Annotated in this window: 112 protein-coding genes, 4 pseudogenes and 2 riboswitches (2 of these 118 running past the window's edge); of the genes and pseudogenes, 38 read left to right on the top strand and 78 right to left on the bottom strand. The window is 41.2% G+C overall.

All coding sequences use genetic code 11. From position 1 onward, the window contains the following. A protein-coding gene (locus MUN89_RS13325) for an acyl-CoA carboxylase subunit beta (protein WP_244708294.1) crosses the window boundary here: on the top strand, positions 1–372 show its 3' end. It extends 1158 nt beyond the left edge of the window; 372 of the gene's 1530 nt are visible here — the last part of the coding sequence; its start codon lies off the left edge, out of view; its stop codon occupies positions 370–372. A gap of 146 nt (positions 373–518) precedes the next feature. Here the strand turns inward: MUN89_RS13325 and MUN89_RS13320 are convergent, their stop codons facing one another. The 3 genes from MUN89_RS13320 to MUN89_RS13310 form a co-directional block, all read right to left on the bottom strand. Further along, complete coding sequence (locus tag MUN89_RS13320; protein WP_244708293.1) at positions 519–2480, bottom strand: AMP-binding protein; 1962 nt, start codon at positions 2478–2480, stop codon at positions 519–521. A gap of 270 nt (positions 2481–2750) precedes the next feature. Next, positions 2751–4226 (bottom strand): flotillin lipid rafts scaffold protein FloT, encoded by a 1476-nt coding sequence (locus MUN89_RS13315; protein WP_305852422.1) that lies wholly within the window; start codon positions 4224–4226, stop codon positions 2751–2753. Beyond that, positions 4219–4761: an NfeD family membrane protein gene (locus MUN89_RS13310; RefSeq protein WP_244708292.1), complete on the bottom strand. Its 543-nt coding sequence runs from the start codon at positions 4759–4761 to the stop codon at positions 4219–4221. Before MUN89_RS13310 ends, MUN89_RS13315 begins: the two co-directional genes overlap by 8 nt. A gap of 240 nt (positions 4762–5001) precedes the next feature. Between MUN89_RS13310 and MUN89_RS13305 the strand changes: the two genes are divergently transcribed. Beyond that, a complete protein-coding gene (locus MUN89_RS13305) occupies positions 5002–6150 on the top strand; it encodes an NAD-dependent epimerase/dehydratase family protein (protein ID WP_244708291.1) in 1149 nt (382 codons plus the stop codon). A gap of 13 nt (positions 6151–6163) precedes the next feature. Then, positions 6164–7336 (top strand): glycosyltransferase family 4 protein, encoded by a 1173-nt coding sequence (locus tag MUN89_RS13300; RefSeq protein ID WP_244708290.1) that lies wholly within the window; start codon positions 6164–6166, stop codon positions 7334–7336. Between the two features lie 175 nt (positions 7337–7511). Here the strand turns inward: MUN89_RS13300 and MUN89_RS13295 are convergent, their stop codons facing one another. Next, a complete protein-coding gene (locus MUN89_RS13295) occupies positions 7512–8393 on the bottom strand; it encodes a LysR family transcriptional regulator (RefSeq protein ID WP_244708289.1) in 882 nt (293 codons plus the stop codon). A 101-nt stretch (positions 8394–8494) separates the two neighbouring features. Between MUN89_RS13295 and MUN89_RS13290 the strand changes: the two genes are divergently transcribed. From MUN89_RS13290 to MUN89_RS13265, 6 genes are all read left to right on the top strand, one after another. Beyond that, the gene (locus MUN89_RS13290; protein ID WP_244708288.1) at positions 8495–9571 is read left to right on the top strand and encodes a citrate/2-methylcitrate synthase; all 1077 of its coding nucleotides are present in this window, start codon (positions 8495–8497) and stop codon (positions 9569–9571) included. A gap of 639 nt (positions 9572–10210) precedes the next feature. Then, the gene (locus MUN89_RS13285; protein ID WP_244708287.1) at positions 10211–11035 is read left to right on the top strand and encodes an amino acid ABC transporter substrate-binding protein; all 825 of its coding nucleotides are present in this window, start codon (positions 10211–10213) and stop codon (positions 11033–11035) included. Beyond that, complete coding sequence (locus MUN89_RS13280; protein ID WP_244713788.1) at positions 11019–11726, top strand: amino acid ABC transporter permease; 708 nt, start codon at positions 11019–11021, stop codon at positions 11724–11726. The genes MUN89_RS13285 and MUN89_RS13280 overlap by 17 nt, the downstream gene beginning before the upstream one ends. Positions 11727–11737: 11 nt before the next feature. After that, entirely contained in the window at positions 11738–12475 is a 738-nt protein-coding gene (locus MUN89_RS13275; RefSeq protein ID WP_244708286.1) for an amino acid ABC transporter ATP-binding protein, read from the top strand. A gap of 233 nt (positions 12476–12708) precedes the next feature. After that, positions 12709–12903, top strand: a complete 195-nt coding sequence (locus tag MUN89_RS13270) for a helix-turn-helix transcriptional regulator (RefSeq protein ID WP_244708285.1) — start codon at positions 12709–12711, stop codon at positions 12901–12903. A 3-nt stretch (positions 12904–12906) separates the two neighbouring features. Continuing rightward, positions 12907–13341 (top strand): hypothetical protein, encoded by a 435-nt coding sequence (locus MUN89_RS13265; protein WP_244708284.1) that lies wholly within the window; start codon positions 12907–12909, stop codon positions 13339–13341. Positions 13342–13460: 119 nt separating this feature from the next. Here the strand turns inward: MUN89_RS13265 and MUN89_RS13260 are convergent, their stop codons facing one another. The 4 genes and pseudogenes from MUN89_RS13260 to MUN89_RS13245 all read right to left on the bottom strand — a co-directional run bounded on the left by MUN89_RS13260 (position 13461) and on the right by MUN89_RS13245 (position 16384). Beyond that, positions 13461–13664 carry a hypothetical protein gene (locus tag MUN89_RS13260; RefSeq protein ID WP_244708283.1) on the bottom strand — a complete coding sequence of 68 codons (204 nt, stop codon included), beginning with the start codon at positions 13662–13664 and terminating at the stop codon, positions 13461–13463. 46 nt (positions 13665–13710) lie between these two features. Further along, positions 13711–14108, bottom strand: a pseudogene (locus tag MUN89_RS13255) (VOC family protein). Positions 14109–14339: 231 nt separating this feature from the next. Next, on the bottom strand, positions 14340–15440 hold the full coding sequence (locus tag MUN89_RS13250) for an NADH:flavin oxidoreductase (protein ID WP_244708282.1): 1101 nt from the start codon (positions 15438–15440) through the stop codon (positions 14340–14342). A 239-nt stretch (positions 15441–15679) separates the two neighbouring features. Further along, positions 15680–16384 (bottom strand): sterol carrier protein domain-containing protein, encoded by a 705-nt coding sequence (locus MUN89_RS13245; RefSeq protein ID WP_244708281.1) that lies wholly within the window; start codon positions 16382–16384, stop codon positions 15680–15682. Positions 16385–16906: 522 nt separating this feature from the next. Here MUN89_RS13245 and MUN89_RS13240 point away from each other — a divergent pair. Continuing rightward, positions 16907–17575 carry a Type 1 glutamine amidotransferase-like domain-containing protein gene (locus MUN89_RS13240; RefSeq protein ID WP_244713786.1) on the top strand — a complete coding sequence of 223 codons (669 nt, stop codon included), beginning with the start codon at positions 16907–16909 and terminating at the stop codon, positions 17573–17575. A gap of 96 nt (positions 17576–17671) precedes the next feature. On the opposite strand, the gene MUN89_RS13235 is transcribed toward MUN89_RS13240, so the two are convergent. The 6 genes from MUN89_RS13235 to MUN89_RS13210 form a co-directional block, all read right to left on the bottom strand. Next, on the bottom strand, positions 17672–18451 hold the full coding sequence (locus tag MUN89_RS13235) for a class I SAM-dependent methyltransferase (protein WP_244708280.1): 780 nt from the start codon (positions 18449–18451) through the stop codon (positions 17672–17674). Between the two features lie 166 nt (positions 18452–18617). After that, positions 18618–19130 (bottom strand): arsinothricin resistance N-acetyltransferase ArsN1 family A, encoded by a 513-nt coding sequence (locus MUN89_RS13230; protein WP_244708279.1) that lies wholly within the window; start codon positions 19128–19130, stop codon positions 18618–18620. A 41-nt stretch (positions 19131–19171) separates the two neighbouring features. Continuing rightward, on the bottom strand, positions 19172–19633 hold the full coding sequence (locus MUN89_RS13225; RefSeq protein WP_244708278.1) for a GNAT family N-acetyltransferase: 462 nt from the start codon (positions 19631–19633) through the stop codon (positions 19172–19174). 270 nt (positions 19634–19903) lie between these two features. Continuing rightward, positions 19904–20218, bottom strand: a complete 315-nt coding sequence (locus MUN89_RS13220) for a hypothetical protein (RefSeq protein ID WP_244708277.1) — start codon at positions 20216–20218, stop codon at positions 19904–19906. Between the two features lie 140 nt (positions 20219–20358). Next, positions 20359–22152, bottom strand: a complete 1794-nt coding sequence (locus MUN89_RS13215; RefSeq protein WP_244708276.1) for a sulfatase family protein — start codon at positions 22150–22152, stop codon at positions 20359–20361. A gap of 148 nt (positions 22153–22300) precedes the next feature. Then, positions 22301–23284, bottom strand: coding sequence for a cation diffusion facilitator family transporter (locus tag MUN89_RS13210; RefSeq protein WP_244708275.1), 984 nt, complete (start codon positions 23282–23284; stop codon positions 22301–22303). Between the two features lie 276 nt (positions 23285–23560). Between MUN89_RS13210 and MUN89_RS13205 the strand changes: the two genes are divergently transcribed. Further along, the gene (locus MUN89_RS13205) at positions 23561–25303 is read left to right on the top strand and encodes an ABC transporter ATP-binding protein (protein ID WP_244708274.1); all 1743 of its coding nucleotides are present in this window, start codon (positions 23561–23563) and stop codon (positions 25301–25303) included. A 210-nt stretch (positions 25304–25513) separates the two neighbouring features. On the opposite strand, the gene MUN89_RS13200 is transcribed toward MUN89_RS13205, so the two are convergent. The 3 genes from MUN89_RS13200 to MUN89_RS13190 form a co-directional block, all read right to left on the bottom strand. Next, a complete protein-coding gene (locus MUN89_RS13200) occupies positions 25514–25855 on the bottom strand; it encodes a DnaJ family domain-containing protein (protein WP_244708273.1) in 342 nt (113 codons plus the stop codon). Between the two features lie 36 nt (positions 25856–25891). Further along, positions 25892–26293, bottom strand: a complete 402-nt coding sequence (locus MUN89_RS13195; RefSeq protein ID WP_244708272.1) for a DUF4181 domain-containing protein — start codon at positions 26291–26293, stop codon at positions 25892–25894. A 135-nt stretch (positions 26294–26428) separates the two neighbouring features. Then, positions 26429–27286, bottom strand: coding sequence for a PhzF family phenazine biosynthesis protein (locus MUN89_RS13190; RefSeq protein ID WP_244708271.1), 858 nt, complete (start codon positions 27284–27286; stop codon positions 26429–26431). A gap of 85 nt (positions 27287–27371) precedes the next feature. Between MUN89_RS13190 and MUN89_RS13185 the strand changes: the two genes are divergently transcribed. The 3 genes from MUN89_RS13185 (at position 27372) to MUN89_RS13175 (ending at position 29059) form a co-directional block, all read left to right on the top strand. Continuing rightward, positions 27372–27815 carry a MarR family winged helix-turn-helix transcriptional regulator gene (locus MUN89_RS13185; protein ID WP_318036080.1) on the top strand — a complete coding sequence of 148 codons (444 nt, stop codon included), beginning with the start codon at positions 27372–27374 and terminating at the stop codon, positions 27813–27815. Between the two features lie 32 nt (positions 27816–27847). Continuing rightward, on the top strand, positions 27848–28726 hold the full coding sequence (locus MUN89_RS13180) for a pirin family protein (protein ID WP_244708269.1): 879 nt from the start codon (positions 27848–27850) through the stop codon (positions 28724–28726). Between the two features lie 93 nt (positions 28727–28819). Continuing rightward, a complete protein-coding gene (locus MUN89_RS13175) occupies positions 28820–29059 on the top strand; it encodes a ferredoxin family protein (protein ID WP_244713784.1) in 240 nt (79 codons plus the stop codon). Positions 29060–29170: 111 nt separating this feature from the next. Here MUN89_RS13175 and MUN89_RS13170 read toward each other — a convergent pair. From MUN89_RS13170 to MUN89_RS13155, 4 genes and pseudogenes are all read right to left on the bottom strand, one after another. Beyond that, positions 29171–30318 (bottom strand): annotated as a pseudogene (locus MUN89_RS13170) (saccharopine dehydrogenase C-terminal domain-containing protein). Between the two features lie 38 nt (positions 30319–30356). Next, on the bottom strand, positions 30357–31859 hold the full coding sequence (locus tag MUN89_RS13165; protein ID WP_244708268.1) for an aldehyde dehydrogenase family protein: 1503 nt from the start codon (positions 31857–31859) through the stop codon (positions 30357–30359). Between the two features lie 34 nt (positions 31860–31893). Continuing rightward, positions 31894–33552 (bottom strand): thiamine pyrophosphate-dependent enzyme, encoded by a 1659-nt coding sequence (locus MUN89_RS13160; protein ID WP_244708267.1) that lies wholly within the window; start codon positions 33550–33552, stop codon positions 31894–31896. After that, positions 33549–34723 (bottom strand): annotated as a pseudogene (locus MUN89_RS13155) (aminotransferase class I/II-fold pyridoxal phosphate-dependent enzyme). Before MUN89_RS13155 ends, MUN89_RS13160 begins: the two are co-directional and overlap by 4 nt. A 341-nt stretch (positions 34724–35064) precedes the next feature. Between MUN89_RS13155 and MUN89_RS13150 the strand changes: the two are divergent. Then, positions 35065–36252, top strand: a complete 1188-nt coding sequence (locus MUN89_RS13150; protein WP_244713782.1) for a CaiB/BaiF CoA transferase family protein — start codon at positions 35065–35067, stop codon at positions 36250–36252. Between the two features lie 11 nt (positions 36253–36263). Then, positions 36264–37457: an acyl-CoA dehydrogenase family protein gene (locus tag MUN89_RS13145; protein ID WP_244708266.1), complete on the top strand. Its 1194-nt coding sequence runs from the start codon at positions 36264–36266 to the stop codon at positions 37455–37457. 38 nt (positions 37458–37495) lie between these two features. Here MUN89_RS13145 and MUN89_RS13140 read toward each other — a convergent pair whose 3' ends face one another. The 16 genes from MUN89_RS13140 to MUN89_RS13065 form a co-directional block, all read right to left on the bottom strand. After that, the gene (locus MUN89_RS13140; RefSeq protein WP_244708265.1) at positions 37496–39172 is read right to left on the bottom strand and encodes a CocE/NonD family hydrolase; all 1677 of its coding nucleotides are present in this window, start codon (positions 39170–39172) and stop codon (positions 37496–37498) included. Positions 39173–39238: 66 nt separating this feature from the next. Beyond that, positions 39239–40129 carry a glycine betaine ABC transporter substrate-binding protein gene (locus MUN89_RS13135; protein WP_244708264.1) on the bottom strand — a complete coding sequence of 297 codons (891 nt, stop codon included), beginning with the start codon at positions 40127–40129 and terminating at the stop codon, positions 39239–39241. Positions 40130–40143: 14 nt separating this feature from the next. After that, positions 40144–40974, bottom strand: coding sequence for an ABC transporter permease (locus MUN89_RS13130; RefSeq protein WP_244708263.1), 831 nt, complete (start codon positions 40972–40974; stop codon positions 40144–40146). Next, positions 40975–42174, bottom strand: coding sequence for a quaternary amine ABC transporter ATP-binding protein (locus tag MUN89_RS13125; RefSeq protein WP_244708262.1), 1200 nt, complete (start codon positions 42172–42174; stop codon positions 40975–40977). 26 nt (positions 42175–42200) lie between these two features. Further along, complete coding sequence (locus MUN89_RS13120) at positions 42201–42677, bottom strand: thioesterase family protein (protein ID WP_244708261.1); 477 nt, start codon at positions 42675–42677, stop codon at positions 42201–42203. 14 nt (positions 42678–42691) lie between these two features. Beyond that, a complete protein-coding gene (locus tag MUN89_RS13115; protein WP_244708260.1) occupies positions 42692–43654 on the bottom strand; it encodes a 3-hydroxyacyl-CoA dehydrogenase NAD-binding domain-containing protein in 963 nt (320 codons plus the stop codon). Continuing rightward, positions 43647–44549: a beta-keto acid cleavage family enzyme gene (locus MUN89_RS13110; RefSeq protein WP_244708259.1), complete on the bottom strand. Its 903-nt coding sequence runs from the start codon at positions 44547–44549 to the stop codon at positions 43647–43649. Before MUN89_RS13110 ends, MUN89_RS13115 begins: the two co-directional genes overlap by 8 nt. 781 nt (positions 44550–45330) lie before the next feature. Further along, positions 45331–45867, bottom strand: a complete 537-nt coding sequence (locus MUN89_RS13105) for a TetR/AcrR family transcriptional regulator (protein ID WP_244708258.1) — start codon at positions 45865–45867, stop codon at positions 45331–45333. A gap of 254 nt (positions 45868–46121) precedes the next feature. Then, positions 46122–47402 carry an ABC transporter substrate-binding protein gene (locus MUN89_RS13100; protein ID WP_244708257.1) on the bottom strand — a complete coding sequence of 427 codons (1281 nt, stop codon included), beginning with the start codon at positions 47400–47402 and terminating at the stop codon, positions 46122–46124. 197 nt (positions 47403–47599) lie between these two features. Continuing rightward, on the bottom strand, positions 47600–48592 hold the full coding sequence (locus MUN89_RS13095; protein WP_244708256.1) for a LacI family DNA-binding transcriptional regulator: 993 nt from the start codon (positions 48590–48592) through the stop codon (positions 47600–47602). Between the two features lie 136 nt (positions 48593–48728). Next, positions 48729–49406, bottom strand: a complete 678-nt coding sequence (tenA, locus tag MUN89_RS13090; protein WP_244708255.1) for a thiaminase II — start codon at positions 49404–49406, stop codon at positions 48729–48731. Positions 49407–49412: 6 nt separating this feature from the next. After that, positions 49413–50693 (bottom strand): acetylornithine deacetylase, encoded by a 1281-nt coding sequence (locus tag MUN89_RS13085; RefSeq protein WP_244708254.1) that lies wholly within the window; start codon positions 50691–50693, stop codon positions 49413–49415. Positions 50694–50843: 150 nt separating this feature from the next. Continuing rightward, positions 50844–50952, bottom strand: a riboswitch (TPP riboswitch). A 54-nt stretch (positions 50953–51006) separates the two neighbouring features. Beyond that, positions 51007–52239 (bottom strand): Bcr/CflA family efflux MFS transporter, encoded by a 1233-nt coding sequence (locus MUN89_RS13080; RefSeq protein WP_244713780.1) that lies wholly within the window; start codon positions 52237–52239, stop codon positions 51007–51009. Positions 52240–52467: 228 nt separating this feature from the next. Further along, entirely contained in the window at positions 52468–53754 is a 1287-nt protein-coding gene (locus MUN89_RS13075) for a M20 family metallo-hydrolase (protein ID WP_244708253.1), read from the bottom strand. 15 nt (positions 53755–53769) lie between these two features. Further along, positions 53770–55197, bottom strand: coding sequence for a YfcC family protein (locus MUN89_RS13070; RefSeq protein ID WP_244708252.1), 1428 nt, complete (start codon positions 55195–55197; stop codon positions 53770–53772). Positions 55198–55445: 248 nt separating this feature from the next. Continuing rightward, positions 55446–55763: a winged helix-turn-helix transcriptional regulator gene (locus MUN89_RS13065; RefSeq protein ID WP_244708251.1), complete on the bottom strand. Its 318-nt coding sequence runs from the start codon at positions 55761–55763 to the stop codon at positions 55446–55448. Between the two features lie 158 nt (positions 55764–55921). On the opposite strand from MUN89_RS13065, the gene MUN89_RS13060 reads away from it, so the two are divergent. Further along, a complete protein-coding gene (locus MUN89_RS13060; RefSeq protein WP_244708250.1) occupies positions 55922–56776 on the top strand; it encodes an NAD-dependent epimerase/dehydratase family protein in 855 nt (284 codons plus the stop codon). Positions 56777–56796: 20 nt separating this feature from the next. Then, a complete protein-coding gene (locus tag MUN89_RS13055; RefSeq protein ID WP_244708249.1) occupies positions 56797–57813 on the top strand; it encodes an aldo/keto reductase in 1017 nt (338 codons plus the stop codon). Positions 57814–57900: 87 nt separating this feature from the next. On the opposite strand, the gene MUN89_RS13050 is transcribed toward MUN89_RS13055, so the two are convergent. The 3 genes from MUN89_RS13050 to MUN89_RS13040 all read right to left on the bottom strand — a co-directional run bounded on the left by MUN89_RS13050 (position 57901) and on the right by MUN89_RS13040 (position 60005). After that, on the bottom strand, positions 57901–58254 hold the full coding sequence (locus MUN89_RS13050) for a GNAT family N-acetyltransferase (RefSeq protein WP_244708248.1): 354 nt from the start codon (positions 58252–58254) through the stop codon (positions 57901–57903). A 77-nt stretch (positions 58255–58331) separates the two neighbouring features. Beyond that, positions 58332–59231, bottom strand: coding sequence for an EamA family transporter (locus MUN89_RS13045; protein WP_244713778.1), 900 nt, complete (start codon positions 59229–59231; stop codon positions 58332–58334). 282 nt (positions 59232–59513) lie between these two features. Next, the gene (locus MUN89_RS13040; RefSeq protein ID WP_244708247.1) at positions 59514–60005 is read right to left on the bottom strand and encodes a hypothetical protein; all 492 of its coding nucleotides are present in this window, start codon (positions 60003–60005) and stop codon (positions 59514–59516) included. A 145-nt stretch (positions 60006–60150) separates the two neighbouring features. Between MUN89_RS13040 and MUN89_RS13035 the strand changes: the two genes are divergently transcribed. Next, complete coding sequence (locus tag MUN89_RS13035) at positions 60151–60540, top strand: hypothetical protein (protein WP_244708246.1); 390 nt, start codon at positions 60151–60153, stop codon at positions 60538–60540. Positions 60541–60589: 49 nt separating this feature from the next. Here the strand turns inward: MUN89_RS13035 and MUN89_RS13030 are convergent, their stop codons facing one another. Beyond that, the gene (locus tag MUN89_RS13030; protein ID WP_244708245.1) at positions 60590–61429 is read right to left on the bottom strand and encodes an aldo/keto reductase; all 840 of its coding nucleotides are present in this window, start codon (positions 61427–61429) and stop codon (positions 60590–60592) included. A 28-nt stretch (positions 61430–61457) separates the two neighbouring features. Then, positions 61458–62672, bottom strand: a complete 1215-nt coding sequence (locus MUN89_RS13025) for an MFS transporter (protein ID WP_244708244.1) — start codon at positions 62670–62672, stop codon at positions 61458–61460. Between the two features lie 148 nt (positions 62673–62820). On the opposite strand from MUN89_RS13025, the gene MUN89_RS13020 reads away from it, so the two are divergent. Next, positions 62821–63183 carry a winged helix-turn-helix transcriptional regulator gene (locus MUN89_RS13020; RefSeq protein ID WP_244708243.1) on the top strand — a complete coding sequence of 121 codons (363 nt, stop codon included), beginning with the start codon at positions 62821–62823 and terminating at the stop codon, positions 63181–63183. 132 nt (positions 63184–63315) lie between these two features. Then, positions 63316–63933, top strand: coding sequence for a cupin domain-containing protein (locus MUN89_RS13015; RefSeq protein WP_244708242.1), 618 nt, complete (start codon positions 63316–63318; stop codon positions 63931–63933). Between the two features lie 437 nt (positions 63934–64370). Here the strand turns inward: MUN89_RS13015 and MUN89_RS13010 are convergent, their stop codons facing one another. From MUN89_RS13010 to MUN89_RS12975, 8 genes are all read right to left on the bottom strand, one after another. After that, positions 64371–64760, bottom strand: a complete 390-nt coding sequence (locus MUN89_RS13010) for a VOC family protein (protein ID WP_244708241.1) — start codon at positions 64758–64760, stop codon at positions 64371–64373. A gap of 175 nt (positions 64761–64935) precedes the next feature. Continuing rightward, positions 64936–65148 carry a hypothetical protein gene (locus MUN89_RS13005; protein ID WP_244708240.1) on the bottom strand — a complete coding sequence of 71 codons (213 nt, stop codon included), beginning with the start codon at positions 65146–65148 and terminating at the stop codon, positions 64936–64938. Between the two features lie 144 nt (positions 65149–65292). After that, positions 65293–66765 carry a betaine-aldehyde dehydrogenase gene (gene betB, locus MUN89_RS13000; protein WP_244708239.1) on the bottom strand — a complete coding sequence of 491 codons (1473 nt, stop codon included), beginning with the start codon at positions 66763–66765 and terminating at the stop codon, positions 65293–65295. A gap of 15 nt (positions 66766–66780) precedes the next feature. Beyond that, a complete protein-coding gene (locus MUN89_RS12995) occupies positions 66781–67314 on the bottom strand; it encodes a chromate transporter (RefSeq protein ID WP_396266000.1) in 534 nt (177 codons plus the stop codon). Next, positions 67308–67898 carry a chromate transporter gene (locus MUN89_RS12990; RefSeq protein ID WP_244708237.1) on the bottom strand — a complete coding sequence of 197 codons (591 nt, stop codon included), beginning with the start codon at positions 67896–67898 and terminating at the stop codon, positions 67308–67310. The genes MUN89_RS12995 and MUN89_RS12990 overlap by 7 nt, the downstream gene beginning before the upstream one ends. A 3-nt stretch (positions 67899–67901) precedes the next feature. Continuing rightward, a complete protein-coding gene (locus MUN89_RS12985; RefSeq protein WP_244708236.1) occupies positions 67902–68903 on the bottom strand; it encodes an NAD(P)/FAD-dependent oxidoreductase in 1002 nt (333 codons plus the stop codon). Positions 68904–68924: 21 nt separating this feature from the next. Beyond that, complete coding sequence (locus tag MUN89_RS12980) at positions 68925–69284, bottom strand: Rieske (2Fe-2S) protein (protein ID WP_244708235.1); 360 nt, start codon at positions 69282–69284, stop codon at positions 68925–68927. A gap of 12 nt (positions 69285–69296) precedes the next feature. Continuing rightward, positions 69297–70358 (bottom strand): amidohydrolase family protein, encoded by a 1062-nt coding sequence (locus MUN89_RS12975; protein WP_244708234.1) that lies wholly within the window; start codon positions 70356–70358, stop codon positions 69297–69299. 386 nt (positions 70359–70744) lie between these two features. Between MUN89_RS12975 and MUN89_RS12970 the strand changes: the two genes are divergently transcribed. Together MUN89_RS12970 and MUN89_RS12965 are read left to right on the top strand one after the other, a co-directional pair. Continuing rightward, complete coding sequence (locus tag MUN89_RS12970; RefSeq protein WP_244708233.1) at positions 70745–72271, top strand: BCCT family transporter; 1527 nt, start codon at positions 70745–70747, stop codon at positions 72269–72271. Between the two features lie 119 nt (positions 72272–72390). Then, positions 72391–72948: a C40 family peptidase gene (locus tag MUN89_RS12965; protein WP_244708232.1), complete on the top strand. Its 558-nt coding sequence runs from the start codon at positions 72391–72393 to the stop codon at positions 72946–72948. A 124-nt stretch (positions 72949–73072) separates the two neighbouring features. Here the strand turns inward: MUN89_RS12965 and MUN89_RS12960 are convergent, their stop codons facing one another. The 3 genes from MUN89_RS12960 to MUN89_RS12950 all read right to left on the bottom strand — a co-directional run bounded on the left by MUN89_RS12960 (position 73073) and on the right by MUN89_RS12950 (position 74806). Beyond that, entirely contained in the window at positions 73073–73807 is a 735-nt protein-coding gene (locus MUN89_RS12960; RefSeq protein WP_244708231.1) for a cytidylyltransferase domain-containing protein, read from the bottom strand. Between the two features lie 94 nt (positions 73808–73901). After that, positions 73902–74321: a VOC family protein gene (locus MUN89_RS12955; RefSeq protein ID WP_244708230.1), complete on the bottom strand. Its 420-nt coding sequence runs from the start codon at positions 74319–74321 to the stop codon at positions 73902–73904. After that, on the bottom strand, positions 74318–74806 hold the full coding sequence (locus MUN89_RS12950; protein ID WP_244708229.1) for a GNAT family N-acetyltransferase: 489 nt from the start codon (positions 74804–74806) through the stop codon (positions 74318–74320). Before MUN89_RS12950 ends, MUN89_RS12955 begins: the two co-directional genes overlap by 4 nt. Before the next feature lie 372 nt (positions 74807–75178). Here MUN89_RS12950 and guaC point away from each other — a divergent pair, with 372 nt between their 5' ends. After that, the gene (gene guaC / locus MUN89_RS12945) at positions 75179–76162 is read left to right on the top strand and encodes a GMP reductase (protein ID WP_244708228.1); all 984 of its coding nucleotides are present in this window, start codon (positions 75179–75181) and stop codon (positions 76160–76162) included. A 93-nt stretch (positions 76163–76255) separates the two neighbouring features. Here the strand turns inward: guaC and MUN89_RS12940 are convergent, their stop codons facing one another. Together MUN89_RS12940 and MUN89_RS12935 are read right to left on the bottom strand one after the other, a co-directional pair. After that, positions 76256–77104 (bottom strand): MurR/RpiR family transcriptional regulator, encoded by an 849-nt coding sequence (locus tag MUN89_RS12940; protein ID WP_244708227.1) that lies wholly within the window; start codon positions 77102–77104, stop codon positions 76256–76258. Between the two features lie 34 nt (positions 77105–77138). Then, a complete protein-coding gene (locus tag MUN89_RS12935) occupies positions 77139–78518 on the bottom strand; it encodes an aspartate aminotransferase family protein (protein WP_244708226.1) in 1380 nt (459 codons plus the stop codon). A gap of 159 nt (positions 78519–78677) precedes the next feature. On the opposite strand from MUN89_RS12935, the gene MUN89_RS12930 reads away from it, so the two are divergent. Further along, positions 78678–80270, top strand: a complete 1593-nt coding sequence (locus MUN89_RS12930; protein ID WP_244708225.1) for a BCCT family transporter — start codon at positions 78678–78680, stop codon at positions 80268–80270. Positions 80271–80390: 120 nt separating this feature from the next. Next, the gene (gene egtB, locus MUN89_RS12925) at positions 80391–81641 is read left to right on the top strand and encodes an ergothioneine biosynthesis protein EgtB (RefSeq protein ID WP_244708224.1); all 1251 of its coding nucleotides are present in this window, start codon (positions 80391–80393) and stop codon (positions 81639–81641) included. A 77-nt stretch (positions 81642–81718) separates the two neighbouring features. On the opposite strand, the gene MUN89_RS12920 is transcribed toward egtB, so the two are convergent. The 4 genes from MUN89_RS12920 to MUN89_RS12905 form a co-directional block, all read right to left on the bottom strand. Beyond that, entirely contained in the window at positions 81719–82933 is a 1215-nt protein-coding gene (locus MUN89_RS12920; protein ID WP_244708223.1) for an EAL domain-containing protein, read from the bottom strand. A 155-nt stretch (positions 82934–83088) separates the two neighbouring features. After that, entirely contained in the window at positions 83089–83520 is a 432-nt protein-coding gene (locus MUN89_RS12915) for an RDD family protein (RefSeq protein WP_244708222.1), read from the bottom strand. Between the two features lie 18 nt (positions 83521–83538). Then, positions 83539–84069, bottom strand: coding sequence for a GNAT family N-acetyltransferase (locus MUN89_RS12910; protein WP_244708221.1), 531 nt, complete (start codon positions 84067–84069; stop codon positions 83539–83541). Positions 84070–84345: 276 nt separating this feature from the next. Next, positions 84346–85008, bottom strand: a complete 663-nt coding sequence (locus MUN89_RS12905; RefSeq protein WP_244708220.1) for a reverse transcriptase-like protein — start codon at positions 85006–85008, stop codon at positions 84346–84348. Between the two features lie 521 nt (positions 85009–85529). Between MUN89_RS12905 and MUN89_RS12900 the strand changes: the two genes are divergently transcribed. The 8 genes from MUN89_RS12900 (at position 85530) to MUN89_RS12865 (ending at position 93428) form a co-directional block, all read left to right on the top strand. After that, positions 85530–86687 carry a DUF2515 family protein gene (locus tag MUN89_RS12900; RefSeq protein WP_244708219.1) on the top strand — a complete coding sequence of 386 codons (1158 nt, stop codon included), beginning with the start codon at positions 85530–85532 and terminating at the stop codon, positions 86685–86687. 4 nt (positions 86688–86691) lie between these two features. Continuing rightward, positions 86692–87078 carry a CBO0543 family protein gene (locus MUN89_RS12895; RefSeq protein ID WP_244708218.1) on the top strand — a complete coding sequence of 129 codons (387 nt, stop codon included), beginning with the start codon at positions 86692–86694 and terminating at the stop codon, positions 87076–87078. A 224-nt stretch (positions 87079–87302) separates the two neighbouring features. Continuing rightward, entirely contained in the window at positions 87303–88388 is a 1086-nt protein-coding gene (gene rlmN / locus MUN89_RS12890) for a dual-specificity RNA methyltransferase RlmN (protein WP_244708217.1), read from the top strand. Positions 88389–88595: 207 nt separating this feature from the next. Next, positions 88596–89198, top strand: a complete 603-nt coding sequence (locus MUN89_RS12885) for a sulfotransferase family protein (RefSeq protein WP_244708216.1) — start codon at positions 88596–88598, stop codon at positions 89196–89198. Between the two features lie 589 nt (positions 89199–89787). Then, positions 89788–91209 (top strand): NADP-dependent phosphogluconate dehydrogenase, encoded by a 1422-nt coding sequence (gene gndA / locus MUN89_RS12880; RefSeq protein ID WP_244708215.1) that lies wholly within the window; start codon positions 89788–89790, stop codon positions 91207–91209. A gap of 12 nt (positions 91210–91221) precedes the next feature. Next, complete coding sequence (locus MUN89_RS12875; RefSeq protein ID WP_244708214.1) at positions 91222–92196, top strand: C-terminal binding protein; 975 nt, start codon at positions 91222–91224, stop codon at positions 92194–92196. 33 nt (positions 92197–92229) lie between these two features. Then, complete coding sequence (rpiA, locus tag MUN89_RS12870; protein WP_256463986.1) at positions 92230–92922, top strand: ribose-5-phosphate isomerase RpiA; 693 nt, start codon at positions 92230–92232, stop codon at positions 92920–92922. A 269-nt stretch (positions 92923–93191) separates the two neighbouring features. Beyond that, complete coding sequence (locus MUN89_RS12865) at positions 93192–93428, top strand: hypothetical protein (protein ID WP_244708213.1); 237 nt, start codon at positions 93192–93194, stop codon at positions 93426–93428. Between the two features lie 45 nt (positions 93429–93473). On the opposite strand, the gene MUN89_RS12860 is transcribed toward MUN89_RS12865, so the two are convergent. The 3 genes from MUN89_RS12860 to MUN89_RS12850 are packed head-to-tail and all read right to left on the bottom strand — an operon-like array spanning position 93474 to position 95753. Beyond that, positions 93474–93701 carry a hypothetical protein gene (locus tag MUN89_RS12860; protein ID WP_244708212.1) on the bottom strand — a complete coding sequence of 76 codons (228 nt, stop codon included), beginning with the start codon at positions 93699–93701 and terminating at the stop codon, positions 93474–93476. Then, positions 93698–94696 (bottom strand): MFS transporter, encoded by a 999-nt coding sequence (locus MUN89_RS12855; protein WP_244708211.1) that lies wholly within the window; start codon positions 94694–94696, stop codon positions 93698–93700. The genes MUN89_RS12860 and MUN89_RS12855 overlap by 4 nt, the downstream gene beginning before the upstream one ends. A 10-nt stretch (positions 94697–94706) precedes the next feature. Next, positions 94707–95753, bottom strand: a complete 1047-nt coding sequence (locus tag MUN89_RS12850) for an ArsR family transcriptional regulator (RefSeq protein WP_244708210.1) — start codon at positions 95751–95753, stop codon at positions 94707–94709. A 497-nt stretch (positions 95754–96250) separates the two neighbouring features. Between MUN89_RS12850 and MUN89_RS12845 the strand changes: the two genes are divergently transcribed. Continuing rightward, the gene (locus MUN89_RS12845; protein ID WP_244708209.1) at positions 96251–97606 is read left to right on the top strand and encodes a glucoamylase family protein; all 1356 of its coding nucleotides are present in this window, start codon (positions 96251–96253) and stop codon (positions 97604–97606) included. A 158-nt stretch (positions 97607–97764) separates the two neighbouring features. Beyond that, positions 97765–98166 (top strand): hypothetical protein, encoded by a 402-nt coding sequence (locus tag MUN89_RS12840; RefSeq protein WP_244708208.1) that lies wholly within the window; start codon positions 97765–97767, stop codon positions 98164–98166. Positions 98167–98248: 82 nt separating this feature from the next. Here the strand turns inward: MUN89_RS12840 and MUN89_RS12835 are convergent, their stop codons facing one another. Both MUN89_RS12835 and MUN89_RS12830 read right to left on the bottom strand, forming a co-directional pair. Beyond that, complete coding sequence (locus tag MUN89_RS12835; protein ID WP_244708207.1) at positions 98249–98836, bottom strand: LPXTG cell wall anchor domain-containing protein; 588 nt, start codon at positions 98834–98836, stop codon at positions 98249–98251. 286 nt (positions 98837–99122) lie between these two features. Then, on the bottom strand, positions 99123–100478 hold the full coding sequence (locus tag MUN89_RS12830) for a GntP family permease (RefSeq protein WP_244708206.1): 1356 nt from the start codon (positions 100476–100478) through the stop codon (positions 99123–99125). Between the two features lie 294 nt (positions 100479–100772). On the opposite strand from MUN89_RS12830, the gene MUN89_RS12825 reads away from it, so the two are divergent. Beyond that, complete coding sequence (locus tag MUN89_RS12825; RefSeq protein WP_244708205.1) at positions 100773–101753, top strand: aldo/keto reductase; 981 nt, start codon at positions 100773–100775, stop codon at positions 101751–101753. A 52-nt stretch (positions 101754–101805) separates the two neighbouring features. Here MUN89_RS12825 and MUN89_RS12820 read toward each other — a convergent pair whose 3' ends face one another. The 6 genes from MUN89_RS12820 to MUN89_RS12795 all read right to left on the bottom strand — a co-directional run bounded on the left by MUN89_RS12820 (position 101806) and on the right by MUN89_RS12795 (position 106776). After that, on the bottom strand, positions 101806–102015 hold the full coding sequence (locus MUN89_RS12820; protein ID WP_244708204.1) for a hypothetical protein: 210 nt from the start codon (positions 102013–102015) through the stop codon (positions 101806–101808). Then, on the bottom strand, positions 102000–102230 hold the full coding sequence (locus MUN89_RS12815) for an Hsp20/alpha crystallin family protein (protein ID WP_244708203.1): 231 nt from the start codon (positions 102228–102230) through the stop codon (positions 102000–102002). The genes MUN89_RS12820 and MUN89_RS12815 overlap by 16 nt, the downstream gene beginning before the upstream one ends. Positions 102231–102328: 98 nt before the next feature. Beyond that, entirely contained in the window at positions 102329–102523 is a 195-nt protein-coding gene (locus MUN89_RS12810) for a hypothetical protein (RefSeq protein ID WP_244708202.1), read from the bottom strand. Positions 102524–102905: 382 nt separating this feature from the next. Then, positions 102906–103649, bottom strand: coding sequence for an ABC transporter permease (locus tag MUN89_RS12805; protein WP_244708201.1), 744 nt, complete (start codon positions 103647–103649; stop codon positions 102906–102908). Positions 103650–103663: 14 nt separating this feature from the next. Next, a complete protein-coding gene (locus tag MUN89_RS12800; RefSeq protein WP_244708200.1) occupies positions 103664–104572 on the bottom strand; it encodes an ABC transporter ATP-binding protein in 909 nt (302 codons plus the stop codon). A 494-nt stretch (positions 104573–105066) separates the two neighbouring features. Next, on the bottom strand, positions 105067–106776 hold the full coding sequence (locus MUN89_RS12795) for an ABC transporter ATP-binding protein (RefSeq protein ID WP_244708199.1): 1710 nt from the start codon (positions 106774–106776) through the stop codon (positions 105067–105069). Positions 106777–107060: 284 nt separating this feature from the next. Here MUN89_RS12795 and xylE point away from each other — a divergent pair, with 284 nt between their 5' ends. Next, positions 107061–108467 (top strand): D-xylose transporter XylE, encoded by a 1407-nt coding sequence (xylE, locus tag MUN89_RS12790; RefSeq protein ID WP_244708198.1) that lies wholly within the window; start codon positions 107061–107063, stop codon positions 108465–108467. 41 nt (positions 108468–108508) lie between these two features. Here the strand turns inward: xylE and nagZ are convergent, their stop codons facing one another. From nagZ to MUN89_RS12750, 8 genes and pseudogenes are all read right to left on the bottom strand, one after another. Beyond that, entirely contained in the window at positions 108509–110113 is a 1605-nt protein-coding gene (gene nagZ / locus MUN89_RS12785) for a beta-N-acetylhexosaminidase (protein ID WP_244708197.1), read from the bottom strand. Positions 110114–110462: 349 nt separating this feature from the next. Then, positions 110463–111482 (bottom strand): ThiF family adenylyltransferase, encoded by a 1020-nt coding sequence (locus tag MUN89_RS12780; protein WP_244708196.1) that lies wholly within the window; start codon positions 111480–111482, stop codon positions 110463–110465. Next, positions 111479–112243 (bottom strand): thiazole synthase, encoded by a 765-nt coding sequence (locus MUN89_RS12775; RefSeq protein WP_244708195.1) that lies wholly within the window; start codon positions 112241–112243, stop codon positions 111479–111481. The genes MUN89_RS12780 and MUN89_RS12775 overlap by 4 nt, the downstream gene beginning before the upstream one ends. Before the next feature lie 2 nt (positions 112244–112245). Further along, a complete protein-coding gene (thiS, locus tag MUN89_RS12770) occupies positions 112246–112449 on the bottom strand; it encodes a sulfur carrier protein ThiS (protein ID WP_244708194.1) in 204 nt (67 codons plus the stop codon). After that, positions 112433–113565: pseudogene (gene thiO, locus MUN89_RS12765) on the bottom strand (glycine oxidase ThiO). The gene thiS and the pseudogene thiO overlap by 17 nt, the downstream one beginning before the upstream one ends. Then, complete coding sequence (locus MUN89_RS12760; RefSeq protein ID WP_244708192.1) at positions 113549–114160, bottom strand: thiamine phosphate synthase; 612 nt, start codon at positions 114158–114160, stop codon at positions 113549–113551. Before MUN89_RS12760 ends, thiO begins: the two are co-directional and overlap by 17 nt. A gap of 96 nt (positions 114161–114256) precedes the next feature. Then, positions 114257–114369, bottom strand: a riboswitch (TPP riboswitch). Between the two features lie 250 nt (positions 114370–114619). Continuing rightward, a complete protein-coding gene (locus MUN89_RS12755) occupies positions 114620–114892 on the bottom strand; it encodes a hypothetical protein (RefSeq protein WP_244708191.1) in 273 nt (90 codons plus the stop codon). A 24-nt stretch (positions 114893–114916) separates the two neighbouring features. Continuing rightward, positions 114917–115343 carry the 3' portion of an alpha/beta fold hydrolase gene (locus MUN89_RS12750; protein ID WP_244708190.1) on the bottom strand. The gene runs 416 nt beyond the window's last position, so the window shows 427 of its 843 coding nt (coding positions 417–843); the start codon falls outside the window, past its right edge; the stop codon is at positions 114917–114919.

Below are 115343 nucleotides of genomic sequence, written 5' to 3'. Positions count from 1 at the left end.
AAAATCTCTGTAATTGTAAGAAAAGCTTACGGTGCAGGACTCTACGCGATGGCCGGCCCTGCTTTTGAACCGGATGCGTGTCTGGCACTGCCTTCAGCGCAAATTGCAGTCATGGGACCTGAAGCTGCTGTGAATGCAGTTTATGCCAATAAAATTGCTGCCCTGCCTGAAGAAGAACGTCCTGCCTTTATTAAGGAAAAACATGAAGAATATAAAGAAAACATTGATATTTACCGGCTTGCCTCTGAAATGGTCGTAGATGATATTGTGCAGCCCGACCGTTTAAGAAATGAACTCGCGAAGCGCTTTGAGGCTTATGAAAACAAGTCAGTGCAATTTACAGAAAGAAAACATGGGGTGTACCCAGTTTAAACTTTGATACAAAAATAGAAATCCTCTGCCGGTTCATTGTTTGCTGGCAGAGGATTTTTAATAGAAAAATAGGAAATGAACACAGGAGTAAGAAAAAAGAGAGCTAGCAAAACGCAGCCAAAGTGGATAAGCTGCGTTTTTTTCGTCTACGCTTTTTGGGAAGCGGCTTTTCCAACTTGTTGGATTTCCTCGACGGCTTCCGGATTTTCGAGCGCGCTCAAATCTCCTGCTGACTGGTTGAGATAAGCAGCTTTAATCGCTCTTCTCATAACTTTTGCATTCCTTGTCTTTGGAAGATCTGAGACAACATGGACTTTTTTAGGTGCCAGAGCCTTGCCGAGTTTATGAACCAAGTGATCTTTTAGTTCGTTCACTAACGCTTCATCTTTGGAATGTTCGGGTTTAATAACGACAAAGCCAATCGGTTCTTCCCCTTTGATTTCATGAGGGACTCCAATGACTCCTGCTTCAACGACGGCTTCATGCTCAACGAGGACAGATTCTACTTCTGCCGGCCCAAGTCTTTTACCGGCGACGTTTAATACATCGTCTGATCTTCCGGTAATTGTATAGTACCCGTGATCATCGAGGATGACCCAGTCACCGTGGACCCATGTATCTTTAAATCGGCTCCAGTAGGTATTCTCATAGCGCTCATTTTCCTTGTAAAATCCTTTGGTCATTCCGACCCATGGTTGTCTTAACACGAGCTCGCCCACTTCATTTGTCAGCATCTTTCCATCTTGATCGTAAACGCCGACATCCATTCCAGGAAGGGCAGCATTGAAGCTTACAGGCTGGATTGGTTTTACTAGGACATTACCTAAAATGCCTCCAGATATTTCTGTTCCTCCAGAATAGTTGAAGATGGGTACTTGAGAATTTCCTGCGTGCTCAAACAACCACTTCCACGGTTCAGGATTCCACGGTTCTCCTGTTGAACCAATCAGTTTTAAGGAGGATAAATCGTGCTTCTCCAACCATTTTTCACCGTGACGCATCATGGAGCGAACTAAGGTTGGAGAGATGCCGAGATGGGTAACCTTGTAATTTTCGACGAGCTGCCATAAGCGGTCGGGCTCAGGGTAATCAGGTGTTCCTTCAAACATGAGGATCGATGCGCCATTTAACAAGCCTCCGTAAACGAGAAACGGACCCATCATCCAGCCCATATCCGTGTACCAGAAAAACGTATCATCCTTTGTTACATCCATGCAGATGCCGGCATCGAAAGCCGCTTTAATCGGAAAGCCTGCATGAGTGTGAACGGCTCCTTTTGGTTTGCCAGTGGTCCCTGAGGTGTAAATAAGCATAAATGGATCATCAGCATTCGTTTGTACGGTCTTGTAATCGGTTTCATTTTTCAGTAAATCAGCCCAGTCCACTGCTTTGTTCTCCTGGAGAGGTACATCTTCGTGGACACGATTAACGACAACGAGATGTTCAAGGGACGGACATTGCTCCGCAGCTTTTTCCGCTTCTTCCTTCATATTAATGAGTTTTCCTCTACGGAAGAATCCATCAGCAGTAATCAATAGTTTGGATTCTGATGCTTTCATTCGAGTAGCCACTGCATCGGCTTTATATCCAGAAAAAGCGGGGGAGAAAATGGCACCGATTTTAGAGATCGCAAGCATTGCAATCAATGTTTCAGGAAGCATAGGTAAATAGAGGGTAACGACGTCGTTTTTTCCAATCCCAAGCTTAGACAGTCCGTGTGCACAAGCATTTACTTTGAGGTGGAGCTGTTCATAGGAATAAGAAACTTGATCCCCATTATCCCCTTCCCAATGCAGTGCGGTCGTTGATTTCTTCAATGGATCCCGTGCCCATTTGTCCAGTGCATTATGAACCACATTTATTTTTCCATCCACAAACCAATGGGGATATTGAATCCCGTTTGATAAATCTACGATTTCGGTAAATGGATGATACCATTCTATGTCTAACTCTTTTACAGCTTCGTCCCAAAACCAGCTAATCGAGTGGATAGAGCTCTCATAAAAAGAATCATAGTTTTCGTATCCGTGTTTTTTCATCCATTGATAGAGGCGTGTGTTTCGTTTTTGAGCGGAAGTTGGGTTCCAAGCGTTAGGAATCGCATTCATAAATAAGTCCTCCTTACGAGTAGTCACACAAGTTTCTATATTCATTATAACTGAAACCGCTTTAAAAATGAATTGTCATTCACATGAAAGAAGCTGCTGAGAGATCATTAACTAAAAGCACGGAAAGCCAGAAGTAACCGCAGGGAATGAATTAGGAAATCGAGTAAATCTTCCATGAAAAAACCCGAACGATGGTGAAATTTTCAAATGAAAATCCCGCCTTCATTCGGGTGATAGAGATTTGTCACATCCTTTGATTACAGGGAGGGATTAATCCTTTTCAGAGGATGCGGCAGTCTCGCTGAGCTGTTGGTGTGGAATGTCGACACCACCTTGACTCGTTAAGTTTTGGATCAACTGATTCATATCAATTCCCGAAACGTCTTTAACCATTTCCGGTGCAGTTGCCATCAGGTCGGTTACGTAATTGCTCATTTGTTTTGCACCTTGGCCGTTGCCGGTATCAACGACTGTCAGTTTATCGATATTCGCCATCGGTTCAGCCACTTTCTCTGCAAGTTCCGGAAGCATCTTCGCTAAAATATCAAGCACAGCAGCTTCTCCATATTTCGAAAAGGCATCGGCGATTTTTTCTTTCGCTTCTGCTTCTGCCAGTCCTTTTTGGCGAATGACTTCCGCTTGAGCCTCCCCTTGGGCGCGTTCAGCTTCAGCATTAGCTCGTGCTTCTGCTTCAATTCTGTACTTGTCGGCATCGGATTGATTGATACTTTTTGCTTTATCCGCTTGAGAAGACTGTTCGACAGCGTAGCGGTCTGCATCAGCCTTTTTACGAATTTCGGAATCATACTGTTTCTCACGGCGCAGAATTTCTTTCTCTTCTATGTCGATTTGTCTTTCTTTCCTCACGAGTTCAACTTTCATCTCTTCTTGAACGACTTCTTGTTTAGAGACAGCTTCCTGTCTGGCATAGGCCTGGTCCGCTTCTGCTCTAGCACGGTCCTGATCTTTATTAAACGAGGCCACTTTTAATTCTTTGTTTTTACTGGCTTCTGCTATGTTTGTATCCCTGAGGAGCTCGGCCTTTTGGCCCTGCTCATCAGCGTTCGCTTTTTGAATCCGGGAATCTCTGATAGCCTCTGCTTCGGCGATTTCGGCATCGCGTTTTACTGCGGCTATTCTAGGTTTTCCCAGTGCATCCAAGTAGCCGTTTTGATCCTGGATATCACGAATGGTAAATGAGACAATCTGTAAGCCCATTTTCTTTAAATCCTTTGCCGCAACTCCTTGGACTTCCTGGGCAAAACGATCGCGGTTTTTGTAAACTTCCTCGACGGTCATCGTACCTAGAATGGAACGAAGGTGGCCTTCCAGGACTTCTTGTGCTTCACTTTTAAGGTCATCAATGGGTTTTCCCATGAATTGCTCTGCTGCTGTGGCCACGTCATCTGTAGAGGACCCTACTTTAATAATGGCAACCCCATCAGCAATCACCGGGACACCTTGCTCGGTATAGACTTCCGGTGTGCTGACATCGAGCTTAAGGGAGCGGAGCGACATAAACTGGGCCTTTTGGAAAACAGGAAGAATGAAAGCCCCTCCGCCGCGGACAATTTTTATGCTTCGTTCTGAATCGTCCTTTAAGACGTTTTTGCTTCCTAAGAAAGAGCCGGTGACAATCATCGCTTCATCGGAACTTACCGTCTTATAGCGGAGCCAGAAAGCAAGCGCCAGAATGGCAAATACCGCTAAGACAATAATTGGGATTAACAGGGCATTACTAATCATCAAATTCCTCCTCATTAAACTTTGTAACTAAAGCTGTGTGATCTTCTACATCTACAATCACTACTTTTTCTCCTCCAGGTATCGCTTCTTTTTCGATCCCTTGAGCGATCTGGGTCGTGTTTGAGCCCCCAACCACAAGCATGATTTCTCCGTAACCTTGTGCAGGAATGGCAATCGTCACTTCGGCTGCTTTTCCTTTAAGCTCGTCATAGGAAAAGCCAGTGGAGCTTTCAGCTTTGTTCATAGGTTTGACGTAGAGAAAATAGACGAGAATGGAAATGATAAGGCCGATGAGAATGGCCGCTGTCAGAGAGAGAAACTGAGGAAGAGAGGTATAGTCATGAAGTAAAATCCCTGAGCCGCCTAACGTAGTGATAAATCCTACCACTACCATTGGCTGTATGTACTGAGGTCCATCCATGGATAAAAATTCAAACATGCCATCAAATAAATCACTAATTAAATCGCCTACTACTACTGTCAGCAAAGCAAACAAGAGGCCGAAAATAAGACAACCCCAGAAAAATGCTGTCATCCAATCCTCCTTTCTTAACAATATCTTTACGATTTAGAGGTTTAAAAAGTTTCACTTTAACATAGTGTTCATTGTTTCCCTCTTCAATTAATGATAAAGTCATTACGAAAGTATTCAGAATCGCCATTGTAGAACATTTCCAGTTGATATTTTAGGGTTTTTTCTTACCATGCTAGGAAAAACAATGTTATTCTATAATGGGAATACGATTTAGTAGATAGGTCACTAGGAGGTAGAATTATGAGAATAGTAGTTGCTGGAGGAGACGGTTTCTGCGGTTGGCCGACTGCTTTATACCTTTCCAAGCAAGGACATGAAGTTACCATTGTAGATAACTTATCACGCAGGAAAATTGATGATGAACTAAGGTCTAATTCTGTAACACCGATTGCTTCACTTGAGGATCGTGTTGCCAAATGGAAGGAAGTAACCGGTAAAGAAATCCGTACATTTATCGGCGACTTAAACCACTATGACTTCCTAAGTGAAGTTTTCCGTCAGACAGAGCCGGAAGCATTTGTGCATTTTGCAGAACAACGCTCAGCTCCTTATTCCATGATGGATAGGGAACATGCTGTGTATACACAATCCAATAACGTGATCGGAAATTTAAACGTGCTTTATGCCATTAAAGAATTTGCGCCTGAATGTCATTTGATTAAACTGGGCACAATGGGCGAATACGGCACGCCGAATATAGATATCGAAGAAGGATACATTGAAATTGAACATAAAGGGCGCAAAGACTTGCTTCCATACCCGAAACAGCCGGGCTCCTTCTATCACTTATCAAAAGTACATGACAGCCATAACATTATGTTCGCCTGCAAAATCTGGGGTGTACGTGCGACAGATTTAAATCAGGGAATTGTGTATGGTTTACATACAGAAGAAACACAGCTTGATCCTCTTCTTGTAAACCGTGTTGACTACGATGAAGTGTATGGAACTGCATTAAACCGCTTTGCCAATCAAGCAGCCATCGGTCATGACATCACCGTTTACGGTTCTGGAGGACAGACGAGAGCTTTTCTTAACATTGAAGATACTGTCCGCTGTGTTGAAATCGCTGCAGAGAATCCGGCAGACCGCGGAGAATTCCGTGTGTTTAACCAGTTTACAGAATGGTTTTCTGTCAAAGATCTCGCAGAACGTGTGCAGCAGGTTGCAAAAGAAGAAGGCCTAGATGCACAAGTAAAACAGATTGAAAATCCGCGTATTGAAAATGAAGACCATTACTATCATGCGGTAAACACGAAGCTTAAGGACCTTGGTCTTGAACCTCGCTTACTGACGGATGAAGTCATCAGAGACATATTAAAAACATCCATTCAATATCAAGACCGGATCATTAAGGAGAACGTATTACCATCCATTACATGGAAGTAAGGAGTTATCTACTTTGAAAATCGCCATCATTACTGAAACATTCTTGCCATCAACCGATGGGGTCGTAACGAGACTGAAGGAAGCAATTAAATATTTACTAGCACAAGACCACGAAGTTGTGATTATTGCTCCTGATCTTGGTGTGAAAGAATATGAAGGGGCGATTGTTGAAGGAGTAAAACCAACTAAGGTGCCTTTTTACAAGTCCAAACAGTTTTCAATGCCGCAGGGAAGGGTAAAAGATTTAATTTTAAAGCATGACCCAGACTTAGTTCATGTAGTTAATCCTGCTTTAGTTGGAGCGACCGGTGTGTACTATGCGAATAAATTAAATTATCCGTTAATTGCATCGTATCATACCCACATTCCAAAATATTTAGATTTTTACCGGCTTTACCGTCCTCTCAAACCGCTCTTTTGGTGGTATTTCCGAAAACTGCATAATTACGCTGATTTAAACCTGTGCACTTCCAAGGCGATTAAAGGTGAGCTGGATGAAAAGGACTTTCATAATGTTCATGTATGGGATCGTGGAGTAGCAGTTGATCATTACCACCCGAGGCATCAAAACGAGGAAATGAGAAGGCGTTTGTCAGGTAATCAACCAGATAATAAGCTGCTCGTATTTGTCGGCAGGCTTGCAGCAGAGAAAGAAATTCATAAAATCAAACCGCTTCTTGATGAAAGAAAAGATATTTCCCTGGCGATTGTTGGGGACGGACCGGAGAAAGAAGCTTTGGAATCTACCTTTGCCGGTACAAAAACGGTGTTTACCGGTCTTTTGCACGGTGAAGAACTGGCTCAGGCGTTTTCATCCTCGGATGCACTTATTTTTCCTTCTGTTACAGAAACGCTTGGCTTAGTGATTCTGGAAGCAATGGCATCCGGCTTACCGGTAATCGCTGCAAAGAGCGGTCCGACGATGGAACAAGTGGAAGATGGTAAAACCGGCTTGCTTTTTGAGAATGAGAATACAGACAGCTTAATCCAAGCGATTGACAGGATGGAAAATGAAGTTCTCTATCGAAAGCTCTGCCGCCATGCAAGAGAGGAAGCAGAGAGGCACAGCTGGCAAAAGCCTTCTGAGCAGATCCTTAATTTTTATTACCAAACCCTCGAGGTTTATCAGAAGAACCTGACGAATCCATCAACAAAAAAATCTAAAAAAGTAAAAGCCACGGAGTAAAAGCTCTGTGGCTTCATTTTTTTGTAGAAAACGAACCTTCATTAAGCATTAGATTTAACTTCAAACATAGTAGCAACTCAGAATAAACTAACAAAAACAAACGATTATCAATAACAATAGCCAAGTTCGGATTTATACTTAGTAGCAACTCCGAAATCTAAAACAAAAACAACAATTAAGACATGTAAAACCGTCTAGTGAATTGAACTAAGTCAGATTCAACACTGTGTTCATATTTCAGCGATACATAAATGCTGCAAACAGGCAGGGGAAAAGGAGGGGGATGGACTTCAAGAAGCCTTCCTTCCATAAGTTCACGCCTGACAGCAAAAGAAGGAAAAAACGAAATGCCCATTCCTTCTAATATAAACCGCTTAGCTGCATGGGACTGCGTCACTTTTAAAAAGCGAGCAGTAGGGGCATTGAGCTGGATGTTTCTTATCAGACTCGGCCAGTAGCTTGGATGGTGGTGGGAGAAGATTAATTTCTCCTTAAACAGCGCCACCGGATCTAAAGGAGGGGCAGATTCCAAATCTAAACCATCGTGTGCTATTACCATCGTTAATGTATCGTGAAAAAGCTCTTCACAAATGATAGAAGAGTCCAGGCTTGGCAAGCAGGAAAAGGCAACATCAATTTGATCTTTTTCAAGCATTCCTGCAAGCTCTGACGATTCCGCAACCGTGATGGCAAGTTCAATGGTTGGTTGCTTTTCTGTGTATTTCCTAATGATACTTGGAAAGGTACTTTCTATTAATAGTGGAGTTATTCCAATTTTTAAAGAATCGGTAAAGCCTTGACGCATAGTATTCATTTTCTGCAGCGTTGTCTCATACTGAGTGAGTAATTGTAAAGCTTCCATGCGAAAATGGCGACCGGATTCGGTAAGTTGAATATGACGGCCTTTTTTAACAAACAGCTTGCAATTTAATTCTTCTTCCAGTTGTTTGATATGGAGACTGACAGCAGGTTGTGTAATATACAATTGCTCTGCGACTTTCCGGTAATTCAGGAGTTTTGCAGCAAGCTCAAACGTGCGGAGCCACTTCATATCCATTATATCCCTCCAATAACTATTGCTTATTGATTAGATCATTATTACTTAATTTTAATAATGAATCGAGTGAAATACAATAGAAGTATGGGGAGGGGATAAACATGTATTATCCAGGTTTAAAAGGAATTACTGCCGTTGAGACCGCATTAAGTGAAATAAATGGGGAGAAGGGGAATTTATTTTATCGTGGAGTTCCAGTTGAAAAACTCATAGAAAAGCACAGCTTTGAAGAAGTCGTGTACTTTTTACTGAGTGGAAAAAAACTTGACGAAAATGGTATACACGTATTAAATGACCGAATGAAGGAAGCAAGAGCTATAAATGAAAATACCAAAAATGTGCTTGATCAGTTTATTCATCAGCAGTCGTTGATTGCTTCCATAAGATCTGCGATATCCTGTTTAGATGAGTCCAGGGATCACTGGCCGATTAATGAAATGGAAGTGGTTGATGTTATCGCTAAACTACCAACGATCATCGCTTATTTGTACCGAAGGAAGAGGGGGCTTGAACCTGTAGAACCCAAACATCATTTAAGTCATGCTGCAAATTTTCTCTATATGCTGTTTGGTGAAGAAAAGACAGAAAAAGAAGCAGCTGCTTTAGAAGCTTATATGATATTAACGGCTGAACATGGTCTGAATGCTTCTACATTTGCTGCCAGAGTAGTGGCTTCTACACAAAGTGATATTTACTCAGCAATAACCGCTGGAATTGGAGCGCTGAAAGGACCATTACATGGTGGCGCACCATCTGGTGTGTTAACTTATATTGAAGAGGTTCAAGGATCAACAGTAGAAGAAGTTGTCAAGAATAAAATTGTGCAAAATGAAAAAATTATGGGATTTGGCCATAGAATCTACCAAGTTAAAGATCCCAGAGCTAAGGCTTTGCAGCAATTAATCTTAAAGATGGATCCAATACCGGACTGGGCAGAATTTCTGCTTGATGTTGAGCAGCAGACAGAAACGTGGCTGAATCAATTAAAGCCAGGAAGAAATTTATATGCTAATGTTGAATATTATGCAGCAGCCATTATGAAAGCCATTGAAATTCCTGCAGAATTATTTACGCCGATTTTTTGCTCAAGTCGAATTGTAGGATGGTCTGCACATATTATGGAACAGTCCAGGAATAACGTCATATTTAGACCGCAAGCTAAATATATCGGATCATAAGTATTTTTTTATTCTGTCTCAATATCAAAAGTATACTTAGTTATTGAGACAGAATTTCAAATTTTTCATTTACTTCCTATAATATATATTATGTAAACTAGAAAATAATTTAGAAATTTTATCTTCTTTTTGCTTTCTCTTCCATCACTGCATGTTTGTATGTCTGTCTGTCGTCTCCACAAGACATCCATGCTTCGTCAATTTCAATAGTATGATAAACTTCGTGTTATGTTAAATGACGAATTGTGTTTAATTAAATTTAACCTCTCTTCTTAAACTTCAATTTTTGCTCTCCATAATTTCTCTCTTACAACATGTATTTTCTCGTACTTCAACAATTAAAAAGTTTGAATCAAAATGAATTTTCGAAAAATCGATCATACTACTTAATAAACTGGAAGCCACCTATAGCTCACAAGGATAAAGTCAACAGCAGAAATCCTGGTGATGAATCTTATTATAATTCCTAAGAACAACCTTTCCTTCTCCCCGTATTATTTGACTGCACAAACTGGCCCGAACTTGCTCGAAAATGAATAAGTGTTAGAAAATTGACAAGCGGCTGTAACCGTTGTAACATTGATAATTGCTATAATACCTATCAACTTACTGGGTTTTTAAATCCATAGGAGGAATTACATGAAAAAATTATCTTTTTATCTCATAACATTAGGCTTTATTTTGTTACTTTCTGCGTGTGGCGGGAGTAATGAAAACTCAGAGGAAAGCAGTTCAGGCAGTGCTTCTTCTGATGGTAATCTATACGAACAAATTAAAGAAAAAGGTGTTCTGACCGTTGGAACTGAGGGAACTTACCCACCCTACACTTTTCACGATGATCAGGACAAGCTCACAGGCTATGATGTTGAAGTGGCTAGAGAAGTTGCGAAGCGTCTCGATTTAAAGGTGGAATTTAAGGAAACAAAATGGGATTCCATGTTCGCAGGGCTTAACTCTAAACGGTTTGATATGATTGCCAACCAAGTTGGAATCAAGCCCGACCGGGAAAAAAAATACGCATTTTCTACTCCTTATACGTACTCGACAGCCGTCCTGGTTACTAATAAAGACAATAAGGATATCCAATCCTTTGAAGACTTGGATGGAAAGACTTCTGCTCAATCTTTAACTAGTAACTATGCAGATATCGCTAAGAAGTACGGCGCGGAAATTCAAAGTGTCGAAGGGTTTAACCCGGCTATGGAGTTGATCGCTACAGGACGTGTGGATGCGACGGTTAATGATCGGTTGTCAGTTCTTGATTACTTAAATCAAAAAGGTGACAATGTTCCAGCCCAAATTGTAGACAAAGCTGGTGATGCTTCCGAAAGCGCCATGATGTTCAGACAGGGAAATGAAGAGCTGGTTAAAGCTGTAAACGGTGCCTTAAAGGAAATGAAAGAAGATGGCACTTTAGAGAATATTTCTAAAGAATGGTTTGGCGAAGATGTTTCCAGTCAGTAACTTTTTATTTACTACAGCCCCAGGCTTTGAGCGATATATCGAGATTGCTCAAAGCTCCTTTTTGCCACTTTTAAAGGGCGCCTTGTATTACACGATTCCCATGACATTGATTGCTTTCATTATCGGGCTTGTACTAGCCATTATGACTGCATTATTTCGATTATCTGGGATTAAACTGCTCAGCGGTATTTCGAGAGTCTATGTGTCCATTATTCGTGGGACACCGTTACTGGTTCAATTGTTTATTATCTTTTTTGGACTTGGATCTATAGGCATAAAAATAGACCCTTTTCCTGCGGCTATTATCGGATTTTCTTTAAATACCGGGGCCTATGCGTCTGAAATTATCCGTGCTGCCATTCTTTCTATACCGAAAGGACAATGGGAAGCAGCTTATTCCATTAATATGAGCTATACCCAGGCTTTAAAAAGGGTCATCCTTCCACAAGCTGCACGGGTATCTATTCCTCCCTTGTCCAATTCTTTTATCAGTCTTGTGAAGGATACATCCCTCGCCTCCACAATTCTTGTTACGGAAATGTTCAGGAAATCCCAGGAGATTGTGGCTACCACTTATGAGCCTTTACTATTGTATACGGAAGCGGCATTTATCTATTGGGTATTATGCTTTATTCTGTCTCTTATTCAAGACCAAATGGAAAACCGTCTTAATCGATATGTTAAAACATGAGGAGCTTCCAAATGTTATCAATTAAAGATTTACACATTAACTTCGGTACACTAGAAGTGCTTAAGGGTATCGATTTAAATATTGCCAAAGGAAAAGTGATTGTAGTCATTGGACCTTCTGGTTCTGGGAAGACTACTTTGCTGCGTTGTCTGAACATACTAGAAACCCCTTCCAAAGGGGTTCTGGAAATCAATAATCAGTCCATCGACTTTTCACAGAAGGTTCTAAGGAAAGATATCAGTGCTATCAGGCGTCAAACTGGCATGGTGTTCCAAACGTATAATCTTTTTCCTCATCTTACAGCTTTGGAAAATGTCTTAGAAGGCCCGGTGACGGTGCAAAAAAGGAACAAAAGAGATGTTCATCCTGAGGCTGTAGAGCTTTTAAGAAAAGTTGGACTCGGAGACAAAGTAGATTACTATCCCTATCAGCTCTCCGGAGGTCAGCAGCAGCGAGTGGGCATCGCTCGTGCCCTCGCAATGAATCCTGAGGTCATGCTCTTTGATGAGCCTACTTCCTCTCTTGATCCAGAACTGGTCGGTGAAGTTCTACAAGTCATGAAGCAGTTAGCTCAAGAAGGGATGACGATGGTGATCGTAACCCATGAAATGAACTTTGCCAGAGAAGTAGCCGACGAAGTTCTCTTCATGGATGGCGGACATATCCTGGAACGAGGTCATCCAGAAGAAGTCTTTTCGTACTCAAAAAATGAACGCGCCCGTCAATTTTTAAATTTGTTGAATGAATAGTAAACATCCCCCTTCCTACTGGTTTGTAAGGAAGGGGGATGTTTTTATTATTTATTTTCTTGCATCAACGAACGATTTCGTTAGTTAACGTAAAACTTTTAAGCTTCTGGAACATGTTATTAATGGAACGAGCCAAGGTGGAATCAAGCAAAATACATTACATAATGTAAAATATAATTGACATTTTGTAATGTATTGAATAATATAAATGTAGAAGGAGGAGATGAGTTTTTTTGAAAAACAAAAAAATGAAGATCGCCCGTGTCGAAGCTGATGTATCCCAGGAAAATTTAGCAGATTTAGTCGGAGTTACAAGGCAAACCATTAATCTAATCGAAGCTGGAAATTATAACCCGAGTCTGAAATTGTGTACGGCCATATGTAAAGCTTTAAATAAAACTTTAGATGATTTATTCTGGGAGGAATGATTGATGAGTGCAGAAAAGTTAGTTAAGGAAACAAAATGGACGATTGGTGTATCGTTATTTGTCAGCTTCGCTCTTTTTGCCATCTGGGTAATATTCGAAACAACCGACGTGTTTTTTACTAACAACAAAGCTTTTTTAGCCTTATCGCTTATTCCTTTCAGTGCATCACTTGCTGCCTTTCTTAAACTGATGAAAATAAAAAAGAATCCAAAAATGATGGTCTCCGAAACTGATGAGAGACTTGTAGCCGAGAAAAATGAAGCTGATGCAAAAACATTGAAGGTACTTCAAGGAATTTTGTTCTTATCTTATTTGGGATACACATTTATTATCCCTGAAGCCACATTTAACTCAATCGGGTGGTGGCTCACGTTAAGTGTACTTCTTTTCTCTTTATTCGCTCCATTCGTGTTTCGTCATATTATGAAAGAAACATGATCATGCTCCTCTAATTCTTAAAAAACATCGGTAACGCTATTACTTTCAGTACATTGTTTGAATTAAAAAAGGGAACCTCAATAACATAGGTTCCCTTTGCTTTAAATATGATATTATGTCTACAAAGTCTTTATACTTTTGTTCGCCTTCTGAGCTCTCCTTGTGTGAATCATACTTGGAATTCCTACAGCCATACTCACCATAAAACTCCACATCACGTAACGCCAATCTCCAGTGAAAATCGAAACTCCAATAAAAAAAAGTAATTGTCCAACGAGTGCAAACCAGGAAGCAATCCAAGCAAATTTTAAATTTTCTTTCATATTATATCTCCTTATCATTGAAGACTTAAATTGAAGGAAGAATGTATTATGATGGTGCAACAAATTCAACTTTTATCCTGTCGGGATCTTCAAAATAAACCGCATAATAATCCTCACCGCCTGCAAAAGGATGTTGGTTTTCGTATAAAATATTTATCCCTCTCTCCTTAAGCATCTGTGTCATTTCATCTACTCTTTCTCGTGAATAAGCGTGAAAAGCTAAATGATTTAAACCCGTCCTGCACCTGTGGTAAGGAACGTCTAAAAATTTAGTTTCTGTTTGGACTAATACTAAATAAGTTTCCCCTAACTTCCAGCTTTGTCCCTCCCCCATTTTTGATAGGATCTGTAACCTAACTCTTCCAAAAACCAGCCCCAAAATGATTCTGACTTCTCTAAATTAGAAACATAAATTTCTACATGATGAAGTAAGCCCTCACACACTTCGAATTCCCCTTCCTCTTTTTAACCCCATTATAACAATGTTAGATGTATTAAATAATCGCCTTACTTATAATAATAATATCCAACTGTGCCTAACTTGAAAAATACCTAGGGCAACAGCTGTAGAAGGTCTTATAATGAAAAATTTAATTTCAAAATTGAAGGGGATTTACGTAAGAGAGGACAAAAAAAGACGCCCTTTTATAAGGGCGCTGTATTCATTATTTATGATTAATATAGTTTTTGGAGCGCTTCTTTATTAAAGGCTGACAGATCATCCGCTTGACCTTCATGCACTTTCTTCACCCATTCAGGGTCCATTAATAACGAACGGCCGATAGCCACAAGGTCGAACTCATCACGATCAAGTTTGTCCACTAAATCGTCAAGACTAGCTGTTCCAGCACCTGAAAAGTCCGTAAAGACACCATCTAGTCCTACAGAACCTACAGCAATGACTGGTTTGCCTGACAGTTTTTTTGTCCAGCCTGCAAGATTCAGGCTGGAACCCTCAAATTCAGGTTCCCAGAACCTGCGTGTGGAGCAGTGGAAAATATCGACCCCGGCTTCAACAAGCGGCTGTAAGAAGCGTTCTAACTCATCGGGATTGTTGACCAATTTCGCTTGGAAATCATTCATCTTCCATTGGGAGAATCGGAAAATGATGGGAAAATCTTCCCCGACTTCACGACGGCACGCTTCTACGATCTCTCTAGCAAACCGAGTGCGCTCAACGAAATCACCGCCATAGCGGTCCGTGCGTTTATTTGTGTTTTCCCAGAAGAACTGGTCGATTAAGTAACCATGCGCACCGTGGATTTCAATAGCATCAAAGCCAAGGCGCTTCGCATCTGCTGCTGCTTTGGCATAGGATTCCACCAAAGCCTCTACTTCTTCTGTAGATAATGCTTCGTTCACCTTCTCCCCATCCAAGCTTAGCCCTGAGGGACCCACCGGACTTGCCTCTTTATTTGGAAGATCTCCTTTGCTGCGAGTCATTCCTACATGCCACAGCTGAGGGGCAATTTTACCGCCCGCTTCATGTACTTCTTTTACAACATTAGCCCAGCCGTTCAACGCCTTTTCTCCATGAAAGACAGGAATATTCGCTCCAGATACAGAAGCTGGTTGGTCAATTCCCGTTCCTTCTGTAATAATCAATCCGACTTCATTCTCAGCACGTCTACGATAGTACGCCGCCACTTCCTCATTAGGAATGTTCCCAGGTGAGAATCCACGTGTCATCGGTGCCATTACGGTACGATTTGGAAGATTTAATTTATCACTAGTAAAAGCTTTAAATAAAGGTTTAACTGTTGTTTGGTTTGTCATTGATCTGCCCCCTTTTGCAACGATGTATGTAATTATTACAGATGAAAGAAGGAAACGAAAGAAATTTGTTTCTACCCGGTACATTCATCCTTTGAATGGAATTAAGGGGGGTGTTCTTATAGGCTCGCTGCCCTTTTGTATTTCATCTATATTGTCGTCTTTTGTTCATAAAAAGCATGGTATTAAGGTTTATATGGAGATAATTAATTTAAAGCTTTAGTTAGTTGGATAAGAAAATATTAAAAAGCTTTTACGATCATAGGTTTACTTTCCGTTTGAAAAAGAGAATTGATCACTTTACTATAACTTTCATCCGAAATCTCCATTAAACCCCATTTTAAATAAGTAAGAGCATTTTCCACTCCCATCACCATTGAAGAAAACTCTGCTATATCCATTCTTAGTTCTACATCAAATGGACCGTCTTCCCTGACTTCCGCGATTTCTCCGTTCGTTATGTATAAAATAAAAGTTGAAGAATTTAAAGGAAAGAAATCATCATTAATTGAGAGCTTTAATGAAAGTGTGACACCTGGACTTAAAAGGTGATTCTTTTCTTTAAGCTCCTTAAAAAACGCAAGACAATTAACAATTCTATACATTACTCCTATTCCTACATTAGCGATGTGTTTATGATCAGTGGTGGAAGGAAAATCAACCATCGTGGCTTGACCACTTTCTGGAGAGCCTACAAAATGAGAAATTTCGTCAAAATTAGAGTTCATGATCACTCGTTTAATTTGATCTGTCTGGTTATGGAGAAAAGTTAAAAATTCCCTTACTACATTCGGAGAATCAAAGAAAAATTCATGGATATATAAATCTTTCTCTTTTGTACTATATACAAAATACCCTTTAACATTCTCCTCTTCTACATAACCAATGACCCTTCCAAACCAAAAAGGTCTATTCAGTTCCCTTTCAAAAGGAAATGTTTTCGTCATCCCGTGGGTTTTGCAATAGGTCCTATTATAACAATCAAGCATTTTCCCTCTCTCTTCAATGGTTAACTCTTTAGTGACTTTTCTGTTTATAGTTAGGAAATTCCATTGGACTCAAGTAGAACTGATAATTTTTCATACCGATACCGAATCCCATCTTGGCACTCTATTACTTATTTGTTCACTCATACTAATCAACCACTCCTAAAATAAACTATGCTACTATTACGAGTTTGTCGCGATTTAGTTTCAAAAGTTCGACTGCCTCCAATTCAAGTCTTTCTCTATCCTGCCCTTATCAAGGATTCATTTTAAAGAAAACATGATAAAATATATAGGAGAGAATGAACCATCGAAGAAGTAATTTCTTTGTTCAACCTTTCAGGATGGCAGAGAGTGAATGGACAAAAGTCATGCATAGGAATCTTATATGTTTAGGTGAAAAAGATCTGAACTTCGGATTAAGGAGGAAAACATATGCCGGATCATTATTTGGAGGATTCCAAGTCCACGGAGATGGTGGGAATGAAACTCTTGTTAACTTCTGCGGGCGTGAATAACTCGACTATTCACAATGCGCTGGTTGATATGCTGGACAAACCCATCGCCGAATCCAGCGCTCTGTGTATCCCTACTGCTATGTACGGACATCCTTGGGTTGGTCCAGGTGTGAAAACCTGGGAGTTCATTAGCGGGAAGTCCGAGAACCCTATGGTCGACCTGGGCTGGAAGTCTGTCGGCGTTTTAGAGCTCACAGCGCTGCCGAGCATCGAGCAAGACCGCTGGGTACCTCTTGTTCGTGAGACGGACGTTTTTCTGGTGTCCGGGGGCGACGCCCTCTACCTGAACTACTGGATGCAGCAATCCGGGCTGGCAGACCTCTTGCCATCCCTGCATTCCGTATATGTGGGGATGAGCGCCGGGAGCATGGTGATGGCTCCGAATATCGGTGAAGAATTCGTAGGCTGGCGTCCGCCCGCAGGAGGAGATAAATCACTGGGTCTAGTGGATTTTGCGTTGTTTCCTCACTTAGATCACGAGATGTTACCGGAGAATACGTTGGCCAATGCAGAAAAGTGGGCCGCTGGTGTCTCAGTACCAGGGTACGCGATTGACGATCAGACGGCCATCAAAGTGACCAATAGGGCTGTTGAAGTTGTTTCAGAGGGAAAATGGAAGCTGTTCACCCCTTAACACTGTGATGGCCAGCCGCTTAGTATGTGATTATGGATGCAATGAGAAAAGCCTGATTTCTTAATTTCAGTGAAGAAACCAGGCTTTAACCATTCTTCATTTTTCTGCGCTCCAGATCGTCCAGCGGTCTTTTTCAATAATTGGTTCGGTACTGCCGATTTTACTATCGATATAAGTGATTAGCTTTTCAAGCTCACGATTGTCAAGCTCAAATAAGATCGAACGGCCTTTTCTTGTACGCAGCTCTTCCAATAATTCATCTTTAGATTTGTACAGCTTTCTTGTTTCCCACAATTTGGTTTCTTGAATATTTTTAAGTTCTGCTTGCTTCAATGCTCTCCGTACAACGTCGCTCTTATAACGTCGTCTTTCTTCAATTCTTTTAAGACGAGGGAATAATGAAAAGAGATGTCCCCTAATATGAGTGCTGCTCCCTTTGAGAAAACAATCACTGGGTGTTCGATCCTGAATGATTAATACTCCTTCATTTTTCAGGATTCTTTTAGCTTCCATTACTGAATTTGATAATTGGTCCAAATGGTGAATAAGCGCTCTTTTAAGCACCAGATCATAACGATCTGAAGTTAATCCTGTAGCATAAGCATCACCTAAAACAAATTGAATGCTGCTCTTATACGGGAGCGTATTTTCTTTGGCTCCTTCTAGCATTGTACGGGAAAAATCAATTCCGACAACTTCTGAGCTGCCTAGTTCCACCAATGCTTGTGAATATACCCCGCCCCCGCAGCCAATGTCAACAGCCTTTTGTATGTGTTTACCAGAAGTGATTTTTCCATAAACTTCTATCCATTCGCTGGGAACTTTTCTATTGGTATATGTATATTTATTGTTGGAATCATGGAAATCAATGGCCATAGATGAACTCCCCCTTAATAAGTGCTTACTAGTTATTTTAAGGCAATACAGGAGATGATAAAAATACCAATCATGAATAAACATATATAAGGGTTGCTTATCACTAACCTTCGTTTGTCCCTATCCATTAATCAATAGCCATTAACGATCCTTGCTTTGGATATTTTCAGTCTAAGTTTTCCGTAATTAATTTCTCTACAATTACACAGTCAATCCAGCTTCCGTCCAATTTTCCATGTTTCTGATAAATACCAACCTCTCTGAAACCACACGACTTGCACAGATTTCTGCTTGCGTCATTAAAATCAAATATTCTTGAAACGAGTTTCCAGTACCCGAGTTTTTCAGCCTCCTCTATCAATGAAAGGAGTAATTCCTTGCCAATTCCCAGTTTTCGGTATTTACCATCTATATAAATCGAAAATTCCCCAACTCCTTTATAGCATGGGCGTGATCGGTACTCCCCTGCATATGCAAAACCAACGATTGTTTCATCGATGATACTTACGACAGCGGGGCGTTGCTGATTTTCTTCCAGCCAACTTTCCTGCTCTTTTGGAGTACGCAGTCTTGTTTCAAACGTAGCCATTCTTCCTTTAATGCCTTGATTGTATATGGCTGAAATTCTTTCTCCATCCTGTGGAGTTGCTCGACGCGTAGATGTTTTTATTTTAATCATCTCTCCTTTATTAAATCGTGCACCTCTTAGTTTGGCAGGTCTTAGCTTTCATCTGCTGGTAATAGTGCTTTCCTCATCTCAATCTCATTCTCTTTTTGTTCCACTCTTTTAAATCCAGCTTTTTCATAAACACGGATGGCTGCCTCATTTTTTGAATCTACCACCAATTTTATATTGGTGATCGGAACGTTATAGTGTTGAATGCCAAACTCAATTCCTTCAGTTACATAATGGACACCAAGCCCTTTACCAATCAAATCAGGTTTTAATGCTAGTCCGATTTCCATCGTGCTGTCTTGTAAGGTATACTCAAATAAACCGACAGTTTGCAGCTCCATTTTTGCTGCAAATCCATCACAGCCACCAGGTCCCTGTAATTGCCCTGTTTTATTGAAAGACTCAAAATAAGGAGTCATGATTACTTTTTCAACAAAGCCTTCATAGTTCCACGAGGCAATTTCTTCTACCTGCTGCATAGTTAATGGGATAAAAGTAATATTCAAAAGTACCAGTCCTTTATGTGTTTTGTAGGTATATCAACAATCATTTTTCACTATATCCACTTTACCAAATGTATTGTAAAAGGTTCCACATTGTTTGAGGATCACTTACAAAGTAATATTCTTTGCAACCTTATGAAAAGCAGCTGAATGAATTGAAACATCAATTTATTTGAAAAAAGCAAGGGAGCAATTAACTACGTGCCTCCTTGCTTGGATATTACTTATCTATTCATGATTTATCTACTGCCATTCGTTTTATATCATACTGTATTATTTATTAATCTGCATCGGCTGTTCCTGAAACTGGAGTCCCTTTTCGATGCTGCCAATATCGCATAAAGGAACAAAACTAGTTGTCCCAGGTACGAGTAAATCATCGATTTCCAGGACATGATCCTCGAGACCTCTGAATCTGCCGATAAAAATGCCTGCTCCTCCTTCAACAAAAAACGTGATGCCAATCGTATCACCACAGCGGAACCGCTTTAAAATGGTCTCAGCCAGCCCGGTAACACAGCAATTACACGTAATTACTTCATTACTATCATCTGGATGATAGCCTTTATTATAAGGATGATTATTCATAATCATATCACCTCCTATATGCCAGGGTATATTATCTTATGTAAAGATAGATAATCCGTATAGATTAACATCTTGATTGATTGAATTACTCTAATAGAATAAAAGAAACAGAGCAGCGCTCTGTTTCTTTTCAATGGTCTTTATTCATTTAAACAGTTGCAGGAAGGCATTCCCTGTACAACTCCGCTTGAAGGTACCAGTCGTTTTTGTCTGCACTGTTCTTCTAAGGCAGATATTAATAAATTCATGACAATTTCGGTTTCAGGAGTTTGATATTTTGTGCTTGCTAAATTCTTTTCTTCGAGGGGATCGCTTGATAAATTGTACAATTCATATTGATCAGGTAAAGGATTATATTTTGTCCTCGTAATACACAATGAACATACTTCTTCATATCCTGCTTTCGTAGCGTCCTCTTGAGTAACTGTCTCGTCATAACATCCTGGATTGCTCCAAAACTGCGGATTATCGTAATATCGTGCGAGCTTCCAAATCTCTTTCTCTCCTTTTATTCCCGTTGTCAGAGTGGTTATAATTGCTTCAATATGATTCGGCTGCACTACTGATTCATAAGGTTCTCCTGTAGCACTTACTTGGTTCTGTCCTCTTGTAAAATCATCATCGGTCATAAAATAAAGAGGCTCATTTGCTCTGAAGAAATTTTGTTTTCCTTTTAGTAATGGGGTCAGATCCCTCCCCACCAGCGGATAAACTTCAGTATGACTATCAGATAAGTGCTCCTGAATTTCTTCAGCATCAATCCCGGCTAAACCTAGCATTGTAGGTAAAACATCAATATGACTTGTTAACATCTCTGTATTTTGCTTACCTGAGAAAAGTTTTGGACTGTGAATGATAAGCGGGACATGGACGGATTCTTCATACATGTTATACCATTTTTGATGCTGTTTTCCATGCGCTCCCAGCAATTCTCCGTGATCAGATAAAAAAATAACGATCGTATTTTCATAAAAACGGGACTTTTTCAAAGCGTGATAAACTTTGAGCATTTCCTGGTCTGCCTGCATTTGTAAGGAATAATAGAGCTTACGATAAAATTGATTATCGTAAACAGGCTGCAGAGCCTTTGGATAGGTGAGGCGGTAACTCTCCTGGGCAGAGGGTTTGGTGGATAATGATTCGTCACTCGTCGGCGCTTTAGGGATATTTGGAACGGAACTGTCTATTTGAAAGTTAAATAAGGGACTTAACTTTGATAATTCACCAAAGATAGCGATGTCATGAGGGTTTACAAAGGAACACATGATCAGCCATGGAGAGGGATGGCTCTGCTGCTCCAATGATTGCAGTAATTCAATCGTTTCGGAAGCATAGATTTCGTCTCTTCCGTTTATTCCAATAGATGCAGAAGATCCCGAATTTCTTGGAGATGATCCGTGTGGTTCAGGACCTACCCAACCTGAAAACCCGTATGCATTTAACCGGTCAGCACTTAAATAAGTTTCTACCTTTTTGGGTGCAGGGACTCCGGTAGAAGTGTAGCTTGAATAGGCATTCTTAGTGCCTGGGATGAGGATATCTTCATCGGAGGCGTGCCATTTCCCTTTCCAAAAAGTGCGGTACCCCGCATTTCGAAAATAATTACCTATGGTTGGTACGCTATTTGGGTCCAGCCAAAACATGTCAGAATCAAATGCACTCTTAGCTGCTCCGCTCGTCTGCGTGACTCCGTGCAGGGAGGGATACTGTCCTGTGTAAAGAGTCGTCCGGCTGGGCGAGCAGGCTGTACTACCTGCATAATGATTTTGAAATTCAAATCCATTTTCACGCAGTAATTCTTGAGCGATCAAATTTTCCTTCCGCCATTTTTTAAGTTCATTATTTTCGTAGACGGATGGGTATCTTTCCTGGTCTACCATTAAGATGAGAAAGTTCGGCTTTTCATGAGTCTGTTTTGAAGGTTCTTTTTCCATAGTTTACCAATCCTTTCCGATTAGGATGTGTCGAAATACGAATAACCTAATTATTAATACGTATATAGGATTGGGCTCATTCATGGATTAAAGCAATCAATGCGCAGTTATTTTTCTGATCTTATTACATGAAAGCTGTTGGAATGAATTATTCCTCCTGATTACGTTGGTTTCCAGCCTTCCAATGAGGAATGTTATCATCAATATCTGACTCAATAATGACATCTGTAACTCCTTTTACAAGTAAGATCTTCTTTTCGATTCTTTCAAGGATTTCAGAAGCACGGGCGATCGACATGCTCGGATCAAATTCCACTTTCAGCTCGACGTGACGTTCTTCCCCTTCTTTAACGACCATCAGCTTTTGTATATCTCTTACGTGCGGGTCCTCTATTACAAGCTTACCGATGCTTTCTTCCATTTCTTCATCGGCTACTCCTAAAACCCCTGCTGCATTATCAAGAAAAATTCGTCCGACTACGTAAAACAGCATACATCCAATAATAATGGATGCATAGCCCTCGGCATTATGAAAGGGCGTGTAAGTACCGATAACAATTGAGATGATAGCAATTAAAGCCCCGGTGGTAGCAACTAAGTCCTCAAGAAAGACAAGTTTTGTTGCGGGTTTAGCGTTGCCAATGTTTTTAAAGCTTGCGGTTACGACTTGTAATCCTTTTACATGCTCTCCTTCCATACCTGCCGCAATCTCCTTCATCGCTTTATACAATACGGTGGATTCGAGGATAGCAGCTGCCCCTAGGACTCCGATATTCAGCCAAAACCATGATTTTGCTTCTGCAGGTTCGATAATGTGGTGAATGCCTTCTTTTACGGTTTCATATGCAAGAATTCCAACGATAATTACTGCGCCGAGCAGAACCAAATTTACTAGCCTGGCAAAACCTTCAGGAAAGCGTTCGGTTGGGGCTTTTTTACTTAATGCGGAACCGATAAAGACGAAGACCTGGTTCGCAGTGTCGCCAAGACTGTGCATAAGTTCTGCAAACATGGCGACATTCCCTGTTATAAAATAGGCGATGGCTTTGATTAATGCGATAGCAGCATTCATAATGGCAGCAAGTAACGCGGGTTTATTCCCTTCTTTTAGTAAACGGAAGAACTCTCTCATGGCTTGCTCCTTTCGTGTGGAATGCAGATTTCTTTTTACAATTATACCCTCCGGCTATGGTTCTCACTCTTTTTGTAAAGAAGTTAAATTTTTGAAAATTCAATACACACCTTGATAGAAATCGGTTACAATATGGGTATTCATATTCGAGGAGGCGTTTACATGAAAACCATGACTAAGCAAATAAAGCAAACGTATAAGGGGGCACAGTATTTCTAAATAAGAAGTGAACTCCCTTATATGTGTCAACGGACTAACACAATAAAGGGGTTAACCATGGATTTTCCAATTAAAAAATTTCTATCCTATTACAAACCTTATTTAAGGGTTTACCTTTTAGTATTAACCTGTGCTTTAATCGCCTCAGCGGCAACACTCGCTTTTCCTTTGCTTGTTCGTTACATCACGAAGAACGTTCTTGAAGGAAACTCCTCCATAGTTCTGAATGAAGTTTATGGAATTGGCGGGTTCATGCTTCTATTAGCTGTTATTCAAAATGCGGGCAATTATATTGTCGACTATAAAGGGCATGAAGTGGGAGCCCGTATGGAAAGTGATTTACGCTTGGAGCTTTTCAGCCACATACAGAAACTTTCTTTTCAATTTTTCGATAAGGAAAAAACCGGTCAGTTGATGAGCCGGATTACCACGGATTTATTGCTGCTGTCTGAGTTATACCATCACGGGCCTGAAGATTATGTGAAATACCTCATTCGTTTCATGGGAGCATTTTTCATTTTATTGTTTATTAACGCTCCGTTGACCATTGCCGTTTTCTGCTTTCTCCCTCTTCTTGGAGGCTTTTTGGTACTCTTTAATAAAATACTGAACAAAGCCTATCGAACCAGTAAAGCACGTATGGCAGACGTCAATGCCCAGGTCGAAGACAGTCTCGCAGGGATCCGGGTCGTCAAGTCATTTGGCAATGAGCAGGTTGAAATCGAAAAATTTAATAAAGAAAACAACCGCTTTTTGGAGAGCAGAAAGCGGATTTATAAAGCAGAAGCTTATCTGTACAATGGTGTGGAAACGTTTATTCAGCTGATTACCATTACAGTGATTGTTTTTGGCAGTGCGGCTATTGTTCACGAGTCGCTTGATTTGCCAGACTTAATTACTTTTTTACTATACATCGGTTTTATGATCGAGCCGATTCAGCGAATGACACATATGACAACCCAGTTTCAGGAAGGAATCACAGGCTTTCAGCGGTTTATGGAAATTATCAACGTGAAACCTGGAATCGATAATCTCCCAAGCTCCCGTAAGCTCCATCCTGTTGCTGGCGGGATCGAATTCCGTAACGTATCTTTTCGTTACGAAGACCACCTGGATCATGTATTGGAAAACCTTTCTCTTCAGATTTCTCCTGGAGAATTCGTTGCTTTTGTAGGTCCTTCCGGAGCCGGCAAAACAACTCTTTGCTCTCTCCTCCCACGCTTTTATGACGTGAGTAAAGGTGAAGTGCTTCTGGACACCTCAGATGTACGTGATATTGATCTGCTAAGTTTAAGAAAGAGTATCGGTCTAGTCCAACAGGACGTTTATTTATTCTCCGGGACGGTAATGGAAAATATTCGATACGGCAATCCTGAAGCGACCGATGAAGAAATCCTTGCTGCTGCCAGGCAGGCCCATGCCCATGAGTTTATTATGGATCTGCCCGATGGCTATCACTCGGAAATCGGTCAAAGAGGTGTTCGTCTCTCAGGCGGTCAGAAACAGCGTTTAAGTATCGCAAGGGTTTTTTTAAAAAATCCTCCTGTCATTATTTTTGATGAAGCTACCAGTGCACTCGATAATGAAAGTGAACGGATTATAAAAGAGTCTTTAAACAAGCTTGCTCAAGGGAGAACTACTTTAGTAATTGCACACCGACTTTCGACGATTCAGCACGCCGAACGAATTGTTGTCTTGACTAAGGATGGAATAGCGGAACAAGGGACGCACCATTCCCTGCTTGAAAACAACGGCATCTATGCAAGTCTTTATTCTACACAGTTTGAATGGAGTAGATAATAATAAAAACGGCGCTTCCAATGGTGAGGAAGTGCCGTTTTTATTTTAGTTATGAACGGAGCTTGGTTGCTTGCCGTGAAGGAAAAGTCTCATGGAGTTAATTGACCCAGTACCTTTATTCACGAACGTTAAAGCAGTGATGAAAATCAACTTTATAGTCCTGATTGTCAGCGAAGGACGTCGACGTAAGAATTTGAGATCACAAACGAATTACCAAACTTCTTTTGCTTTAGCTAAGTTGTCGAAGCTTATCTTGTTTTTTTGCATTTGAACCGGACAGATTTTGTTGTGCTGTTTGATTTTTTCGTTAATAATTACGAGGTCACTTTCAGTTTGGCAGGATTGCACTAGAGCGGAAATTTCTTTTTGCAGCTTGATCCATCCTGGCAGATAACCTGCATTTTTTGCGGCTTTTTGAAAGTTTTGATACACATCTTTGCTTGTGTAATCCTTTGGTAATGGTTTTCCTTTCCCTGGTCCTGAATAGTTATCCTTCTCCCCTGACTGCTCTAAAATCTCGCCAATCATGTCATTATTATACTTTCTGTCCATTCACATTCCTTCTTTCTTCATAAGTTCTAATAACTATTAAAAGGTCGTAAAACCAAGTGCTATTGTGAGGACAAATATCGTAATTACACGGCTTAACGAAACGAGGTAATAACGGTCCTCAGGCCGGTATTTCCATTCAGCTGCCGTTTGAATGATTTGTAAACAAATAAAAAAGAGAACAAAAGAAAAAGATAAATAAGCTGCATTTTGAAAAATAAGCCCAACGAAGAGAAACGTTATGAGGAAAATTATACGGATCATCCATTCCCAATTTTTGTGAAGATTATTGACGTGATTGTACGAAAACCACTTCTTTTTAGGAGCTCCGACACATTTTCTAACGATGAAAGCAGGCAGTTCAATCCAAAGAATAGCAGCCGCTGCTATGAGTATTATCAGGAGTCCAATATCTATATAACCTCCATACATTCCGTTCATACTTCATTCTTCCCTCCCTCCATAGCTGTTCATTTAGGTGTCTCACATATTTTTTTATTATTAATATCTCTATTTCTAATTATTTCAATTTTTTTCCTCGAACGCAACTGCATATTGATTCAACAACAGCTTGACTTAATGGAGGACGGCTTTTCCGGTAATCCGGTTATGAACGATTTGCTTATCTTTAATGTAAGTCTCTGCTGTAATCAAACTTTTTCTACCCATGGCCTCCCCCTGATATACGGTATGCGTATTCCAGCCTTCTTGTATAGGAGGGAAAATTTCGTGTTCTGTTAAGTAGACGCCTAAAGCGGAAGCAGCTACTCCAGTCGCTGGATCTTCAATGTAACCTGCTTTATTAGGAAATTGTCTTGCCTGCACGTGATTGTCTTCTAATGCAAAGACGTAAACCCCTGTCGTATTATACGTCTCACAAATTTCCCACAAGTCCTTAAAGTCTGGTTCCAGCTGGTGCAGCAGATCCACGGATTTTAGCGGGACTATTAATTTGAATCGAGAAGTGGAAACCGATTGAACAGGACACTCACTAATATCACTTGACTCAATCGATAAAGCCTCTGCTACCCTTTCTCTTGAGGGGGTTTCATCGCTGAACTGAGGAGAAAACTGATCTACACTCACGACGATTTCGCCCTGGTGATTTTTCCACTCTACATGGACTCGTCCTGCCGCCGTTTCAACAAAAACGGAAGAAGATGTGAAAAAACCTTCCTTTAAAAGTACAGTGATGCTGGCAATCGTAGCATGGACGCACATTTCCATTTCATGAAGAGGAACGAAAAACTTGAGTTTTACATCACAATCTGAGCGACTGGCACGAAGGACAAATGCAGTTTCATGCTGAAATTCCTTCGTCATTGCCTGCATGGCTTCTGCAGTTAAGTCGTCTGCATTTAAAACAACAGGACACGGATTGCCTCCTTTGTTTTTGTATGGAAATACAGTGGTGTGAATAATCATTTCCGACATTTGCGATCCTCCAGTTCTATTTATTTGCCTCTGTTTATTTTAGCAAATATAATTAGTAGGTATAGCAACTATTTGTGGTGAGGGGATGAAGTTGAGTCTATCGTTTCAAGATTATATAAGTATCAAAATCCACCAAACAGATTTAAGGTTAACTAGTTTTATTAAAACAAAGCTTGTAGATTATAACCTGGCCCCTGAGCAGAATTTGATTATGATGCTGCTCTGGGAAACCAATGGGTTAACTCAGAACCAGCTTGCCCACAAGCTAAATAAAGATAAAACCAACGTGGCACGAATGGCCGTGAGTCTTGAGAAGAAAGGGTTCATAGATCGAATCCCCTCCTCTGATGACAAGCGTTCCTTGCAATTATCTCTAACTGCTGAGGGTCGGAAATTGAAACATCAAATACTTCCGGAAGCGGAAGATTTTAATGCAAAAGTGTGCAGCGATTTTTCCAAGGAAGAGCTTGACGAATTGAACCGGCTGTTAACGAAAATCAATAGGAACATTGAAAAATTTGACGGGTAAACTGACCCGAAACGGACAAGGAGTGAATGCAGATGAAACAAAATCAAACCGACGAAAGGTTGGAGAGAGAAGTTGCCGATCATTGGTATGTGAAATACGAGGAAATGAATTTTCCTGCTATTCAGAAAGGATGGGTCCTCCCTGCGGATCGTTTTGAAGAATTTGATCCATTTATATTAATGGCTGAAGACTGGTTTAAAAAAGGAACTTTTCCTGACCACCCGCACCGTGGTTTTCAAACGGTCACCTACGTGATGGACGGCCGGTTAGAACATATTGATAATAGCGGAGGAAGGGATATTTTAGAGCCTGGGGATATGCAGTATATGAATGCAGGCTGGGCTGCACGTCATGCGGAAGACGGTGTAGAAGATGACATTGCCCACACCCTTCAATTGTGGGTGAATCTCCCACAGAATAAACGAAACACGGATACAATTTATCAGAACGTTTACGCAGAACAGGCCCCTGTTGTCGAAATAAATGGAGGACGTGTCAAGGTGTTTGCCGGAAGCTTAGCTGGAGTAAAAGGGCCTTTGAATTCAATTGTCCCGCTTACGATTAGTGAAATCACTTTAGAAAAAGACGCCGAATACGTTCACAAGCTGCCAGAAACTCATAATGCGTTCGTCTACGTTCTCTCTGGTGAAGCGGCCATCGGTAAAAATCAAGTGACGATGAAAAAGCACGGGACTGGTTTGTTAAGTTTCAATAAAGAGGGCAATAAAGAAAATCCAAGTGACTTAGCAATTAAATCACACCATCGTCGCACGAAACTGCTTGTTTATTCCGGTGAACCAATTCAGGAAAAGATTATCCCGTACGGCCCGTTTGTCATGAACTCCATGGAGGAGATAAAACAAGCTTACCAGGATTTTAAAAATGGAAAATTTGGACCGCCTGCCGTTTAAGCGGATTTGAACTTTACGGCATGATTTGATTCAATAAAAAGTACACGACACAAGAAGTGTCCTGTGAATAACTTTTGAAACGGAGGATCGATGATGGCATTTGTAATTACAAGTCCATGTGAATCAGAAAAAGCTGGAGAGTGTGTTACGGTCTGCCCCGTTGATTGTATAGAGGAAGGCCCTGAACAGTTTTTTATCAATCCGGATATATGTATCGATTGCGGTGCATGCGTTTCTGTATGCCCGGTGGATGCAATTGTGGAAGAATATGAATTAACTCCTGAAGAAGAACCTTATTTGGAAAAGGCAGAAAAGTTTTTCGGAAATATTTAAGTAGGATTGAGGCTTGGGGAGCATTGTAGGTGAAGTGCTCTCCAAGCTCTTTATGTATGTCTACTTCTAATAAATAAGGAGCTGATCGCTCAGCTCCTTTTAATTAGTTGTTTAGACTTGTTTTTCTGTAATAATAACGCCTCGTTTAGCCATTTCTTCAATATAAATATCACCAGGTACAATTTGTTCAGGGGGCAGGACTCCTGCTTTCGTAATCGTTTTTCTCCCGATCATCTGCGCGACAACGGAAATGGTATTAGCTGTTGCCCTTGCCATGGCGGTCACTTTATTCACTCGATCTTTAAAGGTTACCATTTCATATTGAAATGCCGTTTCTTTCCCAGCTTTTAATCCACCGACACACACCCGAAGTAAAACGACATCGTCTTTGTCTTTTAAGTCAACGATAGGGTCGAGAGTTTTCAGCAGCACTTCACGCGGCTTTATTTTCATACCGTTTACGTTCACTTCAAAATCGCTGTGAGTTAATTTTAAATCAACGAGAAGTTTCATTTTTTCTGCATGACCCCGGTAGCGGATTGTTTTATATTCCAATGTATGAACATGAGGAAAGGACTTCAATAATGTCGAAGTTCCACCTGACGTGTGGAAGGCTTCTAGCGGTCCGAACCGTTCAAAATGCAGTTGTTCTAATTCTGAGAGTGAAGGAATGTCGACAAGTTTCCCATCACGAATGATTGTGGAAGAATCGGTATAATGATCTAGCAGACCTTCCATTGAAAAAACATGGTTGTATTCTAATGGAGGTTCAGGCTGGACCGGTATCCCCCTACAAAAAGGCGGATGGATTGGACTTCATCTAATTTACTTGCTCCGTACCCTGATAAAATATTAATCATTCCTGGCGCAACACCAAGGTCAGGAATAAGGGTGACCCCCGCATTCGCTGCCTGTGGATACATATCAAGCACATGATCGGTAACGTGACCAATATGACCACCCAGATCCACCGAATGAACGCCGGCTTCTATGGCTGCTGCGGCCACGGCTTCGTTAAATGAATAGAATAGTGCGTTGATGACGACATCGTAATCTTTCATAAATGCCTTTAATTCATCAGGATTTCCGGCATCGATTTTGTAAGCCTTGATTTTTGAAGAATGAAGCAGCTGGCAGACTGCCTGAGCTCTAATCACGTCTATATCCGCAAGACCAACACTTGTCACTTCAGGATTTTGGACGAGATCCCGAGCTGCTTCTTTTCCCATTAAGCCTGATCCTAAGACCGCTACTTTCATTGTCCCCGCTCCCTTTTCTATATAGTTACTAAAACTCGTTATTCTACATCGATTTGGGCCCGCTGAAGCTTTCCACTGAAGTCAACGTACACGGATTTCCACTCAGTAAAAACATCCAAGGCGGCTAAGCCTGAGTCCCGGTGGCCGTTCCCTGTTCCTTTTGTCCCGCCAAAAGGCAGATGGATCTCTGCGCCTGTCGTACCTGCGTTAATGTAGACAATCCCTGTATCAAGGTCACGTTGTGCTGTGAACACTTTATTGACGTCACGCGTGAAAATAGAGCTTGATAACCCGTATTCCACACTGTTGTTAATTTCAATGGCCTCTTCCAGGCTTTCGACAGGGATGAGAGAAACGACAGGGCCAAAAATCTCCTCCTTTGCAATCCGCATACTTGGAGCGACGTCAGTAAATAGGGTGGGTGCGAAATAATGGCCGCTTGCATGTTCACCTTCCTCTAAGGTAAACCCTCCTGTCAGCAATGTGGCACCTTCTTCTTTGCCGATTTTCATGTATTGCTTTATTTTTTCGAGACCTCCCTGATTAATGATCGGTCCGACTTTTACGGATGCATCAAGTCCGTTTCCAATCGTCAGCTTGGCGATTTCTTTTTGAAGACGTTCTTCTAATTCTTCTTTGACGTCTTTATGGACCATTACGCGGCTGCAGGCCGTACAACGCTGTCCGCTTGTACCGTAAGCACTCCACAAAATTCCTTCCACCGCTAAGGAAAGATCGGCATCGTCCATCACGATGACCGCGTTCTTTCCACCCATTTCCAAGGAAACTTTTTTCAGTCTTTCGCCGCATTTAGAAGCAATATTCCGTCCAACAGAGTTAGAACCTGTAAACGAAATGACTCGAATTATTTCTTGATCAATCATCGCTTCGCCTACTGTAGATCCTGAACCGAAAACGACGTTAATGACCCCTTCAGGAAGTCCAGCTTCTTCAAATATTTTGGCTAATTCATACGCCATAATCGGCGTTTCTGTTGCAGGCTTCCAAACGACAGCATTTCCTGCAACGATCGCGGGGAATGATTTCCATGTTGCAATGGCGATCGGGAAGTTCCAAGGAGTAATAATGCCGACAACACCAACTGGTGAACGGACACTCATGGCGAATTTATCCTTTAGTTCTGAAGGAGTCGTCTGCCCGAACAACCTCCGCCCTTCCCCTGCCATATAGAAGGCCATATCGATTCCTTCCTGAACTTCTCCGCGGGCTTCTTCAATTACCTTGCCATTTTCCATTGTAAGCAGCTGGGAAAGTGTTTCCTTCCTTTCCTTCATCAGCATTCCCACACGAAACAACACTTCTGCCCGCTGCGGTGCCGGCACCAGCGCCCAGTTTTTTTGCGCTTTTTTTGCGGCTTCCGCTGCTGCTTTAACATCTTCTAACCCGGATAATGGGACTTGAACCAAGGTTTCCATCGTGGCTGGATTGGTTACAGCTGTATGCAGTCGATTGGAAGGCTCATACCACTTTCCGTTAATAAAATTTTGCAGTTTTTCTACTTGAATCAGCTTTTGAGTCACAAGGTTTCCTCCTTTTAAAAAAGCTTTAAACCAGTTAATTCTTTGGAACGCGGTTTCTAATCTGCTTGATGGTAGAGGATACAGAGATCTGTTCTGGGTCACACTCTACTTCGATGACAGCGGGCTTGTGGTTGAGAAGTGCTTTTGAAAGCGCCTGCTCAAACTCCTCACTGTTTTTAACCAGGTAACCGGTCGCTCCAAAATTTTCTGCGATCTTAGCAAATGGAACAAGGCCTAAATCTGTACCAATCGGTTTATTTGGAAAGTGGATCTCCTGATGCATTCGAATCGTTCCATACATGGAGTTATTAAAGATCAGACTGATAACAGGGATGTTGTAACGGACCGCCGTTTCCATTTCCTGAATCGTCATCATAAATCCACCGTCCCCCGACAGAGAGATGACTGTAGCTTCCGGTCGTGCTAACTTCGCTCCTAAGGCGGCGGGCATTCCGTAACCCATCGCCCCGGAAGTCGGTCCGATATAAGAATTCTTTTCGTTAAATTGGTAATACGTGTGAAGCCAGCCTGCAAAATTTCCAGCATCGTTAGTAAGAATACTCCGGGCAGGCAGGGATTTGTTTAAAATAGAAATAATCTGATGATTCAGCGGTCTGTCTCCGTCCGGTTCGGCAATCGAGTCCTCATAAGCTTTCCTGCACTCGGTTCTCCAATCGCTCCACTTTGGCGTAAAAAGAAGACCATTCAAAGCTCTTAACGCTTCCGCCGCATCAGCAACAATTCCAAGATCAGGGGCAAATACTTTGCCAACCACAGCATGATCAATGTCAATGTGAACGAGTTTCTTATCCTTCGTAATAATGGAATAATCCTGAGTGGTTACCTCAGAAAGCCTGGTACCAATCGCGATGATCGTGTCGGCGGATTGAACCAAACTTAGTACCTTTGCGCTTACACCTAAACCAAGGTGTCCGCAGTAAAGAGGATGATGATTTGGAAACACATCATGCCTTCTGAAAGCAGCCATCACCGGTATTTGGAACTTGCTTGAAAATTGGAGAAGTTCTTCTTCTCCTTGGGAATGCTTAATCCCGCCTCCGGCAATAATCAGCGGCCGCTTAGCCGTGCGCAGCAGAGCTTCCATGGCCTTTATTTCCTGAGTGCAAGGCTTAGGAGACGGCCGTTGCAGGGGTTCACTAAAGTGCATAATGGCTCGCTTAGCCAGGACATCTTCCGGCAGGGAAACAACTACTGGACCGGGCCTGCCGGTTATTGCCGTGCGAAAAGCACGCTGGACCAATTCTGGAATTCTTTCTACGTCATGGATTTCCACCGTCCACTTGGCAAGGTGACTGAAAAATCGGTCAAGCTCTACTTCCTGGAACCCTTCTCTTCCTCTGAAAGCACTATGAACTTGTCCTAAAAAAACAACCATCGGAGTAGAATCCTGAAATGCCGTATGGACACCGATCGCCAGATTAGAGGCGCCCACGCCTCTAGTCGCCATCACTACACCTGGGAGCCGGGCGGCTTTTGCATAACCCTCCGCCATAAAAGAAGCACCACCCTCGTGCCTTGAAGAAATGAGCTGAATACTTGGTTCATCATAAATGGCATCCATTACTGGAAGATAGCTTTCTCCAGGGACACAAAATACATGAGAGATTTTCTCCAGTTTTAAACACTCCACTAAGGCTTTGGCGCCAGATAAATAGAGAGAACCTGTACTCATGGACTCCCTCCTGTCTTCAAACCTTTGATTCTTGCAGCCGCCTCGTGCAAGCGCCTGGTAGGAACGCTTAACGAAATGCGGATATAACCTTCTCCCCCTTGCCGAACGCTGAACCCGGGGTAAGAATCACCCCAGCTTTTTCAAGAATTTCTTCCGCAAAGGATTGGGAGGTGAAACCTTTGGGAACCTTTGCCCAGAGAAAAAAAGTTCCCCTGGGTTTGTCAGCTTCGATTCCTATTGATTTGAGGGCGTGGAGCATCGTCAAAGCCCGCTGCTGATATACTGCATTATTAGCTTCCACCGTAGTTAGATCACTGCTTAAAGCCGCTGCCCCTGCTTTTTGAATAGCGAGAAACTGGGAAGTGTCTGTATTGCTTTTCACGATCGACAACGCCTTGATTAATTCTTTATTTCCGACTACGTAACCGAGCCGCCAGCCTGTCATATTGAAGCTTTTTGACAGTGAACCAAACTCCACGGCTCTTTTTTTTGCCTCCGGAATTTCCAAGATGCTTGGAGCCTTATAATTGTCAAACGTAACGAGATCATAAGCGGCATCGTGAGCTACACAGAGTTCGTTTGCTGCTGCAAATGCGATCGCTTTTCTAAACGTATCAATCTCCACAGTAGCTCCAGTGGGATTACTTGGATAGTTTAATAGCAGCAGTTTTGACACGTGCAAGTCTTTCGGTGCGATTTCATTAAACTTGGGCACATATCCGTTAGCTCCATCAAGCGGCATGCGGATCATCTTTCCGTGGGATAAGTGAATGGCCGATTGATAGACGGGATAGCCCGGGTCCGGTGTGAGCACTCCATCTCCGGGATTAAGAACTGCTTGAATGAGGTGAGCAATCCCCTCTTTCGACCCAATAAGTGTAAGCACTTCTGTTTCTGGATCCAACTCTACGTGATAGTGACGCAGGTAAAAATCAGCCACTGCTTCACGAAACTCCTTGCAGCCTCCATAAGGAGAGTACTTGTGGTTTTCAGGCTTCCTTGCTTCCTCTGTTAACCGATCTATGATGAAGGAAGGGGTTGGCAGGTCCGGCGCACCGATTCCTAAATCAATGACGTCGACCCCTTTCTTTTGTAAAGCTGCTTTTTTTTGCTGGAAGATTGAAAACAGATAAGGAGGTAAACTGCTTACTTTTTTAGAACAATAGGTCATCCATTGACCTCCCAATCATTAGGAAATGAACGATCACGTCTTAAAGGCTCGGACATTTCCTATTAATATGCACTTCTTAAGGTTTGTCCCATGGTCTATCCTATTACTCGAAAATTCGTTTCATGATAGGCTATTTATCTTTTATCTATGTAAAATGTTCATATTATTAGAGGCCAAGGAATAAACTGGAGTGTACAGACTGCTATTCCAAGCTTAATAGGGACAAATCCTTTGCCCTCCTAAGATTTCTCATTTATTTCACCATTATTTTAAGCCAGTGGGATTCATACTTAGTATGGGTTCTGCTGGTTTTTCATTTAGTTAAAAAGGAAGTGATACCCCTGTCATCAACTCTAAAGGGCATAAAAGTGCTTGATTTATCAAGAGTTCTTGCCGGACCATACTGTTCTATGATCCTCGGGGATCTTGGTGCAGAAGTCATCAAAGTAGAAGCTCCTGGAGGGAGTGACGACACAAGGAAATGGGGGCCTCCTTTCCAGGAAGGCATCAGTGCCTATTACCTTTGTGCAAATCGAAATAAAAAAAGCCTGACCGTCAATTTAAAAACAGAGCACGGGAAATCAATAATCAAAAATCTTGCTTCTAACAGCGATGTCGTCCTTCATAATTTTAAGACAGGTACGATGGAACGGCTTGGACTCAGCTATGAAACACTGAGTGAAGGAAACCCCGGACTTATTTATTGCTCCATTACCGGGTTTGGTGAGACGGGGCCGTTCAGCCACTTGCCGGGCTATGATTTTATCATTCAAGCGATGAGCGGTTTAATGAGTATTACAGGAACGGAAGAATCAGGGCCGCAGAAGCTTGGGGTGGCGATAACCGATGTCATCACCGGTCTTTACGCCTGCATAGGGATCCAGTCTGCTTTAATCGAGCGAAATCAATCAGGATTAGGCCAGAAGCTCGATTTGTCTTTATATGATTCGGCGGTGAGTACATTAGTGAATATAGGCAGTAATTACTTAATGTCGGGTGCCCTCCCCTCCCGTTTAGGCAATCACCATGCAAATATCGTTCCGTATCAGACATTCGAATCGAAGGATGGGGAGATGGTGATCGCTGTTGGCAATGACCAGCAGTTTACTTTTTTATGCCAACTCATTAATCGTAAAGACCTGCCAAATGATCCCCGGTTCACTACAAATCCTGATCGAGTAAAACATCGTACAGAGCTTTCAGCAATACTGCAGGGGGCCTTCTCTCAGGAATCAACGGACTATTGGAAGGAAAAATGTCAAGGGTCGGGCATTCCCTTCGGCCCGATTCAGACGCTGAAGGATCTTGAAGCTGACGCCCAGTTAAAACAAAGGCGCATGTTTGTTTCTCTCGAACATCCTAAAGCAGGACAAATTCGAGTGATCGGCAGTCCGCTTAAGCTCTCCAGAACTTCAATTGAGACGTACCGCCATCCGCCAGAGCCAGGTGAACATACAGAAGAAATCCTTTCCTCATTGGGCTACGATTCAATGAAAATTGAGGAATTCAGGAAGTCTAATACGATTTAAGGAGTGGTGGAATGAATTTTGATTTTAGTGACGAGCAAGTGATGCTTCGTAAAACGGTAAGAGATTTTGTAGACAAGGAGATCATGCCCTTTATTGGAGAATGGGATGCTAAAGGTTTTTTTAATATAGACGTTGTCAAAAAACTGGCTCAATTAGGCTATATGGGTGTATGTATTCCAGAAAAGTATGGTGGAAGCGGCATGGACTATAATTCCTTGGCCATCGTATGTGAGGAACTCGAACGAGGTGATACAGCTTTTCGTACGGCGGTTTCTGTCCATACCGGGCTGAACAGCATGACCCTTCTGCAGTGGGGCAGTGAACAACAGAAACAGAAGTATTTAGTTCCCCAGGCAGAAGGATTGAAAATTGGAGCTTTCGGTTTAACGGAACCGGGGGCAGGCTCTGATGTGGCTTCGTTACAATCGACAGCTGTACGTGACGGAGACGATTATATACTAAATGGTCAGAAAACGTGGATTTCTTTATGTGACACAGCTGATCATTTCCTCGTCTTCGCTTATACAGATAAAAGTAAAAAGCATCATGGCATTTCTGCATTTATCGTGGAGAGAACGATGCAGGGCTTCTCTTCAAAAGCTACTAAAGGCAAGCTGGGTATTCGAGCCGGCAATACGGGAGAATTATTTTTTGATCAAGTAAAGGTTCCCAAGGACAACCTGGTAGGTGAAGAAGGAGATGGCTTCAAGATTGCTATGTCCGCTTTGGACAATGGCAGATTTACTGTCGCTGCAGGCGCCTGTGGCCAGATCATGGCCTGCTTAGAAGCAAGCGTCAAGTACTGCCACGACCGGACAACCTTTGGAAAAGAAATCGGCAGGCATCAGCTCGTCCAGCAAATGGTTGCCAAAATGGATGCTGGCCTCAAGATGAGCAGGTTCCTCGTCTATCAGGCGGGAGAGCTGAAAAATAAAGGGGTGCGCAATACTAGAGAAACGTCGTTAGCAAAATGGCAGGCGTGCGATTTTGCTAATCAGGCTGCAGACGATGCCGTGCAGATTCACGGTGCTTATGGATATTCCAATGAGTACCCTGTGGAACGTTATTTAAGAAATTCTAAAGCACCGGTCATTTATGAAGGGACGAGGGAAATTCATACGATCATGCAAGCCGAATATGTACTCGGCTATCGTCAGGATAAACCACTGAAGAAAATGCTTCCCGCTTGGAAACAGGGAAACTAAAGAAAAGCACAAGGGCTTTACGTAAAGCCCTTGTGCTTTTAGTCTTCTTCTGGCTCAGGCATTACAGGTAGAAGAATGTAAGAAGGATATTGTTTTCCATAATAGATGGTTTGCATAGCTTTTATTGACTTTACACTTTCAACCATAGAAGAACCGGTGTTAGGGTTGCAATCATAGCGAGGAAAATTGCTGGATGAAATGTGCAGTCTGATAGCATGGCCTTTAAAAAATACATTACTTGTAGACCATAGATCAATCTCTATTTGTTTCGGTGTGTTTTCTTCCATAGGATCGAGTCGAATGATTCCATCCGCCAGATTATAAGAGGTTCCATCGGGAAATACATCGATTAGTGCCGCCGTAAAATCAGTAGCCTTTCGATTGGAACTTACCCATAGGACTGCTTTCAAAGGACCTGTGATTTCCACATCCCTTTGTAAGACAGGAGTCGTAAACGTTAAGACATCTGGGCGAGCTGCAATGCCATTTTGATTACAGGGTCCACTGTTTATTCCTTGGTAGAAGAGCGTCGCTCCGCCAGTTGTAGGAACAGGCTGTTCAGGATCATAACAGAATTTTTCACTTGCTTCATTTATACTAGGGAAGTCTGTTCGTAACTGTCCCTGTTGATGTAAATAATAAGGAGTATAAACCGTCCGTTTAATCGGCCATTCTCTTTCGGTTCTCCATTGGTCTACTCCCATTACAAAGATTTGCACAGGAGGAATGGCAGCGGCTGGTTTATTAAATACATCATTAAACCAATGAAGGTGCAAATCGGTCAAATCCTGCTGGTGCCGAATGGAATTTCCACTGCTGTGTGTACCAAAAAAACGATCGCCGATAAGGGGATTAAAATCTCCATGGCCCCACGGTCCAATCATTAATTTTTGCATTTTATTCGATTGCGCCATTTTTTCAAAATTTTCGATCGTAGAGCCTAAAAAACAATCATACCATCCGCCAATATGAAACGCCGGAATCTCAAGCTCTGATAGTTTTTCAGTTACAGATGATAAGTTGAGCCAATCTTCCTCCGGCTGAATAAATGTGTTAAAAAAGTCATGCAGCTCCTTAGTTGCTGTGGCTGGCGGCCATAAATGTACGGGCTTGTATTTGTACCATTTATTTAGTGAATTCACTGCTTCCCTTACCTGGTTATATCCACCGTTCTTTCCCTCCGAGCGGTCAATGATGTCAGGAGCAATGGAATCCAGAAACCATGTTTCAAACAGGGCAAGTTCAAAGGCTCCCCCACGAAAGAGGAGTCCGTTTTCCAAATGACTGCCTGTCATTGCCGGGGCAATAGCCTTAAGGGAAGGCGGCTGCTCGACTGCTGCATAGATTTGGGTATATCCATAATAGGACAAGCCAAACATAGCAACATTTCCATTGCAGTAAGGCAATGCTCCTGCCCACTCCACGCTGTCATATCCATCCTTGCGTTCTTGCACAAAAGGATTGAATTTCCCTTCAGAGGCAAAACGGCCACGCACATCTTGAATAACCACCACAAAACCTCCTCTGACTAAACGAAAAGGATCAACATAACGATGAGAAAATTCAGGAAGATCTTTGTTGTAAGGGGTTCTCGAAAGAAGGACTGGATATTGTCCTTCTGCAGCCGGACGGTAAATATTTGAATAAAGAATCGTCCCATCTCTGAGCTTACAAGGAAGATTGTGTTCTACAAGAACAGCTGAATTTGTGTTCACTCTTCTTTCTCCTTTCATAAATAAGAGATCTGCATTAACTACAGATCTCTTATCGTAAGGCGTTCCTTATTTGCCCATCATTTTATTCACTTTATCCTGGTGATTGTTAATCCATTCACGGGCAACTTTTTCAGGGTCCTTGCCTTGGTCTTCTATTTCCACAATCATTTGCTCCACATCATCAATAGAGATGCTCCAATTTTTAAGGAATTCATAGGCTTCGGGAGCTTTTTCTTTGAGCTTGCTATTAGTCACAACTTCCACTGAAGAGGATTCAAAAAAGCCTTTGTCATTCTTCAGTACTTTTAAATCGTACTTGTTAAACATCGTGTGAGGGCGCCATCCGAAGAAAACGACTGGCTTTTCCTGTTTCATTAAACGATCGGCCTGCGCCAGCATACCGCCTTCTGATGAGTTAACTTGTTTCATATCCAACCCATAAGCCTCTATCATTTCGTTTGATTCTTTTGTAGCACTGGCTCCTTCTTCAATGCCATACATTTTGTTATTGAACTCACCTTCTTTTCCTTTCAAGTCGGAAACGGAGTTGATGTCTTTCATATAAGTAGGCACAACCCATCCGGTTTTCGCCTTCGGATAGCTGACAGCTGTCCGCTCAAGCTTATCTCCGAACTTTTTCATTTGGACCTTGTGCATAGGGAACCAGGCATCCATGAATACATCGACTTCCCCTCGGGACATTCCCATAAATACGCCACTGACATTTGCTTTTGTTTCTTTCACATTGTAACCCATGTCCTGTAAAATCAGACTGGCAATCTTAGTCGGAGGGACTGTGCTTGTCCAGGGCGTAACTCCGAAATTGATCGTCTTATCTTTACTACTACTGCTTTCAGCTTGCTCTGAGGAATTGTCTGCTCCTTCACTTTTTGCAGAACATCCCGCAGCCATTACAATCAACAATGCTGTTAACAAACCTAAAAATAATTTTTTCATCTTATTTCTCTCCTTTAAACTTTTTGTCCAAATCCTTGCGTAATTCGATCAAGCACGATGGCTAATACAACGATTCCCAGTCCGCCGGTTAATCCGAGTCCTACGTTGACTGTAGAAATTCCAGAAAGAACAGTAGATCCCAGGCCGGGAGCTCCGATCATCGACGCAATGACAGCCATGGACAGCGCAAGCATAATCGTTTGATTAATCCCTGCCATAATAGTAGGAACAGCCATAGGCAGCTGTACTTTAAACAACAGCTGTTTTTTTGTAGACCCAAAGGCTCTAGACGCTTCTACTACGTCTCCAGGCACCTGTTTGATGCCGAGACTTGTCATGCGTACTGCTGGAGGAGTAGCAAAGACAAAGGTAGAAATCACGGCTGGCACGCCTCCGAGTCCGAAAAGCAGAATGGCCGGAATTAAATAAACAAAGCTGGGAAGCGTCTGCATAAAGTCGAGAATCGGACGGACAATTTTATCAATCACCCGGTTTGTGGCGCTTAATATGCCCACTGGGACTCCAATAAGAATCGACAGCAGAGTCGATACAATGACGACCGCAATAGTCTGCATGGCTCCATCCCATAAATTGACAGACCCAAGATAAAGACAGCCGATTAAAGTAAACAGTGCCATGCCTTTCCCCGCTGCACGCCAGGCAAGCAATATAAGAACAATCGCAATAATTTCCGGAGGTATGGAAACGAGGGCATTCGTTACGGCATTAATGAAGGTAGAGAGGGCATGGCTGATATGATTGAAAAATCCTCCTAGTACAGGAATTAACCAATTATTCACAAAAGAATTTGTCCATTCTTCTAATGGAAGATGAAAGTAATTCATTTATACTTCGGCCTCCTCATTACTATTTTTCCCTAGCACTAAGCCGGAAAGAATGGAAACACGTGATATAATTCCTTCAAGTTTTCCTTCTTCGACTACGGCAATCGGGTAGTGGGTATCAGCAGCGATCCCAAGCAGATCGTTTAATGGTGTTGTCCTGCTGGTTGAATAAACATCCGCTTTTAAAACTTCTTCTAAGGAGATTTGTTCGTTGTAGGCACGGATTGCATCATCCACTGTCAATAAGCCTTTAAAACAATCGTTCTTATCGACAACGAAAATACTGGAAACCCCAGCTTCCTCCATTTTTCTGATCGCAACACGAGGACCATCCTTATACGTGGTTAGAACCTCTGGGCGCTGCATGACATGATGGGCTTCCAAAACCTTTGAACGATCAACATCTTTAACGAAGCTGGACACGTAATCATTGACAGGATTTTCTAAAATTTCTTCGGACGTGCCCACTTGAACGATCTCTCCATCTTTCATGATGGCTACTCGATCTCCAAGCTTTAAAGCCTCATCTAAATCATGAGTGATAAATAGAATGGTCTTGCCTAATTTCTTTTGCAAGTGGAGCAGCTCATCCTGCATCTCTTTTCGGATAAGCGGATCAAGGGCACTGAATGCTTCGTCCATAAGTAAAATATCTGTATCATTAGCAAGCGCCCGAGCCAGTCCCACTCTTTGCTGCATGCCACCGCTCAATTCATTCGGATAGCTGTTTTCATACCCTTTTAATCCGACGTCTTCAATTGATTTAAGTGCTTTTTTTTCCCGCTCATTTTTGTTTATACCTTGGATCTCCAAGCCGTAGGCAACGTTATGCAGGACGGTTCGATGAGGAAACAATCCGAACTTCTGAAAAACCATGCCCAGCTTTTTGCGCCTCGTTTCGATAAGAGAAGCTTGATTCATTTTTGTAAGGTCCTCACCGTCGATGTAAACCTCTCCAGCTGTAGGCTCGATTAAACGGTTTACAAGTCGGATTAACGTAGATTTTCCACTTCCGGATAATCCCATAATCACAAAAAATTCTCCTGGGTTTACTGAGAAAGACGCTTGGTTAACTCCTACGGTTAATCCGGTATTTTTCAATATTTCTTCCTTTGATTCTCCTTGATTCAAACGGTTCATTCCCTGCTTCGGGTGAGCACCGAAAATTTTCGTCATTTGGTGAACTTCGATCTTTTTCATAAACATTCTCCTCTTTCATTTAGGGACTAGGGTTTACGACGGATCCCAATTTGTCTCCCTATCTGTTTCGGCACATCCAAATGTTCATGTTTCCTTCTCAGTTTCAGAATGAATTCAGATATAGAACTTGGAAATGGAGCAGGGCTTCCTGAAGAAGTACTCATCCCCATTAGCATCTGCTCGCTGGTTGCAAGGATGTCCCCTTGAGTATTTTTCATTTCAAAGAAAACATGGAGCCGCTTTGCATCCTCATCGATCAACTGCATAGAAACATGAAGCTCTTCGTTTTTATGCGCTTCTTTTAAATACAATAGATGATTTTCTAAAGTGAACACTGTATATTGATGGTGCTCGCGGCTGCCTGCGTCCAACCCGATCTCTTCCATAAATCGGTCAACGGCTTGACTGAATACGACAGCGTAGGCGGCGTCGTTCATGTGCCCGTTATAGTCCACCCAGTCTTCTCTAACTTGAGTAGTGAATAAGGTGCTTGTCTCAAACAATTCCTTTACCTCCCCTAGATGTTTGCTTTTGCTTGGGATTCCTCCGGCCAATATTCTTCTACAAGCGCAAGAAGCTTAACTAAAAATTCATTTCGCTTTGCTTCTAGATCAGAAACGGATTGGTCTCCTGCATACTCTTCACATCCAGAGATGACCCGTTCTTTTAATTCCTCTGTTAGTTCAGGGGCTTTCAGCTTCGTCCAAGGAAGCTTTAAAGCTGGACCAAACTGTTCCAGCATATGACGCATGCCTTGCTCACCGCCGGCTAAATGGAAGGTAAGAAATGGTCCCATTTGCGCCCAGCGTAAGCCCGCCCCGTAGATAATGGCTTTATCTACTTCTTCTGTTGTTGCAATGCCATCATTAACTAAGTGAAGAGCTTCACGCCATAAGGCTTCCATTAATCGATCCGCGACATGGCCATCGATTTCTTTATGAATCGTCAATGGTTTCATGTCGATAGAAGAGAAAAAGCGGCCGGCCTGTTCAAGTGCTTTCTTATTGGTTTGTTCACCGCCTACTACCTCTACTAGTGGCAGTAAATAAACTGGATTAAACGGATGCGCTACAAAGAAGCGTTCCGGATGAATCATATCAGATTGCAAAATGCTCGGTTTTATTCCGGATGTGCTGGATCCGATCAAGGCATCCATTCTTGCATGCTGATCAATAGTATGCAGTACGCTTTTTTTCAGTTCTTCACGTTCCGGTACATTTTCTTGAATATAATCAGCACCAGACACAGCTTCTGCTAAGTCATCTTTAAAAAATAAGCGGTCTTTAGAAGCATTTGCCGCAAGTCCGCGTTCTTCCAGAGACGGCCATGCATGGTTCACCGCCAGTCTCGTTCTTTCCTCTGCACCTGCAGCAGGATCAAAAGCAGTAACCTCATACCCTTGGGATAGAAATCTTGCAATCCAGCCATTGCCAATCACTCCGGTGCCGATGACTGCTACTTTTTTAATGGATTCATTCATAGTTGTTTCCCCCTTGATGAGGATTTCTCAAGTTAAATTCTTCGCGCGCCTCTGCAGGACTGTACACTTCTAAACCATTGCTGTTAAGCATGCTGACAGCTTTATCTACCAGCTGATCATTTCTAGCTAAAACTCCTTTTTGTAAATAAATATTGTCTTCAAGCCCAACTCTTACATTTCCGCCAAGCAATGCGGACTGAGCAGCTATCGGCATTTGCATCCGTCCAATGCCAAATGCGGACCAGTGGGCGTTTTCAGGAATCCTGTTTTTCATATATAAGATGGTCTCAGCGTCTGCCTCTGCTCCCCACGGAATCCCCAGGCAGAATTGGAACATCGGTTCACCATCCACCAAACCTTCCTTTATTAATTGGTTGGCAAAACGGATATGGCCGGTATCAAAACATTCCAGTTCTGGCTTTACGCCGCTCTGTTGAACTAATTTGGCCTGTTCCCTCAGCCAGTCTGTCGGGCTCATGTAGATCATGTTTCCAAAATTGGTACTCCCGCAATCCAGGGTGCACATTTCTGGAAGCAGTTCCCCAACTGGCTGATGACGTTCATCAGGTCGCTGGATATCCGTTCCCTCTCCTCCGGCAGCAGGAGCAGCCAAATTAGGGATGAAATCTCCTCCGCCTCCTGAAGTAATGTTAATAATGACATCTGTTTCTGATTCACGAATCCGGTCCACGATTTCACGGTAATGATTTACATCATGGCTGATCCCTCCGGTTTGTGGATCACGAGCGTGTACGTGAGCGATGGATGCTCCAGCTTTTGCAGATTCAATGGCTGCATCAGCAATTTCCTTCGGTGTAACTGGTACATGCGGGTTTTTTTCTGTAGTATCTCCGGCTCCAGTTACAGCAGCTGTTAATAACACTTTCTGACTCACTGTTATTCCTCCTTAAAAAATCTATTTAAGCGATAATTGGCTTTTTCTGTTTTTACTATACCATCCAGACGGTTTTTTAACACAAATAAAACTGTACCATCCAGACGGTTTCCTTTCAACCTTCTCCCTCGTAAAAAATCAGCTGACGTTCCAAAAATTATTCTCTAATGCCCATTGTGAAAGGAATTAGACGTGTACAAAAAAACTAAATAAATTGTACATGCTGTGTTAATCAAACATTCGAATAAAAAAACCTCCATCCTGATTTAGGATGGAGGTTTTCAGCTTGTAGAGAAACCCCATGTTTTTCTACAATTTTTTTCTTACCGCCAGGAGCGATCGTCCCTTCCCTTTTCGAAGACACGCGCGCCCGAGCTTCCTCGCGAAACCCACGATCGGCAATCTCGGCTCACTCGTTCTTCCGCAGGAGTGAAAGGGACCTCGCTCCCTCTAGCTAGATGGAGGAGAGTCTTCTTCATATTCTGACAGGCAGATCGTTTGCTGATGGTTCTTATTCTGGGTACAGGTTAGGAGGAATGGACAAGCAGCACTTTGAGATAAGTCTGACTTGAAATGACGATGATCGAAATAGAAGAAACCTTCCGGCCTATTTTCCCCTATCAATAACCACTCTCCCGATCGGTCTCACTCCCTTTTACTTCTTTGGTTTTCTGGCACAAGTTCTTCAATCGTCACGATTTCCATTTCATTTTTTCGTGCTTTTCTTGAATGAAACAAAAAACCACCATCCTGATTTAGGATGTGGTTTTCGTGTCTATCGTTATTCTTCTGCCCAACTTTTTAACGTTGAATATACCTTATCTTTTTTATCTTCCTCAATTTGGTAAATATCAAACAGCTCTGATAACCAGATTCCATCGATAGCTAAACGTATGATCGTTGCCTTAACCGGGTCCAAGCCATCATTCTCAATCTCATGCTGCCAATTTTTATAAGCTTGACGAATGGGCTCAAGTAAATCCGAGTTCACCGCTTTGGCTGCAAGCAAACCTGCATTCATGTCTTTGTTTTCATAGCTTTGATTAAAGGTGACATCAAGAAAAGAGCGTGTCCACCTTCCTTTTTCCACCGGGTCCTGCTCAGCATTATTCTTAATTTTTTCCTGATAATTGCTGGCTAAATGTTCTACCATTCCCTTCACCAAAGCTTCTTTGGAAGGATAATGATAAAGCAGACCGCCTTTACTAATCCCAGCTTGTTCAGCTACAGCTTCCAAAGTCAGGTTAAAGATCCCGCGGTCACTTACAATTTTAGATGCTGCTGTAAGAATATCTATTTTTCTAGAATTCCTGCCCATAGCTATCTCCCTTATTAAAAAAATTCATCCTGATGATATGCACTATACTTTACTAGGTAGGGGACAGAGTTTCAACAATTATTGAGATTTACATAGTTCCCCAGCTGTACTGCCAGGGAATTGTCCGAGCAACCATGAAGAAGTGATTTTAAGTCAATGCTTGAATCTCAATAGTCATTCTCTCTTGTTATGATAGTTATTTACTTAAGAGAGCGGAAAAGACGCGTTCATTAACGGACGCGTCTTTTCGTAAATTAATTTCTCATTTCCTGCCATTTATTTTTTGAATCCTGCTCCAGTTCACTCCAGCTGATTTCACCGCTTAAGTATTTCTGGACGTTCGCTCCCAAGTAATCTCCCCATGTTCCAGGATAGCCAAGAAACACCCATCCGGTTGTTTTCTTATCCGATGCATACTGATAGATTTCTTTTGACAAAGGATCAGAAATATCGGAAGTGTTATATCCTTGATAAGCAGGTATGAATTTAAAGTCTTTAAGTACGGCTTTTTTTCCGGTTTCTGAGGTGTACATCCAGTCAATGAAATCTTTAGAAGCCTGAATGGTTTTTGCATCACTGTTTTTATTCACAGCCCAGTAATTAGGAATTCCAACAGGAAGCTTGCCTTCAAAACCTTTTACAGGGATCGGGATAATCCCCATTCCATTTTGAGCAAAGTCGGCATCCATTTGTTCAACGGAAGGATAAATCCAATTTCCCTGTTGAATTATTGCCACCTTCTGCAAAGAAAAATACTGTTCCACTTGCTGAGAGTAGTCAAGGTTCAAGGTTGGTTGAATTGAATAGCTGCTTTGCAAATCAATCATTCTTTGAAATTCTTTTCCTTTATTAAATTCAACGGTATCTGATTGAAATGCCTGAAGCACCTTCTGGTCAAATTGAGGCGCCAGATAAACATTAGATAAATGGTTGCCGGGTACCCATTTTTCTTTTGCAGGAAACGCGAAGACTGCATCAATTCCGAGTTGCTGCTTTTTACTGTCAAGCTTCTTGACAGCCTTTTCCAAATCCTCATAAGTCAGGATTTGCTTTGCATCGATTCCAGCTTTTTTGAATATTTCTTTATTATAGATCAATCCGTATCCTTCTTGATTGAACGGCAGGCCATGGACTTCTTCATCCTTTGATACAGGGTCAAGTGTTCCATCAAGTGCTTGCTCAGCTGCCTTAGTATCCGATAAATCAGCCAGATATTTGTCGTAAGTGGCGGCTTCGGTAGGTCCTGCAATACTAAATATTTCAGGTTCATCTCCGGAAGCAAATTTTGTTTTAAGTGAGCCTGCATAATCAGAACCGCCACCTACACTAGTGATTTTAATATCTACATTCGGGTTTTCTTTTTCATATTCTTTCGCAAGCTGTTTGAATTGGTCATTAAATTCTACTTTACCTTGAAATATTTCAATGGATAGATCATTTCCGGAAACATCAGCTGACCCACCTGAAGAAAATGAGCACCCAGCAAGTAAAACACTAGACAAACAAAGCGACGACAATAGTTTTATCCCTTTCATAAAAGATTCCTCCTCTAAGATATGATATCGGTTTCAGTTAACCACAAAAAATAACTTGCTTAAAGACTGTAGGGTTTATCTGTTATGTGTGATAACGGTTTCATAAATGAGTAAAAAATAATAGTCGTAATTACTATCTAGTATATTCAAATATGGTATCGGTTTCAAGGGTTGATTTTATTAGTTTATTTACAGCTTTACGTAGAGTTGCGGACGACTAACTCAACAGGAAGTTCCGGCATCTTATTTTCGGGTTCTGATTTATTCAGCAAAGAGAGAAGTACCTCTACTGCTTTTTGTCCCATCTGCTCAATAGGCTGGCGGATGGTCGTTAGTTTCGGGTCCAGCATTTCCGCGCTGGGCTGATCATCAAATCCGATGACGGCGATATCTTCCGGGACCTTCAAGCCGAGTTCCTTAGCCTGGATAATAACACCTGCTGCTATTTCATCGCTGCCTGTGAAAATAGCGGTGGGGTTGTCTTTGAGCTCTATGATATCTTTCATAACCTTTTTTCCATCCTCAATGGAATGCTTATTGATGAAAATCCACGAAGGGTTTAGAGGAATTCCTGCTTCCTCAAGGGCCTGTTGATACCCTTTGTTTCGATCTTTATCTTTACCGTCGTCAGCAAATAACCCACCGGTGCAATAGGCGATTTTCGTGTGCCCTTGATCAATGAAATGCTTGGCAGCTAAATACGCGCCTTTGGTTTGGTTGACACGTATCATCGGAATACTAGCTGAACTGAGATATTCATTGCAGAGGATAATCGGTCCGTATTTTGTAAAAGGCTCGATGGTGTTCCAGTCATTTTCAACCGCAGTCATAATAAGACCATCCACTTGTTTCGTTTTTAATAAGTTAAGAAAATAAACTTCTTTTTCTTTGTTTTCGTTGCTTTGAAACATGAGGACCTGGTAGTTGTTTTGAAAAGCGGTTTGTTCAATCGAAGCTAATAGATAAGAGAAAAAAGGGTTTGCGATCCTTGGTACAACAACACCGATCGTGCTTGTCAGCTGTCCTCTCAGCCGCCTGGCTGAAGGGTTTGGCTGGTAACCTAGTTCATCCATCGCTTTTTCGACCAGTTTTCTCTTTTCCTTGGAAATGTACGGATGGTTATTGATCACTCGGGATACGGTAGATTTGGACAAGCCGGTTAACTTAGCGACATCTGAAATCGTTGCCATCTTTATAACATCCTCTTTTATCAAAATGTGAAATCAGTTTCATGTACTATGATATCTTATTTGATGGAGCTTTTGCAAACGCTTCGATGAAATTGTAAAAGGCCCAAATGATTGATTTGGACCTTTTACTTAGGGTTCACGAACTGATTTCTTGCGGCCACATTTGTTTATCATACGCCATGTCCCAAAATAAATACTCCAGTTTACTGCAATGCACGAATATGGCTTCTAATTCTGCTTTTTCCCGCTCAGGTTTCTCTTCAGCCAGCTCGTTCATCAGCTGTTTCATTTGGCTTGCGAGCTGGCTGAATTCGTCGGAAGCATACATGTTAATCCAATCGCCATAGAATGGATGCTCGGTCGCACCCTCTGTTTGAGCTAAATTCAATCCGATGAAATTATAACTCCAAGTACACGCGAGAACAGAGGCCGCAACATCAGCCTCAGAGCCTTGATAGGATTTTTGAAGCATGTAGCTTGTATAAGCTGACAAGGTGGATGAAGGGGTACTGTTTTCCAGCTGTGTTCTTGTCATACCTAATTTTTCTGCGTATTGTCTGTGCAGCTCCATTTCTTCATTGAGGGTTGAATGCAGCAAATCAGAAAAGATAGTCATGACTTCTAAACGGCTCGCCTTTGCACTTCCTAACGCAAATACTTTACAGTAATCGATTAAATATAAGTAATCCTGTTCCATAAAGAATTGAAATTTATCCAGATCCAGGCTTCCTTTTCCAATTTCTTTAACAAACGGATGTTCTAAATACTTTTCCCAAATTGTACTTGTCTTCTCGAACAGCCGATCTGTAAACATGAGTCATCATCCTTTCTTTTCACTATTCAAAAACCAACGATATAAAAAAGCGACCATTGTTTTTGTAAACTGAAGAAGCTGAATTCTGTCGATAGATTCATTGACCGCATGAGCTTGTTCCAGGGTTCCAGGGCCATATAAAATCGTTGGTATACCTGCTTCTGCCAACCATCCTCCATCGGTCACAGTCGGCGACATGGAGAATTGTACAGGTGTTTGGTTCACAAGCTCGTGGGCATGAGCAAGCATCTCAACCCCTGTGTGATGACGGTCGACAGAAAAGGAAGGGAAAATCTCTCCTTTTTCTTCGATCATCGAGTTCCCTCCCCATTGAAATGCAGGAGGATGTTCTCTGAGCCACGGATCAGCTTGAACTACATGGGAAAGGTGCTCTTCGATTTCATGAACAATGTCGTTGTAGTTTTCTTCAGGATAATAATGAACTGTGACCCAAAGTCCGCACCGGTCCGCAATAAACGCAGGATGCCTGCCTCCTTCGATAACAGCAGGATTGATCGTATTGGACCCGGGAGGGAACCCTGGACTGCTTTTTGTAATAGCCCAATGCTTTTCAAGCTCCTGCAGCCCGCTTATTATTTTCATCATTTTTTCAATTGTACTTGCTCCGTGCACACCGCCTCCAGCATGGATCATCGATCGTCTGCTGGCATCGTGAAATGTTTCTGGGCTCTGAAGGATGATCCAACCTGTAATCACCCCTCCCTGACCTTGAATCATACAGTTGCTTGTATCTGCTACTAAGGCAAGATCAGCGTGATATCCATTTTCACAGCAGGATTTTGTGCCGGCTTCGCCAACTTCTTCTCCTGCCGCAGACTGCACATATACCGTGCCAAGCGGTTCAATCCCCCATTCATAAAGCAGTTTTAAGGCAAATAAAATCCCGGCCATTCCTCCTTTCATATCTGCCGTGCCGCGTCCGTAAATCTTTTCCTCCGTCACTGCACAGGTAAAAGGATCAAAATCCCATTGTTCATTTTCTTCAATAGCTGCTACATCCAGATGTCCATTCAGAATCAGGCTTCCAGCATTATCCTCATCCCTTCCGAGTTTTGTTCCTGCCACAATAGAATCTCCAGGATACAGCTCCCATTGTTCAATGGAAAATCCTATTTTCCTAAGGTAATCACTGACGTAATCCTGGGCTTCTGTGGTGTTTCTTGCAGGAGGACTTACAGTTGGATAGGAGATTAAGTCGGATAACAGCTGGTACAATTCATTCTCTCTTCTCTCCACTTCTGATAATAATTCAGTTAGTTCTTTCATTTATTCACCTCCATTTATAATAAGAAAAGTAATCATAACGACCGGCCTCTCTGTTTCGGGAGTTTATGACTCTGTTTATTTTCATGAAAAAAGCCCGCTCCTTTAACGAAGGAGCGAGCTGTAGATAAAAGTGTACAAGATTGCGGTTGCAAGTGGCTCGCTTCACTTCCTTACGCTAGTATGACCTAGATCAAGTAATAAGGGTCAAAGCTTTTGTGCTTTTCTCAGCCGAAAGTACGCGGCTCCCCTAGTGAAGGTATATAAGATTCCTGGTTTTTATTAGAACATAGAAGTTTACTGAGTACAAGTTCAGTTAGTTTTCATTCAATGATAGCTTATTAGATTTTTCTATTTGCATCTTCCCCGTTAAACTAAAGAAAACAATAGATCCAATCAACGCTGTTGTAAATAAAAGCGCCCCCATTGGCACGGCTGAAGACTCATTGATACCAACGAGTGGAGAGACGATCGAACCGAATAATAATGGAAGCATCCCTAATACGGCGCTGGCGCTTCCCGCACGATGTGCCTGGTGCTCCATAGCCAGAGTAAATGTACTCGTTAACACCATCCCCATGGAGGTCATATATATGAAAATCGGGATAACAAGCCCTGCAAGCGGCCCTTTTATGATAGTCATGATAAGGAGAACAAAAGTGGCACTAACAGCAGTAATCACTGCTGTTTTCAGCAGGTTCCGCTCATGAACGATGCCGCCTAACCTCCCTACAAGAAAACTGCCGGTTATTATGGCAAGCCCGTTAATTCCAAACAAGATACTAAACACTTGAGGAGAGACATGGTAAATCTCCTGATATACAAAAGGAGTGCCGGACACGTAAGCAAAGCTGCCTCCATGTACGAATCCAATCGTAAGTGCATATCCAATAAAGGAGCGGTCTTTAAGGAGACTTCCAATGGTTCGTAAGGAACTTCCGAGCGAGCTTGGAATCCTGTTTTCCTCGGGAAGTGTCTCTCTTAATTTCATGAAAATAACAAATACAATTAATAGACCAAGCAGGCATAGAAAATAGAAAATCGTGTTCCAAGAAGCAAAAGGAAGCAGTAAAATCGCTCCCCCGGTCATTGGGGCAATCATCGGCGCGGTAGCATTGATTACCATTAGAAGCGCAAAGAATTTAGTCAGTTCTCTGCCATCGAATACATCTCTTACTACAGCCCTTGATAGTACAATACCGGCAGAAGCAGTAAAACCCTGGATAAAACGTGCAGTAATTAACACGGTGATATTAGGGGCAAGGGCGCAGAAAAACGAAGCTGCGGCAAATAAAAAGATAAAGACGAGCAAAGGTTTTCTTCTTCCTTGTGCATCACTAATAGGTCCAACGACGATCTGTCCGACAGCAAGCCCGATCAAACAGGCCGTTAAGCTCAGCTGTACCAGCGAAGCGTTTGCATTCAAGTCTGATGCAATCCCAGGGAAGCTGGGTAAATACATATCAATATTCAGCGGTCCTAAGATCCCCAGCATCCCGAGAAGAAAAGCTAATCCTAGTCGTTCTTTACCGGTTGGATTATGTAACATAGCATTCAAACACCTTTCCAGCTTGTTTCCGTCAAGCACTCAGTTCACTTGATTCTAGCAAAGGTCCATTTTTTTTACAATATATTTGGATCCTGAACCCCCATAAAGCTTTCCAATCAGTACTTCAGCCGCAAAAAATCCGAACTATAATGAAGTCCCTCGACAGGGTTCACATCATAGTTCGGATTACTTTTTTATTGAGTCTCATTATACGTTTAAATGACGATGTTATGCATCAGCTGCCATAATTAACTCGACTGCTTGTTTTAAGACATGAACGGACTGGACACAGTCATCGAGCGAGGACCATTCATCCGGATTGTGGCTGATCCCCTGCTTGCTCCTTACAAACAGCATTGCCATAGGGAGGTGAGCTCCGAGCACCATCGCGTCATGTCCTGCTCCGCTTGGAAGAAAGTAAGTATTCAACCCACTTTTTTCTACAGCTTTTATCATCACTTTTTCAAGCTCATCATTGACAGGAATAGGCTTCACTTGATTCGTTACCTTGTATTCCATGGAAACCTCATTCTTTGCAGCCACTTTTTCACCCAGTTCAATAACCATTCTAACAAGCTGATCACGTGCGCTTTCATCTATATCACGAATATCAACAAATAATTCAACTTCTCCAGGAATGACATTTACACCATTCGGATGGTTGGAGATTTTCCCTATTGTAGCTACAGCTGTAGAGCTTACACGTTCAGGCAGTTTCTTTACAACATAAATAAATTCACTAGCAGCAACTAAAGCATCCTGGCGGTCATCCATCGGTGTGTTTCCTGCATGCCCTGCTTCCCCAGTAAATTGAAACTTAACCCAGCAAGGTCCAGCTATTCCTGTAACAATCCCGACGGGCAGATTTTCCTTCTCCAACCTTTTTCCCTGTTCGATATGAACTTCCAGAAATGCTCTCATCGTGTCGAACTGACGTGCTGCCAGGGGGATATTGTCTGCTGAAAGCCCATCGCTTCTTAATACGTTTTCAAAAGAATCACCGTTTAGATCCGTTAGTTCTTTTACGCTCTCGTCAAGATCTCCTACCATGGCTTTACTGCCGGTAAATCCCTGGTTAAACGTTGAACCTTCTTCATCAGAAAAGATGATCACTTCAAAAGGAGCTGGAGGCTTGAATCCGGTCTCTTTCCATGCTTCTACTACTTCTAGAGCGGCGAGCACTCCGAGAGTCCCATCGAAGTGACCGCCGTTTGGTACGGTATCTACATGAGAGCCGGACAGGACTGCTGGAGCATTATCATCTGCACCTTGAAGACGTCCTGACACATTCCCTGCCTCATCCTCTTTTACTTCAAGTCCTGCTTTCTTCATCCAATCGATCACGAGCCGTTTTGCTTCTCTTTCTTCTTTAGAAAAGCCAAGGCGGTGTGAGCCGCCGGAAGGGGTTAAGCCAATCTCTGACAGACGTGCCAGCCTCTCTGCCAGCCTTTTTCCACTCAACCCATTTTTATCAAGTGTTTGGTCATAATCTTTTAATAACAGCTGACTTTCCATTGGTGATGCCTCCTTTTATAGTGGCCCGTAATTAATAAATTGGGCAATGACTAAAAATACGATACATACCCCGTACCAGAGAATGAGTAAAGGAAAAATAAATTTGATCCATTTTTCCCAGCGGATTCCCCCGATCACAAGTGTAGCCATAAAATAGCCGGAGGTAGGATAAAAAATGTTGGAAAAACCATCGCCCATCAGAAATGCAAGAACCGCAGTCTGCCTGGTCACACCTGAGATGTCTGAGAGGCCACTCATTATCGGCATGGATACCATTGCCTGGCCGCTTCCGGATGGAATGAGAAAGTTAAGCAATCCTTGAATGAACATCATAATTACAGCTGTCAAAGAATCAGGGATTACGCTGACAAGCTGGCCAAAACCATAGATGATCGTATCCATGATTTGTCCTTCTGTCATTACGACAGCAATTCCTCTCGCTACCCCTACTACAAGGGCCCCGAGTAAAATTTTGCGAAATCCTGTGTTGAATGATTCGGCAATTTCACTCGGTCTGAGACCTGCAACAAGGCCGGTAACTATACCGATAATTGCATATAAACCTGTTAATTCCCGGAAGTACCACGCGTATTTAAGTAACCCAAATAGTAAAATGGCAAAGAAAATCAATAAGGTCAAAGATACCATCTTCTGGCGCTTCGTTGCTTTTTGTGGAGAGGATGAATCCTCATTTATGGAGAGTTCTTCTGAAGCTTCACCGTAGACCATACTTTTTTCAGGGTCGTCATATACTTTTTTAGCATATCTCCATACGAAAACAATTCCAAGAAGCAATATGATAATAAAGATAAAAATGCGGTAACCAATCCCGGAATATATAGGCAGTTCAGCAATTTCTTGTGCTGTTCCAAGGTTCGCAGGCACCGTTAGAGCAATGGCAAATCCAGCAATCGTTGAGACGAGGACAATGGCAGCAGCTGTAATTTTGTCAAAGCCGAGCTTTATGATCAGCGGCAGAATTGCGGGCAGGTACACAAGGCTAAGCTCGACTTGTCCAGTAAAAGTGGTGAAAAGAGCGAAAGGTACCATTAATGTCGGAACAATCCAAACACCCTTGTTAGAAAATGCATGAGCAAGCCTGTTTACTCCTACATCGATTACTCCCGTTCGTTCAATGACGGCAAACATTCCTCCGATCATCAAAATCCCAAAAATAATCTCAGCGGATTGTATAAGGCCTTCTGGTATCGAAAGCATAAAATCCATGATGCCGATAGGATCAGAATGAATGAATTTAAAGGTTCCGGGCTGGAGAATTTCAGCACCGCTTTCGTTTTTAACACGTTCAAATGAACCTGCCGGAATGATGTAGCTTGCTATGGAAGCAAGCAGTATCATAATGAATAAAATTACATAAATATGAGGTACTTTTCCTGTGTGGTTCTCTTTCTTCTTTTGTTCGGTTTGATTACGTTCCTCCATCGCGTTCCCTCCTAGAGTATATTAGTGATAAAATGGTTATCTTCTACTATATAGAAATCGACAAATTTTTCAATACTTCAGAAAACACAAATAATTGTATATTTATTCCTAGTAATGAATGAAAACCTTTAGTTAACATAATAAAATTATGTTTAACTTGTTTTATCATTGTCCGAAATCTAAACTGAAGGATATAAAAAAAGACTGCCAGCTGGACAGCCTTTAAAAAATAAGAGGTGTTCACCCTTCTATCCCCATTTACTTCCCCAGATTTTCATTTCTTTTAATATTTTATGTAACTCCTCCCCTTTTTCAGTTAAGGAATACTCCACTGTGACAGGAACCGTTGCATAAGCTTTTCGAGTCAGAATAGTGTTTTCTTCTAAGTGTCTAAGCGTGTTGGTTAACGCTGTCGGACTAATATCCTTTATTTCTTTTTGAAGTTCTCCAAACCGCTTCGTTCCATCAAATAGTTCCTTCAATACGAGAAACGACCATTTTCCACCAATAATATTCAACGCCTTTTCGATCGAGCATTCTATCTCCTCTTCTTTTACTTGATTCATTGCAGTTCTCCTTTCACAAATATAGTTACTAAAAAAAATGTAGTAACTGAGAATGTGTTAATTATATCAAAAAATATTCAGTACTTTAAAAATATTGAAAAAGTTATACGATAATAGTACAAGAGATTAATGACACATATAAGGAGAGAGGTATAAATATGAGTAAAGTTGTCATTACCGGCGGAAGCGGCCGGCTCGGGCCATGGGTCATAAAAGAGTTCCTTGATCATGGCTATGAAGTGATAAATGCTGATTTGAAGGTGCCGGAAGAACCGTCGTGCAGAACAGTCATTACTGATTTAACCGACCTGGGTCAAGTGTATGGAGTTCTCGAAGGTGCGGATGCTTTTGTACATACAGGGGCAATACCTGTGGCTTATTCACATCCAAATGAAGTGACTTTTCGGAATAACGTGATGAGTACTTACAATATACTCGAAGCCGCAGGAGCTCTAGGTATTAAACAAGGAGTTATTGCGTCAAGCGAATCCTCTTATGGAATAGTTTTTTCAAAAAACAATCTGGAGCCGAAGTATGTGCCAGTAGATGAAGAACATCCTCAACTGCCGGAAGATAGTTATGGGTTGTCTAAAATTGTGAATGAAAAGAATGCAGCCATGATCCATATGCGCACCGGGATGTCTGTCGCCTCCCTCCGATTAGGCAACATTATTACACCAGAAATGTACAGCCGCTTCCCTGAATTTATTCACGATGCAGACCAACGAAAGACGATTCTATGGAGTTATATTGATGCTAGAGACGCTGCTTCGGCATTTAGAGCAGCTGTCGAAACGAAGGGCTTAGGAGCTGCAGCGTTTAATATTGCTGCAGATGACACAAGCATGGATATTGAAAGCAAGGAATTAATGGCACGGATCTATCCGGATGTTCACGATATACGTGATGAAGTAAGCGGTTTCGAAACATTACTTTCCAATAAAAAAGCGAAAAAATTGTTGAACTGGCAGCCTGTTCATAATTGGCGTGACTATGTAAATCAAGAAAATTAACCATTCGGGAGGGAATGAATATGGAATACAGGTATTTAGGAAAGACGGGACTTAGAGTTAGTGACTTATGCTTAGGTACAATGACCCTTGGAAGAGAGACCAGTGACGAAGACAGTTTTAAAATTTTGGATCGTTTTAAAGCCGAAGGCGGTAATTTCATTGATACAGCAGACGTGTACTCCCAGGGAGCCTCTGAACAAATTGTTGGAAAGTGGCTGCAAAATCAGCAGCGGGACGATTACGTAGTTGCCACTAAAGTGCGCTTTGGTATGGGAGAGGGCCCAAATGACATTGGGTTGAGCAGAAAACATATAATGAAAGCAATCAAAGAGAGTCTCCACCGGCTTCAAACCGATTATATTGATCTTTATCAAGTCCATGCCTGGGATCCACAAACTCCGCTTGAAGAAACCTTGGCCACTTTAAATGAACTCGTCAAAGAAGGAGTGGTTCGTTATATTGGGGCGAGTAATTTTAAAGGTTGGCAGCTGCAGAAAGCCGTTGATCTCAGCCGGCAAAAAGGCTGGGAGTCTTTCGCATCCTTGCAGCCGCAGTATAACCTGTTAACACGTGCGACAGAATGGGAATTAATAGACGTGTGCCAGCATGAAGGACTTGGTGTAATTCCTTGGAGTCCCCTTCGCGGCGGTTGGTTAAGCGGTAAATTTCACCGTGATATGACTGAGCCTCCGTCCAATTCCCGAATCAGCATTGCTGAGGAAAAAGGCTGGGGAGAAAGCTGGAGCAACTATAATAATGAATTCACGTGGAAAGTTATTGATACGCTATTTGAAGTGGCGGAAGCTGAACAAAAAACTCCTGCTCAGACAGCTCTTAATTGGCTTTTACAGAAGCCTGGTGTCACAGCTCCAATCATTGGTGCAAGAACGATGGAGCAATTGGAGGCAAACTTGGGAGCGTCTGGGTGGCAATTGCAGGCTTCATCTATGGAAAAATTGGATCAAGCGAGTGAAAGAACGGTTACGTACCCTTATGACAACGATGCAGAGGCTCAGCGATCACGTGGCAGAGAATAAATTCTTACGAAAACCATTGGGGGTGTAGTCCCAATGGTTTTTGTTCATGAAAACACCGTATCGAAAAATCTTAATGGATTGTTTTTGTCATGAAAAGGCTGTCCGGTTATACGTGGTTAAACTTAAACGGCTGTAACTGCGTTTTTCTGCTTCATTTATGAGGTGAGTGAGTATTTGCTTTCCAACCCCTTTTCTTAAGTAATGGTCAGCTGTTTTCATAGATTTAATTTCCCCATGTGTATCATCGAGCTCTCTAAGTGCCCCGCACCCAGCTAAATGGATGCCCTCCCTGGCACAATAGAAAGAAATATCTGGTTTTATTAATTCGGTGGCATCCAGGGCATGTCTGCTTTCGGGCAGAGAATGGACAGCCATATTGTTTAAGTGTTCCTTAACCAACTCTTTTACCAGAGTATCGCTTAGATCATTTATTTTAATCAACAAAGCGGCCTTCCTCTCTATTTTCATAGAATTAACTGACCTGTTGCTGCGGTGTTTTTTATTTACAATGGTTAGTGTTATTTCATGTTAGTAAAAGTGAAGCTCTTCTTCGTAAATCGGCCGCATAGTTCATTGACAAAGATAGCACTAATTATTAATATTATGCCGATCCACTGAAGAAAAGTTACTCTTTCAGAGAGGACGATCATCGCAGAAATAATGGCGACCGGCAGTTCGACCGAGCTTAAAACATTGGCTAGTCTTCCCGTAATATAGGGAGCACCTCCAGCAAAAAGTAAAGGGGGAAGAATGGCTCCGACAGCTGCGATGGCAGCTCCTACCGCCCATAAGCGTCCATCATTGGTAACCACCATTGAGAAGTCATTATAGAAAATGATAAAAACAAGGATGGCGGCCCCTGTTATCATGAGGGCCGCTCTAAGCAAAGGGGGCGTTCCTTCAGCTGCCTGTCCGCTGAAAAATATGAACCCAGCATAAGTGACCCCTGCCAGTAAACCTAGGAAAAGACCGATTCCAGGCATTTCAGTAATCTTTCCATTTACTACATTCGAAGCAAAAACTACGCCGGTTAATGTGATGACCATAGATAGAAGATTTACTTTTGTTGGTCTTATTTTTGTGAAAATCCATTCAAAAATCATGCCGATCCACACAAATTGAAACAGGAGGATAATGGCTAATGATGCAGGCAGAAACTGCATAGCTCCGTAATAAAAAATACTCGTAAGCCCTACGAATGATCCTGTAATCAGAATTTTAATAACCCCTCTAGTGGAAAGTTCTTTCACCTTCCCTATGCAAACGAAGCTCAATCCCCATAATAAAAAGAACGCGATCAACATTTGTGTAATGTTTAACTGGCCAAGCGTGTACCCATATTCAAAACCGGTCTTGACAAAGATAGGGGTCAGTCCAAAAAATGATGCGCCGAGTAAGACGAATATGACTCCTTTCATTTTCAATGGATGTACCTCCTTCTTCCTCTTTGGACAAGCTGAATTCAATGTTGGTTGAGCTTGGATATGTTCTTACAGCTTTCATAATAGGTGATGGAGCATTGGAATGAAAGAAATTTGAATGTTGGAGTAACGTTGGCAGTTAGAGAGAGATCGATGGCTACAAAAACATGCAGTAAAGAATATAGATTGAAATGAAGCAATGGAAATAATTTATTCTCCTCTCTCCTTCCGTTACTAATAAAAAGCGATTTCTGGATAGAAACCGCTTTTGACAACATCTTAGCTTGCATTCATTAATTTGTGGTCCCCTGTCAATAGATTGACGTATTCTACAATCGGCTCTTTTTCAGTAAACATATGGGCCGCACAACGGACAGCGGTGGAAAAATAATGATTGAGGTGTTTCTCTTCACAGGCTGTAAAGAATTTTTTAAAGCGTACACTTTTTTCTGCAGCTGCAATCATGGTATTTTCCAGAGTGTAAGTCATTTCATCGGCAGGTTCAAATACTTGCCATGATTTACAAAACCAAAATAATTTATTTTCCTCTGTGGAAAGCTGCTGCAGTAAATGGTCAATGACCTGTGCCAGTGATATGTAGTCGCATCCACTATTAAGCATACTCTCTCTTCCCATTTGCTGTTGCTGCTGATATATAACCTCTAAAACAGAGAGAGTGGTTCTCTGCTGCAATGGCAATTGATACAGTTTGTCAATGACTTGATCAACAAAAAGCTGCAGTTGTTCAATTTTCATCTGCTTATCCTTCACCGTACCACCTCCAAAATCTTCTTAAATATAGAATAATTGATAACGATTATCAATGTCAATTAACTATTGACGATGAGAATTGTTTTCAATTATACTTTTAATCAATACTTTACACTTACGTTTTCAACAAGAAAGGAGCTCTACTATGGATTCAACGTTTATAGCTACTCAAGAATTTAATCATCCAGTGGATTGTTTTTGTGCTTCCCAGAAGCACGCGAACACCATCTATTTTCAAATAGGAGATCAGATTTTCATTTCGGAAGGTACAAAATTTGTAGAATCTCTTGGCTGGTATGTCCGCGTTGTCGTTAATCAATCCTATCAATTCTTTATCCATGCCGATGACCTGGAAGCGTTGCTTGAAACGGAAAAAATAAAGTCTGCTTTTGACGTCAGTTTGGAAACAAATTTTTATGAATATAAAATAAACCAGGCCCTGGATGAGAAAGATGAAAATGGCTTCCATACATATGTAGTATTACTTGAGAAATCGAAAGCGATGTTATATCCCGGAGTAGCTTCGCCGCAATGATCTCTAGTGAAAACAAAAAAATCCACCTGAAAACAGGCGGATTTTTCAATTAGAAATCAAAGTTGTCTGGATCTGGACCTACCCGGAAGTTTTGATTCATCCGATCGATATGATCCATGTCTGTTGATGTTAACTCAAAGTCAAAGACATCACTATTTTCGACAATTCTTGTTTCTTTTGTTGATTTAGGAATCACAATAACTTCGTTTTGCAAATGCCATCGGAGTATGATCTGGGCCGTTGTTTTTTTGTATTTGCGTGCAATGTCTACTAAGTCTTCCTGCTGAAGAATTTCTCCTTGCATTAATGGGGACCAGGCTTCGATTTGAATGCCTGAAGTCTTACAGAAATCGTACAGCTTTTGTTGATTAAGTCTCGGATGCCTCTCTACTTGATTCACCATTGGCTTTATTTCTGCATGCATCATTAGTTCTTCTAAATGATGAATGTGAAAGTTACTCACGCCGATAGCTTTCACTTTTCCTTGTTTATAGAGTGTTTCGAGCGCTTTCCACGCTTCTTTAAATTTATCTTCTACCGGCCAATGAATAAGGTAAAGATCAAGATACTCCAATTGGAGCTTTTCCAAACTGTTTTCAAAAGCCTTTAAAGTTGATTCATATCCAAGGTCGTCATTCCAGACTTTAGAAGTAATAAATAAGTCTTCTCTTTTAATCCCGGCCTGTTGCATTCCGTTACGGATTCCTTCGCCGACTCCCTGTTCATTTCCGTATATTGATGCCGTGTCAATGCTTCTATACCCGTGTCTGATAGCGGAAGTAACGGCATGGATTAATTCAGCTCCTTCCTCCACCTTGAAAACACCTAACCCTACCCATGGCATTTGAACTCCATTTGATAAAGTGACAGCAGTATTAATATGATTCATGATAAATTCCTCCTATAACCAATGTTTATTAACAAGCTGAACGTACGTCGCTGTGAGATAATTGGCGATCTTTTTTATCTAATTTGATTCCCAGGGCTGTGAGGAATACAGCTAGGCTAACCATAACCCCTCCAAGCCATCCTGTATGAATGAGTCCATAAGACTCAGTAATAGTACCACCCAAATAAGAACCAATGGCTATTCCTGCGTTAAAAGCAGCGATGTTAATCGCTGAGGCAACATCGACGGCACTTGGAACAAAGCGTTCCGCAAGCATAACGACGTATACTTGCAGTCCAGGCACGTTCATAAATGCAAATAATCCCATAAAGGCAATCGTCACAAGCGCTGCGTATTTAAACGGGGCTGTCATAGACAAAGTGAATAAGATGACTCCCTGAATCAGGAACATAAAGAATAACGCCTGAATTGGTTTATGGTTAGCGATTTTCCCACCAATCATATTTCCAACCGCGATAGTCACTCCGTACATTAATAGAATAATGGCTACGGAATCCGATCGAAATCCAGTCACCTGTTGTAGTAATGGTGAAAGATAAGTGAACGCTACGAATGTCCCTCCATAACCAAGAGCTGTGATAACAAAAATCAGCATTAACCTTTGGTTTGTGATCAGTTTTAGCTGTTCTTTAAACGATGCTTGTTTTCCTTTCGCAAGGTCAGAAGGCACTAATAAGCTGTTCCCAACGAGGGAAATTAAGCCAATAAGGACAATGGATGCAAATGCGATTCTCCAGCCAAACTGCTGGCCCAGAAAAGTTCCAAATGGAACCCCTGTAACCGTAGCTACCGTTAGTCCTGTAAACATAATGGAAATGGCACTTGCTCTCTTATCTTTCGGAACAAGACTGGCAGCTATTGTTGATCCGATCGACATAAATACCCCGTGTGAAAATGCTGAAAGCACGCGAGCGGCTAATAAAATCCCGATAGTTGTTGCACTGGCGGCAATGGTGTTTCCTACGATAAATACAATCATGATCCAGAGCAGCACCGTTTTTCGCTCCATTTTTGACGTTAAGGATGTTAAAACAGGAGCTCCGATCGTCACGCCGAGAGCATAAAGTGAAACCGTAAGTCCTGTAATTTTAACGGAAACATTTAAATCCTCTGAAATCAGCGGCAGCAATCCAACACTGATAAATTCAGTAGTTCCTATTGCAAAAGCACTAAGGGCCAGCGCCATTAGTCCCATTAGGCTTCGATTTCGGTTCACTGACATTTTTATTACCTCCTTTAGAAGTGAGCATTATTTGCCGGCACATGTTATTATGATTTATAAAGATTCTATTGAGAAGTACGCACTTTAAAGTGCTATAGGCACATTAAAGTTGTATAGGTACTATAAAGTGCCCTAGGAGGAACGAATAATGGAAAAGAAGAAATACAACATCCCAGTGGAAGCAACTTTAGAAATTATTGGAGGAAAATGGAAGTGTGTGATTCTCTGCCACTTAACCTATGGAAAGAAACGGACCAGCGAATTAAGAAGGTTAATGCCTAACATCACGCAAAAGATGTTGACGCAGCAGCTTCGTGAATTGGAAGAAGACGGTGTCATCAACCGGATTATTTACAATCAAGTCCCGCCAAAAGTAGAATATGAATTAAGTGAATATGGCTGGAGCCTGCAGGATATTCTTGATTCCTTATGTGCCTGGGGAGAAAGCCATATCATTAGAACATATGGTGACAAAACTAAAGTACTTGAAGATAGTGTGCTGAATGAATAATTCTTAAACGACCAAAGAAGCTTGGAGAAACTACTTTCGTTTCTCCAAGCTTCTTTAATTCGAAAAATATCACTCACGTAATTTATTTTAGGCGCATACCCTGCATAGAGGTTTACAAAAGAGGTGGAAAAATTGAAAAACAAGTTGGATTATACATCGCCAGAAGTTCAATATTCCTTTGATGTTAATAAGAGCCATTTATTTGTAAAAGATGATCAAAATTTAATAAATATTCTTGGCATTCAACAGCTGAATTCTTTAGAAAACGTTTCGCTGCTTGATATCTTTTTAAGCAAAAATAATGTGGTGGAGCCTCATTATCATCAAAATGCTGCTGAACTCGTCTATTGTATATCTGGAGCGGCTGTCGTTTCTATTATGAATGCTTTTACGAATCAAATTCTTAATTTTCCTATTACAAAAGGACAGGTAGCCAATGTCCCTCAAGGATGGTGGCATTACGAAGTGGCTACTGAAGATGATACTCATTTACTTGCCATTTTTGATGCAGATACGCCTGAGGTTATATTAGGTTCAGATATCTTGAAATTTACACCAGCTAACGTAATGGCCCATACGTATTGCTTAGATGAACAAGAGTGGAAAAACACGATTTCCCCAATTCAGCCTTCTACGTATATTGGACCCTACAAAGGCTGTGAAAATAATGGAAATCCAGTCTCACCCTATTACCATCAGAAAGGCACTTACTATGCACGACAGTTTTCAGGGTACCCCTATTACTATTAACGTAAAGCAGAAAAACGCATGTCTGCATAGGCATGCGTTCATTTTTATGTAGAGATGAATAATGATTATGGTCCACTGACTTTTGAAAGGAACATAGTGATATAAATGATCAAAAATATTCCTACCGTAATAATGCTGCTAAAAGCAATTTTCCGCGCTGGTCCTTTATTACTGAATATGGCCAGAAGCAAAGCTATTATTAAACCCAGCCAGGCAAGTTGAAAGTAAATGCTATTTATAGCAGGAGTTATGAAAACAAAGCTTATGATCACCAATATGGTTAATAATAGTGAAAGGAACCCTAATAACTTGTTCATAGCTCCCCCTTTCCATAGCAAAAGCTCTTTTCTTAAGGTACTTGGAGAGATGCGGAAATATTCCTATTATCAACTTCAATTATATACGAAAGCTGAATAAAATTGACATCTAAAGAGTGCTTATTTACGTAAAATGCTTTGCATACGTTCAGCTTCATCTGTTTTTATTACATATTCAAAAAATCCGAGTTGATTCCCCCAAGGATCCTGGAAGGTTCCCCATTTTACCGGCACTTCTTTTCTTGAATAAATTTCAAAAGGGCTTACATTCAACTCAGAGATCACTTTATTGCGTTCTCCTTCAATATTGGTTACCCCTAAACGTAATGGACCACTTCCTTCACACGGGGTACCTTCTGAAAGCTGCAGCCAGCTGCCGGGGACAATTTCCCATTCGGCAATCCCTTCATGCGGTATAAAATCAGGTTCCGCCTGGAGTAAGGTCTCATACCACTTTCTTCCTGCTTTCATATCCGGGACGCGAATTTGGTTGGTCATTTCAAAAATCATAAAGAAAACCTCCTTGATTTTTTCATTCACTACCCCTTTCCTTATTTAGCAAAAGCTAAACCTGACAATATTTAGAGGAAGGTGGTTAGCATTCGGTCAGATGTTACGAAGTATGACTTGAGGTGATGACGAAGGAATGAAAATTAACGAAACAGGTTTTCTTAGATGATAAGAATCACATCAGCCAATCTAGTGAGAGCAGAAGTAAAAAAATCTGTCCGTTTTCACTTCTGTAAAGCTTTAGATTGCCAGCTGTAAGACGTATTAGATGGAGAGAATGAAAAGAGCAAATTCTTTCAAAAGAATTTGCTCCTTCATACCAAGCGGCGAGAGAGGCAAAAAGTAAAAACAAGACAGCCACTCCAATTTGTGTGGCAATTCGACTCATGAACCCACTTCCTGTTATGGTAAGTTTTTTATCAATTCATTTTATAGCGGCCTGGTTCAATTAAACGTGCAATCTTCTAATCGGGTAAATCATTGTTTGCTTTGTTTCTTTTATGACTGTTTTAGTAAGGTACACTAATACCATTTAAGAAAACCAATGGATCGGGGCAGGATTTGTATTTTCAAACACATGTTTTACTTCCTGATATTCTTCAAGTCCTTCTTTTCCTAATTCACGACCAATTCCAGAAGATTTATATCCTCCCCAAGGTGCTTGAGCAAAATAGGGATGAAAATCATTGATCCATACCGTCCCCAACCTTAATTGAGCAGCTACTCGTTCTGCTTTTCCGATATCTGATGTCCATACGGCTCCAGCCAGCCCGTATATGGAGTCATTCGCTAAGTCTATTGCTTCATCTTCTGACTGAAACGTTTCTATCGTTAATAGAGGGCCAAAAGTTTCTTCCTGAACAATCCGCATCGAAGATGTACAGTTTGAAAAAATTGTCGGTCTATAAAAGAATCCAGCCTGTAATTCTTCTTCCTCCGGCCTCTTCCCTCCGGCTACCAGGGTGGCTCCTTCCTGTAAACCGGATTTAACGTATTCTTCTACTTTGTTCCGATGTTCTTCTGAAATTAAGGGGCCGGATTGGGTCTTTTGATCAAAACCATTCCCCAATTTAATGTTTTCGGTTCTCTTTTTCAATTCGGCTAAGAAATGATCGTGTATTGATTCTTGGACTAATAGTCGTGCCCCAGCTGAGCATACTTGACCAGCGTGGAAAAACACAGCATTCATAGCCTGGTCGACTGCGGTTTCAAACTCAGCGTCTTCAAAAACGATGTTCGGGTTTTTCCCTCCAAGCTCGAGAGCAATTTTTTTAAAATTCCCTGCTGCTTCTTTCATGATTTTTCTGCCTGTTTCCAATCCTCCCGTAAAGGAGATGAGATCTACATCGTGGCTTGAAGACAACATGTGTCCGGTTGACGATCCATTTCCCAGCACTAAGTTAATCACTCCATCAGGCAGTCCTGCTTCATCCATCAATTCTGTAACTTTAATCGTTGTTAATGGAGTGATTTCACTTGGTTTTACAATAATCGTGTTACCGGCAGCTAAAGCAGGAGCGATTTTCCATGCGGCTTGCAATAAGGGATAATTCCAAGGGGTAATTTGCCCGCAGACGCCAACAGGTTCACGCACTACTTTACTTCTTGAATCAGGAAGCGGGGATGGAATGATTTCTCCACCATCCTTATCTGCCAGTCCTCCGTAATAGCGGAATACTTCGGCAATGTCCTCCATATCTGCAATGCTTTCTGTCACGGTTTTTCCAGTGTCCAGTGTTTCAAGCTCCGCTAATTCTTCTTTGTCACGCTCGATAAATCCGGCAATCATTAGAAGGAGCTTTCCCCGTTCAGCTCCGGTAGTGGAACGCCATGAGCCATAATCAAACGCTGATCTCGCAGCTTGTATGGCCAGCTCCACGTCTTCTTCATCCCCTTCTGCAACCTCAGCAATTCTTTCTTGGTTAAAGGGGTTGATGATGAATCTCGTCTTTTCCTTTATGCCAGTGGTCCACTTTCCGTTAATATACATATTTTTATGTTTCATAGTAAACGATCTCCTTTATAAACAGTGATACATTACTCCGGCTCCTGCAGCTAACAGGATAACGAAAAAAGGGGAGTGTTTTTTCCATAACAGCACAAAAGATAAGACCATTATTCCGAGTTGAAAGCTGTTCTTGAAAGAAAATAAATGGATGTCCATCCCCAGGCGGATGCCGGTGTAGAAAATTAATGCTGTGATGACAGGATAAATGCCTGTCAATGTATGATGAACTATGTTTCTGTACTTGTGGCTAGCCATTAATTTAATGAAAGTAAATACCATTAGGATCGACGGGAGGGTCGTACTCCCCACTGCGACTACAGCTCCGGGCACACCTGCAGCACGATAACCGATGAATAATGCCGTATTCATGGCGATTGGTCCAGGGGCACTGCTGGTAATTGCAATGATCGTAGAATATTGCTCCATCGTAAGCCAATGATGCTCCGCTGCTGCATGTTTCATTAAAGAAAGCATTGGATATCCTCCACCAAAGCCGAATATTCCAATTTTAAAAAATTCAGTAAAGAGCGATAGTAGTGTCAGCACGAAATTTTCCTTTTATTATGAAAAATCAGAGTCACCAGACCAGCCGCCCCTCCTCCTGCAATCAAACCTATTGGAGAAAAAGAGGCAGCCAATAAACACCCGGCAAGGAAGAAGATGAGGAGTGAGTTTGCATTCGTAATGGAAGTCCGGCCGATTTTAAAAGCTGCGAAAAATATAAGTCCAATGATAGCGGGACGAATCCCTGCAAGTGCATCACTGAATAAAGAGAAGTCTTGAAATTTGAAAACTAGATAAGTGAGTAGTATCGTAATGGTGCTTGCAGGAAGCAGCATGCCAAGTATAGCTGAAATTGAACCTTTTACTCCTTTCACTTTGAAACCAATATATATAGAAGCATTTATGGCAATTGATCCAGGCGCAGATTGAGCAACAGCCAGGATTTCGGGAATTTCCCAGGTTGTGAACCACTTTCTTTTCCTTACCATTTCATTTTCAATATGCGGAACCATGGTGATTCCTCCGCCAAAGGTTAGAGGGCTGATCTTTAAAAATGTGAAAAAAATCGAAGCGAGTGTGCAGGGCGTTACTTTATTTGTCTCCCTACCTTGTATTTTTTCAGCCACTGGTCATTCTCCACTTAGAACCCGGGTACTATGAGGCGGCTGTACTCTCGTTCCAGGATTAATAGAATGCTTGGCCTGGCTGATTGCGGCTGGAGCTTCTCCAAATCCGGAAGCGATAAGTTTTACTTTGCCTTGGTACGTAGTAATATCTCCAGCTGCATAGATTCCTGAAATATTGGTTTCCATCTGCTGGTTAACGACAATAGAATTGTTCGAAAGCTTAAGTCCCCATTCTTTAATAGCTCCAAGACTCGAATGGAATCCATGATTGACGATCAATGAATCGATCTCCAAATGCTCAGCTGTATCTCCTTTAGGTTCTTTAATTACGATGGATTCAAGATTATCGTCTGATCCGATAAGACGATCAATGGCCCTCGGTGTCTTAATTTGAACATTCGATGCTTTCAGCTTGTTGACACTGGATTCATGGGCTCTGAATTGGTTTCGGCGATGGACGAGAATGGTTTCACTTGCTACATCTTTAAGCATCAGCGCCCAGTCTACTGCCGAATCCCCACCACCTGAAATGCAAATACGCTTGCCGCTATGCGCCTGTAAATCCGTAATCGAATAAAATAGGTTTCTGCCCTCATAATTACAAGCTGTTTCATGTTTCAGCTTCCTCGGTTGAAAAGCACCGGCTCCACTTGTAATTAAGATCGTTTTAGCATAGTGTACATTTTTAGAGGTAGTAACTCGAAACAGAAGCTCATCCAGCTTCTCCACGTTTTGAACGCTCTCTTCAAGACACATGTCTGGATCGAATTGCGCGGCTTGTTCCTCAAGCTGATGGACTAAATCTTTAGCTAGTACTTTTGGAAATCCGGCGACATCATAAATGTATTTTTCTGGATACAAGGCCATCAGTTGTCCTCCGGGTTGGGGAAGACTGTCGATTACTTTTACAGACATCTCCCGCATACCTCCATAGAAAGCCGAAAATAACCCAGCAGGACCGGCTCCAATGATAATAACGTCCGTTGGATTTTGGTGGTCCCTCATTTCTTCACCTTCCTTTACTCATTATTTATAGACAATCACTTGCTCCCCTTCCACTCTTACTTTGAAGCTTGGTATCTTCTTGTTTGGATTGGCAAGCATTCTGCCTTCATTTTTGATATCAAATTCCCTTCCGTGCCACGGGCAGCGAATGATTTCTCCTTTATGACAGTACTCGTATTTTCCAGGATTACTGGATTCAGTCGTGGCGCCGCAAAGCATTCCTTTATCAAGCGGTGCCCCCTGGTGAATACACTGATTCATAAACGCATAGTACTCTCCATCAGGTGTCCTGCACACGAGTACACTCTGTTTGCCAAAGGTCGATTTCATCATTTCACCAGGTTTAAGATCTGTTGAATTACAAACCACTTGTTCTCTCATACGCGGTCACTCCTATATGGCGTGCAGTTTTGGATAAAAGTTTTTAGCGTTCTCTGAAAAGATTTTACGTGTTAATTGCTCGTCCATTTTTGGGAGAGCACGTGTCGGTGAGTCAAAATCCCAATGCGGATAATCCGTGGAGAAACATAGCATTTCATCTGTACCCATCTGCTCCAATAATGAGGTGAATTCCTGTTTTGTCAGCTCTTCAGCTGGCTGCGTCGTAAAACGGACTTGCTCTTTCATAATTTCGCTGGGCTTACGTTTCAGCCAGGGCACTTCATGACGTAAATCTCTAAATTGCTGATCGAGCTTCCACATCATGTGTGGAATAAACGTAAATCCTCCTTCAATCATCATCAAGCCGAGTGTTGGAAATTTATCAAATACTCCATTAAAAATCATGTTTGTGACTTGTTTCATATGGGCAGTAGGAATTAAGCTGTGCCACTCGATAAAATAGCGCGGCCATCTGCCGTAATAAACAGGGGGCTCATTATGGTGCATTCCAATCATCAGACTCTGCTTTTCAGCTTCTTCAAAAATTGGATGATAATAAGGATCTCCCCACATAATGTCATCAATTGGCAGCAGGACCTGCACCATTTTTGGATGGGAACCAGCTCTCTTAATCTCTTGAATGGCCCTTTCCCGGTCTTGTGCAGCGATGTGAACCGATCCATATAACCGTTCATCTTTCTCTAACCAATTTTCTATTTGCCAATCATTATAGGCGGTTGCTAATGCAGCTGCCATTTCATGCCAGCCATGCATGGAAGATGGAGACGGATCGAGCGCACTTGTAAGGATCCCTGCTTTATGCCCGACATCATCGAGCAATTGCTCCTGCATAAAAGCGAGATCGGACCCGGCAGGACGTCCATCGGGCAGGACCGCATCGGCCCGGTCTACTCCAGCTACGGCAGGCTGGGTATAAGGCATATGTTTTTCCTGTATCCAGTGACAATTTTCAATGTAGTGCTTAAAAGGTTCATCTAGCTTATTAAGGATATCCTCGTATTGCACTCTTTCATGAATGTCAGTGTCAATTAGTGGAATTTGGTTTCTCTGCATAGGAAAACTCCTTCATCATTTTATTGCCGGCTATTAAGAAGCGTAGCAAGGGAGGCTGACTTCCTCCAAATCTCATGAGAAGGACTGAGAGCAATTTAGATGGTTCAGTGACAGCCAGTGACGCTCAGTAACGTTCAGTGACAGCATTTTATTTTTTTGTTTGTTGTTTACTTTTCCCCAGAATGGAAATATGGGAAGAGAACAGGATTGCGGCAGGATTTTACCATTCTCCTTTCCATCGAATACGATTTTTCGAATTCTCTTATCACCCTGGCATTTATTTGCAATTCCTTGAAATCGTATGTAACATGTGAAACTGTTGACAAATTTTGTCCCTTTCCTGGAATAGAACGAACAAACAATCATAGCTTATGAGAGGTGAATGTATGAAGAATATTTCATTTGTTTTCTGGTATGGACTCGTTATTTGTGCATTAGTTGTCACTTGGGGAGTCGTAGATCCTTCAAATCTTCAAACAGTGACATCAAAAGTTACAACTTTCCTATCCAACCGATTTGGCTGGTACTATTTATTAATCATTGTGCTTATGCTTGCTTTTTGTGTGTACTTAATTTTTTCGAGATTTAATAAGATCAAATTAGGAAAGGAAGATGATCAGCCGGACTTTAATCTTCCTACGTGGTTTGCCATGCTATTCAGTGCAGGGATGGGAATGGGACTGGTATTTTGGACTACGGCTGAACCAATATCGCACGCATTTAAAAGCAGTCCTGTAGCTGAGGAAGGAAGCAGTCAAGCGATTAAACAGTCCTTGCAGTTTTCATTTTTCCATTGGGGAATTCATGCATGGGCCGTGTATGCGCTTGTCGCTCTTGTGCTTGCTTATTTTAAATTTCATAAAAACTACCCAGGGCTTGTAAGTGCAACCTTGATTCCGGTTTTTGGCGAGAAAAGTATGAAAGGCAAGGCTGGCCAATTGATCGATACGCTAGCTGTAGTCGCAACAGTGGTTGGAGTAGCTGCTACACTTGGTTTTGGGTCAGCGCAAATCAATGAAGGACTAGCTTTTTTGTTCGGGACCCCTAGTAATTATGGGACCCAATTAATTATTTTAATTATTTCGACAGCCCTGTTTATTACGTCAGCCTGGTCTGGTCTTAATAAAGGGATTAAATACTTAAGTAATATCAACATGGTTCTAGGTTTTCTTCTCATGCTGCTTCTGCTGATTGTAGGACCTACTTTATACATTCTAAATATGTTCACTGATTCCATCGGTGGATACATCACGAATTTCTTCCAAATGAGTTTTCGAATTGCCCCTTTGAACCAAGAGAATCGGACCTGGATTAACAACTGGACCATCTTTTACTGGGCATGGTGGATCTCCTGGTCCCCGTTTGTCGGGATCTTTATCGCCAGGATTTCAAGGGGACGGACAATTAAAGAGTTTATGCTCGGCGTTTTATTTGTGCCGGCCATCGTTTGTTTCATCTTTTTTGCTGTATTTGGTGTTTCAGCGCTTGATTTACAACAGAAAGGAATCGAAGCAATATCTGAATTTCCTATGGAAACAGCTACTTTTGCAACGCTCCAGCATTATCCGTTAGGTACATTAATGTCCTTTGTAACCATATTTGTCATTGCGATCTTTTTCATTACTTCTGCTGACTCGGCTACGTTTGTGCTGGGTATGCTGTCCACTTCAGGTTCATTGAACCCTGCAGGAATCGTAAAAATTTTATGGGGATTAGCCTTATCCGCGATGGCGGCTATTATCGTTTATTTTGGGGGTACCCAAGGTTTGCAGAATGTCCTCATTATCGCAGCTTTTCCTTTTTCCTTCGTCGTTCTGTTAATGGGTTATTCCTTTTACCGCGCCGCAAATCAGGAAGTCGTTTCAAAAAAGAAAAAAAATAGAAAATCGCATAAGATTTCAAAGGTTGAATAAAATGAAAGAAGACTCACTGCTTGATCGCAGCGAGTCTTTTTTTGTCACACATCTTAGCGGATCATCCTCTACTATATGTTACTCTAGGTTTATTATATTTTATTGAAAAGGTGAAAAACTTGAAAAAGAATACAGTATACACTCTTTGTGCCGGTTTAGCAGCCGTGCTGCTTTCGCTTTGCTTACGGCCAAAGAAAACAGTTTCCCCTGGAGCGGAACCTCATCCTGAGTTATATCCATCAACCCGAATACGAATAGAACCCGGTGATTTGCTTTTCTCCCCTATAGGAAAAAGAGAGTCTAAATATGTAGGCCATGTAGGAATGGTCGGCAGCGATAAACGTGTGGTTCATTCCATTCCCAGTGGATTAATAAAAGATGAAGTTCCCGATTATTTTAAGAAGTTTCGGTCGATCACCATCTTCTCTCCTAACAATTCGGAGAAAGCTATAGAAGCATGTACGCAGCTTGAAATTCTTTTTGGTCAACATACTAATGCTGTATACCGCCTTTTTACATCCCTTAATGACAACTACCATGAACAATATTGCTCCAAACTAGTCTGGCTCTCCTACTATAACGGAGCGGGAATTAATCTTGGAAGCTTTTCCGGTAAAGTAAGAGCTGTTCATCCTGCTCTCTTGAAAGACCGCCGATTTTTGGTGAAAAAGCTTTAAGCTATTTCTTTGTGGAAATATCAATTATTTCGAAAATATGAAAACTGAAGAATAGAAATGCAGGATGAGAAAGCAGGATAAGTTTCCATTCTTCTCTTCTTTTCTGGACAGCTGACCTTTTGAATTAATGTTCTTTTTGCTGAACATTAGCGTTTATTTCCAGCCAATCGCTATGCTTCGATAATAATGAAAGTACGTCTTCAAAAGTAAAGCACTTATTTAAAGGGTATAATTCAGTTATTATTTTTTCGATTAACTGAAAATCCTCAATCGTGTCCACTGTTAAACGAATATGGCTATAGTCTCCTGATTTGTTCTTTACATGAGCGATCGAATAGTTAGCAGGATGTTTGTTCACATAAAGGGTTACATGTTCTCTATAGTTTTGTTTTGTCAGAGATTTATGCAAGTGGGTAAGCACGGACATCGAAAAGGCTTCTACGTCCAGTCCTCTAGGATACGTTCGCTCAATCACATTGGAGACATAGTGATATTGTGGATAATTGGAAATGTATTTATTAATTACGGCATCCATAACGGCTGGATCTATTAAAGGACAATCTGAAGTCAATCTTACGATGCAGTCAGCTTTGACTATTTTTGCTGCTTTGTAATAACGGGAAAGGACATCTTCTTCTGAGCCTTGAACATATGGAATAGATAAGCGTCTGCATAAATCAATGATGGGCTGGTCGGATTCTTTAGTCGTTGTGGCGACACAAATAACATCTACAAGCTTTGCTCGTTTTATTCGTTCAATTTGGTATTCTAATAATGGTTTTCCCAGCACTTGCTTCATGATTTTCCCTGCTAACCTTGTTGAACTTAGTCTGGCTTGAATAATAGCTGCTACCTTCAACAAATCACCTCAACTCAAAGTATTTGGAAGGTTATACTAGTCCATTATATGGTTTATTCACCCAGTTATGTTTAGACACACATGGAAAAAGAGGTTATAAAGATTCAAAGTCAGGATTCCATACTACCTCCCATACGTGGCCGTCGAGGTCCTGAAAATGGCCTGAATATCCTCCCCAAAAGGTTTCGTGAGCAGGATCTGTAATGACTGCCCCTGCTTTTTCTGCTTCTTCCATAACTTGATTCACTTCATTTTTGCTAGCTACATTATGCCCGATTGTGAACGCTGCAGCACTCGAAGGAGTTAGGGGGATTTTTGCTTCAGATGCAATGTTTTCCCGATGCCAAACGGCAAGTTTAAGACCTTCGTGAAGGTCAAAAAAAGCAACCGCCCCTTGGTCAAACTCTTCCCCAATGATTCCTTTCGTAGGAAATCCTAACCCTTCCTTGTAAAAGGCTACGGCTTTTTCAAGATTCTCAACACCAAGCGTTACCACTGTGATTTTTGGCTTCATCTTGTTTCCTCCTTCTGGAAATACTTCATAAATAACACGCGGGACTGATCTATTCCGTCGTAATGAGTGTGCACAGGGATGCCGTTCAATTCTTTATCTCCTTTTTCCAGTTCAAAGCCCATTCGTTTATGGTAGTTTACGGAATCCTTATTGACGGGTGAGGTAACTGCACGAATGACTGATCTTCCCTGTTGTAAAACAACAGAAAAAAATTGCTCGTACAGCTTCCTTCCTATTTTGCTTCTTCTATATTCTGGATGAACTCCTGCAAAATGTATGTAGGCTTCGTCGGGATAAGTTTGGGAGAGAAATCCGATTAAAAAACCGACGACTTTTCCATCCTCTTCTGCAATAAAACTTGTCTCTGTAAAATGGACGAAAAACAGTTTGGGTACCATATCCGACATATCCCTTCCTCCCCACCAGTTGTTGATCACTGGAGAAATATCCGAATAATCCCCCTCCTTAACGTTTCGTATCCTCATGATTCCCCTCCTATTCAAATTTGTAAAGGTGAAGTGCTTATTCTGACCGGAATGATTCTGCCCTTTGCATCTTTTAAACAAAGTTTACAGAGGTTACACTGCTCCTGGCAAAAACTTTTCTTCCTGTCATGTTCCTTCGGCTTTCCTTCTCCTTTTATCACACCTGGTCCCTCTATTATATAAAGAATTCCACGTTTTTCCTACGCATTCATGCTTGGTGATACGAAATCCTGATAGATTTAACAGCTTGGCAAAGGATATAGGAAATAGACAAAAAACTTTGACAGATTGCACGAAATAAGGTAAATTACTCAAGGGCCGAACAATTATAAATGAATGCGGCTTCAATATTCGCGTTTAGGGGTGTGCATAATGGAAAATGTATTCGATTATGAAGATATTCAATTAATTCCCGCAAAATGTATTGTCAACAGCCGATCTCAATGTGATACTACGGCTACTTTAGGAGGACGCAGCTTTAAACTGCCCGTGGTTCCGGCAAATATGCAGACAATTATAGATGAAAGCATTGCAATCACTTTAGCTGAGCAAGGTTACTTTTATGTGATGCATCGTTTTGAGCCTGCTAAACGCATGGCTTTTATTAAAAAGATGAAGGAACGTAATTTGTATGCCTCCATAAGTGTAGGTGTTAAAGAGGAAGAATTTCAGTTTGTAGAGCAGCTCTGTCTAGAAAATGCAGTACCAGATTATATAACGGTGGATATAGCACATGGTCATGCGAATTCGGTTATTGAAATGATTCAGCATATCAAAAAACATGCACCCGACAGTTTTGTAATCGCAGGAAACGTAGGTACACCAGAAGCTGTACGGGAACTTGAGAATGCTGGTGCTGATGCAACAAAAGTAGGTATTGGACCAGGAAAAGTGTGTATAACAAAAATAAAGACTGGCTTTGGTACAGGCGGCTGGCAGCTTGCTGCATTGAGATGGTGTGCAAAAGCTGCGACAAAACCAATTATTGCCGATGGGGGAATTCGAACCCACGGGGACATAGCTAAGTCGATCAGATTTGGAGCGACTATGGTGATGATTGGCTCTTTGTTTGCTGGCCATGAAGAATCCCCTGGAGAAACTTTCGAAAAAGAAGGCAAGCGGTATAAAGAATATTTCGGTTCTGCCTCTGAGTTTCAAAAAGGAGAAAGAAAAAATGTAGAAGGCAAAAAGATGTTTGTCGAGCATAAAGGCTCTTTAAAAGATACGTTAGCGGAGATGGAACAGGATCTGCAATCCTCGATTTCCTATGCGGGCGGAGACTCTTTGGATGCCATCAGACATGTAGACTATGTCATTGTAAAAAATTCTATATTTAATGGTGATCAAGTGTATTAATGAAATTGAAGGTGAGCCAATTGGCTCACCTTTTATTATTAACATAGGAAACAAGCTGAATTTTCTGCAGACACGATAAAATGAATTTTAAGACTAAGAATGGTGAAATACGTTGAAGTGATTCCATATGTCTTCCAGACCTTGGAGACGATGTTGAATATCTGTCTGCATTTCTTTGCCTATTACCGTTAGTAATGCATTTATTAAGCTTAAGGGAGCAGTGAATGAATCGATAAAGCTGGGCATTTGACTTGCAGCAAGCAGTGAAATATCTGCATGAGGAGTCAACGGTGAACGAAGTTGATCCGTTATTGCAATGGTTGATGCATGATGAGAATTTGCGTATGCAAACATCTCAACCGTACTCTTCGTGTAACGGGAAAAGCTTAGTCCAATTACTGCATCTGATTCACTTAGATCGGCTAGTTTCTCCGAGGCATTTTCCAACGACTGCAATTGTACGACGTGTTCGAACATCATGCCTAGATAGTAGTTTAGGAACATTCCTAATGATGCGGCACTTCGATTGGCCAGTATAAAGATACGGTCTGCTCTTAAAATCGTATCTACTGCTTGTTGAAAAACTTGAGCATCTAAGTTTTCCATTGTCCTTTGCAAATTTGCGAGGTCATCTTGGAATATTTCATAGACTCCTGTTTCTTTACTGTACACGTTTTGAGAAAGTTTCAACCTTTGAAAGGTAGTCAGCTGTTGTTGAACCGAATTTTGAAGCTCTTCTTGTAATTCTGCGTAGCCAGAAAAACCTAAAAATGCTGCAAACCTTACTACTGTAGCGGCACTGACTTCTGACATTTTCGCTAATTTGCCAGCCGTCAAAAAAGGTGCAGAAGAAGAATGATTGATTAAATATTCCGCAATTTTTATCTGGGCATTGCTCATGTCTTCCATATTACTGGCGATTTGCTTATATATATCTGCCACCTTTATCCCTCCTTCCTCCAGTCGGTTAGGATCATCATTTCTTGAGAACCTCTTTAATGGCTTGCTCATGACAGTGAATCGTACTTTCTAGATCTTCTTCAGAATGAACGGTAGACATAGAATAACGATTGAGCGGCTTCGTATAGATCCCCTGAGCAAGCAGCTGAAGGTCGATTTCTCTTCTTAATGTGAAGTCTGCCTTGCTTAAATCCCTGTAGTTCAATACCTTTTTATCGGTTAACAGAAGATTAAAGATGCTGCCTGTTCCAATGGTCTGCATGGGGAGACCATAAGAGCGGTAAACGTTTTCCAGACCATCTCGGAGATGTTGTGTTTTACGAAATAGTTCATCCATGGCTTCCTCTTTCTCGAGCTCATGTATCGTAGCTAATCCTGCAGCAAGTACTGTTGGGTGACCATTATACGTACCGCTGTGAAAAACAGCATCCGGTCCTCCTCTTTGCTCTGCACCTGTGGAAAGTAAGTCTCGTTTTTCGCCCGAAGTCAACGCCATAATCTCTTTACTTCCTCCTAATACTCCGATTGGAAATCCTCCGCCCAGTACTTTTCCGAGGGTGGTTAGGTCAGGCTGAATTCCATATTCCCCCTGCGCCCCTCCTAGTCCAACACGAAAACCAGTCTTTACTTCATCAAAAATCAGGACAATATTTAATTCTTCTGTCAGCTTTCGAATTCCTTCTATAAAAACCTTTTCAGCAGGAATGAAGCCGCCTTGAACAGGCTCCAAAATAAGACAGCCGATTTCATCAGCCTGCTCTCTGAGAATCTTTTCACAAGCATCCAATTGATTAAAAGGCAGAACCACCGTATTTTTTACATAGTAATCAGGAATACCGGTGGATTCCAGTACTGCCTGAGGCTGTTCCGGTTTTCCTCGTTCTCTTTTCCCAGGGTTGACACTGACAAGCACTTGGTCGTGACCGCCGTGATAATGTCCCTCAAACTTGGCGAGCTTTGGCTTGCCGGTGACTGCAAGTGCTGTACGGATAGCAAGCAGGGTCGCTTCTAAACCAGAATTCGTATACCGTACCATTTCTATTCCGGGGTATAGATGAATAAGTTTTTCTGCCATTTCTACTTCTTTTTGATGAGGGGTGCCGAAAATAGTACTTCCATCGGTTTTCATTTGGTTCATAACCGCATTGATAACATTAGGGTGACCGTGTCCGTGAATCAAAGCACCGTAAGAAAGCAAATAATCGATGTACTGATTTCCGTCGACGTCATAAAGCTTGCTCCCGTCGCCTTTCTCCATCACTACTGGATGCGGATCAAAATGTTTAATTTGAGCTGTTACTCCTCCGGGAATAACCTCTTTGGCATGGTCAAAAAAATCTCTGGACCTTGTTGCGTTTTCAAAGAGTAAGGGTGATAGTTGTGGAATCTTCGACATCTCCTTTTTGAAATAGATGTTTCATATAAATAAAGTTTATGAAATATATATTTCATCGTCAACCATTGACCTTCTTTAAATGTAGAAGGTTTGTTTTTCAAGTGGTTAGGGTAACCGTTACTCAGATTGCAGATTAGAAGGGAAGAGTGTGAGACGAGAATGGAAGAGAAGAAAATCAGGTGGAACGTGTTCCTCCCTATGGCTGTCTTGTTGTTGGTTACTGTTTTAATTGGAGTATTTTTTCCGCAGAGTTTCTATGATATTCAAACAAAGATTGTTAATTTTGCCTTTATTAATTTTGGCTGGCTGTTCAATTTAACTGTATTTTCGTTGATATTCCTTTGTTTATATTTTGGCTTCTCTAAATATGGAGATATCAAATTTGGAGGAAAACAGGCCCGCCCGATTGTAAATAAATGGACGTGGTTCGCCATTTCTCTTACTGCGGGAATTGGTGTTGGAATCCTATTTTGGGGGCTGGCCGAACCGATCAACCATTTCAGCCAGCCCCCTCAAGCATTAGGGATTAAGCCCGGTACAGAGCAAGCCGGGGTATTTGCAATATCAACGAGTTTGAATCACTGGACGCTTGCCCCTTATGCGATTTATGTACTATCGGGAATTGCCGTAGCTTATGCCCATTATAATTTACAGCTTCCTTATGCAATCAGTTCTACGCTGTATCCGTTAATTGGGAAAAGAGCTTTTGGAATCACAGGGACGCTTGTCGATTGTTTGACAATGTTTGCAATCGCTGGAGGTATGGCTGCTGTTCTAGGCGAAGGAGTGCTCCAGATTGGAAGCGGTATTGGTCACTTGACAGGCTTAAGCACCGGCCCTGTTTTATGGGGCTCTCTTGTCATTGTGATTACCATCACTTACATAATTTCTAGTTATACAGGCTTGCAGAGAGGTATACGGTTTTTAGCCGATCAAAATACAAAAGTATTCCTTTTATTACTGCTGTTTGTCTTTGTGTTTGGTCCAACAGTATTTATATTAAATTTAGGAACTCAATCGACCGGCTATTTTCTCACTCATCTTCCTGAACGATTTTTATGGATGAGTGCAATGAAAGGTTCGGACTGGCCGAGGTGGTGGCCGATATTTAACTGGTCCATTTGGCTTGCTTATGCGCCTGTTACCGGGATGTTTTTAGCTAGACTAGCCTATGGCAGAACGATTCGGGAATTTGTAGTCGTCAATCTCCTCCTCCCCGCTGCTTTTGGAATGCTGTGGTTCTGGGCATTTGGTGGAAGTGCGATTTATTTTGACTGGAAAGGAGACGGCCAGCTTTGGAATTTAATTCATAACCAGGAAGGCGGGCTGGAACTGTCGCTTTTTGCATTTCTTGAACATTTTCCCTTGGCAGTTATTATCAGCTGGCTGATGCTGTTGACGATCTTCATTTCTTTTACAACCCTTGCTGATTCCCTGACGACGACAATTTCATCCTTAACGACGACTGGAAACACGATTTTAGACCCGGAGCCTCCGGCTAAAGTGAAAATTTTTTGGGGGGTGGTAATGGGATTGATGGCTTTGCTGACGATTACAGCAGGTACAGGAGGAGAAATTACTGGTGTAGACGCGGTCAAGCAAATGGCAACCGTAGCGGGGTTCCCCGTTCTATTTTTCATGATATTGCAGTCGATTTCGACCGTAAGAGGAATTACTTCTAGTTCTCCAGCAGATTTTTCTCAAAGTAAAAATCTACAACGAAATTCTATTCAAGCAAAAAGAAAAGCGTGATTTAATAAATACAAGTTTGCGATTGAGATTAGGAGAGATGGGGAAAAACGGTTAATAATGCACTTTTACTTGAATGAAGGGTTAAAGGAAGTGGAGATCAAAAAATAGGAGTGGATACACATGCAAACGACTACAGAAGTTAATCTTCAAAACCAGTATCAGAAAGTGCGAAACTATAGTGAAAAACTCGTGTCTAACCTAAAAACGGAGGATTTTGTCGTACAGGCTGCCCCTCATGTCAGCCCTGCTAAATGGCACCTGGCCCATACAACCTGGTTTTTTGAGAAGTTTATATTAGAAAAGTTTGTTCCTGACTATCAGCACTTTAATGAAGAGTTCCTTTACTTATTTAATTCCTATTATGAAACGGTAGGAACTCCTCATCCACAGGCCAGGCGAGGACTTATCACCCGCCCCACTGTTGATGAAACGATGGAATACCGCAAGCGTGTCGATCAAACAATGAGTAAATTACTAGTTACTCATGGAGAAAAAAAGGAGATACAGGAACTGGTAGAAATCGGGCTTCAACATGAACAGCAGCATCAAGAACTGATTCTAATGGACATTAAATATAATTTTTCCTTTAATCCCCTCTATCCGGCTTTTCATAACAACCAACATCCGCATGAAAGTGTGCCGGCACTTCAGTTTGAAAAAATTGATGGAGGACTCGTGCAGGTAGGATATGACGGTGAAGGATTTTGCTTTGACAATGAAAACCCTCGCCACAAGACATATCTCGCACCTTATCAATTGGCTAACCGACCAGTAACCAACTGGGAATTTATCCAGTTTATCAATGATGGTGGCTATGAACATCCGGAACATTGGCTGTCGGATGGCTGGCAGAAAGTACATCAGGAACATTGGGGGCATCCTCAATACTGGGAAAAACAGGAGGGAGAATGGTATAGCTATACTCTGGCTGGATTAACGAAGTTAGATTTAAATGCGCCTGTTTCGCATGTGAGCTATTATGAAGCTGATGCTTATGCACGTTGGGCAGGAAAGAGGCTTCCAACAGAACAGGAATGGGAGTATGCGTTGGAAACCCATACGTTGGATGGTCACTTTATGGAAGATGGTTACTACCAGCCGCATTCTCACTATAGTGAAGAAGCTGCGTTCCATAAAGCATTCGGAGATGTTTGGGAGTGGACGCAGAGCCCCTATGTCCCCTATCCAAGGAGCAAACCGTTAGCCGGTTCGCTGGGAGAATATAATGCTAAGTTTATGGCGAACCAATTTGTATTAAAAGGGGGATCTTGTGTGACGCCAAGGTCGCATATCCGCCTCACCTATCGAAATTTTTTCTATCCTGATATGAGATGGCAATTCAGCGGTTTCCGCTTAGCGGATGATCAATAATTGCCACAACTCCCAAGGTTTATCAACAACGTTGGGAGTTTTTCTGTGAAGATCCCTCCCAGTTCGAAATAATACAGCTAGATTAGTAAACTCTCATGATCATAAAGGTAAGCATAACGAATGTCCACGAACAAGAAGTACTGATCCGTTAATGGGTAACTAAAAGTTCGTATCATTTCCTTGGTATCTATATCTGAATAGATATCGGACAGGATGCCTTTTCCCCATGTTTTCATTTGCATAACGTTTTCCAGAAAGTATGGACGGAATGCCCAATTTGACCCTTTTTTATCCGGTTCTCTATTCCACGAGTTTCCTTTTTTTCTAAAGTTGGAGGAGATTTGCTGGCCGTCACTGTTGCAAATGAACATCCGAAAACATTCTTCATTAAATTGATGGGTAATTAATTCTATAAAAGGGTCTACATCCTTCTGCCCTGTCCATTTAGGAAGCAATTCCTTAATTTTTTGTTCCCAGGAGAGTATAAACGCTAACCGTTGTTCAATTAACGACTTTTCCCTGTTAATGTAACGTTCGATTCTTTTTCCAATGTTAAGGGCAAGAGAATTTTTGGAAACAAATTGAAAGTCAGGTTGTGCAAGGTAATCACCTTGGTAATAACGGCCGCCGTTCTTCCAAGCAAAGTAAAGCTGGTAATCATCTTCAATATTGTCAAACAGTAACGCTGAACCTATTTTTCTAGCTAACATCGAAAGAGAATACATAATGTCCTGAAAGCCATCTGAATCAGAATGACGAATGATTCTTGTATTGATTTTTAAGATGTGCGGTTCCAACTGACGGATGCGATCAATATTCGAACTTTTGGCACCTACGTGGTCGATCGCTATTTGGATACCAAATGTTTTGTAATATAGCAGCAGATGACTAAGTTCCTGAAAATCTTCTTCAAAATCGTGTTCTGTCACTTCTACGACGACTCTGTTCATGGAAAAACCTTTTTGTTCGAATAAAAGAAGCGTCTCCAGGAGGTCTTCCCCATCATGAACCATCAGTTGTTTGGCACTTCTGTTAATAAATAGCAGCCCATCTATGTTAGAGGTAAGCATTTCTTCCATGGCGATTTGCAGAAGGTGCTGGTCTACGTCCACTTTGAATTCTTCAGGGACATCATTATCATGGAAAAAAGAACTTAACCCCACCCAATCATTATTCTCTTCGATTCGGCCAAGTACTTCATATCCTATAACATCATGTCTTATGGCACTAATGATAGGCTGAAATACTGGTTTTAATTTATGCAAGTTGTCAACTATGTCTAAAGCATCCATGGCGTTTCCCCTTTTATACTCTAGTTTGAATTAAATTGTAAAGAAACGGTTTGCTTACTATTCATAATAAAGTTTAATGAATATTTACTCAATGCTTAAGAACAGATGGATAAAAGCAGGAGGGGTCTTATGGTCTTCTTCATCCATTGCCGTGCCTATTTAATATTCCAATCATTATTCACCATTGTACCTGCTAAAAAGTCGTGAATCGCTCTTCTGTCTTTTCTGAAAGTAATCATAAGTCCACTAATGACAGTAGTCATTCCAAATGAAAGGTAACCGAAAATAAATTTTCCTATGCATTCACGTATGAACATATCAAAGAAAGTAACGGCCTTTCCGTTTGCTTTCTCAATTTTAATTCTAAAGATTCTTTTTCCTAGAATATACCCGGTCCATATACTTGGGAGAATGATAGAGTAAAGAAGGTAACCTATCTGAACCGCCCACCCAAAAGGATAAAGTATAGGATATTCGCTGCCGTTAATCATTGAAATAAGAAAAAATAACGCACAGAAGCCACTGATATCAAGGATGTCAGCTAATAGACGAATCCCGCTGTGCGCTTTGTCGATTCCAGCTTCCATCACTATATCTCCTTTTTTTTAAGACAATTTCAGCCCTAAAATCATTTGTAAATCGTCTTTAGAAATGAGAGGTGCGTTGTATTGAAGCGTCTCCCACCCTCGTTTTCTATACAAGTGGAAGGCTGGCTGATTTGTAACAGAAACCGTAAGTACAGCGGTATGATGAGGAAGCCCCTCGAGTAAATGATTCTGCAGCTTCGTACCGATCCCTTCTCGTGTATGGCCAGGGTGGACGGCCAGCTCTACAAATTCAAAACAATCATTCAGCCAGAGGTGCTTGATTTCCAGTAAATGTTCGATTAACTTTTCTCTGTAAAATTGCCCCGGTTTACTTGTGTATCCGTAAGCAAATCCAATGATGTCCTCGTTTTCGTTGACAGCTTTTACTCCTTTAAACCCCTCGTAAATACTATGTTTATGTAAGTTTTCTAAAGAAATTTGAAAGTCTTTATTCGTAAAGTCATCTCCTATAAACACATGGCAGTATAGTTCTGCACAAGCTTGAACATCTTTTGTACCACTCATACTGTTGTAAGAAATGTTTTTCATCGTTTGACTCCTTAACTTCTAATCTCTATTAATTAGTGCGTTCCTAACTCTTAGATCTTCGAGAATTAATAAAAAAGATCCAGCTGTCAGAATCAGGAAAAGTGCACAAGCTTATTGGTTTACTTAACGTCTCGTCTGTTGCATCGAGCCACAACTTCGCAATCCAGAGAACTTTGTGTTTATAAAAATGAAGGTAAGAATTCAGCAGGCAAGAGCATGAAAAATAAAAGTATACTTTTTGATGTACGGACAGGCTTTTTAAGCAGACTGTCCTATTTATTGCTCTGTAAGTTCAACTGTACTCGTAATCTCGATTCCATTTAATGCTTGAGTCGCTAATTTGTCAGCTTCACGATTCTTTTTTCTAGAGACTACTTCTAATTCTGGTGTAATTCCCAGCCTTTCTAAATGTTCATCAATTCGATCAGCCCAGCGAGCCAATTCCTCCTCAAGTACCGGCCACGTGTCATTTAATTGGTTGATAACGACTTGGGAATCACCAATAAATGTGACAGGGAGATGGTGGACCCCTAAGAGCTCCAATTCTTGTATACTAAGATGAATTGCGGCATATTCAGCTTCGTTATTAGAGGATAATTCTTCGACAAGTGCGTTTCTTCTTAGTCGAAAAAATTTGCCATTTTGCTCATAGTATATCGCACACCCTAAGCCTGAAGAATGCGTTTTGATATCAAACCCTCCATCGAAATAAACCGTGACGTTATGGGGCTCCGTCTGGATACCTTGAAGATACTTCCGCAGTTCTTTTATGCTTAAAGCCGTATCATGGCTATCGATAAAAGAGATAGCACCCACTCTTCCTGACTTTTCCAGATCCTCTGCTATCAAAAGTGCTTTACTGGCGTTCATGTTTTCTGAACTGAAACTGGTTTCTGTTCCTTTTAGTGTACGGTAAATCCACTCAATTCTTACTTTCATACTCTTCCCCCTTCCTTATAATACGCTTAGTATCAGTCAGTTCAACAATCATATCCCAAGTTGTGCCCTTTCTGCGCCATGGTATAAAATGAATACTCTTGTATAATACCCGATCACTGGGTTACGGCCGTCCACATTTAACGACACAAGAAAGACAAGAAAGCATTAATTCCGTAACAGCCGTTAAGGCATACATGTGCCTGAACCTCTTCCTATGTATTCAGGTAAGACAGCCAAATAACCTGTCCCACCAAAAAGGAAGGTCCTCCTTGCTCCCTGCCTGATTCTGTATGGAGTCTATAATGATGATTCTCCTATAATCTCATGTCTCTTCATGATTCGCAGCTCCTTATCCTTTCTTTAATCCCATTCTGTACATTTATTCGAAATCCTTTTTCACCAATAAAATCAGCTAATAAATAAGATCGAGTGTAATTACAATCATTTGCTTCCTCTTTTCTTAATAAGATGGAATAGACAAACCTTTATCATTTGTCTTGGTATAAAGGGGGAGCGTTTCCTTGCTAAACTTAGAAAAATTATGGTCTCTTCATCATCCTGTTCTTCCCAAGCATTTAAAAAGGTTGAAAAAAGATTTAAAGGATCAGCTAAACAGCACATTGCCCGGAAACCAGTTATCTCTTACTGACTATGAACAATCAATAATTAACAGCATCAAAGCGAAGACCGAGCAGTTCAATGTAAATAATCTCACCCGTACGCAGGCTTATTTAAGCTTTTACTTGAACCACACAGAAATCCATTGGGCATTTCTCGGACATATGGTCTCAAGAAACGGCGGTTGGAACATGACAGACTTAAAAGGAGAATTTCTTCCGGAAATTTTGTCTGCAGAAGAAAGGACTCATTACTTTCTGTTTCTCGAACGAGGGAATTGGCTGATCTTTCAAGATGCTTATCCTCAATTCTTAATATATGAAGAAAGTAAAAAACAGCAGCGTCCATTATTTTATTTACTTCCTTTTTTCGGTGTCTCTATCTTTATGGAAACCGTTTGGAAGTATTTTTGGAACAGTTTCGATAACTACTCACTCGCCATAGCTCAAGTGGTCAATGAACAAAATTACTTAGAAGGCCGTTTAATCCAAAACCACCATTATCAACAAACAGTGCTTGATACTCTTGAATTTCAAGTACAGGATTTATTTAAATTCAATCAAATATTATTTCCTTTACCAGATCAATCAGGGAAACAAGTGAAACTTATTGGTCAGACGCTCCAGCATTTTGCTTCATTGCGCGAGAGGGTTATGTTAGGTAAACGACTGTATGAACTCTTATTTGCTTCTGAATCCAGACTGCAAAGGATAACAAAATGGGCGGAGAGCACCCCCCATTCGGGTTCAAGGAAAGATTACTGGAATCAACTCTTTCATGATATAAGAGAAAATTTACCTGGAAATAACTTGAAACGCAAAATAAAAAACTGCCAATTAATCAACAATTCTGCAAAGCTTTACAGCCCTCCTTTAAATTATGCTTGGGAAAACATATTTCATACAAAGGCTGATGGCAAGGATTGGTTTGAAGATCCTGCAATTGTTCATTATCTCATTAGAGAAAGCTATGAAGTGAAAGGAGCTGTGCAGCATCTTTATTGTGAAAATCTTGAAAAGATTGAAATGGCTGCGATGGCAAAGAAAATTTTATTTTCCTGAAAACATGCCTGTGCTGGTTCAGCAAATGCTTCTAGCGGCCATCATCGCCACTACCCTTGATCTTATTTTAATTTCAAAGGGCTTATATTCTTTTCCTGTTCGTCCATTTCCTGAAGTCTTTGATATTCATATTGGTTTTACACTGGTGCTTCTCCCTCTTTCCACTGTTTTTCTGCTGTTTGTTTTTAAGTATTCCACTCGGCTTGAGAGAATGATTATGTTAGCGATCTGCGGACTAGCTGCCATGCTGCTGGAAATAGGGTCTGAAAAAGTTGGGTGGTTTAAACATAATGAATTATGGAGACACTGGTATTCTTTTATCGGTTATATCATCTATCTTCAGATAATGTGGACATTCTTTCGTATTCGATATAAATACAAAAAGAATTAAATAAATATCTTTTCATTTTTCGACAATTTGTTAATATTAGTTGTGTGTATTTTTATTTTATGTTCGGAGTTACTACTAAGTATTAATCAATAGTAATAAAAGGTTAATCCTTTGTCATCACTACTGAGATTTTATTGAAAATTTCGTAAATCTCTTTCTTGTTGTTTAATCCTTTTTCATCCTTTATGATAAAAATAGTGAATTTTTTTAAGAGGAGCGTATTTATGAAACAATCCATTTACGGATTAACGCTTGACCAGCTGACGAACTGGCTCGTTGAACGAGGAGAGAAAAAGTTTCGTGCTAAGCAAGTATGGGACTGGCTCTATAACAAACGAGTTGCTGATTTTACTCAAATGAAGAACGTAAATAAAAGCTGTCTGGATTTACTGACTCAATCGTTTACTATTGAAACGCTGCAGGAAGAGATTAAACAGGAATCAAAAGATGGAACGATTAAGTTCTTGTTTAAATTGGAAGATGGCAATGTCATTGAAACTGTATTAATGCGGTTCAATTATGGGTTGTCGGTTTGTGTGACTACACAGGTAGGCTGTAATATTGGCTGTTCTTTCTGTGCGAGCGGAATCCTGCGAAAGAATCGTGATCTTACGAGCGGTGAAATTGTTGAACAGATTATGAATGTTCAAAAGCACCTGGATCAACAAGGCAAAGAAGAACGTGTCAGCCACATTGTTGTAATGGGGATTGGAGAGCCTTTTGATAATTACGATCACTTAATTGACTTCTTAAGAGTTGTTAATGATCAGAAAGGACTTTCTATCGGAGCCCGCCATATCACAGTTTCTACAAGCGGGATTGCACCAAAAATGTACGAATTCGCAGATGAAGGAATCCAAATTAATTTAGCCCTTTCTATTCATGCCCCAAACAATGAGCTGCGATCTAAAATCATGAAGATTAATCGCGCCTATCCATTAGAGGAATTAATGAAGGCAATCGATTATTATTTGGAAAAAACAAATCGTAGAATAACCTTTGAATATATTCTTTTAAAAGATGTCAACGATCATAAAGAAGAAGCGGAACAGCTTGCGGATTTATTGAAAGATAAGAAACATCTCTCTTATGTAAATTTGATTCCCTATAATCCAGTAGCTGACCATCCTTATGAACGAAGTGAAAAGGAATCCATTCTTACCTTCTACCAAACCTTAATGGATCGTGGAATTAAATGTGGTGTCCGTACAGAACACGGAACAGACATAGATGCTGCCTGCGGACAGTTGAGAAGTAAACAAATTGAGAAAGAAAAAGCGCGCAAAAAAAAGAAGCTGCAGGCCAATTAATGGCTTGAATAGTCAAACTTCAGCCTCCAGAGGAAGACTCTACTTCCTCTGGAGGCTTCTTTCATCTTCCTCCCCTGTTTTTCTCTCTAACCTCAATGATTGAACAGCCTGTTAAGCGGACCTTAGGTTCCCTTAACCGTTTCTCGCAAAAATCAGGCATGATATAATCAATCTAGACCGAAATTGCCAAATTAAGGAGGACTTTTCGTGGATCTGAAAATTGTTGGTGCTGGCCTCCCGAGAACGGGAACAAGTTCGTTAAAGAAGACACTTGAAGAATTGTTAGGTGCCCCTTGCTGTCATATGAGTGCTCTTCCCGGTCACCCATTTAACCTTGCGAATGGCTGGAAGGAAGCGTTAAAAACTGGTTCCACAAATTGGGATAAGCTTCTGGAAGAGTACATAGCTGCTGTAGACTGGCCGGTTTCCTTGTTTTGGAAGCAGTTAAGTGAGCATTATCCTGATGCTGTTGTTCTTTTATCAGTACGTGAAAATGTTGAAGATTGGTGGGAAAGCGTAGATTCTACAATCCTTAAGCATGCTCGCAAAGCCATGTCTCCAGACTGGCAGGAAGGCCGGGATTTAGTTGCCATGCTTGAGCAATTTACAGGTACAAAAGACTGGGATCACCCAGAAGTAATGAAAAACGCCTATTTGAAGCATAATCAGGAAGTAAGAAATGCAATACCTTCTGACCGGCTCGTAGAATGGAAAGCCGCTGATGGCTGGGAACCAATTTGTCATGCATTAAATCTTCCTGTTCCTGACAAACCGTTTCCTTGGTTGAATAAACGGAATGAATGGTCTTAGACGATTGTTCTCCCATTCTGTAAGCCGTACACAAGCAGTTGAATGATCCACTCGTTATGAAGCCATTCTTTAATTCAGCCTAAACCCTTCAGTTTATCTATCAGGATTTCCTGTCACGAATTACAAGCTTAGCTTGCTTGTGAAATCCTTTCTGGAGGATTTTGGGCAGCTTGATTTTTCAAGCCTCATGGTCGATGATTCTTTTTTTATACGAATCGTTTCCCTTTTACAATCCTGCCAGCGTAGAAATTTATCCCCTCTCACTCCACTGATGACAGCAACTCCTGCCCTCATGAAATACGCTCTGAACCCTATATTCATAATGGATCCAATTTCCTGAATGTTCCTTCAAATCAAGAGAAGTTAAGTAAGGTTGCTTTCGTACTCGCTTTTTTTATATTTGCTTTCTTTATACCTGTTTTTACCAATTTAATATTTTTCCTGGTCCTTTCCACCCATTTCAAACCTCTTTATTTCAAGGTTGCGAAAAATTTTTTCTGTTTTTATTTATTTACATGAAAATTTATTTATGTATAATACAAGGTACAGTGAAAAGATTTTCAAATTTTTATAAAAAGGAGACTAATGCATGCCAAAAGAAAATAATGTAGGTGTTGTCGGTTTAACCGTAATGGGAAAGAATCTAGCGCTTAATATCGAGAAAAGAGGTTATTTTGTATCCGTTTTCAATCGTACATATCAACGGACGAAGGACTTTTTAGAAAATGAAGGTCAAGGGAAAAACTTTCAAGGAAATGAACAGATTGAGTCCTTTGTGGCTTCTCTTGCAAAGCCTCGCGTTATTCTATTGATGGTAAAAGCCGGCCAGCCTACGGATGCCACCATTGATGCCCTCCTCCCCCATCTAGAGCAAGGGGATATTCTCATCGATGGAGGAAATACATTTTATAAAGATACAATTGAGCGAAATGAAAAAATGAACGCACTCGGAGTTCATTTTATAGGTACGGGTATTTCCGGCGGCGAGGAAGGCGCATTGAACGGCCCTTCTATTATGGCGGGAGGCTCAGCAGAAGCTTATCGTCATGTCGAACCTCTCTTAACTGCGATCTCCGCCAAAGTAGATGACGAACCGTGTGCTGCCCATACAGGTCCCGATGGTTCCGGTCATTATGTCAAGATGGTCCATAACGGAATTGAATACAGTGATATGCAGCTGATTTCAGAAATTTATTTTATTATGAAGAATATTCTCAAGCTTTCAGGATCGGAACTCCATGATGTGTTTGCGGAATGGAACAAGGGAGAGCTTGACAGTTATTTAATTGAAATTACGGCCGACATCTTCACAAAAGAAGATAAGGAAGTGCCAGGTACATTGCTCGTAGACAATATACTGGACACAGCTGCTCAAAAAGGAACGGGAAAATGGTCCAGCCAAAGTGCGCTTGATTTAGGGGTTCCACAGACAATGATTACTGAATCTGTGTATGCCCGTTTCATTTCTGCCTTAAAAAATCAGCGTATAAAAGCGAGCAAAGTGCTTAATGGTCCTGAACAGCCTGAGAACGCTTTTGACCGTGAAGAACTACTTGAATCACTGCGCCAAGCTTTATATTTTAGTAAAATATGTTCCTATGCCCAAGGTTTTGCACAAATGAGCGCAGCTTCTGAAGAATATAACTGGAATTTGGATTATGGAAATATTGCGATGATTTTTCGCGGCGGATGTATTATTCGTGCCCAGTTCCTGCAAAAAATAAAAGAAGCCTATGACACGGATAACAACTTAGACAACCTTTTACTCGATCCTTACTTTAATAAAATTGCCAATGAATATCACCCAGCTCTTAGAAAGGTCGTTTCCTTAGCCATAAGTCACGGAATCGCTGTGCCCACCCTTTCAAGTGCACTAGCTTATTATGACAGCTATCGTTCTGAAAGACTTCCGGCCAACTTATTGCAGGCTCAGCGGGATTATTTCGGAGCTCATACGTATCAGCGTCTAGATAAGGAAGGAAGCTTTCATACAGAATGGCAGGAAAAATAAAGGAGTGATCATGTGGCAACATTCAAAGTTCTGGTAACAGATTATACTTACCCCACACTGGAACCTGAAAGGAAAGTGCTGGAAACAGCAGATGCTGAACTTGTCACTGCTCAGTGCAGAACGGAAGATGACGTGATTGAAGCAGCAAAAGGTGTGGATGCGATCATTAATCAATATGCTCCACTGTCCAGAAACGTCATCGAAAGCCTTGACCATTGCAAAGTCATATCCAGATACGGAGTCGGATTTGATACCGTGGATGTACAGACTGCTACTGAAAAAGGCATTATGGTTTGTAATGTGACCGATTATTGTTTAGATGAAGTTTCAAACCATGCCTTTGCGCTGCTCATGGCATGTGCAAGAAAAGTTGTCCTTTTAAACCAATCTGTTAAAAGCGGCGCGTGGGATCCTCAGATAGCGAAGCCCATTACACGGTTATCCAATCAAACTTTAGGGTTAGTCGGATTTGGAAACATTCCCCAGTCCCTTGCCGTTAAAGCAAAGGTTTTCGGTTTGAAAGTGGCTGCGTACGATCCTTTTGTTTCTTCAGAAATTGCTGAGTCGCAGGGGGTCGAACTGATGGAGTTAAATCAATTATGCCGTTCATCTGATTATCTTTCTGTTCATCCGCCGTTAAACGAACATACAAAAGGAATGATCAGCACGGATCAATTCCAAAACATGAAAGAAAATGCCTTTATTATCAACACTTCAAGAGGGCCGGTCATTGACGAGGCTGCCTTAATCACGGCACTTAAGAATAAAGAAATTGCGGGTGCAGCTCTTGATGTACTGGAGACGGAGCCTGTAGAAAAGCACAACCCTCTGCTGGAAATGCCGAATGTCATTGTAAATCCTCACACCGCTTACTATTCAGAGGAATCGGAACTTGAACTTAAACAAAAGACCGCTCAGAACGCAGCAGATGTACTAAGAGGTCAATTGCCAAGATACATTGTAAACAAAGAAGTAATAGCTACCTGATATCGCTTTTATGCAGGAAAGTGAGGAGATAATGTGACAGAGCAAGATCCATTAGAGTCTGGTAAACAATCGGCGGCAGAAGAAGCGCTCTCTTATATTGAGGACGGAATGACGATTGGTTTAGGCTCTGGCTCGACCGTTTACTGGCTATTAGAAAATCTAGGGAAAAGAGTAAGCAAAGGACTGAAGGTTAAAGGTGTCCCTTCTTCTGTAAAAACAGAAAAGCTCGCGGATAAATTCGGCATTCCGTTAACGAGTTTTCACGACATCCAGGAACTTGATTTAGCCATCGATGGCGCTGATGAAGTGGATGACTACCTAAACCTCATAAAAGGAGGCGGCGGTTCTCTCGTGCGTGAAAAAATTGTGATTGAAGCTTCAAAGCATGTGATTATTATAGGAGATGAATCCAAACTTGTGAAAGGGCTTGGAAATCGGCCGCTCCCAATTGAAGTCATTCGTTTCGGCTGGGAAGTGACCTGCCGGAAAATAACGAGAGTAGGAGCAGAATGTTCTTTAAGATTAGAAGGTTCACATCCTTTCATCTCAGATAATGGCAACTACATTTTAGATTGCGACTTTCCAACGATTACCCACCCTGCTTCCTTACACGAGCAATTAACTAGCCTCGCCGGGGTTGTGGAAACGGGGCTGTTTGTGAACTCAGCTGATCAAGTAATCCTCGGTAAAGAGAACAACATCCGTTTTTTGGAACGAAGCAAATAACAAGAACGGATCTTCTCTTTTTTGTTCTCATTATTCAGGTGCCTTCCTCTATTTAATACCAAGTTCTCATTCTGTTGTTCGGTGCCGGCCTCCTTACCAGCACCGAACTTTTTCATGCAAAAATACCCTGGTCTTATCCGAATTTATTTTCAGTGTTAAAAAATTCCAATCTAATATAATTCATGATAAAATTAACGTGTGTATTCATATGAAAGTTAAAAAATGACGAAGCTTGATCATAAAAATATTTATCAAAAGGAGTACATTCAATGAGAGACAAACTCATATGGATCCCTTTGTCAGTATCTATTGGAACAATGGCACTGCTTTACTTGGTCGGCAATGTTTTCGATTTTTCTTTTCTGAGATTGAACATCGATTTTAATGAACCTTTAGAAAAAGGGTTTATTGTCGATGCAGATATGGCCATTTTTCCATTTGCGATAGGATTAGCGGCAGGTTTTATTACGGAACGTCGTTTAAAAGCGCAGAATGCTGAAGGCTAACAACCTATTGTTATGTATAGCAGCAGAAGTACCTCCTCCACTCTTCTATTTCATATGAAGTGACGGATGGAGATAAAAGAATGAGGCTCCTGCAGCAATAATTCCTCCAATACCAATGGCAGTTGAAGTAGTGAACTGATCTGCTAACAGTCCTGCAGTTAAAGAAGCTGCAGGCATGAGCAGCCATGTCATAAATCGGCTTGTCGCCTGTACTCTTCCAAGCAAATGTGACGGACTTAATTGATGCCTAAGCGTGATGATGCAAGGGCTCATGATTGATGCCGCAGCTGCCCCACTGCATTCATTACGGCAAGAGTTAATAAATGCTCGGACATTCCAAACAAAACAATGGAAAGCCCTCCAGTGAATCCTGCTGTAAAAAGAATTTTTCTATATGAAAAATGCTTTTTGAGTTTTGAAGTGGATAGTGAGCCGATAATAGAGGCAGCTCCGCCTATGGATAATACCCAGCCTATTTGAATAGCGGTAAGCTCAGCAGCTGCTTTTAAATGTACGACAAGCATGGTTAAAAACAAGGTAGTTCCAAATACCGAAATCAACATCGCAAGGTTGGTAACTAATATCGGTTTCTGCGTTAGGACAAACTGAAATCCTTCTTGGATTCCATCAAGTATGCTGCGTCCTTCCTTCTCCTTCAAACGCACCTGAGACTCCAGCCGTAAACTCAGCACCATCACAAAACCAAAAAGAAATGTGAGGCTGTTCAAGATTAAACCAACACCAGGGTTGAATAAACTAATCAACAGCCCGCCTACACCTGGCCCAATGAACACTGCTGTTTGAAAAATTCCTGAATTTATAGAATTTGCTAATTGTAAATCTTTCTCTTGGACAAGTGCCGGGATCGAAGCAAACTGGCAGGTGTTATAAATCTGGGTCAATACTCCAAATACAAATGCCCCTGTGTAAATTTCCCACAAGGTGAGATTTCCAATGATATGAAGAAACCCCATCACTCCCATTACGATGAATCTTCCAAAATCACAAAACAATAATAACCATTTACGAGATAAGCGGTCTGCCAACTCCCCTGCCAAGGGCTGAAGCAGTACGGCCAGCTTCTCTACTGCGGCAGCGATCCCCATGCTGAGGGGAGAGTTAGTAATAGCTAAAATAATTAACGGAAGAGCTATAAAATAGATTTGATCCCCAAAAAATGAAACTAGATTTCCACCTATAAACCGAAACACTTGAACGTTTCTTTTAAAGTCTGGAGCTTCCTTGTTTTGTCTTACTTGATCTTCCATATAACTGCCCTCACTCTTGTTCTAAAAACTGTTTAAGTTCTTCAGGTAAAGAGGTTATGTTTCTGGCATTTACTACGTACTGGTTTGATTCTATGAATACTAATCGTGCTGATTTTAGAAGTTTTAAATGATGGTGGACGGTAGTTTTTCCCAGCAGTAATTCTTCGGTTAGTTCATGTAAAGTACGTTCTTTTTCAGTGAGCATTTTTAAGATCTTTAATCGGTTTTGATCTCCCAAAGCTTTGTACCGTTGTATGAGCATTTGATTGGGAACATATTTGTTATCAGGAGTAATGCTTTCATTTGCAACTGGATAATAAATAACTTTGGCACCTTCTAAATCAGCTTCCACATTCCAAGGGCGGTAGATATATTGCGGGATCATGATGACCGAATAGACTCCAGGCTCAGGCTTGTAATCCATCCCTCCAGTAGCCCAGTGAACAAAAGCTTCCGGCTGCAGCTTTTCAAGCATTCTTTTTTTCGCGGCTAAATCTCTGGCTAATATCGATTGCAAGCTTTCTTTTTCAGGTGAAATCACTTGTTCATACCACTCACTCATCACTTCAACAATATGCTTCTTTACCTGAACCAAATCAGCATTGAAAATAAAAGAGAAGTATGAAGGCAGGAATGAATTGTTTTTTGTTGATTCCTGCAGCTTTCTCAGTGCCTCTTTTGATCCGTCGAGCATCTCTGAAATCAATCCTTCTTGATCTCGACCCAAATGAGGAATGGCTATCCTTTTAAACTCTTCTGATGGAAGATTTTTCACGTAGGCTTGAAACGCAGACAGGTCGGAAAAGTCTTCTTGATGTAATAATTGGAGTATAGCTTTCCATGTGTTGGTTGATTTTACCTCATCTAATTTTTCTTTCAAAGACTGGGATAAAGAATCTTTTATTTTCTTTCGTTCCTTTTTTTCCAAATCAAGCGTTTCAATAAGCCTCTCATTGGTAAACGCTGCTATTCCAAGGGCAGCCTCCCACAAGAGAGAACTTTTCAGTTCTATATGGTAGGTTTCTCTTTCTTTTGTTTTCATAGAATAAACATCCATTAGATCTCCTCCTTATATTTATTCTATAAAATTAGAATTAATAATTCAATATAAATAGAATTATTAAGGATTCATTAATGAATATTTTCAGGCAATGAAACAAATAAATTTTGAGCAATACTTACTTTATTACAAGATGGATAATTTCTTAAGATTTCATAAAACCCCTTATATAAGAACAAACGTTCTGGTATACTTACATCATAGAAGGAAGGAATGGTTCAATTAGCGGCCTCCCCTGGTGATCTGATTGTTCGATCATTCCTTCTTTCCTATATTCCTTTTCTTTCATTACGTTCACTTAAATGGATTAGAAAAGATCAAGTTTATAGAAACGTTTCTCCCTAGCACTATTGTCTTATTTAATACATTAACCCTCATAAAATGTAGACTATTGTTATCATTTTGGCAATTTTCTGATTAATATGTTTACGCTCTCTACTATTTTTAGTACACTTTTATTGAAACGTTTCACTACTATTAGAAAGGAAGTGTGAATGATTAAGAAAATTGTCTGTCTGCTGGCTGCTTTAGTATTCATGATTAGCTTTAGTCTTCCTTCCGTTTCCTCTGCCCACTCCTCAAGTCATAAGAAGGAATTTATTTTTTCTAAACATTTGAAAGCGATTTCAAAAAAGACCTACAAGTATTTTGAAGATTTCACCGACGAAGAAACTGGTCTCACCTACGATGAGGTAAGAAAAGAAAATGGCAGCTGGAATGGAAAGAAATACACCTCCCCTACCAATATTGGGATGTATCTTATGAGTACGGTTTCAGCTGAAACATTAGGCCAAATAAGTAAAAAGGAAGCTGTATCTAGAATTGATACAACCCTTAGTACGTTAGAAGACATGAAAAAGTGGAATGGCTTATTTTACAACTGGTACTACACGGATGATGCTTCATTAAAGACAGATTGGGGACAGTTTATTTCTACCGTTGATAACGGCTGGTTATCTGCAGGGTTAATTGTCGCAGGCGAAGCCTATCCAAGCCTTTCTAACAAGACGGATCAGCTGGTTGAGGCAATGGATTACAGCAAGCTCTATGACCCTGAAGTCGGTCAGATGTATGGAGGTTATGACGTAGAAAAAGGCAGTGTTACAGAACATCACTACGGAGCTTTCTACACGGAACCGCGGGTAGCGAGTTATATTGCCATCGGGAAAGGGGACGTCCCGAAAGAACACTGGTGGAAAATGTACCGTACTATGCCGGAGAGCTGGGATTGGCAGTCCCAACAGCCGGAAGGAGTAACGAAAACGTATGATGGTGTTGAGGTTTTTGAAGGCCATTACAGCTATAAGGGGAAAAAATTTGTACCTAGCTGGGGTGGAAGCATGTTTGAAGCTCTCATGCCAGGACTGGTATTGAAAGAGAAAGAATTAGGTAAAGACGGACTTGGCTTGAATAATGACCGCTATGTTGACCTCCAGATTGAATATGCTAAAGAGCAGGGTTATCCAGCATGGGGACTTTCGCCTACAGCAACCCCGGACGGATATTCAGCATTAGGGGCCGCACCTTTAGGAATGGACGGATACGAATCAAATGGAATCGTAACTCCTCATGCCACCTTCTTAGCAATGGAATATGCTCCGTTTCAGGCATTTAAGAATTTATTTGTCTTAAGGGCGTTAGGTACTTACGGAGAATATGGCTACCACGATTCAGTCAATGTTAAAACAGGAGAAGTTACACAAGCTTATCTAGCACTCGACCAAGGGATGTCGATGGTTGCCCTGACCAACTACTTAACAGACGGTAAGATCAGGGATTATTTCCATCACAGTTCGATTGGTAAAACTCCTGAGGACCTGCTGAGAAAAGAAGAATTTTCAATAAAATAAAATTTTATAAATTGCCTTTTAATAAAAGGATGAATAAAGATTTCTTTTATCAGATGATTAATCCAGGTTTCTCTCGTGTTTCATTATTAATCTTTTAGGATATGGATTATGTAAGCGCTTTAAGTAATCCAGAAAATAAAAACGAAAGGTGTGAATCAATGGTTAGAAAAATACCCCTTAGTTTAGCTTTAGCATTGGCTTTTGCATTCAGTTATTCAGGAATAGTCAAAGCAGCTTATAGTAATTACGAAAACGTAATACTCTCTGAAAATGATAAGGTCGTGTATACAGACCCTATTTATGTCACAGAAGGTAAAATTGAATATTATGTTAAAAACAATACGGGAGCAAGCGTAGTTCCTCGAATATTATCCTGGAGTATTACTGATGGCGATGGCAATGTTGTCGCTGAAGGAAGGATCGCTCCAACAGAAGACCCTCCTGGAGAAAGAGTGGATGAGGGAACAGTTTACGTTTCTAATTATGAAACTTACACTCTAAATTTAACAGGGTATGTGAATGTAGATGGTTATGGAAGTCTTTATACCCCGCCAAGTTAAAAGATCTTAATAAAGGTTTCTGAAACTTATATGAGCAAGCTTATTTTTTACATAAGCTTGCTCATAAGTATTTAATAAAAATCTAGCATTTTTTAATAGTTTGCCTTCTGCTTAAAGCTAACAGAACCAATCCTCCCGCCATGAGTACTCCGCCAATAGCCATAGCCAGCGGCAGTGAAGTGGCTGTATCGGGAAGTTCTCCTCCCTCATTCGAGCCAATAATATTCATCCGGTTTGAGAAAACCCATTTCCCTGCTTCATAGCTGTAGTCAATCGTCAAGGTGACTCCAGAATCCTGTTCCTGAGTCAGCTTATAGTGGCCGTCATTTATTTTTTCCAGCTGATAATCCTTGCTCCTATCAATATCATGTAGAAACGGTCCATCAATTGCTCTTAAATATAACTTCCTCTCTTTTTCATAAAAGATTTTATCTACATAATAATCTGCCAGGGGCCAGACCATGATGCTCTTAAACTCTTCCTCGATTCTCTCGATAGAATCATATTTCTTCACTTGATAATGATCCCCATATTCCAGCTTCACTAAGTCCTTGAACTTCTGCTCCAAATCTGTCACCGGGGGTTCTCCATGATTTTCTGCAAAAACTGAGGTATGTAACGTTGTAAACACTACACATGCGATAAGTACTGCTGACAATTTTCTAAACATAAAAACCTCCTAATAGTTTTCACATGTTTCTTATTACCCAGAAACATTACAATAAAACGTATTTTTGTAACTTTTTTGTAATTATTTTGTATTATTTCTTTTTTGCAGACTCCTGAGATAGTTACCTCCTCCCCTTACCTTCTTTGTCGTACGTTAGTAAGGTTGATATTGAAGTTACTACATAGACGAATGACCTGATTAGAAAGTTTTGCCCTACACCTTTATTAATGAAGAAATGGAATTAAAAAAGAACGGATTTGGCCAACCAAACCCGTTCTATTCACCGTTATACGAAAATGTACCATAATGCCGCAGTAATAATGATGGCTGTTATTCCCTGCAGAAGAGTACCCACTGTTTGTGCTTTGTAAGCTTGAGTAATGGATAAGCCGCTGAATTCCTTCACCACCCAGAAGTAACTGTCGTTCACATGAGAAACGACCATTGCTCCTGCCCCAACAGACATGACTACTAATGCAAGAGGTACGGCTCCATCAATACCTACTTGAGAGAGTAATGGAGCAATCAATGTGGACGTGATTACAATAGCAGCGGTTGAAGATCCTTGAGCGCTCTTTAATGCTGCAGCAATGATAAAGGGAATAAAGATAAACAGGGATCCTGTAACGAAATCGTTGTTTGAAATGCTTTTAATGAGCTCAGCTACTGGTGTGGCACTTATTACCGAACCAAAAGCACCACCTGCACCCGTGATCAATAAGATCGGAGCTGCATCCTTTAATCCGACACCTATCCAGTTATTTAATGTTTCTTCATCAAATTTAGGCAGGAGTAATAAAGAAAACAGCACCCCTGTTAACAGCGCAACGACAGGTGAACCAAGGAATTGAAATAATGTAAACACGGCACCCGACCAACCTGCAAAATTAATGATAGAACTAAAACCGATTAGCAGTATTGGAGTGAGAATCGGCGCAAATGATTTAACGGTAGAAGGCATTTCTCCGAATTGACTGATTACTTCCTCATAATCTCCTTCTTCTTCGTTTTCTTCGTCAATATGAATATGTTTCCCCGCTTTTATGGCCCAAATATAACCTACGATAATTGCCGGTATGGATACGATGAAGCCAAACAGGATGACTGTACCTAAGTAATTTTCAGCACCAATATTTCCTGCTGCTGCAATAGGTCCCGGTGTTGGCGGAACGAGTGTGTGCGTGGCAAAGAGACCTGTGGACAAAGCAATCGCCATTGATGCAATCGTAACTTTCGCTCTTTTTGCGATTGCTTTTTTTAAGGAAGACAATATGACATATCCCGAGTCGCAGAACACAGGGATGCTGACGATGCTCCCGATGACACTCATGGCAAGCTGCGGCCGTTTCTCTCCAACTATTCTTAACACAACTTCAGCCATGCGCAAAGCCGCACCGGACTTCTCGAGAATAACGCCAATAATGGTTCCAAAAACGATGACTAAGCCAATGCCACCCATTAAATCTCCGAAACCTGAATTAACCGCTTTCACTACATCGTTTAAAGGAAGACCAGCTACAATCCCTATTGCGAATGAAGCGATAAGCAGCGATAAAAAAGGGTGAAGATTAAACTTCGCTGTTGCTATAATGATAAATGCTACACCAAGAACAATGATAAGTAATAAACCTGGACCATCCATACTACAATCACTCCTAAGAAAATCATATTTATTGGATTCCCTTTCCTTAAAAGAAAGTTTACCAAACATTTTTTCTTCTTCCCGTTTATTATATAGCTCCTTCCAAAAAAAGAGAGCCTCTGCTTATAGAGCCTCTTCAAATGGAAGTTTTCGTAATTCTGCTCCATCTGTGGAAGAATCTTATTTAGAGTCTTACAGCATATTGTTAGAAGATTCTAACTTAATTAGGTACACTTTACTTGTAAGAAATGGAAAGTTCGTCACGGCTATTCTATTGAACAAGGATGTGAAAGCGTGCAAAAAAGAAAGTTGGGACAACAAGGTCTTGAAGTGTCGTCAATAGGGTTAGGCTGTATGGGAATGTCTGATTTTTACAGTGGGAGAGATGATGAGGAATCTTTGAAAACAATTGATTATGCACTGGAACTAGGAGTTACTTTCCTGGATACGGCTGATATGTATGGCATCGGTGACAACGAGAAATTGGTTGGCAGGGCGATTAGACACCGCCGCAACCAGGTGGTGCTAGCGACCAAGTTTGGAAATGTACGGAGTGAAGACGGTTCTTTTCTAGGCGTGAACGGCAGGCCGGATTATGTTAAACAATCTTGTGATAATAGTTTAAAGCGGTTGGGTGTCGACCATATTGATTTATACTATCAGCACCGGGTGGATCCAGATGTACCGATAGAAGAAACGATTGGGGCGATGGCAGATCTGGTGAAAGAAGGAAAAGTCCGTTACTTAGGCATGTCAGAAGCTGCTGCAGATACAGTACGAAAGGCACACAAGGAACATCCAATTACTGCGCTTCAAACGGAATATTCCTTATGGAGCAGAGATGTGGAAGAAGAAATTCTGCCGGCATGCAGAGAACTTGGCATTGGTTTTGTGCCTTACAGTCCGCTTGGACGAGGTTTTCTAACTGGTCAAATCAAAAAGTTTGAGGATTTAGCCGAAGATGATTTCAGAAGACACTCTCCTCGTTTTCAGGGAGAAAACTTTCAAAAAAACTTAAACCTTGTAGAAGATATTGAAAAATTAGCTGAAGAGAAAGATTGTCATCCCTCTCAGTTAGCCATCGCTTGGCTGCTCGCTCAAGGAGATGACATCGTCCCCATACCCGGTACAAAACGAAGAAGCTATTTAAAGGAAAATATAAGTTCCTTAAATGTCACTCTGACTAAGGAGGACTTGGAGCGAATTGATCAGGTTTCTCCAAAAAATGTTGCATCCGGGGCTCGTTACCCTGATATGAGCGGAGTTAACTTGTAGCAATAAAATAAAAAAGAAAGGGTGTATCTTTATGCCCTTTCTTTTTTTGCCTTTATTCAATATAGCGTCCACGAGGATGATGGTTAGGTGTAACGATTCTTAATACACCATTCGTATAGGATACGTGAGTTTTCGATTCTGAAATAATAAAAGGCAGCGTAATAAATCTTTCCATCCTCTGCAGCGATTGTTGTTTATTAGATGTGCTGCTGCTTTCATTCACGTATTCGGTTATTTTAGAATCTTCTACAATAATCCGCACCCTGTCCCAAGAAAGCTGACATGAATTTGCTCCTTTTCATAATCCGGAAGTTTTGCCTCTATGACCAATTCAGTTTCCGTTTCGTACATATCTACAGGGAAAGTATGATCTTCAAAGAAGCGGTTCAATTGTTTAATTGATTTCTCAAAATAGGAATCAATCGATCTGACAAAATCATAAAAAGCATCATCAAACAATTTAGGCAATTGCGCCATTACACAAAAACCTCCCTTCTAGCTATCCAATACCACTTTATGCAAACTAGGTAAAAGTGTATTGGGCACATAAAAAAGCTGCTGAAAATTTCAGCAGCTTACTTAAAGGGGACTCCTGCTTTTTGCATAGGATCATTAGTAATAAATACGCGTACTGCCTGGATCGATAACCCGCCAATAATGATGAACAGCATTTGATCATACATGATGCCAAGGGTAATAAAGAAAAATAATAGCTGGTATCCGAGTAATTCCCTGATCAAATAAAAATTTTTTATTAAAGTACGATCCATCAAGCAACCATCCTTTCTGATAGGGTGTCATTAAATCTGAATAAGCTGCTAATGAAAGCAATGTGCCGCGTAGTGTTTAGAATGAATGAAAAAGTCTTGGATGAGTTAAATGGTCAGCAGCTCATGTTTAATTTTGAACAAGTTGTTTCCTGAAATTAGAAAGGTAATCAGCAGAATTCACGAAGAACGCAGTGCATGAATGACTTTACGTTTTTCCAGATAGGAAGTCACTATACCCCTCCTGCTGTCTTTACATACAGCATAAATGATGATTATAAAATGCATGTCAAGTTAGGATTAAATAAGGTAAAGAATATGTAAACTTCTCTTCTCTGCATAAAAAAACTGCCCTCTTTGGGACAGTTTTTGTCAATATGAATGCTTAACTTCTCGATTGCTTTAAATAATGAGGATAAGCAAGCATAGCAAGAATACCGCCAGCTGCCCCTGCAATCAGCAGGATGAAGAGAGAAAGCCAAATATCTCCTATTCCCCCTCCATTAAGCATGATTTCCTTATAGCCCTCTAATGCCCAGTATTGAGGTAGAAACCGGCTGATCGTCTGCATAACATCAGGCATTACTTCCACCGGCATCCATAGACCTCCGAGCAGTGCACCTCCAAGAGCAATGACCTGGGTAAGCGCAAGCCCCATATTCTCTGTTTTTACGAGAACTGCCATTGCCATCCCCCAACCGGTAGTAAGAAATGCAAGAATGAAAGACAGGATTACTAAAGCTAAAGGATCTCCCAAAGGAAGGTCGTATACAATCACACCAAACGTAAATAAAACGGCAATTTGTAACAGAACGATCACCATGAACGGAATCCATTTACCTATAAAATAGTCTCTAATCGAAAGCGGCGTACTTGCAATCCGGGCTACCATACCTCTATCACGATCTTTTACAAAGGCGATAACTATGGAAATCATTATGTAAAAGCTGAACATAACCGTGTAACCCGGAATGATTTGCGTGACTAACTCTTTAAATTCTACATCTTCTGTGCCGGAAAATATGGCAACAAATCCAACAATAAAGATAATAGGCAAAATAAACGTCCAAAACCATAGTCCTTTATCCTGCAGCGTTTTTTTTAATTCGGTCCGTGCAATGGCCCACATAAGCTTCTCCCCCTTTATTGATCCCTGAGCTGTGTTCCGGTTAAGTTAAAGAAAATATCCTCCAGCTTCGGTTGATAAAGTTCCAATCGATGAGGTTGCTTTTCTCTAGTGTTAAATTCTTTAATCAGTTTTTCTAATGAAAAAAGTGGCTGATCCGTGTAAACTAAGTATCCATTTCCTTTCTCTTCTGCCTCCATGCCAGCTAAATCATCCTTCGATATATCATCCCCTGCCACAAAAATACAAGGTTTAGAATGACGCTCAAGAACTTCGGCCATCCTTCCAAATTCAATTAGCGTTCCCTTGTCAATTAACGCGACACTATCACAAAGCTGCTCGACTTCTTCCATGTAATGGCTGGAATAAATAATTGTGCTGCCTGACTCTTTTAATTGATTCACTATAGAAAAGATTGAGTTTCTTGACTGAGGATCGATCCCTACCGTCGGTTCGTCCATAACGACAACGGTTGGCTCATGGAGTAAAGCACATCCAATATTCAGTCGTCGTTTCATGCCTCCAGAGAATGTGGTTACTTTATCTTTGGCACGTTCATGCAGGCCAATCTGTTTCAGTACGATTTCTATTCGATGATGCAGTTGTTTTCCGGATAATCCATACAGGTTTCCAAACAATATTAGATTGTCTTTTGCGGTCAGTGTCTCTTCAAGACAAACTTCCTGTGGAATATAACCAATCAGTTTTTTTGTATTCAATCTTTCCTTTGTTACTGATTGATTATTGATCACTATCTCTCCATCAAAATCTAATAGTACGCCGGAAAGGATTTTCATGATTGTCGACTTTCCTGCACCATTTGGTCCTACCAGCCCAAATGAAGTTCCTTTTGGAATATGAAAACTAACATCTGCTAATGCTTCGAGCTGTCCGTAACTTTTACTTACTTTCATTACATCAATCATTGTTCTTCCCCCCATAATAAAAAAGTGTTCCATTTGAATTAGAGAAATTCCTCCATTCCTCTAATCGAATTTAAAAACAAAGTCTCTAAAATCCTATGTTGACAGCTTGAGAGGTAATCCTTTTCTCTAAATACGCGCCAGTATGACGAAAGTTTCATTTTTTTAGAATTTTTTGATTCTACTGGTGCTATCCATAGTTATTCCAAATTCTTCAGCTTAATGATGAGAAATAAAAAGCTTACAGAACAACTCCTAAGAGTTCTGTAAGCTGGCAGGCAAATTTTCAGTTAAGACTTCTATAAAGCCACGTTTTTATTGGGAGAAACTTGAGGAACCATTTGTTTCTGGCTCGGGCCCTCTATAAGAGCACCGAAGTTTGCTTTGGGGGTGTTCAACTGTAACAGCATTGAAAATACAGGGAAGTTGATGAAAGTTATGAACTCGTGATTGTGTTTTCTAAAAGCTTCAATTTTTAATTCATATAAAGGCCAGGTTCAACCGAATTGAGCCCGGTGCAGCTTACTGTAAATTCCCTGGGACTTAATCAACTCCTGGTGGCTCCCCTGCTCGGCAATCCCTTCTTTTGTCACGACCATGATCCGGTCTGCATTTTTAATTGTAGCCAGTCTATGAGCAATTACAAGGGTAGTGCGACCAATGGTTAAATCTTCTAAAGACTTCTGGATGGCTGCTTCCGTCTCCGTATCAAGCGCTGAAGTCGCTTCATCTAAAATAAGGATCGGAGGATTTTTCAAAAACATGCGTGCAATTGCTAGTCTCTGCTTTTGTCCGCCTGAGAGTTTAACCCCTCTTTCCCCAATAATCGTATATAATCCTTCCGGCTGGCTCTCGATAAAGCCATCGAGCCTAGCTTTTTGTGCCGCTTCTATAATATCTTCATCGCTTGCAGATAGATCCCCATAAGCAATATTCTCTCTGATTGTTCCTGAGAAAAGGAAGACATCTTGCTGGACAATACCGATCTGACCACGAAGAGAATCTAATGTAATGTCTTTTATATCGACTCCATCTATCGTAATCGTCCCTTCTTTTACATCATAAAAACGGGGAAGCAGGCTGCAAAGAGTCGTTTTTCCTGCTCCTGACGGTCCGACAAATGCTACTGTCTCTCCAGCCTGAATGTGTAAATTTGTCCTTTCAAAGACATTTTCCAACCCCTCATATCCAAAAGTAACATTAGAATATTGAATGGTGCCTTGTAATACAACATCTCTGGCTTCGGATGAATCCTTAATCTCAGGTTCAGTATCAATGATTTCTGTATATCTTTTGAAGCCGGCAATTCCCTTTGGGTAACTTTCAATGACGGCATTTATTTTTTGAATCGGACCGATTAATACATTAGACAGTAAAATAAATGCGACGAACTCTCCATAGGTCAGCTCCCCGGAAAGTACAAAGTATGTACCAAATAACAAGGTGAACAGCGTGACGAGACGCATGAGTACATAATTAGCCATGACATTCTGAGCCATGATCTTGTAGGATTGAAGTTTTGTGGATCGATAGTTGTTATTGTTCGAGTGAAATTTTTTCTGCTCGTATTTTTCATTGGCAAAGGCTTGCACAACTCGAATTCCACCGATGCTGTCTTCCACGCGGGAGTTAATCTCAGCGACACTTTGAAACATTTTTCGGAACGTGTAGGTCATCTTTTTATTAAAATAAATCGCACAAATAATGAGGAGAGGAATAACGATAAATGACAGCACGGCCAATTTCCAATTGATCATTACCATTAGACTGAACGACCCAACAAGAGTCATGACAGCTACAAATACATCTTCGGGACCGTGGTGGGCCACTTCGCCTATTTCCTCTAGATCTTTAGTTAAACGGGAAATGCTGTGACCTGTTTTATTATTATCATAATAAGTAAATGGAAGTTTCTGCATATGGGTAAACAATTTTTGTCTCATATCCGTCTCAATATTGATCCCCAGCATATGGCCCCAGTACGTCACAATGTAATGTAAAAAAGTGTTAAGTAGATAAATGAGTAATAACCCAAGGCAAGCCAGTGTGATAATAGACCAGTTCCCTTGAGGGAGCAGTTTATCTATGACCTGGTTCACGGCTAGTGGAAATGCCAGCTCCAGTGCCCCTACGAATACGGCACATGTAAAATCTAATAAAAATAACCATTTGTAAGGTTTATAGTAAGAAAAGAAACGTGAAAACAATCGGCCAACCTACTTTCTACATTGAAATTCATTATCAATTATACTTAAACACCTCCTCATGAGCAATTTCTTTATCTTTTTCAATAGCTATATTATTGACTGAAGAAATAGATGAAAGTCCTAGATCGCTAGTATTCCAATCCCCAGCTCTCTATATGAAACGATAGAACTATCTTTGTTTATTCACTGTACAAACAAACGAGCGGTTGATAGAATATGTTTGAAAACGATTACAGTTGCAGGGAAGGAGGAAGAGCAGTCCAAGATACACTGCTCAACACACTATGAAAAGTAAAGTATACATTGTATTGATTACACTCGTCGCGACACTTGGAGGGCTATTGTTTGGGTATGATACAGCTGTTATTTCCGGAGCTGAAGGCTCCCTCCAGGTTTATTTCGCTGATCATCTTCATCTTAGTTCTCTCGCACATGGTTTGACTGTATCCAGTGCGTTAATTGGATGTATTATAGGAGGGCTCGTCTCCGGCTATTTTTCAACAAGAATCGGTCGAAAATATACATTGATTCTCTCAGCAGGTCTCTTTTTAATTTCTGCTCTCGGTTCGGCTTATCCAGAGTTCTTGTTCTTTCCTAATGCGGATGAAGCTACGTATCGTTTACTGTTCATGTTTAATTTTTACAGAATTATCGGAGGAATTGGAGTCGGTCTTGCTTCTGCTGTGTCCCCGATGTACATAGGGGAAATCGCTCCTCCGCACGTGCGGGGAACATTGGTTTCGTTAAACCAATTTGCAATTATATTTGGAATGCTGGTCGTATATTTTGTAAACTGGGGAATTGGTCAAGGACAGACGACAGAATGGCTGAACGATCTGGGATGGCGCTATATGTTTGCTTCCGAAGGAATACCAGCAGTCTTGTTCTTACTGCTGTTGTTTACGGTACCAGAAACCCCCAGGTATCTTGCTTCTAAAGGAAAAAAGAACGATGCTTTTAAAATTCTTAACAAAATTTACGATCAAACGATGGCTAAAGCTACTTTATTTGAAATTAACCAGTCCTTTGACCAGCAGAAAGCTAAGCTGTTTGCTTTTGGAAAAACGATTGTGTTTGTGGGAATCGTGCTCTCCATTTTCCAGCAGTTTGTTGGAATAAACGTAGCTTTATACTATGCACCGCGTATATTTGAGAGCTTAGGCGCCGGCCGGGATGCTTCTATGGTACAAACCATCATCATGGGTCTTGTTAACGTGGTCTTTACAGTTGCTGCGATTGTAACCGTTGATAAATTAGGTCGGAAACCTTTATTAATTACAGGATCTATTGGGATGACGATTGGAATGTTCGGCGTGGCAGGAATGGCATTTTCGAATGCCATTGGAATTGCTACATTGATATTTATCATTGTTTATACTGCCTCATTTATGATGTCCTGGGGTCCTATTGTCTGGGTATTAATCTCAGAGATCTTTCCTAATAAAATCAGAGGTCAGGCAGTTGCCCTCGCCGTGGCTGCACAATGGGCAGCCAATTATTTCATCTCCTCTACTTATCCGATGATGATGGAATTCAGCGGAGGATTAACCTACTCTTTTTATGGATTGATGAGTATCTTGTCTGCCGTTTTTGTGTGGAAATTTGTTCCTGAAACGAAAGGAAAGTCTCTGGAGCAATTGGAAATGAGACTGAGGAGAACTCCTGAAGCAGTTCGAAAAACAGGGATGTAAAAAAGCCCTCGTGAACTGATGTTCACGAGGGGATTTGTGTATCATTGAGATGATTGAAGCAGGCTTCTGAGCGACTGGTTAAGGTCTGAAAGGTTGAATTGATCCGATTTTTCGTCAGTCAATCCATATTTCATCTTTAATTGAATGATTCTTTTTACACTTTGGTTAATCCGCTCTTCGGATAGATCCCCTTGTTTAACAGCTCTTTTTATAGCTTCTATCGAATCAATGGCGTTTTGGGGACCATGGGCAATCAAGATGATATCGTTTCCTGCGCGAATCGACTGAATGGCAGCTTCTTTTAAATGATAATGATTGGTGATAGCTTTCATTGTCATATCATCTGTCATAATCACTCCGTTATAACCAAGGTTGTCCCGCAATATCCCAGTAATCATGTTTTTCGACATAGATGAAGGGTAGCTGCCATCCAGTTCCGGAATCAGGATGTGAGCGACCATCACTACATCTGCTCCTTGGTTTACTGCTTGCTTAAAAGGAATCAGTTCTAGCTGTTGTAATTGCGTTAAAGTTTTATTTACCTTAGGAAGCTCCAGATGGGAATCGACTGAAGTATCTCCGTGACCAGGAAAATGTTTAATAACAGGAATGATGTTTTGTGTCTGCAGTCCTTCCATAGTAGCAGTCCCAAGCTTCGCTACCAATTGAGGATCATCTCCAAAAGAACGGTCTCCAATAACTGGATTATCAGGGTTGCTGTTCACATCAAGAACAGGGGCATAGTCCAAATTGAACCCATAGGCTTTCATTTCCTTACCTAAGGCTTGCCCCACCTTCTTCGAGTAGGAAGGGTTATTGAGATTTCCGATCTTTTGATTGGTCGGGACGTGAACTAAATTACCCGGCAGCCTAGTTACTCTGCCTCCTTCTTGATCAGTACTTAAAAGAAGCGGAAAACGATTCGGTTTATTGCTTTCTTTCATTTGGTTTAACAGCTTGACTGTTTGAGAAGGAGAGGTTAAATTTACGGAATAAAAAATCAAGCCTCCAACTTTGTACTGGTCGACCAATTTTCTGGTCATTGGCTGAATGGATGTACCATCTGTGCCTGCAATAATCATTTGTCCGATTTTTTCTTCAAGACTCATTTTGGAAATCAATGCATCAGCTTCATGTTCTGTATCTGTATAGGTTAGAGAAACATGGTCCACACGCGGGTTAGATTCAGCATCAGTAGGTTTGGGAAGAATCCATTTTAACTGATACTGGTCTTGAACTTGATAGTAAAGAATGATTTGATTATGTGTGTCATCCTTATAATAATGAACTTCATCAGGATCTCCTTTAACCTTTTTAAGATCTTCGTAACGAATTTTATGTAGGTCCTTTGAATGGGAACGTATATCTACGAGAAGATTATACTTATAACCGAGCGTCGCTTCTTTGTTGTTATAATCTTCATATATTTTTTCATTCTGCCTGCTGCTTCGATCTGGTTTTCCCCATTGGGAGGCAGCATCGTTCTTGTCTGCTTGACCGATCACAAAAGGAACGTACTCTACTTTTCCTTCTTTTGAGGAGTGAAATATTTTATTTATCAATTCTTTATGATGGTTTTTTTCCGTTTTAGGTTCAGAGACATCTTTAGAACCCGTTTCCTTTTCATTTCCATTTTCATTCAACATATAAAGTCCACCTGCGATTAGAAAAACCAGGAATATGGTCATCCAAAAGAACGTCCTTACTGATTTTCTTCTGTTTCCAAACATGTTAAAATCCTTCCTTCTCTGCTTTCTTTATGACAAACGACTGCTAGTTAGTTTATGTGGCTGACCAGAACCTTATCCTCTTTCTTTCAAAATCATGATTAGCGGGTCTTAGTCATACAATTACCTTTTCTTAGTTTTATTAACCCCATCTTCAGGTAAAACAATAACATTTTAAGAAAGTTCTTAGCGTGGTCATTGTATTGAACTATGGAAAGTATTTGTTAATAATAAAAGAAAAGAGTACCTGGCGTAAACTGCCAGGCACTCAAGCACCAATGAATTGCTGATATAATTTTTTCGCTTGCTTTATGTCATTTGTGCCATGGATTAAAGTCCTTCCGTCTTTAAATACAACAAATCTAGTGTTTTCTGCATAAAACATCAACAGCTCCCCGTTGTGGATCAGTTTATCTGTTACTGGTTCAAGCCTTTGATAGAGAACGGAAAGCGAGATGCTGTTTTTTTCCTCTGGACGAATTTGAACAGTGTCTCTTCCACAGAGAACTGCTGTCCTTACCCCTTTTCTTTTTGTTAAATAAGGATAGGTCGCATGCTCGGAACAAGTAGGACACCGAAAATCCAATAGGCTAGAGACATCCATAAATGAATGTTCCTCATTCCATATATCGAAGAAAAAAAGCTTTTTAGACATTTGATTTCCAGTAAGAAACTTCAAACAGTTCGTTGTTTGGTGGGCAGCCACCATCTGGACAGCTGGTGCAATGATCCCTGCTGTGTCACAGGTTTCACCATCCTGTGGGATTTGATTGATTAAACATTGCAGACATGGAGTCTTTCCAGGAAGTATTGGCAGGCAGAGACCATGACTCTTTACGCACCCCCCGTAGATCCAAGGGATTTCTTGTTTTGCAGCTGCATCATTTAGGATGAATCGGGTTTCAAAGTTGTCGGTTCCATCGATGATGATATCAACATCCTGAAGCCATCGCTCTGCATTTTCACTGGAAAATTCCTCCGCCACCCCTAGTATGGAAAGAGTGGAATTGATCTTTTGTAATTTTTTTTCAGCGGCCTTCGCTTTTGGAAGGAAACCCTGAACATCTGTCTCCGTGTAAAGCTGCTGTCTGCCAAGATTACTCCATTCAACATAATCCCGGTCTATGATTGTGAGGCGGCCAACTCCTGCTCTCGTTAGCATTTCTGCATTAGCACTTCCTAGTGCTCCTCCGCCTATGATGAGCACGTGGGAGCGAGCTAACAGCGATTGTCCGGCTTTCCCGATGGGATGAAATCGTTCCTGACGGGAATAACGTTCTACAGTCACTGAATCATCCCTGCTTCCGGGCTGCTTTTAGATGCGTAAGTCTTTTCAGGAATCCGGCCGGCTTCATATCCCAGCCTTCCTGCCTTAATCGCTAGTTTCATAGCTTCCGCCATCTTGACAGGATCTTCAGCTCCTGACACAGCAGTATTCAGCAGGATTCCATCCGCACCAAGTTCCATCGCATAGGATGCATCTTTTGGCGATCCTATTCCCGCATCTACGATCACAGGCACTGCTGCTTGTTCGATAATACATTGCAAATTGTACGGATTGATAATCCCTTTCCCTGAACCGATCGGAGAAGCTCCTGGCATGACGGCATGCACACCAGCTTCTTGCAGACGCTTAGCTAGTACAACATCGTCTGAAGTATAGCTAAGAACTGTGAACCCTTCTTCCAACAACTGCACAGAGGCTTTCATCGTTTCAAAGGGATCTGGCAGTAGAGTTTTATCATCGCCTATTACTTCCACTTTAATCATGTCACACAACCCTGACGCTTGCGCCAAACGGGCAATTCTAACAGCCTCTTCGGCAGTCTCAGCACCCGCCGTATTTGGAAGTAAAGAATACTGCTCTAAATCGAGCTCTTCCAGTAAGTTTGGTTCTTCGGGGAAAAAAATGTTCATACGCCTTACTGCAAATGTAAGAATTTCAGTTTCAGATTTCATGACGGCTCGTTTCTGCATCTCAAAATTCGGATACTTACCTGTCCCCAGCATTAAACGAGAATCGAATGAGTGGTCTCCAATTTTTAACATGTTTATCCTCCTCCTACAAAATGGACGATTTCCAGCTGATCGCCTTCCGTTAATTGAATTCGTGAATAGTCTTCTTTTTTTACAATCGTCTTGTTATGTTCGACAACCGAAATCTTTTTCTGCAACTGGAATTTCTCTAGCAGCTCATCAATGCTGAATGCTCCATCTTCCAATTCGATCACTTTGCCATTAACTTGAATACTCATGGATCGTCCCTCCTTGTGGTTGGAATCTAGCGGGGGAAAAGAAATGATGTTCACCGGAGGCCCCCGTCTGATTCATTATTAATTTTGTCAATAACTCTCCTGTGGCAGGAGCGAGTAAAATGCCGTTACGATAGTGACCAGTGGCGAAGTAAAATCCTTTAAGTTCCGGATGTTCCCCGATGACAGGTTTATGATCAATGGTACCTGGCCTCACCCCGCCCAATAGTCTGCTAAATTTTCTTCATGGATGCCCGGAAGGATTTCTCTTAAACGATCAATTAATTCAGCGAGTCCTCCAATGGTTGTCCCTGAGCTGTCGTTATTTGATAGCGAGGTTGCTCCGATGATAAGACGTCCATCTCCTTTTGGAACCACGTAACAGCTTTTGTGGAAGATCGTTTCTGTTATCAGCGTTTTTTTTGGATAAACAGTAAAGCACTCTCCTTTAGTAGGAACGATTGGATTTACAAGTCCAGTTTCGTCAAACCATTTAGAGCTTCCAACTCCCGAAGCTATTATAATTTTTTCAGCAGTACACTCCCCGCGAGTGCTTTTCAGTTTATATTTACCATCCTGTGAACCTATAGCTGAAATGTCTGTCTCTTCAAACAATGCTCCTCCATAACTCAACGCTCCTCTTTTAAAAGCTTCACAAACATGTGCCGGCTCCACGTGCCCATCCTTTTCTGAATAGAGGGCTCCTGCTAATTGTGATGAGGAATGGGGGAGTCTTTCTCTCAATTCGTGCTCATTAAACCATTTCAATGCCGGGAAGGCAGACTGTTTACAGAGATGAGCGTGTTTTTCCTGCTCATTTAAAGCTAAGTGGTACATCCCTTTTTTAGAGAGACCGATGTCGATTGCTGTTAAGTCTTTTAACTCTTTTTCAAGACTATTATATAAATCTCTACTACGGACACAAAAGTCATAATAAGCATCCTTTACCCCATGCTCCGTGTGTACGCCCAGCATTCCAGCAGCAGCCCGGGTCGCTTCCCTCCCGCTTCTCCCTTTTTCAAAAACCACGGTATGAACCCCATGTTTATTCAGTTGGTAAGAAGCCGAATGTCCGATAATTCCTCCACCAATAACTGCTGCGTCATAATGATTGCCCATACAATTCTCCCTCCCTTTGGTATTGTTCTGCTGACGATCGGGGATCAGGATGGTCGAAGATCCCCGACATTACTGCAGCTCCTTGGGCACCCGCTTTTCCAAGTTGTCCTAAAGATGATGGAGTAATTCCCCCGATAGCAATCACAGGGACAGAAATAGAATCGGTGAGTTGTCTTAACGACGCTAATCCTTTAGGAGCTAAATTAGTTTTACTTGCCGTTTGAAAAACGTGGCCGTACATTAAATAGTCTGCTCCCTCTTTTTCTTTCTCTTGGGCTGATGCAAGTGAATGCACAGATACCCCTACTTTTAAATGAGGATACATGAACTTAATGTTTTTTACAGACGGACCAATTTCTGGTAAATGAAGAGTGGGGATTTCCAATTTTATGGCAAGGTCCACATGCTGATGGACGATCAATTTATGTTTAGGTACTCCCTTTTCAATTAAGTTCTCCATAAGCTGAAGGTATTCAACTTTTGTTACTTGCTTTTCCCGAATCACTATATATTTTAATGCATCCTCAATTTCCGGCAGGATAGCTAGTAAGCGTTGATAAGAGAGAACGCCATTGGTTACGGCAGTAATCTGCATCAGTTAGTTCCTCCTATTTTCATATAAAAAAGCCGCTTTCTTTAGAAGAAAGCGGCTTTATCCATCAAGGTAATTATTGATAATCATAGTACCATCGATTGACTCTCGTCACTTTCCTCCGCTGGTTCTAAAGCCAGTTCAGGTTCAAAGAGTCCCAAAGTTATACTTTGATCTCAGCCTTTAAGACAAAGGCACCCCTAGTGCATATGTATATTCGATTTGTTTATCACTTTACATGATCTTATGTAGTTCGTCCAGTGTATTGTCTACTTTTTATTTCAAATGGGATCCTTTACTTCTCTTCTTTATCTTCCTCTTCTTTCTCCATTTCGAGTCCTGACTTTCCCCAAAAGTATAGAAAACATCCGATAGAAACGATAATCAACAGCATCGTGACAAAACTAATGGCACTCGCACCCTCTTTTCCATTTTATGTTAATTTAACTATAACACAGATGATTACATATGGACATGGTTCTTTTGAGAAGGCAAATGTTTAGTAAAGTATGCAGCGGTGATAAATAATCCGAGTAAACAAGCCCAGGATACCGTTCCTGCTGCATTAAACAAATACGCGATTAAGGCAACAACAGGGGCTAAAAGAAAGCAGACAGGCGTCACAAAACTTTTCCAACCTTTATTTTCTTGCATCTGTTGTCTTTTTTTAATAATGATGGCTACAGCAATAATCTCTAGTAAAATCGTGGACATGATCATGAAGACCTTCAGCATCCTCTTCCCCTCCTCTATTTGATTTTATCGCCTGTGGTCATGAAAACCAATAGTTTCCAGGAATTTCTCTTGTTCTTCTAAAAAGGGATAGTGACTGCTTTGTTCAAAAACTACAAGATTGGCTTTAGGAATCAGCTTCACCATTTCTTGAGAAAAACTGAGCGGACATTGCTTATCATGTCTTCCGCACAGGATGAGAGTTGGGATTGAAATAGAAGAAAGCTGCTTAGTAACATCAAAGATAAGCGCTTCCCTGCCGAAAAAATCAAGCCTTCTCGAAGAGATCTTTTTTTCGATAGCAGGTGAAAAATACGACTCATATTTTTCCGGGTGATATAGTGAAAATTTCGTGCGTTCTTTTGTAAGCTTTTTTCGTTCCCCTTCCTTCAAATTTTTCAATTTTAATTGTTCCATAATTTCCTGCATCCGTTCATACTCAGGATGAGCCTCG

This window comes from Halobacillus salinarum (assembly GCF_022919095.1).
In the GTDB taxonomy this organism is placed as follows: Bacteria; Bacillota; Bacilli; order Bacillales; family Halobacillaceae; genus Halobacillus_B; species Halobacillus_B salinarum.
Note: the sequence above shows the minus strand (reverse complement) of the source record. Positions and strands in the feature narration are given on the sequence as shown.

Excerpts from the sequence above, each read along its gene's own strand:
- MUN89_RS13075 (WP_244708253.1), bottom strand. The coding sequence starts at position 53,754 with ATGGAAAGTCAGCTGTTATTAAAAGATTATGACCAAACACTTGATAAA.
- MUN89_RS13320 (WP_244708293.1), bottom strand. The coding sequence starts at position 2,480 with ATGAATGCGATTCCTAACGCTTGGAACCCAACTTCCGCTCAAAAACGA.
- MUN89_RS13260 (WP_244708283.1), bottom strand. The coding sequence starts at position 13,664 with ATGAAAGAAAATTTAAAATTTGCTTGGATTGCTTCCTGGTTTGCACTC.
- MUN89_RS13230 (WP_244708279.1), bottom strand. The coding sequence starts at position 19,130 with ATGATTAAAATAAAAACATCTACGCGTCGAGCAACTCCACAGGATGGA.
- MUN89_RS13145 (WP_244708266.1), top strand. The coding sequence starts at position 36,264 with ATGAATTTTGATTTTAGTGACGAGCAAGTGATGCTTCGTAAAACGGTA.
- MUN89_RS13160 (WP_244708267.1), bottom strand. The coding sequence starts at position 33,552 with ATGAGTACAGGTTCTCTCTATTTATCTGGCGCCAAAGCCTTAGTGGAG.
- MUN89_RS13115 (WP_244708260.1), bottom strand. The coding sequence starts at position 43,654 with ATGAATGAATCCATTAAAAAAGTAGCAGTCATCGGCACCGGAGTGATT.
- MUN89_RS13210 (WP_244708275.1), bottom strand. The coding sequence starts at position 23,284 with ATGAGAGAGTTCTTCCGTTTACTAAAAGAAGGGAATAAACCCGCGTTA.
- MUN89_RS12905 (WP_244708220.1), bottom strand. The coding sequence starts at position 85,008 with ATGAAAGTAAGAATTGAGTGGATTTACCGTACACTAAAAGGAACAGAA.
- MUN89_RS13180 (WP_244708269.1), top strand. The coding sequence starts at position 27,848 with ATGAAACAAAATCAAACCGACGAAAGGTTGGAGAGAGAAGTTGCCGAT.
- MUN89_RS13215 (WP_244708276.1), bottom strand. The coding sequence starts at position 22,152 with ATGGAAAAAGAACCTTCAAAACAGACTCATGAAAAGCCGAACTTTCTC.
- MUN89_RS13275 (WP_244708286.1), top strand. The coding sequence starts at position 11,738 with ATGTTATCAATTAAAGATTTACACATTAACTTCGGTACACTAGAAGTG.
- xylE (WP_244708198.1), top strand. The coding sequence starts at position 107,061 with ATGAAAAGTAAAGTATACATTGTATTGATTACACTCGTCGCGACACTT.
- MUN89_RS13030 (WP_244708245.1), bottom strand. The coding sequence starts at position 61,429 with ATGAATCATATTAATACTGCTGTCACTTTATCAAATGGAGTTCAAATG.
- egtB (WP_244708224.1), top strand. The coding sequence starts at position 80,391 with ATGCAAACGACTACAGAAGTTAATCTTCAAAACCAGTATCAGAAAGTG.
- MUN89_RS12970 (WP_244708233.1), top strand. The coding sequence starts at position 70,745 with ATGAAGAATATTTCATTTGTTTTCTGGTATGGACTCGTTATTTGTGCA.
- MUN89_RS13290 (WP_244708288.1), top strand. The coding sequence starts at position 8,495 with ATGTATTATCCAGGTTTAAAAGGAATTACTGCCGTTGAGACCGCATTA.
- MUN89_RS13005 (WP_244708240.1), bottom strand. The coding sequence starts at position 65,148 with ATGAGTCGAATTGCCACACAAATTGGAGTGGCTGTCTTGTTTTTACTT.
- MUN89_RS12835 (WP_244708207.1), bottom strand. The coding sequence starts at position 98,836 with ATGTTTAGAAAATTGTCAGCAGTACTTATCGCATGTGTAGTGTTTACA.
- MUN89_RS12930 (WP_244708225.1), top strand. The coding sequence starts at position 78,678 with ATGGAAGAGAAGAAAATCAGGTGGAACGTGTTCCTCCCTATGGCTGTC.
- MUN89_RS13065 (WP_244708251.1), bottom strand. The coding sequence starts at position 55,763 with ATGAATCAAGTAAAAGAAGAGGAGATAGAATGCTCGATCGAAAAGGCG.
- MUN89_RS12850 (WP_244708210.1), bottom strand. The coding sequence starts at position 95,753 with ATGGATGTTTATTCTATGAAAACAAAAGAAAGAGAAACCTACCATATA.
- guaC (WP_244708228.1), top strand. The coding sequence starts at position 75,179 with ATGGAAAATGTATTCGATTATGAAGATATTCAATTAATTCCCGCAAAA.
- MUN89_RS12815 (WP_244708203.1), bottom strand. The coding sequence starts at position 102,230 with ATGGCGCAATTGCCTAAATTGTTTGATGATGCTTTTTATGATTTTGTC.
- MUN89_RS13025 (WP_244708244.1), bottom strand. The coding sequence starts at position 62,672 with ATGTCAGTGAACCGAAATCGAAGCCTAATGGGACTAATGGCGCTGGCC.
- MUN89_RS12845 (WP_244708209.1), top strand. The coding sequence starts at position 96,251 with ATGATTAAGAAAATTGTCTGTCTGCTGGCTGCTTTAGTATTCATGATT.
- MUN89_RS13100 (WP_244708257.1), bottom strand. The coding sequence starts at position 47,402 with ATGAAAGGGATAAAACTATTGTCGTCGCTTTGTTTGTCTAGTGTTTTA.
- tenA (WP_244708255.1), bottom strand. The coding sequence starts at position 49,406 with ATGTTTACAGATCGGCTGTTCGAGAAGACAAGTACAATTTGGGAAAAG.
- MUN89_RS13280 (WP_244713788.1), top strand. The coding sequence starts at position 11,019 with ATGTTTCCAGTCAGTAACTTTTTATTTACTACAGCCCCAGGCTTTGAG.
- nagZ (WP_244708197.1), bottom strand. The coding sequence starts at position 110,113 with ATGTTGAATGAAAATGGAAATGAAAAGGAAACGGGTTCTAAAGATGTC.
- MUN89_RS12800 (WP_244708200.1), bottom strand. The coding sequence starts at position 104,572 with ATGATTGATGTAATGAAAGTAAGTAAAAGTTACGGACAGCTCGAAGCA.
- MUN89_RS13095 (WP_244708256.1), bottom strand. The coding sequence starts at position 48,592 with ATGGCAACGATTTCAGATGTCGCTAAGTTAACCGGCTTGTCCAAATCT.
- MUN89_RS12775 (WP_244708195.1), bottom strand. The coding sequence starts at position 112,243 with ATGTTAAAAATTGGAGACCACTCATTCGATTCTCGTTTAATGCTGGGG.
- MUN89_RS12935 (WP_244708226.1), bottom strand. The coding sequence starts at position 78,518 with ATGTCGAAGATTCCACAACTATCACCCTTACTCTTTGAAAACGCAACA.
- MUN89_RS12810 (WP_244708202.1), bottom strand. The coding sequence starts at position 102,523 with ATGGATCGTACTTTAATAAAAAATTTTTATTTGATCAGGGAATTACTC.
- MUN89_RS12860 (WP_244708212.1), bottom strand. The coding sequence starts at position 93,701 with ATGAGCCCTTGCATCATCACGCTTAGGCATCAATTAAGTCCGTCACAT.
- MUN89_RS12830 (WP_244708206.1), bottom strand. The coding sequence starts at position 100,478 with ATGGATGGTCCAGGTTTATTACTTATCATTGTTCTTGGTGTAGCATTT.
- MUN89_RS13285 (WP_244708287.1), top strand. The coding sequence starts at position 10,211 with ATGAAAAAATTATCTTTTTATCTCATAACATTAGGCTTTATTTTGTTA.
- MUN89_RS13135 (WP_244708264.1), bottom strand. The coding sequence starts at position 40,129 with ATGAAAAAATTATTTTTAGGTTTGTTAACAGCATTGTTGATTGTAATG.
- MUN89_RS13125 (WP_244708262.1), bottom strand. The coding sequence starts at position 42,174 with ATGAAAAAGATCGAAGTTCACCAAATGACGAAAATTTTCGGTGCTCAC.
- gndA (WP_244708215.1), top strand. The coding sequence starts at position 89,788 with ATGCCAAAAGAAAATAATGTAGGTGTTGTCGGTTTAACCGTAATGGGA.
- MUN89_RS12855 (WP_244708211.1), bottom strand. The coding sequence starts at position 94,696 with ATGGAAGATCAAGTAAGACAAAACAAGGAAGCTCCAGACTTTAAAAGA.
- betB (WP_244708239.1), bottom strand. The coding sequence starts at position 66,765 with ATGAAACATAAAAATATGTATATTAACGGAAAGTGGACCACTGGCATA.
- MUN89_RS13305 (WP_244708291.1), top strand. The coding sequence starts at position 5,002 with ATGAGAATAGTAGTTGCTGGAGGAGACGGTTTCTGCGGTTGGCCGACT.
- MUN89_RS13105 (WP_244708258.1), bottom strand. The coding sequence starts at position 45,867 with ATGGGCAGGAATTCTAGAAAAATAGATATTCTTACAGCAGCATCTAAA.
- MUN89_RS13205 (WP_244708274.1), top strand. The coding sequence starts at position 23,561 with ATGGATTTTCCAATTAAAAAATTTCTATCCTATTACAAACCTTATTTA.
- MUN89_RS12980 (WP_244708235.1), bottom strand. The coding sequence starts at position 69,284 with ATGAGAGAACAAGTGGTTTGTAATTCAACAGATCTTAAACCTGGTGAA.
- MUN89_RS12975 (WP_244708234.1), bottom strand. The coding sequence starts at position 70,358 with ATGCAGAGAAACCAAATTCCACTAATTGACACTGACATTCATGAAAGA.
- MUN89_RS12760 (WP_244708192.1), bottom strand. The coding sequence starts at position 114,160 with ATGCAGATTACTGCCGTAACCAATGGCGTTCTCTCTTATCAACGCTTA.
- MUN89_RS13010 (WP_244708241.1), bottom strand. The coding sequence starts at position 64,760 with ATGATTTTTGAAATGACCAACCAAATTCGCGTCCCGGATATGAAAGCA.
- MUN89_RS12805 (WP_244708201.1), bottom strand. The coding sequence starts at position 103,649 with ATGTGGGCCATTGCACGGACCGAATTAAAAAAAACGCTGCAGGATAAA.
- MUN89_RS12840 (WP_244708208.1), top strand. The coding sequence starts at position 97,765 with ATGGTTAGAAAAATACCCCTTAGTTTAGCTTTAGCATTGGCTTTTGCA.
- MUN89_RS13175 (WP_244713784.1), top strand. The coding sequence starts at position 28,820 with ATGGCATTTGTAATTACAAGTCCATGTGAATCAGAAAAAGCTGGAGAG.
- MUN89_RS13220 (WP_244708277.1), bottom strand. The coding sequence starts at position 20,218 with ATGAATAATCATCCTTATAATAAAGGCTATCATCCAGATGATAGTAAT.
- thiS (WP_244708194.1), bottom strand. The coding sequence starts at position 112,449 with ATGAGTATTCAAGTTAATGGCAAAGTGATCGAATTGGAAGATGGAGCA.
- MUN89_RS12895 (WP_244708218.1), top strand. The coding sequence starts at position 86,692 with ATGCCTGTGCTGGTTCAGCAAATGCTTCTAGCGGCCATCATCGCCACT.
- rlmN (WP_244708217.1), top strand. The coding sequence starts at position 87,303 with ATGAAACAATCCATTTACGGATTAACGCTTGACCAGCTGACGAACTGG.
- MUN89_RS12920 (WP_244708223.1), bottom strand. The coding sequence starts at position 82,933 with ATGGATGCTTTAGACATAGTTGACAACTTGCATAAATTAAAACCAGTA.
- MUN89_RS12755 (WP_244708191.1), bottom strand. The coding sequence starts at position 114,892 with ATGCTGAAGGTCTTCATGATCATGTCCACGATTTTACTAGAGATTATT.
- MUN89_RS12985 (WP_244708236.1), bottom strand. The coding sequence starts at position 68,903 with ATGAGGGACCACCAAAATCCAACGGACGTTATTATCATTGGAGCCGGT.
- MUN89_RS13020 (WP_244708243.1), top strand. The coding sequence starts at position 62,821 with ATGGAAAAGAAGAAATACAACATCCCAGTGGAAGCAACTTTAGAAATT.
- MUN89_RS12915 (WP_244708222.1), bottom strand. The coding sequence starts at position 83,520 with ATGGAAGCTGGAATCGACAAAGCGCACAGCGGGATTCGTCTATTAGCT.
- MUN89_RS12910 (WP_244708221.1), bottom strand. The coding sequence starts at position 84,069 with ATGAAAAACATTTCTTACAACAGTATGAGTGGTACAAAAGATGTTCAA.
- MUN89_RS12955 (WP_244708230.1), bottom strand. The coding sequence starts at position 74,321 with ATGAAGCCAAAAATCACAGTGGTAACGCTTGGTGTTGAGAATCTTGAA.
- MUN89_RS13245 (WP_244708281.1), bottom strand. The coding sequence starts at position 16,384 with ATGACGAAAACATTTCCTTTTGAAAGGGAACTGAATAGACCTTTTTGG.
- MUN89_RS13060 (WP_244708250.1), top strand. The coding sequence starts at position 55,922 with ATGAGTAAAGTTGTCATTACCGGCGGAAGCGGCCGGCTCGGGCCATGG.
- MUN89_RS13045 (WP_244713778.1), bottom strand. The coding sequence starts at position 59,231 with ATGAAAGGAGTCATATTCGTCTTACTCGGCGCATCATTTTTTGGACTG.
- MUN89_RS13295 (WP_244708289.1), bottom strand. The coding sequence starts at position 8,393 with ATGGATATGAAGTGGCTCCGCACGTTTGAGCTTGCTGCAAAACTCCTG.
- MUN89_RS13080 (WP_244713780.1), bottom strand. The coding sequence starts at position 52,239 with ATGTTACATAATCCAACCGGTAAAGAACGACTAGGATTAGCTTTTCTT.
- MUN89_RS13195 (WP_244708272.1), bottom strand. The coding sequence starts at position 26,293 with ATGAACGGAATGTATGGAGGTTATATAGATATTGGACTCCTGATAATA.
- MUN89_RS13185 (WP_318036080.1), top strand. The coding sequence starts at position 27,372 with ATGAAGTTGAGTCTATCGTTTCAAGATTATATAAGTATCAAAATCCAC.
- MUN89_RS13315 (WP_305852422.1), bottom strand. The coding sequence starts at position 4,226 with ATGATTAGTAATGCCCTGTTAATCCCAATTATTGTCTTAGCGGTATTT.
- MUN89_RS13035 (WP_244708246.1), top strand. The coding sequence starts at position 60,151 with ATGGATTCAACGTTTATAGCTACTCAAGAATTTAATCATCCAGTGGAT.
- MUN89_RS13200 (WP_244708273.1), bottom strand. The coding sequence starts at position 25,855 with ATGGACAGAAAGTATAATAATGACATGATTGGCGAGATTTTAGAGCAG.
- MUN89_RS13250 (WP_244708282.1), bottom strand. The coding sequence starts at position 15,440 with ATGACAAACCAAACAACAGTTAAACCTTTATTTAAAGCTTTTACTAGT.
- MUN89_RS13235 (WP_244708280.1), bottom strand. The coding sequence starts at position 18,451 with ATGGCCATTGATTTCCATGATTCCAACAATAAATATACATATACCAAT.
- MUN89_RS12950 (WP_244708229.1), bottom strand. The coding sequence starts at position 74,806 with ATGAGGATACGAAACGTTAAGGAGGGGGATTATTCGGATATTTCTCCA.
- MUN89_RS13130 (WP_244708263.1), bottom strand. The coding sequence starts at position 40,974 with ATGAATTACTTTCATCTTCCATTAGAAGAATGGACAAATTCTTTTGTG.
- MUN89_RS13265 (WP_244708284.1), top strand. The coding sequence starts at position 12,907 with ATGAGTGCAGAAAAGTTAGTTAAGGAAACAAAATGGACGATTGGTGTA.
- MUN89_RS13055 (WP_244708249.1), top strand. The coding sequence starts at position 56,797 with ATGGAATACAGGTATTTAGGAAAGACGGGACTTAGAGTTAGTGACTTA.
- MUN89_RS13190 (WP_244708271.1), bottom strand. The coding sequence starts at position 27,286 with ATGTCGGAAATGATTATTCACACCACTGTATTTCCATACAAAAACAAA.
- MUN89_RS12865 (WP_244708213.1), top strand. The coding sequence starts at position 93,192 with ATGAGAGACAAACTCATATGGATCCCTTTGTCAGTATCTATTGGAACA.
- MUN89_RS13070 (WP_244708252.1), bottom strand. The coding sequence starts at position 55,197 with ATGGAGGAACGTAATCAAACCGAACAAAAGAAGAAAGAGAACCACACA.
- MUN89_RS13240 (WP_244713786.1), top strand. The coding sequence starts at position 16,907 with ATGAAACTCTTGTTAACTTCTGCGGGCGTGAATAACTCGACTATTCAC.
- MUN89_RS13310 (WP_244708292.1), bottom strand. The coding sequence starts at position 4,761 with ATGACAGCATTTTTCTGGGGTTGTCTTATTTTCGGCCTCTTGTTTGCT.
- MUN89_RS13085 (WP_244708254.1), bottom strand. The coding sequence starts at position 50,693 with ATGAAAGAACTAACTGAATTATTATCAGAAGTGGAGAGAAGAGAGAAT.